Source organism: Azospirillum sp. A23, assembly GCF_042938965.1.
GTDB lineage: Bacteria > Pseudomonadota > Alphaproteobacteria > Azospirillales > Azospirillaceae > Azospirillum > Azospirillum melinis.
Window position 1 is genome coordinate 169,802 of sequence record NZ_CP170664.1, and the last position, 111,909, is coordinate 281,710.

Sequence of the window (111,909 nt, forward strand, 5' to 3'; positions counted from 1 at the left end):
TCGAGCGGCATGTGGTGGGCCGCAGCCTGCGCGGGGGCGGGATCGGGCTGCTGCTGGCCGGCGGCACGATGTATGGGCTGCACCGCGCCTCCCAGGGGCTGCGGGCCAGCCTGCTGCCCGACCTGGCGTTGCAGCCCTGGCAATGGGGGGCTCTGCTGCTGGTGCCGGCAGGGCTGGCCCTTCTGGCGCTGGTCACCGCGCGCTGGACCGTGCTGCGCACGCTGGAGTCCATGCCATGAGTGGAGCCATGAGATGGGCGGCACCATGATCCACGGTCACCGGCGGCGCGGCGGCGGCGTGATGGCGCGGGCGATTGCGCATGTGATCGCCGGCTTGCTGGTGCTGGCCGCAGTCTGGCTGGGCGGGCTGTTCTGGTATGCGGCCGACGTGCCGCGCTCGTCCCCCAGCGGCGCCGATGCCGACCGTCCGACCGACGCCATCGTCGTGCTGACCGGCGGCAGCCACCGGCTGGGCACCGGGCTTGAACTGCTCGCCGCCGGCCGCGCGAGGAAGCTGTTCGTCTCCGGCGTCTATGACGGGGTGGATGTGCAGGAACTGCTGAAGCTGTCCCGCCACTCCCCGACCGAAATGGAGTGCTGCATCACGCTGGGCTATTCCGCCGACAGCACCATCGGCAACGCCTATGAGACGGCCGACTGGATGCGCGACCAGGGTTTCCGGTCGCTGCGGCTGGTGACGGCCAACTATCACATGCGCCGCAGCCTGCTGGAACTGTCGATGGCGATGCCGGATGTGGAACTGGTTCCTCACCCCGTCGTCGCCCCCACCGTCCATCTCGACGACTGGTGGATGTGGCCCGGCACCGCCAACCTGCTGGTCAACGAGTACAACAAGCTGCTGGTGGTGGGGCTGCGCTGGGCGGTCCGCCGCGCATTTCGGGACTGACCATGGAAAAAGACGCCGGCCTCCAAAAGCGAATGAGAATGACTTGCAATTGGGAGCGGGCCGGGTTAGGGTCCTGTCCAGGGTTCACGCCAGGACATCGCCAACCGCAACGTCCGTCCAGCAAGAAAGACTCGCCATGCACGACAGCGCCGTCTCCGTTCCCGCTTCCTTCGCCGCATCCCTGCCGGTGGTCGAATCCGGCCGCCTGATGTCGGGCAGCCGCGAGATCGTGATCCAGCACGCCGGGCAGAGCTACCGCCTGCGTGTGACCCGCGCCAACAAGCTGATCCTGACCAAATAAAACGACCTTCAAAGAACCTTCCGGGAAAAACGTCGCCGAGAATGGGTGCCGGCCATACTGGTCCGGCGCCCATTTTCTTTTTTGTGATGACCTTTCACGCCCGGCCTTGTACCTCATAGCCGGCATCCTCGATGGCTTGCCGGATGACGGATTCGTCAGCGCTGCCTTCGACGGTGACCTCGCCGGCCTTCAGGTCGACCAGGGCGCGATCCACTGCGGAAAGTGCTTCCACGGCCTTGGTTACGGTCTGGGCGCAATGGCCGCAGGTCATTCCGGAAACCTTCAACGTCAGCATGGAACTTATCCCTTGGGGGTGCGGATGATCTGGAAAGGCTGCACCTTCCAGCAACGGGAAGGTCAAGCGGCATTCCGCAGGTCCGCTCAACCACCCGCCAGCCTGATCGTCACGCTTCGAAGCGGCGTCTCGAAAAGAAGACTGAATCTTTAAAACGAGACAATTCTTCAGCTGGTAATCTCGAAAAAGAGAAAGGCCGGGCCGAGACGATTTTAGTGTGCACTGCAAAAAGTCCGCTATTCCAAAGGTTTCGCCTGCGACAATCTGTCGAGGCCGTCCTGGCATAGCCCTTGCTAATACGGATGCATGCACCCGTCTCGGGATTTCCAGGCCCGGGATTTTCCAGGAAAGAGCGCCGCGATGCCGCTTGTCACCGCAACAACCCTTCTGCCTGTCCCGGCGCGCCGCGTGTGGCCGCTGGTGCGGTGGGATGGCGCTGTCGGTGAATGGTATCCCGGCGCGGTTTCCATGACCGTGGACGGGACGGAGAAGGGAGCGCTCAGGCGCCTGCGGCTTTACGACGGCTCGCCGGTCGTCCACCGGCTGGAACATGTCAGCCGGGTCGATGACGCCTACACCTATGCGGTGATCGAGGGGCCGTATCCGGTCGCCGACCTGCTGGCGCAAATCCGCCTGCGGGCCGATGGGGAGGGGCAGGCCGTGCTTCACTGGACCGCCACCTTCCATCCCTCCGCCTCCCACCCGCAAGAGGGGACGGAGGCAGAGGCCGAACGGTTCGTCCGCGACCTCTACGACGCCGGCATGGCCCGGCTCCGCACTCTGCTTCATCCGTGAATCGCGAAAACGACACTCCAGACGCCAAGCGTCGGAAAAGAATAACCGAGGGAGCATCGTCCAAATGAGTTTCCTGATCTGCCTGGGAGCGCTCGCGTTCCTCATGCTGGTCGCCTACCGGGGCTTCAGCGTCATCCTCTTCGCGCCGGTGGCGGCGCTGGGGGCCGTGCTGCTGACCGACCCGTCCGCGGTGCCGCCGATCTTCACCGGCCTGTTCATGGACAAGATGGTCGGCTTCGTGAAGCTGTACTTCCCGGTCTTCCTGCTGGGCGCGGTGTTCGGCAAGGTGATCGAGCTGTCCGGCTTCTCCAAGTCGATCGTCTCGGCCGTGATCAAGCTGGTCGGGCGCGAGCGTGCGGTGACCTCCATCGTCCTGGTCTGCCTGCTGCTGACCTATGGCGGCGTGTCGCTGTTCGTCGTGGTCTTCGCCGTCTATCCCTTCGCGGCCGAGATGTTCCGGCAGAGCGACATCCCCAAGCGCCTGATCCCCGGCGTGATCGCGCTCGGCGCCTTCACCGTCACCATGGACGCGCTGCCGGGCACGCCGCAGATCCAGAACATCATCCCCACCACCTTCTTCAAGACCGACGCCTATGCCGCTCCCTGGCTGGGCCTGATCGGTTCGGTCTTCATCCTGACGCTGGGCCTGCTGTATCTGGAATGGCGCGTCCGTTCGGCCATCGCGCGCGGCGAGGGCTATGGCGGCGGCCACACCAACGAGCCGGAAGCCGTGGCGTCCGAGGCGCTGCCGAACCCGATCCTGGCGCTGTCGCCGCTGGTCGCCGTCGGCGTGCTGAACAAGCTGTTTACCATGGCGATCCCCAGCGTCTACGGCGCCACGAATGAGGTGGCCCTGACCCCCGGCGCCAAGCCGCTGGTGACGCAGGTCTCCGCTGTCGCCGGCATCTGGGCGGTGGAAGGGGCGCTGCTCTGCGGTATCCTGCTGGTGCTGGCCTTCGCCTGGAAGCCGGTGTCCCAGCGCTTCGCCGAAGGCACCAAGGCCGCCATCGGCGGTTCGTTGCTGGCCTCGATGAACACGGCGTCGGAATACGGCTTCGGTGCGGTGATCGCGGCGCTGCCGGGCTTCCTGGTGATCCGTGACGCTCTGGCCGCCATTCCCAACCCGCTGGTGAACGAGGCGGTGACCGTCACCGCGCTGGCCGGCATCACCGGATCGGCGTCGGGTGGCATGAGCATCGCGCTGGCGGCCATGGCCGACCAGTTCATCACCGCCGCCAATGCCGCCGGCATCCCGATGGAGGTCCTGCACCGCGTCGCCTCCATGGCCAGCGGCGGCATGGACACCTTGCCGCACAATGGCGCCGTCATCACCCTGCTGGGCGTCACCGGCTTGACGCACCGGCAATCCTACGGCGACATCTTCGCCGTCACCTGCATCAAGACGCTGGCGGTCTTCTTCGTGATCGCCGTCTACTACCTGACCGGGATCGTCTGATCATGAAGAACAAGCTCATTTCCCTGGAGGACGCCGTCGCGCGCATTCCCGATGGGGCGTCCCTGCTGATCGGCGGCTTCATGGCCGTCGGCGGCCCCAACCGGCTGGTGGACGAGTTGATCCGCCAGGGCAAGCGCGACCTGACCATCATCGCCAACGACACCGCCCGGCCCAACAACGGCCTGGGCAAGCTGGTGGTGGAGAAGCTGGTGCGCCGGGTCGTCACCAGCCACATCGGCCTGAACCCCGAAACGCAGAAGCAGATGATCGCCGGCGCCATCGAGGTGGAACTGTTGCCGCAGGGCACGCTGGCCGAGCGCATCCGCGCCGGCGGCGTCGGGCTGGGCGGCGTTCTGACCGCCACCGGCGTCGGCACCATTGTGGAGGAGGGCAAGCGCACGGTCGAGATCGACGGCGTCGCCTATCTGCTGGAAATGCCGATCAAGGCCGATTTCGCACTGGTTGCCGCCAAGCAGGCCGACCTGTACGGCAACCTGACTTACGCGCTGACCGCCCGCAACTTCAACCCGCTGATGGCGATGGCCGGCGCCACCGTGATCGCCGAGGCAGAGGACATCCTGCCCGTCGGCTGCATCCCGCCCGACGCGGTGATGACGCCGTCTGTGCTGGTCGATTACATCGTCGCCGCAACGCCGCGCTGATCGGGGAGTAGAGAGCCATGGATGAAAAGACCCTGATCGCCAAGCGCGTCGCGCTGGAGCTGATGGACGGCGACCTCGTCAACCTGGGCATCGGCCTGCCGACCCTGGTCGCCCGCTATGTCCCCCCCGGCCGCCATGTGTTCTTCCAGTCGGAGAACGGCATCGTCGGCATGTCCGGCCCGATCACCGGGGCGGAAAACCACGACCTGACCGATGCCGGCGGCTCGCCCATCTCGGCCCTGCCGGGGGCGGCGTCCTTCGACAGCGCCTTCTCCTTCGGGTTGATCCGCGGCGGCCATCTGGACGTCACCGTGCTGGGCGGCCTGCAGGTGGACCGTGAAGGGCGGCTGGCCAACTGGATGGTGCCGGGCAAGATGGTGCCGGGCATGGGTGGCGCGATGGACCTCGTCACCGGCGCCCGCCGGGTGATCGTCGCCATGCAGCACAGCGCCAAGGGCGAGGCGAAGATCGTCGAACGTTGCGCCCTGCCGCTGACGTCGGTCCGCCGGGTCGATCTGGTGGTGACCAACCTCGCCGTCATCGAGCCGACCGACGCCGGCCTCGTCTTGAAGGAAACCGCCCCCGGTGTCACGGTGGAGCAGGTGATCGCCAACACCGGGTGCGAACTGATCATCGCCCCGGACCTCCGTTCCATGCCGATCGAAGGATAAAGAAGAATGACCAATCTGAAGGGGAAGGCTGCGCTCGTCACTGGGTCCACCAGCGGGATCGGCCTTGGGATCGCACGGCAGTTGGCGGGCCAGGGTGCCGATCTGATGCTGAACGGCTTCGGCGATGCCGGCTACATCGCTGAGCTGTGCCAGTCGCTGTCCAACGAGTTCGGCGTGCGCGTCGCCCACAACGGCGCCGACATGTCGAAGCCCGAGGAGATCGAGGCGATGGTCGCCGCCACCGAGGCGGCTTATGGCCGGCTGGACGTGCTGGTCAACAATGCCGGTATCCAGCATGTGTCGCCCGTCGATGCCTTCCCGGTGGAGCGCTGGGACGCGGTGATCGCCATCAACCTGTCGGCCGTCTTCCACGGCACCCGCGCCGCTCTGCCGGGCATGAAGGCGCGCGGCTGGGGCCGGGTCATCAACATCGCCTCGGTCCATGGGCTGGTGGCTTCGGTCAACAAGTCGGCCTATGTCGCCGCCAAGCATGGCGTGATCGGCCTGACCAAGGTGACGGCGCTGGAACTGGCGGAGACCAACATCACCTGCAATGCCATCTGCCCGGGCTGGGTGCTGACGCCGCTGGTGCAGAAGCAGATCGACGCGCTGGCCGCCACGCGCGGCCTGTCGGTGGAGGAGGCCGGACGCGAACTGCTCAGCGAGAAGCAGCCGTCCAAATCCTTCGTCACGCCGGAACAGCTGGGCGAGCTGGCGGTGTTCCTGTGCTCCGAGGCCGCCGGCAACATGCGCGGCGCGGCTCTGACCATGGATGGCGGCTGGACCGCCCAGTAAATGGACCGTCGCCCAAGCGGTTTTAAAGCGGCTTGGGCTGGACGGGCACCGAAGCGTCCCGGGATCGGATCGAAAGGTCCGTTTCCGGGGCTGCTTCTTTCCGGTTTCAGGTGTCGCTGGTGGCCGGAACCGTGTCGAAGGGCGTTGCGATGAACGGGCGACCCTGTCCATGGCCGGCGCGGGCATGACCGCGTTCGGTCGCCGCCTGCCGGAAATAGCCGACAACGAACACGCGCAGGGCATTCGCAAGGGAAACGCCCGACCGGGATGAATGGCGGGCCTGCTGTTCCATACGGTCACGCACGTCGTCGCACAACTCGTCCACCGTCATAACTTCCCGTCGGCAGATCTCCTCCAGCCCCTCCCAGTAGGAAGGCTCAAGCCGGATCGAAACGTCACGTCCAGACAATTTCAGCGTGCGAGAGGCCAGAGAAGCGGCACCTGTGGATTGATCGACGCGAGATTTGCTGTCCCCAACGCTCGACATGTTCGTATGCCCTCGTGCTACCCGTGCGATTGCCCCCAACGCATGAACACTATAACGCGACCACAACCGGTTTTGGGAACAAAACTTTAGGCATGTAAGGATTCCCCCTAGGGGGTGCGTTCCGGATCCCCGGCCATGTCCTTGAGCAAAGCCAGATCGTTGATGACGATAAAACCTTTGGCATATGTCACTGTTCCGGTCCTGCGCAGGGCGCCGAGACACTTGTTCACCATTTCACGGGTGACGCCCAGCATGTTTGCCAATGCTTCCTGGGACAGGGGCAAAGTCAGCCGCAGACCGGCCGGAGTGGGCTGCCCGTAACTGTCCGACAGCAGCAGCAGCCGGCGCGCAAGCCTGCGTGGAACATCGTGGAACACGGCGTCCTCGATGTTTTCCGATACCCAGCGCAGCCGGTCGCAAAGAACGATCATCATGCGGGTGCAGAGGCGCGGGTGGCGCTCCAGGAAGGGGATGAACTCGGCGCGGTCGATCCGGAACAGCTCGACCGGCCGCAGGGCGACCGCGGCGGCGGTCCGCTCCCGGCCGTCGATCAGCCCGATCTCACCCAGGACATCGCCGGCTTCCAGGATGTTCAGCAGCATGGTCTTGCCATCCGCCGAAGAGGTGCGGATGGCGATCTGACCCTTCAGCACGGCGAACAGGCTGTCGCCAGGGTCGCCCTTGTCGAAGATGATCTGGTCGGCATCGAAGCGTGCCATGCGGCCCAGAGTCACCATCTCGGCCATCTGCTCGGGATCGAGTTCCCCGAGCAGCCGGTTGCGCCTCAGAACCGATGCGACATCCACAGGCGCGTTCATCCGTCCGTCCAGACACAGTTTCGCGCCGGGCTGGCGGTCATCGCCACCCCGGCGCGATCAGTCTAGCCAAAACGCGCTTACATCGCGAGCGGCGCCGCATCGCGCAGGGCGCGCTCCCACAGGACGGTGTGTTCGAAATGGAAACGGGCTTCGGTTGTTGCGTCATCGCTTGTCGCGCGGCCCAGCCGGCGTGCCATGGTGCGCAGCATCGCCTTGGCGTCCTCACGCTTCTGGTCGAAGCGACCCTGCGGCAGCCAGCCGCGAAATGCCGCCAGTTCGGAAGCCGGCAGGGCGATGTCGCCGCCCAGCCGCAGCATCCGGCCGTAGCCGCGCTCGCGGTAGGGCAGCTCCTTGGCGATGGACTCCAGGCGCAGGGCCGTCCCGGCGCTCAGCATCCGGTCGGCGACCGCGTCGGACAGGGTGCGGCGGATGTTGACCATCGCCTCCGACAGGGAGGTGTAGCCCAGCTCGGCCGGGCCGTGGATCACCGCCACCTCGTCGTCGTCCTCCAGCCGGCCGTCGCGGAAGGCCTCGAAGATGGCGCCGACTCCGATCATGCCGAAGGGATACAGCTCCGCCGCGCGCAGGGCGCCCATGCTGGAGGCGCCGAACACCGGAATGCCGGCGTGGATGGCGTAGAGGATTTCCTTGTGCCAGACCGACGGCACGCTTTCGAAAAAGCCGTCGACGATGCCGATGGCTGCCGGCTTTTCGGCGCACAGCCGCAGAACGTCGCCCTGGGCGACCGGCGGCAGGTAGGTGGCGTCCAGCTCCAGCGCCGCATCCTCGCGCGGCAGGGTAGGGCCCAGAAAGACATAGACGCCGCTCATGCCGCCTTCTCCATGGCTTGGCTGCCGAGAGCGCGCAGGCCGCGCTCACCCAGCAGGTAATCGGGGGATTCGTCGGCACCCTCCAGTCCGGGCACGACGACACGGACGACCGGGATGCCGAATTCCGGCTTGGTCAGGTCCACCGCCACCGCCTCCTCGATGCCGGCGGCGCGCAGCCTGTCGAGTTGATGGGCGAGATCGGCCTCGATGGTGGGCGCGGCGCCGGTCGGGCAGTGGTGGAAGGGCCGCCTGCCGGCACCCTCCACGATCATCGCCTTCCAGCGGGCATGGTGGGCGGGGTCGAGGTGGCGCTCATACTCGGCACGGGGCATGTCGTCGCGGGCGCCGGCGATGAAGGTCAGGCGGCTCTGCGCCGCCTCGGTCAGGGCGCGGGACAGGGCGATCTCGCGCGCCACGTGGCAGCCCATGCCAGTGGCCGGGCGGATGGAATGCTGGGGCAGTTCCTCCCGCTCGACGATGCGGCAGAGGAAGGCGGGCAGGCCGACGTCGCTTGTGGTCTCCCACACGCCGACGGCGACGCCAGCCGCCCCGAAGCGGTCGATCAGCGAGCGGCAGACCGGATCGTCGATGCTGTCCAGGTCGATGCGGGTCGCCGCCTGGGCTGCGGGATCCTGCAGGCGCCACAGGGTGGTCGCGTCGCGCTCCACCAGTTCGGTGACGGCGTGGCTGATCGCCTCGACCTTGTGGTTGCCGGATGCCAGGCCATTGGAGCCGGCCAGGAAGGCGCCGTGGCCGGGGGCCATCGGCACGGTGAAATTCAGGTGGACCATTTCGAACGGCACCCATTTCGGGCCGCCGTTCAGCAAATCCTGACCCTCGATCCACAAGATCGGGCTGTGGGGATTGAAGCTTCCGGTCGACAGCCGGGGCAGGCGGTCGACGTCCACCACCGGATGGGTCCAGCGCAGCTCTTCGAAGCTGGCGAACTTCAGCGGCAGGGTGATGCGTTCGGCGTGGTAGCTCTCGATCGACTCCATGACCCCCGACGCCTTGGCTGCGGCGAGCGTCACCCCCTTGCCTTGCGACACCGAGATGGAGCGCGAATTCGGCCGCGTCACCATCACCACCGGAATGCCGACGGCATCCAGCCCGGTGACGTTTGCGACCCGGGTGATCCCCATGATCGGCAGGAACGGGGCGACCCGCGCCAGGGTCTGTTCGGGTGCCACGACCCGGTGGGTGCCGACCGTATGGGCCTTCACCGCATCCGAAACGGAGGCTTTGATATCGAGCAGATCGAAGGGCATCGCGGCTGATCCGGGGCGGAGGGAAATCGAAGAGGCATCCTGTTCCCGGGTCCGTGGCCGGTCAGCACCTTATCGGTGCTGGTGGCCACGGTCCAAAAACCGGAACCGGGATTCCGATCAGGCGCCCGGGGTGATGCTGTAGCGACCGGCTTCATGATCGGCGGCATCGAAGGTGCTGCGGTCACCGGAGCGGACGAGGTTGCGGGCTGTGGAGGCCTGAATTTCGGCGATCTCGGTCACGCCCTGGGCCGAAACATTGTACAGACGGCCATCCGCGCCACGGATCATCGAGGACTGGGACAGGTTGAGCGACATCGTGCATCTCCTTGGTGTGAGGTGATGTGCCTATTTCTTCGAATCCGAACTGATTTACGCTGTGAAGTTTTTCACTTTGCGCGCACTGGCATTGGGATAACACGGCACTGCCAGTCGGATGTATCCGTGACGGCGACGGCCAAGGAGTTCCATACAATGCTGAACACCGTCAGCAAGCGTCGTGAGGATCGGTCCAGCCATTTATCCGGGTTGATGGATTGGCCCGCGATGTCGGTCCGTGTCGTTCCGGTTGGAAACGGCCAAAGGCGCGTGCGTCTTGAAAATGCAGTGTGGGATGGCTTGGATGCAATTGCCCAATCCGAGGGGCTTCTGACCAAGCAACTCTGCGCAAAACTTGATGCCAGCCGCTCTGAAAGCGTTGCGCTGAGCAGCGAAATTCGCAGTTTTGTGTTGGATTATTTTCGGAGAAAAGACCAGATCTAGAAAATTATCTCAGGAATTTTCGATTTCATTGAGGTTTCATTAGGCGTCCAGTCTCATTTTTTCCGTTCGAACGTTTCTCCCACCTTGACTGCTGAATGTCGTCAGCAGTCCCCCCGCATGCGCCACCAGTGATGTTTGAGAGGTGTTGCGGGCAATTTCCAACCCGTTGCGTGCGGCTTGCATGGCTTCATCCAGCCTTCCCGTGGAGGCGAGCGCCTGGGCATACCATATCATGACCTGAGGAACGCGCCCAAGCGGGTGAAGCCGCCCATTGCCGCCGCCCTGCTGGTGGAAAAGCGCGAAGCTGCGATCGAACATCGCGAAACCGGCCTCCCGGTCTCCCGTCAGGACCGACGCATATCCGATGCCGCCCATGACCAGCGGCAGCAGCAGCGGAGCGTGTATGGCGTGCCCGATGGACAATGCGGTTTCGAATACAGGGACGCTGTCCTTCAATTGCCCGCAGATGATCTGCGTCCATCCCAGATGCGTCAGGGCAAACAATCTCGAGAAAAGGTGATTGCTTTCCTCGGCGATCTCGACTGATCGGCGACCGGCATCCACCGCCTCTTCGGCCCGTCCCAGTTGGGCGAGACAGCGTGCCGCGATGCTTCCCATATGCACCTGTGCGACGGTTGCCAGTCCGTAACGGTCGTGCGGGCGGGACGTGGTGAGCATGGCAGCGCCAAGCTCGAACGTTTCCAGGGCGTCGACGAAAAGCCCCTTGTCCGTTTGCAGGCCGCCCAGCCGGAACAGAAGCTGGACGCGGGTGCGGCGGTCGTCCCGCTCGTCCAGCGCGGACAAGCCGTCCCGGCAAAGTGCCAGCCCCTGATCCAGATCGCCGAAGGTCCACAGGAACGACGCCAGCATCGAGCAGGCGCGGGCATAGCGGATGCGGTCGTCCGACCCCCGCGCCATGGCGATGGCCCGTTGCAGGTGGTCGTCCACACCCATCGACCCACGCGGCAGCAGCGACCGCGGAAGCGCGATCAGCAGATCGATCTGACGCGCCGTGTTCCTTGGATGATCCGGCAGATGCCGCACCGCGGCCAGGGCGTTGGCGTAATGCCGGCTGGAGTCCTCAAGTTTGGAGCGGCCCTCGGCCCGTTCGCCCGCCCGCCGGCCAAACAGGTGCGCGGCCGGCCAGTTCTCCGCCATGAAGGCATGGTGGGCCAGCAGGTCCAGGCGGTTCGGCAGGTCGTGGTCGCGGCGATGGCGCAACGCCTCCAGCACGCGGGCATGCAGCGCCCGGCGGTCGGACTTGGTCAGGGTGGCATAGGCGACTTCCTGGATCAGTGCATGCTTGAAGGAATATTCCAGATTGGGCAGCAGACGGGTGCGCAGCACGAAGCCGGCGCGCTCCAGATAGGCCAGGGAGTCGGACAGGACCGGCGTGGGCAATCCGGTCAGCGCCTGGAGCAGCCCGACGTCGAAGGTGGTGCCGATCACGGCGGCATTCATCAGCAGCCGGCGCCGCTCCAGCGTCATCATGTCCATGCGCTCGGCCAGCAGGGCGTGAAGCGTGCGCGGCAGCTTGTGGACCACCAGCGGATCGATCAGCCGGTAGGCGCCCGGCGTGCCCTCGATGGCGTTCGACGCCTCAAGCGTGCGCAGAACCTCTTCCAGATAGAGCGGAACGCCCTGGCAGCGGCTGGCGACCTGGGCTTTCAGTTCCACCAGCGACCAGTCGGGGCCGAGCCAGTGGGCCAGGAAACTCTGCACCTGATCCGGCGACAGCATGCCCAGATCGATGCGGCGCCCGCCTGGACGGCCGCTCCAGCCCCGCTCCTCCGACTCCGGTCCCAGCGGGGGTGGCCGCCGGGTGGCGAGCAGCAGCAGCCGGGCCCTCGACCCCGGCAGTGCTTGGGCCAGCCGGTCCAGCAGCCGCACCATCACCGGTCGGGCCCAATGGGCGTCCTCCACCAGCACCAGCAGCGGTCGGCCCACTGCCCCGCTCGCCGTCCCATCCCCCGAGTCGCTTCCACCGCCGGCTCCGAGCGGTGCCGCCAGTTCCAGCGTCGCCCCCACCAGACCTTCGATGCTCAAGGACAGACGCTGCGCCGCGTCCAGGCCGCTCCACAGCGGATCCAGCCCGGGCCGGCCGAACAGCGCGCGAACGGCATCGCCGGCCAGCGAACCGGACCGGCGGCGTGCCGCCTCGCAGACCCAGCCGATGCCTTCCTCGCTGGCGCAGCCGGCCACCTGTTCGGCCAGGCTCAGCGCCACCGCCTCGAGGTCGTCGGGATCGGCCAGCCGGCGGATCGGCATCTGCGGCCATTGCAGCAGGGTCCAGCGCCGGCTGCGCGGGTCGCGCAGGAACTCGCCGACGAGGCGGGACTTGCCGATTCCGGCCTCTCCCTGCAGCAGAAGCTGAGCGGGTGCCCCGGCTTCCACCGAATCGGCGATGGCGAACAGGGTCGCCACCTCCTCCTCCCGGCCGACATGCGGGGCGTCGGTGGCGGACAGCAGGTCAGTGGCGGTGCGGCGGACGGCACGCGCCCCGTCGAGCAGGAAGGCCGGCATCGGCTCCACCTCGTCGGACAGGCGCAGGCTTCCCATCGGGCGCGCCGCCACCCCGACCGGGATCAGGTCCAGCGTGTCCCGGCTGAGCTGCGCGGTGTCGGAAGCCGCGCGCTGCTGCAGCTTGGCGGCCATATGCACGCACTCGCCGACCGCGCGATAGTCGGTCCACAGGCCATTGGTCACCACATGGGCGACGACGTCACCCGAACTGATGCCGATGCGGATGTGGAAGAGAGGCCGCCCCTGTTCGTCGCGGGTTGCGCTGAGGATGTCCTGGGCGGCAAGGCAGGCGCGCAGCGCATGGTCCTCCTTGGCGCCGGGGGCGCCGAAGGTCGCCAGGAAGCCGTCACCCAGCATCTGGGTCACCGTGCCTTCGAAGCGCGGCACAGCCTCCGTCACACGGTTCAGGATCGAAAGGAGCAGATCGTCCGCATCCTCGGGATCGCGGCCTGCCACCATGGCGGAGGAACGGACGATGTCGACGAACATCGCCGTGACGACCTTGCGTTCGCGCGGCTTATCGCCCGGCAGGCGAGATGCCTCCTGCCAGGGACGGCCTTCGTCCGTCGCTGCGCCCAACATGGTGTCCGCCACGTCCGCCCCCCTCGCGGAATTCGCGTTGGCATATTAGAGCATGCATTTCGAATTTTGCGAACATCCGAGCGATGCGACACCCGAAGATTTTCCCGCCAACGGAAAGTAACATATCTGTGTATGTAATTCCTGGCAAAAAGAAAGCGCCGCGACTTGCGCGGCGCTTTGATTGTTACTTGTGATGAATGTCCGTTGTGCCTGATTGCGGCGCTGTCGGCGCCCGTCGCCTAAGCCATGTCAGCGGCGGACGGCGATGTTCTCCACCTGGGTCACGTCACGCACGGCGCCGCGGTCGGCGCTGGTGGTCAGGGCGGCATAGGCGCGCAGTGCCGGGGAAACCAGACGGTCGCGGTTGACCGGCTTCCAGGCATCCATGCCCTTGGCGTTCATCGCGTCGCGGCGGCGCTGCATCTCCTGGTCGTCGACGGCGAGACGGATGATGCGGTTGGGAATGTCGATCTCGATGCGGTCGCCGTCCTGCACCAGCCCGATGGCGCCACCCTGGGCCGCTTCCGGAGAGACGTGGCCGATCGACAGGCCGGACGTGCCGCCGGAGAAGCGGCCGTCGGTCACCAGCGCGCAGGCCTTGCCCAGCCCCTTCGACTTCAGATAGCTGGTCGGGTACAGCATTTCCTGCATGCCGGGACCGCCGCGCGGACCCTCGTAACGGATGACCACCACCTCGCCAGCCTTGACCACGTCGCCCAGGATGCCGGCGACGGCATCGTCCTGGCTTTCGAAGACACGGGCCGGGCCGGCGAAGACGAGGTTGGAGGCGTCGACGCCCGCCGTCTTCACGATGCAGCCGTTCTCCGCGATGTTGCCGTAAAGCACGGCGAGGCCGCCGTCCTGGCTGAAGGCGTTCTCGGCCTTGCGGATCACGCCCTTCTCGCGGTCGAGGTCCAGTTCCGGCCAGCGGCGTTCCTGGCTGAAGGGCACGACGGTCGGGATGCCGCCGGGGGCGGCCCGATACAGGGTGTGGACGGACTGGTCCTGGGTGCGCATCACGTCCCAGCGGTCCAGCGCCTCGCCCAGCGTCGGGGCATGGACGGTGGGGGCCTCGCGGTTCAGCAGGCCGGCGCGGTCCAGCTCGCCAAGGATGCCAAAGATGCCGCCGGCGCGGTGGACGTCCTCGATGTGGACGTCGGCCACGGCGGGAGCGACCTTGCAGACGTTGGGGACGCGGCGCGACAGCCGGTCGATGTCTTCCATGGTGAAATCGATGCCGCCCTCCTGCGCCGCCGCCAGGATGTGCAGGACGGTGTTGGTCGAACCGCCCATGGCGATGTCGAGCGTCATCGCGTTCTCGAAGGCTTCCTTGGTGGCGATGCCGCGCGGCAGGGCGGTGGCGTCCTCCTCCTGGTACCAGCGGCGGCAGAGATCGACCGCCATGCGGCCGGCGGCGAGGAACAGCTCCTTGCGGTCGGCGTGCGTCGCCAGGATGGTGCCGTTGCCGGGCAGCGACAGGCCCAGCGCCTCGGTCAGGCAGTTCATCGAGTTGGCGGTGAACATGCCGGAGCAGGAGCCGCAGGTCGGGCAGGAGCCGCGCTCCATTTCCGCCGCTTCTTCATCCGAGACGGTCGGGTCGGCGGCGGCGACCATGGCGTCGATCAGGTCGACCGACTTGATCTTGCCGCGCCACTTGACCTTGCCGGCCTCCATCGGGCCGCCGGAGACGAAGACCGCCGGGATGTTCAGGCGCATCGCGGCCATCAGCATGCCGGGCGTGATCTTGTCGCAGTTGGAGATGCAGACCAGCGCGTCGGCGCAATGGGCGTTCGCCATGTATTCCACCGCGTCGGCGATCAGCTCGCGCGAGGGCAGGCTGTACAGCATGCCGCCATGGCCCATGGCGATGCCGTCGTCCACGGCGATGGTGTTGAACTCCTTCGCCACGCCGCCGGCTTTCTCGATCTCACGCGCCACCAACTGGCCCAGATCCTTCAGATGGACATGGCCGGGGACGAACTGGGTGAAGGAGTTGGCGATGGCGATGATCGGCTTGCCGAAATCGCCGTCCTTCATGCCGGTTGCCCGCCACAGGCCGCGCGCGCCCGCCATGTTGCGGCCGTGGGTGGAGGTGCGGGAACGGTAGTGCGGCATGGATCGGTCCTCAGCTGGTCGATTTTGGCGAATTGGCGAAAGGAATGGAACGAAAAGGGTGGGCACCTTAGCAATCTCCTGTCGCGCGCGCCAGAGGCGCGATCCCGTCCAGGGCGCCGGAGGCGCGACGCGGGCGTGGCCCTGCCATGCACGCCGCGAGGATTGCCGATGATAAGCATGCTTATTAGTTTTGAAGAACCGATAAGCAAGCTTACGATCCGCCGATGTCCTCCCCTGCCGATCCCCGCTCCGCAAATGCCCATTCGACGAGTCTGGGCGCCGTTTTGACCGACACGGCGCGCCTGATGCGCGTCCGTTTCGACCAGCGCGCCCGCCATCTCGGCCTGACCCGCGCGCAATGGTCGGTGATCGCCACGCTGGCGCGGAACGAGGGGATCAAGCAGGCGGCGCTGGCCGACCTGCTGGAGATCGAGCCGATCACGCTCTGCCGGCAGATCGACCGCATGGAGGAGGGGGGCTGGATCGAACGCCGCACCGATCCGACCGACCGGCGCGCCCGGCTGCCGCACCTGACGCCGAAGGCGCATGCAGTGCTGGAGCAGGGCCGGGCGCTCGCCACCGGGCTCTATGCGGAGGCCCTCGCCGGCCTGCCGCCCGATGCCGAAGCCATGCTGGTCGAGATGCTGGCCCATATGCGCGCCAACCTCTCCGACCGCCGGGCCGAACCGCCCGCGAAGACCGCAGCTCAAAAGATCGCCGCCAAAGCCTGACGACCCCGCTTTTTTCCTCGGGACCCGACCGCCATGACCGCTGTGACCGCCCGCGATACCGATACCCGCCCAGATGCCCAGAATCCGGCCGCCAAGCCCGTTCGACGGACGCGCTGGCGCCGCTGGCTGCTGATGGCCGCCCTGCCGCTGCTGGTGGCGGTCGGCGGCGGCTATGAATATGTCATTGGCGGACGCTATGTTTCGACCGACAACGCCTATGTCCAACAGGACAAGGTGACGATCAGCCCGGACATCTCCGGCCGCATCGTCGAGGTGGCGGTGCATGAGAACCAGCCGGTCCATCGCGGCGACCTGCTGTTCCGCATCGACGACGAACCCTACCGGCTGGCCTTGCAGCAGGCGGATGCCTCGCTGGCCTCGGCCCGGCTGAAGGTGGAGCAGCTGCGCGCCGACCTGGGCGAGGCGCAGGCCAAGCAGGCCGCGGCGGAAGAGAAGGTCTCCTTCGAACAGCGCGAGTTCCAGCGCCAGCAGGATCTGCTGAAGACCGGCGTCGTGGCGCGGGCCACCTACGACTCGGTGCGCCACGACCTGATGGCGGCCCAGCAGGATCTGAACACGGAGAAGCAGGCGGTGATCAGCGCCTGCGCCGCCCTTGGCGGCGATCCCGACATCCCCACCGACCGCCATCCGACGGTGCTGGAGGCGCTGGCGAAGAAGGCATCGGCGCAGCGCGACCTCGACCACACGGTGGTGGCGGCGCCGGCCGACGGCGTGGTCAGCCAGACCGACCGGCTTCTGGTCGGGCAATACGCCTCGGTCGGGCTGTCGGCGGTCAGCCTGGTGATGAGCGGGTCGAGCTGGGTCGAGGCCAATTTCAAGGAAACCGACCTGACCCACATGGCGGTCGGCCAGACCGCGACGGTGGTGCTGGACGCCTATTCCGGCCGCACCCTGACCGCCCATGTCGAGAGCATCGGCGCCGGCACCGGATCGGAATTCTCGGTCCTGCCCGCTCAGAACGCCACCGGAAACTGGGTGAAGGTGGTACAGCGGGTGCCGGTCCGCCTCCGCATCGACCGGACGGAGGGCGAGCCCGTGCCGCTGCGCACCGGCCTCAGTGCCGAGGTGGAGGTCGACACCCACTACAGCCGGCCCTTGCCGGGCGCCATCGGCAACGCGGTCGCGGCGATCCGGTAAGGCAACCACGCATCCCATCATCCGCAGGCATTCCATGGCCGTCCCCCAATCCCCGGCAGCCCCGCATGAGGTGAAGCATCGCGGCATGATCACCGTGTCGATCATGCTCGCCACCATCATGCAGGTGCTGGACACCACCATCGCCAACGTCGCGCTTCCCAGCATGCAGGGCAGCCTGGGGGCGGCGCAGGACACCATCACCTGGGTGCTGACCTCCTACATCGTCGCGGCGGCCATTGCGACGCCGGCCACCGGCTGGATGGCGGACCGGTTCGGGCGCAAGCGGCTGTTCCTGATCGCGGTGGCGGGCTTCACCGCGGCGTCGGTGCTGTGCGGGCTGGCCGGCAGCCTGACGCAGATGGTGGCCTTCCGGCTGGTGCAGGGCATCTTCGGCGCGGCGCTGGTACCGCTGTCGCAGTCGGTGCTGCTGGACATCAACCCGAAGGAGCGGCACGGGCAGGCGATGGCGCTGTGGGGCGCCGGCATCATGGTCGGCCCGATTGCCGGGCCGACGCTGGGCGGCTGGCTGACCGACAGCTTCAGCTGGCGCTGGGTCTTCTACATCAATTTGCCGGTCGGGCTGCTGGCCTTTGCCGGCATGGCGGTCTTCCTGCACGAGACCAAGGGGCGCATCCGCAGCTTCGATTTCTTCGGCTTCGCCATGCTGGGTCTGGCGGTCGGCGCCTTCCAGATGCTGCTGGACCGCGGCGAGCAGCTGGACTGGTTCGGCGCGACCGAGATCTGGATCGAGACGGCCCTGGCCGCCTGCGCCTTCTGGGTCTTCGCCATCCACATCGCTACCGCCCATGGCAACACGAAGACCGAGCCCTTCATCGACCCGGCGCTGCTGCGCGACCGCAATTTCGTCACCGGGCTGATCCTGATCTTCGTGATCGGCGTGATCCTGCTGGCGACCATGGCGCTGCTGCCGCCGATGCTGCAGAACCTGCTGGGCTACCCGACGGTCACCACCGGGCTGGTGCTGGCGCCGCGTGGCGTCGGCACGATGATCTCGATGCTGATGGTGGGGCGGCTGGTGCGCAGGGTGGACGCGCGGCTGCTGATACTGGCCGGCGTGCTGCTGACCAGCTGGTCCTTGTGGTACATGACCGGCTTCACCATCATGATGGATCGCGAGCCGATCATCATCAGCGGCGTGGTGCAGGGGCTGGGCCTGGGGCTGGTGTTCGTGCCGCTCAGCACCATCGCCTTCGCCACGCTGGAGCCGCGGCTGCGCACCGACGCCGCCAGCCTGTTCAGCTTGGTCCGCAACCTGGGAAGCAGCGTCGGCATCTCGGTGGTGATGACCCTGCTGTCGCAGAACACCCAGATCAACCACGCCAGCCTGGCCGCGCACCTGACGCCCTTTTCCCAGGCGATGACCGAGCAGGTCACCGCCGCGCCCGAGGCGCTGGCGATGCTGAACGCCCAGGTCACGCAGCAGGCGGCGATGATCGCCTACATCGACGACTTCAAGCTGATGATGTATGTCGCCCTGCTGGTCATCCCGATGCTGCTGCTGCTCCGGCGACCGAAGGCGGGCGCTCCGGCCCCGGAGGAAGCGTCGGTGATGGAGTAGGGGCGCCGCTCCTGTCAGGATGCCATGCTCGACATCGCCCGGCAGCTTTCGGCGCAGCGTCGGCACATCTCGGCGCACCGCTTCATCCTGGCGTCGTCGGCCATACGGTCGCACCGGTCGGCGCAGGCCGCACAGATCTCGGCACAGGCGCCGCAGGTCAGATGGTGGAAGCGGGAGCCGCGGATCATGAAATCCGCGCTGGTGCGGCAGATGTCGACGCAGTCCAGCATCAGGCGGACATGCCCGGTCTCCGCATGCGCACCGCCCTTGGTCAGGCAGTGCGATACGGTTTCCAGGCAAATCGTGTGGCAGTCGGTGCAGTTGCGGATGCAGTCGTCCATCGACGGCGTGCCGGCCATAACGGTTCCTCCGGAGAAGAGTGCAGGAATGACCTGACAACCGGCTCCGGGGCCGCTGGGTTCCGGCAAGGAAGGCTGGGGTCAGCCGGCCGTGGCGCTCTTGCCGCCGTCCTTCTTCGAGCTGCGCGGGGGCTTTGCAGCCGGAGTTTTGACGGCTGTGGATTTGGCAGCCGTAGACTTGGCAGCCGTAGACTTGGTGGGCGCCGCCTTGGCGGTGGTTTTTGCCGGAGCCTTGACGGAGGCGGCCTGCTCGGCCGGAGCGGCATCGGCCTTCGGCTTGGAGGCAGGCGCCTTGGAGGCGGCCGGCTTGGCCTTCGCAGGCTTGGCCGCTTCGGATTTGGCGCTCTCCGCCGGGGCGCTCGCGACCTCCGACAGGGATTCGGCGGCGGCACGGGTGCTCTTGCCGGCGGTCTTGGAGGTGGCGGTCTTCTTGCGCGAGCCGGCGACCTTGCCGGTCGGCTCCAGCGCACCGGCGCCGCGGACTTCCGCCTCGGCCTGGGTCCAATGGTCGGAGTCGCGGCCGTGCGGACGGCCCTCGCTCTCCCACAACTCGTGGGCGCGGCGTCGGATACGCTCCTGGATATCGTCGGTATCGGCCATCGAGTTCCCCATTTGTCTGTCAGGCAATTGTCTGCCCGGCGGGTCTGCCATACCGTATTTTGTGGCAGCGACCCGCCAACGTTGCAAAGCCACTCGTGCGAGGCACCACGAAAGAGGCGGAGACTCCCGACTCCGCCGTTCCATGAGGGCAACACCGGAGCAAGCGTCTGGTTCCCGGAGAGAAACGGAGATGATTCCCAGAGGGAACGGGAGATGGTTCCCAACCGGCCTGTTCCGTGCCACAAGGCGGCCAATCCGACCCTTGAGCCGTGCCAATCATGATGCCTGCACCCTCCGCCGCCCGTCCCTCCCTGTTCGACCGCGTCGCGGCGGCGCCCTGGTGGCTGCTGTGCGCCGGGCTGGCGGCGGCGATGGCGCTGTCGGTCCTGCTGGTCGGGTTCCGGCTGCCCTACTGGGTGCATTCCGATCAGGATCTGGTGCTGGCCTATCACGGGCTGCTGTTCGGCGACGGGCTGCCGCAGGAGTATTTCGACCATCCCGGCTACGGCTATTTCCTGGTGATCGATGTCTGGTACCGGCTGCTGCATGCGGTTGGGCTGCTGCCGGTCGCCAGCCTGTCGGCCCTGCCGCCGGGCAGCGACGTCGCCGCGACCGAAGCCGTGTGGCAGGCGCTGGTTCAGGCCGGGCGGGCGCTGTCGATCCTGCTGACCGCCGCCTTCGCCGTCAGCTATGCCACGCTGCTGCGCGGGCTGGTGGAGGACCGCCGGGTGGCGCTGCTGGCCGGCATCCTGCTGGCCTTCGGCGTCGGGTTGACGGCGCAGGGACGGCAGATGCGCACCGACCTGCTGTCGGCCGGCTTCGTCGTGCTGGGGCTGCTGCTGGTCCTGCGGGCGGTGCGGCCGGCGGACGGCAAGCCGTGCGGCGGCGCCTCGCTGCTGCAGCTGGCGCTGGGCGGCCTGCTGGTCGGGCTGGCCATGGTGACCAAGGTGCAGGCGGTCTTCCTGGCGATGGGGCTGCCGGTGGCGGCGATCCTGTTCGGGCGGCGGGCGCAGGCCGTGCCGGAAAAGGGCTGGGGCGTTGCCGCGCTGGTCGGGCTGCTGGCGGCGGCTGCGGCGGTGCCGGCCTTCGGGCTGATCCAGGCCGGGCTGGCCGGCTGGGGGCGGGCGGTCTATCCCTACACGCCGGTTGGAAGTTGGCCGGGGGGCGGGCTGTCGGGCGGCGGCTATCAGAGCATCGTCGCCGGCTGGGTGCTGGTCGGCATCCTGATCCATGCGGCGGTCCACCGGGTGCCTGCGGCCCGTGCGGTCGCCGGGGCGGCGGCGGTGCTGCTGGGGCTGGCGGTCGGGCTGCTGGCGCTCGACATCCGCTGGAACGAGCAGAACGCCATCGCCGTGGCGAACTTCGTCGAGCACATGTTCGTCTTCTCCTCCTGGCGTCATGGGGCGGAATTGCAGGGCCAGGGGAACGTGGTCGGGCAGGGGACGCTCGGGCTGCTGCTGGCCGGCATCGGCCGGACGCTGGCGATCCGCACCATCGTCCTGCACCCCGACAACATCCCGCAGACCATCGTCGTCGAGTGGTTCGCGCTGGCCGGTGCCGTGGTGCTGTGGCGGCGGGGAGAGAGGCTGGCGGCGGTGCAGGCGCTGTTCCTGCTGCTGGTCGCCTGGGGGCTGGAGTCGCTGTTCTCGCTGCGCGGCTTCCAGCGCGCCTATGCCGCCTACACCGACCCGCTGGCGATCCTGTCCGCTGCCTGGGTGCTGGCGCGGATGCCAGGGCTGCTGGAGGGCAGGAAGCCGCGGCGCTGGATCCTGGGCGGCGTGGCGCTGGTGGTGGTCGCGGCCCATGCCTGGCCGGTCATCGAAACCCGCAAGCTGCCGAATCCGGCGACCCATTGCGAGTGGATCCCGATCTACATGCCCAAGGTGGCGCCGTTTCCCTTCTGCCGTTAGGAACCTCCCAGGGTCCGTGCGCGGTCGAGCGCCTCGACCACGCCGGCGCTGTCGATGTCGTTGAAGTCGGGGCGGTGGTGGATCAGCACGCGCGGGCCGGTGCTGTGGATCGGGTTGGAGGCGTCGGAGAACACCACGACGGTGGGGCAGCCGACGGCGGCGATCAGGTGGGTCGGGCCGGTGTCGTTGCCGACGGCGCCCCAGGCCCGGCGCGCCAGCCCGCCCAGTTCCGGCACGCTGGTGCGGTCGGTGAGGTCGACCGCCTGCGGGCAGGTTTCCGCGATCACGCGGGCGAGGTCACGCTCGATGCCGGTGCCGATCACCGCGGGCACGATGCCTCGGTCGGCCAGCGCCGCCGCCACCTCGGCATAGCGGCGGGCCGGCCAGCGCTTGTCCGGCCGTCCGGGAGAGGAGCCGGGAACCAGCAGGGCGAAGCGCTCCGGCAGACCGAATTTGGCAATGTCGGCGTCGAGCCAGGACAGGTCGGGCGTCTCGTCCGGGACGATGCCGAAGGGGGCGAGCTGGCGGATGTAGCGGTCGCGCACCGGCACCTTGCGCCTGCCTTCGTAGCGGTCGGGATGCGAGGCGCCGTGGGCGGTGCCCGACCATTCCGGCCAGGGGCCGGGGAACAGCAGACGGTGATAGAGGTCGGTACGGGTCTGCGCCTGGAGATCGTAGACGCGGTCGAAGCGGTGGGCGCGCAAGGCCCGGCGGATCGCCAGATAGGCCGACAGCGAGCGGTCGCGCGGATCCTCCAGCACCTCGTCGAACAGGCCGCTCATCCGGGCGAGCGGCGCGAGCGAGGGCAGGGTCAGCAGGGTCAGCCGGTCGCCGGCATGGTGGCGGCGGATGGCGGCGAAGGCGGTCTGGGCCAGGAAGAAGTCGCCGAAGGCGCCCAGCTTTATGACCAGGATGCGGAGCGGGCGATTGCTCATCGTGTCTTGTTCCCGATAGGGGCCGCGATGCGGGTTGCCAACCGCAGCATGAGTGCGGCGGCAAGGAATCCCGCCATCCACCAGGGCTGCCAGATGCCGTAGGCGGTGCTGCCCATCGCCATCGCGGTGGCGAACAGGGCGAGCGCGAAGGGCTGGTCGCGGCGCTCCAGCCGGGCGGTGGCGGCCAGCAGCAGCAGCATCGCCGCCAGTGCCAGCGCCGCCCCGACCGCCCCGGTCTCCAGCCAGACCTGGAGGAAGGCGTTGTGGGGATGCAGTGGCAGCAGGCTGTCGGCGATCGGCGAGAATTCCGACACCGCCCCTTCCGGCGGCAGGGAGCGCGAGGCGTCGATGCCCTGGCCGAACACCGGTGTGCGCAGCGCGCGGTCCGCCGCATGGCCCCAGATCTCCACCCGGTGCTGGGCGGAGCGGAACAGCAGGCCGGAATGGTCGAGGTCGAGCGGGCCGGAGAACAGCAGGGCGGCGGGCAGCACCAGCAGGAAGGCGGCGGTCACTGCGGCGCTGAACAGCCGGCGGGGCCAGGTGGCGGACAGGCGGGCGGCGGCCAGCGTGACCAGCCCGGCGGCGATGCCCAGCATGGCCGACCGGCTGGTCAGCGGCAGGCAGGCCAGCGCGTAGCCGACCGGCACCAGCAGGGCCAGCGCCTTGCGCCCGAAGCGGTCCACCGCCAGGGCGGCGGGCCACACCAGCAGGCAGAGCAGCGCCGCCGTCCGTTTCGGCACGTTGCCGTTCAGCAGGTTGGGCAACTGGTCGTCGGGCACGCTGTTCCACCAGCGGTTCAGCGGGAAGTCCAGCGCCGCCTCCACCGCGAACAGCAGGCCGCCGGCCAGCCCGCCGGCCAGGAACAGCCCAGCCAGCCGGCGCGCGTCGGCTGCCGGCAGCCCGGCGATCCAGGCGCCGCCGGCCAGCGCGCCGAGCGCGATGTAGCCGATCTCCAGCACCGTCGCGAGCGCGCGGTCCGACGGGCTCCACAGGGTGGAAGCCAGGGCCAGCAGAAGGAAGCCGCCCACGGCGGCGACCGGCGGCGTGAGGCGCAGGATGCGCCCGAAGGCCCCGCGCCGGGCCAAACCGGCGAGCGACAGCACCAGCACGAGGATGGCCCAGACCGGCAGCCCGCGCGGGGCGAGTGCCGCCAACGGCCCCAGCACCAGGGCGGTGGCCCCGGCCACACCGTGCAGCACGGCATCGACCCCGCGGCCGGCGGGAGACGGGCGGGAGGCTGGGGGGGCGGAGCGCGACGCGGTGGCGTCCAGGGACTCGACGGGCATGACCTTGACGCGGATCAGCGGAAACCGGCGGCGACTTAACCGCACTCCCGCCCCGAAAGCAACGGCGCGCGGTCGGTGAGGGCCGGGGGCCGGGCTGAAGGTTTGGAACAGCGTGGAACAGGAATTCGGCTGGTGTTCACCTGTTTCATGCGGAGCCGGGGCAGTACCGGGGCGCGCGGGGCGGGCTGACGGTTTGAAACAGCGTGGAACAGAAATCCGGGTGTGTTCCACTGTTTCATCGGGGGGTAAGACGTTGGCGGGAAACGCAGATCGGGTGAACGGCATCCGGCGGGGCATGGCGGGTCCTGACCGGCAGTGGCGAGGATGATAGTCCTATCATGGTTGTCGCGGATTGGGGAAAGGGTGGATGAAAATTGCGGGTGGCTCCTTCTCCTTGCTCGCTCGGTCCGCTGAAGTAGGGAGCGGCGCGTGCGCGATGCTTGAGGATCCTCGCTATGCATCCCCCTCACCCTAACCCTCTCCCCGGGGGGGAGAGGGGACTTCGGTCGTGTCGCGGGATAGCTCCCAGGGCGCTGTGGATTGGGTTACGCTCTGTTCCACATGGTCGAAGGGGGCGTGAGATGGACCGCAGCGAGGGGCAGGGGACCGACGGCTATCGGGTCCGCGTGATGAGCCGGGCCGAGTTGGATCTGGCCGTCGAGTGGGCGCGGCTGGAAGGGTGGAACCCAGGCCTGCACGATGCCGGCGCCTTCCATGCCGCCGATCCGGCCGGATTCCTGGTCGGGCTGCTGGACGGGCAGCCGGTGGCCTCGCTGTCGGTGGTCCGCTATCCGGGGAGTTTCGGCTTCCTCGGCTTCTACATCGTGCGGCCGGAGGCGCGCGGGCGCGGCTATGGCTGGACGCTGTGGCAGGCGGGGCTGCGCCATCTTGAGGGCTGCACCGTCGGGCTCGACGGCGTCGTCGCCCAGCAGGACAACTACCGCAAATCCGGCTTCGCCCTGTCCCACCGCAACATCCGCTTCGGCGGCAGCCTGCCGGAGGGCGGGGCCGGCGGGACGAGGATGGTGGACGCCCTGACGGTGCCCTTCGACCGGCTGACGGCGTTGGATGCCGCGCTGTTTCCGGCGCCGCGACCCGGCTTCCTCGCCAACTGGATCGCCCTTCCCGGTGCGGCGGCTCTGGCGGCGCTGGGAACCGGCGATGGCGATGTGAGGGGCTTGGGGGTGATCCGGCCCTGCCACGACGGCTGGAAGATCGGCCCGCTCTATGCCGCGGACGCGACGGTCGCGCGGGATCTGCTGCTGGCGCTGGGCCGGGCGGCCGGGGGCGGGCAGGTGTTCCTCGACGTGCCGGAACCGAATGCGGCAGGGGTGCGGCTGGCGGAGGAGTTGGGGCTGTCGCCGCAGTTCGAGACGGCGCGCATGTATCTGGGGCCGGCTCCGGCGACCGAGTTGTGGCGGGTGTTCGGGATCACGAGCTTCGAGCTGGGGTGATCCCCTTGCGGGCGGCGGAGCCCCTCACCCCGCCGCCGTTCTCTCCGCCGTCCTTTCGAGCGAGCGGACGATGTGCTCGGCCAGCAAATCCACCGCCTTGGGCAGCGGGCCGGGTTGGCGGTAGAGGGCGGTTTCGATGTCGGGCAGGTCGGGCAGGCCGTGTTCGGCGTTCACAATGTGGAAACCGGGGGCCAGCATGTCCTTCGGCAGGATCGTTACGCCGAGCCCGGCCGTCACCGCGGCCTTGATGCCGGCGAGGCTGGGGCTGGTGTAGGCCATGCGCCAGGGACGGCCGTGGGCGTCCAGCGCGTCGATGGCGCGCTTGCGGTGGATGTCCGGCGCCGGGGCGAGGACCAGCGGGACCGGAGCGGCCGCGTCGAGGATCAGCCGGTCCGACGCCACCCAGAACAGCGGCTCGCGCCAGACCCGGACGCCGCCGGCCGGACCCTGCGGCTCGCGTTTGCACAGCACGAGGTCGTATTCCCCGCTGGCGAAACGGTCGAGCAGGTTGACGGTGAAGTCGCACTGCACCTCCAGCGCCACCTGGGGATGGGCGCGGGAGAAGCGCCACAGCACGTCGGGCAGATGGGCGGTGGCGAAATCCTCCGGCGTGCCGAGCCGCACCACGCCGCCGACCTCCGGCTCCATCAGCAGGGCGCAGGCCTCGCCCGCCATGCCCAGCAGGCGGCGGGCGTAGGTCAGCAGGACCTCGCCATCCGGGGTCAGGTCGAGGCCGCGGCCCTCGCGCAGGAACAGCCGCTTGCCCAGCCCGTCCTCCAGCCGCTTGATCTGCAGGCTGATGGTGGACTGGGTCCGGCCCAGCCGCTCCGCCGCCCGCGTGAAGCCGCCGCTGTCCACGATGGTCACGAAGCTGCGCAGCAGGTCGAGGTCGAAGGGCGGCAGCGGAGCGGGCATGGCGGGCGGAGGGGCGGACGGAGGGGCGGGCGGGGATGGCATGGCGGTGGTTCCGGCTCGGCCGGTCAGGTCAGCACCGCCCGGCTCACTGCGAGGTAGAGTGGAATACCGACGAGGATGTTGAAAGGAAATGTGATGCCCAGCGACAGCGGAAGCGACAGGCCGGGCTCCGCCGCCGGCAGGGCGTGGCGCAGCGCGGCCGGCACCGCGATGTAGGAGGCGCTGGCGCACAGCGTCACCAGCAGGGCGGCGTCGCCGAGGCCGAGCCCCAGCGAGGCGGCGGCGGCAAGGCCGATGACCGCGCCGGCCAGCGGCATGACGATGCCGAAGGCGATCAGCCGCGGGCTGAGCGACACCGCTTCCCGCAGCCGGGAGGTGGCGAGATAGCCCATCTCCAGCAGGAACAGGCAGAGCACGCCGTCCCAGGGCGCGATGAACAGGCCGTGCAGGCTTTGCAGTCCGGGCTTGCCGATGACCAGCCCGACCAGCAGCGACCCGGCCAGCAGCAGGACCGAGCCGTTGAAGGCGGCTTCGCGGATGGCGCCCTTGATCGAGCCGCTCTGGGCCGGGCTGCCGCCGAGCGGAACCGACAGGCCGCCGCCGCCGCCCGCCGCCACGCCGGACACCATGCCGGCGGCGCCCGCCAGCAGCAGGCCGCTGACGATGGCCGGGCCTTCCATGATCGCCAGCGCCGCGACCATGTGGCCGCCGAAGGTGACCCCCTGACTTTCCAGCAGCTTGGTGGCCGTAACGAAGGTGACGAGGCTGACCGAGCCGTAATGGGCGGCGATGGCGGCCGCATTGACCTGATCCAGCCTGACCGTCGAGCGAAGCAGCCCGAAGCCGAGGACCGGCATCAGCAGGCTGAGCAGCCCGGCGGTCAGCAGCAGCGGCAGCACCGCGCCGACATCGGCGCCCGCCAGCGCCACGCCGCCCTTCAGGCCGATGGCGACCAGCAGATAGGCGGCGAGCGCCTTGCCGAAGCCGTCCGGGAACGGAATGCGCGCACGAGTGAGCGCGATGACGGCACCGAGGCCGAAGAACAGAATCGGTGCCGACAGCAGCGTGTCCATGATGGATCGTCCCTCGTTTCGATCGTCTGCACGGGTTTTGCCGCACTGTGGAAATCCATGGCGGCAAACCATGGGGCGGACGCTAACGGGGTATCTTCCTCATGGGAAATTGATAGTTTTCAGCGCTTTCATTGATTTTCTCAATGGAAGGCGGCCGGCCTCAGGCCAGTAGATCGTCCTGGCGGTTGCGCCGCATCCACAGGGCGGCGTAGCTGCACAGCGGGACGATCTTCAGCCCCTCGGTGCGGGCGGTCGCCACCACGCCTTCCATCAGGCGGCCGGCGGCGCCGGTGCCACGCAGCGAGGGTGGGGCCTCGACATAGGAAATAATCAGGGTCTGGCCGTTGCGGCGGTAGTTGGCGAACACCGTCTGGGTGCCGACCGCCAGTTCGAACCGGTTCATCGCGCGGTTGTCGGTGACCGCCTGTCCCATGCCTTGCTCTCCGTCTGCTGTGGGGCTCGCTCCCTTCAACAGATGGGGGACGGCGAAGAGACCGGTAGCCCCCCTTTTTCGTGGCTTCTTCTTACTCGTCCCTTTACTCGCCTTGCCAGCCGCAGGCGGACAGCGCGTCCTGCATATGCTCCGGCGCCGGGGCGACGGCGCTGACGGGTGGGTATTCGAAGGCCATGCGGAAGGCGACGGAGCGGGCCAGCAGATGCAGGTTGCCGGGTGGCCGGCGCTCGGGACCGTAGAAGGGCTCGCCCACCAGCGGACAGCCGATGGCGGCGCAATGGACGCGGATCTGGTGGGTGCGGCCGGTGCGCGGGCGAAGCTCCAGCCAGGACCGGCCTTTGCCGGTGCCCAGCACCCGGTAGTCGGTGACCGCCGGCTGGCCGGCCGGGTCGGGCAGGATCGTCCAGGAGGAGCGGCCCGCCCCGGCGGTTGATTTGGGCTCGATCCGTTTCAGCAGCGGCAGGTCGATGACGCCGGTCTCGGTCTCCGGGATGCCCTCGGCCACCGCCCAGTAGGTCTTCTCGACATGGCCGGCGGCGAACATCTGGCCCAGCCGCTTCAGCGCCCAAAGCGTGCGGCCCAGGATCAGGCAGCCGGCGGTGTCGCGGTCGAGCCGGTGGGCGAGCTTCGGCGGCTCCCCGTCCGGCTCCGACAGGTGGGGCAGGTACAGTTCCAGATGGTCGGTGATGCGCCCGGCCTTGTGGACGGCCAGCCCGGCCGGCTTGTCGATGACGAAGCACAGCTCGTCCCGGTGCAGCACGCGGGCGCGCAGTTGGTCCGCGGTGAGCGAGCCGGGGGCGGGCTGGTCCTGAGTCGGGGGAGTCGAGGTAAGCGAGTCGGGGATCATGGCCGGCACCATGACCGCGGACGCACCCTTCCTGCAAGTATTCGCAATAAAACGTCATACGGAAAGTTCGTTATTGAAGCCATGGTGCCCCAAAGGCAGCGGCACGGTGTCGCGCCGGTGGATTTCGCCGCGTTTCCAAGCGTTCCCGCCTATGAGAAAGGTTTGGTGCCGTCCTGGACGTAACGGATAAAGATCGGCTTGATTGAGGAGTTTCAGCCGGTTTTCATTTGATTTCGGCCTCTAGGACTAGCCTTTTGCCCGGTCTCGGAAGGTTTGTTGCGCAGTGACGGAAGGCGTGGCAGAAAGCCGGAACCACGGTCGTGCTTCCGCAGGCTTCGCTTGCGGTCGGGTGCCGCCGTGGAACCATGGATTTGACTTCGCCTCAACCACAAGAGACGTCCAATGCGGAAACCCGTGCGCAAGGTGGTGTTCCCGGTCGCCGGTCTCGGCACGCGCTTCCTGCCGGCCACCAAGGCCATCCCGAAAGAGATGCTGCCGCTGGTCGACCGCCCCCTGCTGCAGCACGCCGTCGAAGAGGCGCGCGCCGCCGGCATCGAGGATTTCGTTTTCGTCACCGGCCGCTCCAAGCGCGCCATCGAAGACCATTTCGACGCCGACACCGAACTGAACCGCACGCTTGAAGAGCGCGGCAAGATGGACGCGCTGGAAGAGGTCCGCCACAGCGAGATCGCTCCCGGCCGGTGCTTCTACACCCGCCAGCAGGTTCCGCTGGGCCTCGGCCATGCCGTGTGGTGCGCCCGCGCCCTGATCGGCAACGACCCGTTCGCCATCGTGCTGCCCGACGACTTCGTCCAGGGCAAGACCCCCTGCCTGAAGCAGATGGTCGAGGCGTACGAGGAGGTCGGCGGCAACATCGTCGCCGTCGTCGACGTTCCGCGCGAAAAGACCAGCAGCTACGGCATCCTCGACGTCGAGAAGGACGACGGCCGTCTGGCCACCGTCCGCGGCCTCGTCGAGAAGCCGAAGCCGGAAGACGCGCCGTCGACCCTGTCGATCATCGGCCGCTACATCCTGCAGCCGGAAATCTTCGACCATCTGGAAAAGCAGCAGCGCGGCGCCGGCAACGAAATCCAGCTGACCGACGCCATGGCCAACCTGATCGGCAACCAGCCGTTCCACGGCCTGCGCTTCGAAGGCACCCGCTACGACTGCGGCGACAAGGTCGGCTTCATCGAGGCGACCCTCGCCCACGCGCTGAACCGGCCGGACATGGCCGACAAGGTGCGTGCCATGCTGCGTAAATATTGCTGACCGACGGGCAGCATGCCTGACGCGGTGCCCGCCCCCGTCCCCTGATCCGGACGGGGGCGGGCGCGTGCGTTTGGACTGCATTTCAATAAGAGCCGGCCAGAGTCGAAAAGGCCGGCCATGAGGAACGCCTCGCGGCGAAGACCCGCCAGGGCATCCCGGAAACATACAGGTTTTCCTTTTTTCAAGGACATGAGGGGGACGCGATGCGCATTGCGATGATCGGCACGGGCTATGTCGGCCTGGTCTCCGGCGCCTGCTTTTCCGAATTCGGCGTGCACGTCACCTGCGTCGACAAGGACGCCGGCAAGATCGAGCGGCTGAAGAACGGCGAGATTCCGATCTACGAGCCCGGCCTGGACGACCTCGTCGCCCGCAACGTCGCCGCCGGCCGCCTGTCCTTCACCCTGGATTTGAAGGAGGCGATGCAGGGCGTCGACGCCGTCTTCATCGCGGTCGGCACCCCGTCGCGCCGCGGCGACGGCCATGCCGACCTGTCCTACGTCTATGGCGCCGCCGAAGAGATCGCCCAGCATCTCGACCACTACACGGTGGTGGTGACGAAATCGACGGTCCCGGTCGGCACCGGCCGCGAGGTCGAGGCGATCATCCGCCGCGTCCGGCCCGAGGCCGAGTTCGACGTCGCCTCCAACCCGGAATTCCTGCGTGAAGGCTCCGCCATCGGCGACTTCATGCGGCCGGACCGCGTCGTCATCGGCGCCACGTCCGACCGGGCGGGCGAGGTGATGCGCCGGCTCTACCGGCCGCTCTACCTGATCGAGACGCCGATCGTGGTGACCTCGCTGGAGACGGCGGAGCTGACCAAATACGCCGCCAACACCTTCCTGGCCGCCAAGATCACCTTCATCAACGAGATCGCCGATCTCTGCGAGAAGGTCGGCGCCAACGTCCACGACGTGGCGCGCGGCATCGGGCTGGACGGCCGCATCGGCAAGAAGTTCCTGCACCCCGGTCCGGGCTATGGCGGGTCCTGCTTCCCGAAGGACACGCTGGCGCTGGTCCGCACCGCCCAGCAGGTCGGCAGCCCGCTGCGCATCATCGAGACGGTCGTCGACATCAACGACAAGCGCAAGAAGCAGATGGCCGAGCGCATCATCGCCGCCTGTGGCGGGTCGGTGGACGGCAAGACCGTCGCGGTGCTGGGCGTCGCCTTCAAGCCGAACACCGACGACATGCGCGACAGCCCGTCGCTGGACATCGTCCCGGCCTTGCAGGCGGCGGGGGCCCATGTGCGCGCCTTCGATCCGGCGGCGATGCACGAGGCCGAAAAGCTGCTTCCCGGCGTGGAATGGGCGAAGGACGCCTACGGCACCTTGGAAGGGGCCGATTGCGTCGCTATTCTCACGGAGTGGAACGAATTCCGCGCGCTCGACCTGCGTCGGGTGAAGTCGATGCTGAAGCGGCCGGTGATGATCGATCTGCGCAACATCTACAACCCCGACGACATGGCGAAGGCCGGCTTCACCTATACCTCCATCGGCCGGCCGTCGCCAGCCGGCGGGATGGACCGCGGCTGACGGTCCGAAGACGGCGTCCAACAGAGGACTAACGAGACGATGAGCGAAGCCCATACCTTCCACCCCACGGTGCTGCGCGAGTACGACATCCGCGGCATCGTCGGCAAGACGCTGACCCCGGCCGACGCCCGCGCGGTCGGCCGCTCCTTCGGCACCGTGGTGGTGCGCAAGGGCGGCAAGACGGTCTGCGTCGGCTACGACGGCCGTCTGTCCTCGCCGGAACTGGAGGAAGCGCTGGTCGAGGGGCTGGTTTCCACCGGCCTGCACGTCCTGCGCATCGGGCTCGGCCCCACGCCGATGCTGTATTTCGCCACCCGCGACCGCGAGGCGGCGGCCGGCATCATGATCACCGGCTCGCACAACCCGCCGGACTACAACGGCATCAAGATGATGCTGGGCAAGGGTCCGGTCTATGGCCAGCAGATCCTGGAACTCGGCACCATGGCGGCGAAGGCCGACTGGGAGCAGGGCCAGGGCTCGTCGGAGAAGATCGACGTCCAGGACGAGTATGTCGCCCGCCTGTTGAAGGACTATGACGGCACCCGCGACCTGAAGATCGCCTGGGACGCCGGCAACGGCGCGTCGGGCGAGATCCTGCGCCGCCTGACCGCCAAGCTGCCGGGCACGCATGTCCTGCTGTTCGACGACATCGACGGCAACTTCCCCAACCACCATCCGGACCCGACGGTCGAGGCCAATCTGGTCGACCTGAAGAAGGCGGTGGCGGAGCATGGCTGCGACATCGGCATCGGCTTCGACGGCGACGGCGACCGCATCGGCGCCATCGACCACAAGGGCCGCGTGGTGTGGGGCGACCAGCTGGTGGCGCTCTATGCCGCCGACGTGCTGAAGAGCCATCCGGGCGCCACCATCATCGCCGACGTCAAGGCCAGCCAGGCCCTGTTCGACGAGATCGCCAAGCATGGCGGCACCCCGCTGATGTGGAAGACCGGCCACTCGCTGTTGAAGGCCAAGATGGCCGAGACCGGCTCGCCGCTGGCCGGCGAGATGTCGGGCCACATCTTCTTCGCCGACAAGTGGTACGGCTTCGACGACGCGCTCTATTGCGGCGTGCGGCTTGCCGGGCTGGTCAGCAAGCTGGACACCACGCTGGCCGCCTTGCGCGACGGCCTGCCGGACATGGTCAACACGCCGGAGACCCGCTTCCAGATCGACGAGGAACGCAAGTTCGCCGTGGTCGAGGAGGTCAAGGGCCGAGTCAAGGCGTCGGGCGCCAAGGTCAACGACATCGACGGCGTCCGCGTGACGACCGACGATGGCTGGTGGCTGCTGCGCGCGTCCAACACCCAGGACGTGCTGGTGGCGCGCGCCGAGTCCTACAGCCAGGAAGGGCTGGAGCGGCTGAAGGGCGCGCTGATCGAGCAGCTGGTGGCCTCCGGGCTGAGCGCGCCGTCCTTCGAGGGCGGCGGGTCGCACTGAGGCATGGTGGGTGGGGGGCATCGGCTGACGAGTGCCCCCCTCTTCGATCAAGGGCTGGTTTTGTCTTTGAAGCAGCCCCCGAATCAAATCGGGAAGCTCCCAGCGTTTTTGCGACAATTCTTTCTGAACACCTCATCTACGCCGGCCGCGACCTCGGTGAAGGTGAGGCGCAGCGCCGTACGGCCGATGCAGTCCCCCAGCCGCATGGTCATCCGGCGATCTGGACCGAACGCCTCGTGCTGGTCGTCGCTGGTCCGGCCGCGGCCCCGGCAGAGAAAGCGCTGCCGCGCCCACTCGATCAGCGCCCGTTTGCCGTGGATTGGGAGTGTCGCGAAGCCCTTGTGTCTTCGTGCCGTTGGCGACCATCGGGCCGCCGGCACAGGAGGGCCAGGCGTCGAGCGCCCGGCGGCGCGGCAAAGCTCTGCTCGGAGCCCTTGTCAAAGCCATCGTCACATGACCGACGGCCCAGCACCCCGGAACCCAACAAGAGCCTTTCCGATTTCATGGCCTTGGCAAGGGCGGGCCAAGGAATGGAGGGCCTTTCGCCCCGATCCTCAACACGACGGCAGGGGAAACGGATCAAGTTCGTCGGCTTTGGCGAGCAACCCTGATGGACAACTGGAAGAAACCACTCTACCGTAGGCTATCACTCACGAAAAATTCCTTATGTTTTCTGTGGGTGTAGGGGTGCTGCATTGTTTCAGCATTGAAATCTGTAGCCTACCATTGAATGTATGCCGTAGTCCCCGGCGTTCGGAACGTCGCGGGTCGGTCCGTCGGTATTGCACGGGTTCCGTGGAGCGTTTCTGGACGGCGTCGGAGGACGACACCATGCTGGAGGACAGCCCGCTTTCCGAGGAAGCGAAACGGCAAGCCGTGGAACACGCGTTGCGCAAGAGCGAGGAGCGTTTCCGGCTGGTCGTGGAATCGGCGCCCAACGCGATGGTGATGGTGAACAGCCGGGGGATGATCGAAATGATCAACACCCAGACCGAGCGTGTCTTCGGCTACACGCGCCGCGAACTGCTCGGGCAGCCGGTGGAGATCCTCGTTCCCGCCCGCTTCGCCGGGCATCATCCGGGGATGCGGACCCAGTTCTTCGCCAATCCGCAGTCGCGGCCCATGGGGGCCGGGCGGGATCTCTACGGATTGCGCAAGGACGGCAGCGAGTTTCCGGTGGAGATCGGCCTCAACCCGATCGAAACCGAAGAGGGCACGATGGTCCTGTCGGCGATCGTCGACATCTCCGACCGAAAGCAGAAGGAAGAGAAAATCCAGCAGGCGCTGAAGGAGAAGGACATCCTCCTCGCCGAAATCCATCATCGGGTGAAGAACAACCTTCAGATCATCGGCAGTCTGCTCGATCTTCAATCGTCGCGCATCATGGACGGGCAGGTTCTCGACATGCTGCGCGACAGCCAGTCGCGCATCCGCTCGATGGCTCTGATCCATCAGACCCTGTACCAGTCCAAGGATTTCGCGCGGGTCGATTTCGCCAATTTCCTCGACGCGCTGGCGCCCACCCTGATCGCCTCCTATGGGGTGGATCCGGCGCGGATCACCTTGTCCCTCGACACGGTCGGGGTCCAACTGCCCATCAACACGGCCATTCCCTGTGGCCTGATCATGAACGAACTGATTTCGAACGCCCTGAAGCATGCCTTCCCGGACGACCGCCGGGGCGTGATCACCATCCGGCTGTCCAGGGACACGCCTTCGGAGGTTTCCCTTCGGGTCAGCGACGACGGGGTCGGGCTGCCACCTGCGCTGGACCCCGCGAAGACCGAAACCCTTGGGCTTCAACTCGTCAATTTGCTGACGCAGCAGCTTGGCGGTGCGCTGACGATCCAGCCCGGCCACCCGACCAGCTTCCTGTTGCGGTTCCCATCGGACGAATGAGTGGAGGCGATCGATGTCGAAGGCCAGAATTCTGGTGGTCGAGGACGAGCGCATCGTCGCGCTTCATTTGCAGCAGCGTCTGAAGCTGCTGGGCTATGACGTGACCACCCCGGCGGCGTCCGGCGTGCAAGCGCTGGCCTCCGTCCGCGACGAGCGGCCCGACCTCGTCCTCATGGACATCCACATCGAAGGGCCGATGGATGGCATCGACACCGCCCGGGAAATCTCCAGGACGTCCGACACGCCGGTCATCTACCTGACCGCCTATTCCGAACAGGCGACGCTGGAGCGCGCCCGCGCCACCAGACCCTATGGCTATCTCGTCAAACCCTTCAGCGAACGGGAGCTGCACGCGACCATCCAGATGGCGCTGGAACGCCGCGACGCCGACCTGGTGGTCCGGCAAAGCGAGGAGCGGCTGCTGCTGGCCCTGGAGGCCGCCGATATGGCGTCCTGGGAACTGGACGCGACCACGAAATCCGTTCTGCACGTCGGCAACTCCCATCGCTTCTTCGGCCATCCGCAGGAGGTTCTGGCCGGGGCGTGGGACGGTTTCCTGGCGCTGGTGCACGACGAGGACCGCCATCAGGTCGATCGGGTGTTCAGCCACACTTCCGATCACGGTGGCCTGTGTTCGACCGAATTCCGCAGCGTCCATCCCGACGGCGCGCTTCACTGGCTGAAGATCCAGGGGAAACTTTTCACCGGCAACGTCGACGGGAAAAGCCGCATCATCGGCGTCATTCAGGATATCACGGAAAGGCGAAGGACCGAGGTCCAGCTTCAGCAGGCGGCCATGGTCTTCGAATCGGCCCAGGAAGGCATCCTGATCCTGGACAGGGCGTTCGACGTCATCAATTTCAACCGTGCATACTGCACGATCAGCGGGTGTCAGGACGACGAGATCATCGGAAAGTTCCCTCACATCCTGGACACGTCGCTTGGTACGCCCGTCGACCGGCGCAGCATGATGACGACCCTGGCCGCGGCCGGGCGGTGGCACGGCGAGATTCTCGGCCGCCGCCGGGATAATTCCCTGCTGCCGGTGCTGGTGAACATCGCGTCGGTCTGCGATGCCAAAGGCGACGTCACCCACTATGTCGCGTTGTTTTCGGACATGACGGCCATCCGGCAGGCCCAGGAGCAATTCCAGCATTTGGCGCATTACGACCCGCTCACCGACCTGCCCAACCGCCTGCTGGCGATGGACCGTCTGCAACAGGCCATGAACGCCGCCCAGCGCCGCAACGGGACGGTGGCGCTTCTATTCATCGATCTCGACCATTTCAAGCGGATCAACGACACGTTGGGACACAGCATCGGCGACGAGCTGCTGCGGACCGTGGCCAAGCGCATGCGTCTGGCCGTGCGCCTGGAGGACACCGTCGCGCGGTTGGGCGGCGACGAGTTCATGGTGATCGTCGACCGGGTCGAACAGCCGGTCTGTGTGGCCGAACTCTCCAACCGCATCATCGCGCGGATTTGCGAGCCCATCGCCTTGGCCGGGATCGAGTTGACGGTGTCCGTCAGCGTCGGAATCAGCCTGTTTCCCGACGATGGCCTGACGCAGGACGATCTGATCCGCGCCGCCGACACCGCCATGTACGTGGCCAAGGATGACGGGCGCAACCGCTTCGCCTTCTACACCAAGGAGATGACCCGGAAAGCCACCCTCTATATGGAGCGCGACCGCGACCTGAGGCGCGGTTTCGACATGGGGGAGCTGGTTTTGCATTACCAGCCGCAGATCGAGATGGCGAGTGGCGCGGTCCTGGGCGTCGAGGCGCTGATCCGCTGGCAGCACCCGACCGCCGGCCTGTTGGGACCCGACGCGGTGATTCCCATCTCGGAAAAGAGCGGCCTCATCGTTCCCATCGGCGAATGGGTCCTGCGCGAGGCCTGCGCGCAGGCCTGCGCATGGCGGCGGGCCGGACTTCCCCCGTTGCGGATGGCGGTCAACGTCTCGGCACGGCAGATGAACCCGGACCGTCTGCCGCAGTTCCTGAAAACTCTTCTCGATGAAACCGGTCTGCCCGCCGAGCGGCTGGAGATCGAAATCACGGAAAGCACCTTGCAGAACGAGGACGACTGCCTCGCCACGCTGCTCCAGCTCAAGCGGCTCGGTCTGATGGTGGCCATCGACGATTTCGGAACCGGCTATTCCTGCATGGGGTCGCTGAAGAGCCTGCCGATCGACCGGCTGAAGATCGACCGCGGCTTCATTCGCGACATTCCCGAGGACCGCGACAGCGAAGCGATCACCGAGGCGATCATCGCCATGGCGCACCGCCTGAACCGTACGGTGATCGCCGAAGGGGTGGAAACGCTGGCGCAGCAGGACTTCCTGCGGTCCCGCGGCTGCCGGGAAGGGCAGGGGTATCTCTATGCCCGGCCCATGGCCGCCGCCGCCGTCGCCGCCTTGCTGGCGGAGCGGTCCGGCCTCGCGCCCGACCTGCCGTGACGGCGGCCGCGCCAGCGCGGGAGCGATGGGGCGCTATCTGAAACTCGCCAGATGCCGCCGGAACCGGGCAAGGCTCCAGGCGAAGAACAGAGCGCCGATTCCGGCGGTCGCGGCGAAGCGCGGCCACACCACGTCGAACCCCGCCCCGCGGAACAGGATCGCCTGGGCGAAGGCGACGAAATGGGTCGAGGGTGACAGCTGCATTGCCAGTTGCAGCCATTCCGGCTCGCTTTCCAGCGGGGTGAAGCCGCCGGACAGCATGTTCATCGGCAGCACGATCAGGATGAACAGCAGGCCCAGCTGCGGCATCGAGCGCGCCACCGTGCCGAGGAAGATGCCGAGCGCCGTCGCGAAGAACAGGTAGAGCGCCGTCCCGGCCAAAAACAGCGGGACCGATCCCGCCAGTGGCACCGACAAGACGCCGCGCAGCACGGCATAGAGCGCCACCAGCGTCAGACCCAGGATCACCGCACCGTTCGCCAGCACCTTGGCGGCCATGATCTCGGCCGGGCGCACCGGCATCACCAGCAGATGCTCCAGCGTGCCGTGCTCGCGCTCGCGGATCAGGGCGGCGCCGGCCAGCAGCACCGCCAGCATGGTGACGTTGCTGACCACCGACATGGTGCCGGTGAACCATTTCGTATCCAGCGCCTCGTTGTAGGCGACGCGGACCTGCAGGCTGACCGGGGCGGCGCTGCCGTCGGCCTCGCGGCGGACGAAGCGGCCGACCTCGTCGTCGACGATGCCCTGGATGGTGCCGGCGCCGATGCCGGCCTGCATCATCGCGGTGGCGTCGATCAGCAGCTGGATCGCCGGGCTGCGGCCGGCCAGCACGTCGGCCTGGAAGTTCGGCGGGATGTCGAGGACGAAGGTGTAGCGGGCGGAATCCATCGCCGGGTCGATGTCGGCATGGCCGATCATCGCCGGGGTCTGGAACTCCGGCCCGTGGAAGCTGGAGGCCAGCCGCTGCGACAGGGTCGAGCGGTCCTCGTCGACGATGGCGATGGCGGCGTTGCGCAGCTCGTGCGAGATGCCGGTGGCCTGGCTATAGACGGAAAAGGTGAAGGAATAGACGACGAAGCCCAGCATGAAGACGTCGCGCAGCAGGCTGATCCACTCCTTGCGCGCCAGTGTCAGGCTGTTGCGGAGGAAGCGCGTCATCGTTCAGCGCTCCTGTTTCGGCAGGAAGGCGACGCCCAGCGCCAGGAAGACCGGCACGAAGGCGGCGGTCGCCAGGATGAAGGGGATGAGTTCGGGCAGGGCAAGCCCCTTGGTGAAGGCGCCGACCGACAGTTTCAGGAAATGCGTGGTGGGGAACAGCGTGCCGAACAGCCACGCCCCGCCTTCCAGCGTCGCGACCGGTTGCAGCATGCCGGAGAACTGGGTGGCCGGCAGCATGGTGACGATGGCGGTGCCGAACACCGCCGCCGTCTGGGTCGCGGTGAAGACGGAGATCAGCAAGCCCAAGGCCGTCGTCGCCACCACATAGACCAGCCCGCCGAGCAGCAGCCCGAACAGGCTGCCCTTCACCGGCACGCCGAACAGGGTGACGGCCATCGTCACCATCAGCAGCAGGTTGAAGGCGGCGAGCCCGATGTAGGGCAGCTGCTTGCCCAGCAGGAACTCCAGCCGAGTCACCGGGGTGACGTAGAGGTTGGTGATGGAGCCCAGTTCCTTCTCCCGCACCACGCCCAGCGCGGCGAGGATGGCGGGGATGAAGACCAGCAGCAGGCCGATGGTGGCGGGGACCATGGCGTCGAGGCTGCGGAAGCCCTGGTTGTACCGGTAACGCATCTCAAGATTGGCGGCCGGGGCGGGCAGGGCGATGCCGGACGCGGCGGCGGCGTCCTGGATGAAGCGCTGGTGCAGGCCGGCGACGTAGCCCTGGATGGTCTCGGCACGGAAGGGCATGGCGCCGTCGATGCGCACCGCCACCTCGGGGATGCGGCCGCGGCGAAGGTCGCGGCCGAAGCCCTCGGGGATCTCGATGGTCAGCGACGCCTCGCCGCGTTGCAGGCGGAGCGCCAAGTCGCGGGCGTCGATGGCGGGCGGGGTGGTGCGGAAGCTGCGCGAGCCGTCGAACTGCTCGATGTAGGCGCGGCTTTCGGGCGAGCGGTCATGGTCGAGGACGGCGAAGGTCAGGTTCTCGACATCCATGGTGATGCCGAAGCCGAAGACCAGCATCAGCAGCACGGTGCCGAGCAGGGCGACGGTCAGGCGGACGGGGTCGCGGCGCAGTTCGAGGGTTTCCCGCCAAGCGTAGGCGAGCAGGCGGCGGCGGGAGAGGGGGGCATGGGAGGATCCCCTCTCCCCCTCAACACAAGCTTTGCTTGTGTTGCCGGCAGGCGAAGCGAAGCTTCGCCGAGAGGCGGGGAGAGGGTTAGGGTGAGGGGGTGGCGTGGCGGGACCGAACCTAGAATCCTCGCTGTGCGTCCCCCTCTCCCCGGGGGGGAGAGGGGGAGTGGGCGGGGTTTCGGGGTGTGCATCCTCCATGAACCCGATGAACGCGTCGTCCAGGCTGTCGGCCTGCTGTTGGCGGCGCAGTTCGTCGGGGGGGCCGGCGGCGATGACGCGGCCGGCGTTCATGAAGGCCACCCGGTCGCAGCGCGCCGCCTCGTTCATGAAGTGGGTGGAGACGAAGATCGTCACCCCCTGGTCGCGCGACAAACCGATCAGGTCGCGCCAGAACTGGTCGCGCGCCACCGGATCGACGCCGGAGGTCGGCTCGTCGAGGATCAGCAGCTCCGGCCCGTGCAGGATGGCGACAGCCAGCGACAGCCGCTGCCGCACGCCCAAGGGCAGCCGGTCGGCCACCGCGTCGATGTAGGGCGACAGGCCGAAACGCTCCACCAGCGCCGCCAGCCGGGTGTCGGCGTCGGTCAGGTCGAACAGGCGGGCGTGCAGGTCGAGGTTCTGGCGCACCGTCAGCTCGCCATAGAGCGAGAAGGCCTGCGCCATGTAGCCGACGCGGTGGCGGCTCTCCAGATCGCCGGCGTCCACCGGCCGGCCGAACAGCCGCGCCTCCCCCGCCGTGGCGGGCAGCAGGCCGGTCAGCATCTTCATCGTGGTGGTCTTGCCGCAGCCGTTGGAGCCGAGGAAACCGAAAATCTCGCCGCGGCCGATGCGGAAGCTGATGTCCGACACCGCGGTGAAATCGCCGAAGCGGCGGGTCAGACCAATGGCTTCGATGGCGGGTTCGGCACCGGCGGGCTCGGGAGGGCGGGGCGGCACGGTCAGGCGCCGGTGGCCGCGTTTGGCCTCCTCCGGCAGCAGGGCGACGAAGGCCTCCTCCAGATCGGCGGCGCCGGTGCGCGCCTTCACCGCGGCGGGAGTGTCGTGGGCAAGCAGGCGGCCGGCATTCATCATCACCACCTGATCGAACCGCTCCGCCTCGTCCATGTAGGAGGTGGCGACCAGCACGGTCATGCCGGGGCGGCCGGCGCGGATGCGGGCGATCAGGTCCCAGAACTGCCGGCGGGACAGCGGATCGACGCCGGTCGTCGGCTCGTCGAGGATCAGCAGGTCGGGGTCGTGCAGCAGGGCGCAGCACAGGCCGAGCTTCTGTTTCATGCCGCCCGACAGCTTGCCGGCCGGGCGGTCGGGGAAGGGGGCGAGGCCGGTGGACTCCAGCAGGTCGGCGATGCGGCGCCGGCGTTCGGCGGCGTCGAGGCCGAAGAGGCGGCCGAAGAACTGGAGATTCTCGGCGACGCTGAGGTCGGCGTAGAGGTTACGGCCGAGCCCCTGCGGCATGTAGGCGATGCGCGGCTGGAGAGCGGCGCGGCCGCGGCGGTCGGAGACGTCGGTGCCCAGCACGCGGACGCTGCCCTGCTGGATGCGCTTGGCCGTGGAGATCAGGCCGAGCAGGGTCGACTTGCCGACGCCGTCGGGGCCGATGATCGCCACGCTGGTGCCGGGAGCGATGTCGAGCGAGGCGTCCGCCAGCGCCACCGTCCCGCCATAGCGGTGCCGCACGCCCGACAGCGAGACGGCTGGAGTCATGATTTTGTGCCCGCGGGGATATCCCCTCTCCCCCCCGGGGAGAGGGTTAGGGTGAGGGGGATGCGGGTGGTGGATTGAGAGGCGGAGGGGCGCTGATTCTCGGCGAAGTCACGCAGTGCATCCCCCTCACCCCGACCCTCTCCCCGCCTTTCGGCGAAGCTGCGCTTCGCCTGTCGGCAACATAAGCTTTGCTTATGTTGGGGGGGAGAGGGAGTATTCCCGGGGGAAGAGGTCGCTTCCCGCGTCAGTTTCGATTCCAGCCAGTCGGGCCAGACCGCCTTGTCGTCCAGCTTCACATAGGCCATGCCGGTCAGGCCGGTCTTTACCCGCTCGATGTAGCGGGTCACCAGCGCTTCCGGGACGCGGGCCTTGACGCGGAACATCATGCGGTCGCGTTCGGACTTGGTCTCCACCTGCTTGGGCGTGAACTGGGCGCGCGGGGCGACGAAGGTCACGGCGGCAGGGATCGCGGTGTCGGGAACCGCGTCCAGCAGGATGCGGGCCTCGGCGCCCAAAGCGAGGTTGCCCGCCGTGTCGGTCGGCAGGAAGAAGGTCATGTAGACGTTCGACAGGTCGAGCAGAGTCGCCGCCTTGCCGCCGGCCGCCAGCACCTCGCCGGGCTCGGACAGGCGGTAGAGGACGCGCGACTTGCGCGGCGCCTTCAGCACGCCGTCGGCGACCAGATCGGCCAGCCGGTCGACATCGCCGGCCGCGGCGGCGATGGCCTCCTCGGCGCTGGCGAGGTGGCTCTTGGCGGCCTCCAGGGCGGCGTCGGCGGTGCGGCGGCTGTTGCGGGCCTGATCGACGCGCTGTTCGGAGACATGGCCCTTGCCGAACAGGATCAGCGCCCGCTCCATCTCCTTGGCGGCGAAGTCGGCCTCGCTGACCCGCTGGGCGACCAGGGCCGCCGCTTCCTCCCGGCTGCTGCGGGTCTGGCGCAGCTGGGCTTCGGCGGAGCGGAGCTGCGCTTCCAGGTCGCGGGTGTCGAGCGTGGCGATGACGGCGCCGGCCTCCACCAGATCGCCCTCCTGCACCGGGATGGTCAGGACGCGGGCGGCGTATTTGGTGGCGATGTCGATCTCGTTCGCCTCGATCCGGCCGTTGCCGGAGGCGAAGCCGGCGGGCAGGCGGTTGCCCTGCATCGCCCGCCAGCCATAGGCGGCCCCGGCGCCGAGGATCGCCAGCAGGGCGACGGCGATGAGAAGTCGCTTTGCGATGGTCATGGCTGGGTCCCTTTCCCGGCTTTCTCGTTGGGGCCGAGAGCGCCCATCACGCCGGCCAGGATGCGGGTGCGCGCCGCATCATCGGGGGCGGCGTCCAGCGTGCGGCGGAGCGCCAGCAGCGCCTCGGCATAGTGGTTGTGCCAGTCGAGGCCGGCGGCGAGGTCGGCAGGGGCGAGGCGGGGGTGACGGTCGGCCGGCGTCAGCGGGCGCGGGGCGGCGAGGTCGACGCGGTCGTCCAGCGCCGGCTGGGCGATGCGCTCCGCCGGCCAGCCCCTGTCGAGCAGGGCCTGGCGGATGGAGGCGCGGGCGGCATCCTCGCCATGGACCAGGAACAGGCCGTGGCCGACGCCGTGGCGGGCATTCACCCAATCCAGCAGGGCGGTGCGGTCGGCATGGCCGGAATAGACGTCGATGGAGCGGACCTTCGCCTTGACGGCGATCTCCTCGCCATGGATGCGGACGCGGGGCGTGCCCTCCTGCAACAGGCGGCCCAGCGTGCCGGGGGCCTGATAGCCGACCATCAGCACGGTGTCCTGTGGGCGCCACAGGCGGTTCTTCAGATGGTGGCGGATGCGGCCGGCGTCGCACATGCCGCTGGCCGCCATGATGATCGCGCCGCCGGCGATGCTGTTCAGCCGCTGGCTTTCCGGCACGCTGCGGACATGATGGAAATTGGCGCGGGTGAAGGGGTCGCCGTCGGTCTCCAGATCGTCGAGATGGCGGCGGAAGACGCCGGTCACCGCGTCGGCAAGCGGCGAGTCGAGGAAGACGTCCACCGCCGGCAGCTGGCCGCTGTCGAACAGGCAGTCGAGGTCGTACAGCAGCTCCTGCGTCCGCTCCACCGCGAAGACCGGGATCAGCAGGACGCCGCCGGCTGCCAGGGCGGTGGACACCTCGGCGCGCAGAACCGCCTGCCGTCCGGCCTCGTCGAGATCGGTGCGGTCGCGGTCGCCGTAGGTGGTCTCCAGCACCATCCAGTCCGGCCGCTCCGGGCCGTCGGCGTCGGCGTGGAAGCTCTTGCCGCCGGGGCCGAGGTCGCCGGAGAACAGGATGCGGGTGGGTTCGGCGGCGCCGTTTCCAAGGCCATTCGAGACTTCGACCTCGATGGAGGCGGAGCCCAGGATGTGGCCGGCCTGCCAGAAGCGGGCGCGCAGGCCCGGCAGGATGTCGGTCCAGCGGTCGTACTCGACACGGCGGAGCCGGCGCAGGCTGCGGATGGCGTCGTCCTGGGTGTAGATCGCCTGGACCGGCGGACGGCCGCGCTGGCGGTTGCGGCGGTTGAGGCGCTCGACCTCGCCCTCCTGGATGTAGCCACTGTCGGGCAGCATGTATTCCAGCAGGTCGACCGTGCCGCCGGTGGCGTAAATCCGGCCGCGGAAGCCCAGCTTCGTCAGCTTCGGCAGCAGGCCGGAATGGTCGATGTGGGCGTGGGTCAGCAGGACGGCCTCGATCGCCGCCGGATCGAAGGGGAAGGGGCGGTAGTTCAGCTCCCGGATCGTCTTGGTGCCCTGGAACATGCCGCAATCGATCAGCACGTCGCCCGCGGGCGTCGACAGGCGGAAGCAGGAGCCGGTCACCGTTCCGGCGGCGCCATGGAAGGTCAGCGACAGGGACATTGGTCGGTTCCTTCTAAAATATCCCCCCTCCCCCCCGGGGAGAGGGTCAGGGTGAGGGGGTTCCGCTTCGTGGATCTCTTCGGCTGCGCCGAACCCCCTCATCCCGACCTTCTCCCCGCTTTCGGCGGATCTTCGATCCGCCTGTCGCGTCAGCGCAAACGAAGTTTGCGCGTGAGCAAGGGGGAGAAGGAGACTGGCTCTTGGTCAGTTCACCCCACCGCCACCCCGCTGTTCTCCGCCGCAAAGGCCTGGGCGAAGGTGAAGTCGGCGTTGGTGCTGGCGTGGATGCGGTAGAGCGGCTCGCCACGGCGCACCGGCTCGCCCACCTTGCGCAGCAGGTCGATGCCGGCTCCCTTGTCGGTCGGCGCACCGGCAAGCCGGGCGATGCGGGCGAGGCGGTAGCAGTCGAGCGACGACACGATGCCGTCGGCGGGCGAGGCGACCTCCGCCACCAGCGAGCCGAGCGTCGCCACGGCGGGCGGTGGACCCTGCAGGGCGATGATGCGCTCCATGGCGGCGAACGCGGCACCCGACTCCAGCAGCTCGCGTGCCCGGCGGTTGCCGCTGCCGCCGCGGACGGCGGGGTCGAATTCCAGGATGCGGCCGGCCAGCAGCAGGGCGCGCTCCCTCAGGTCGGCGGGGCCGGCGGGGTCGTTGCGCAGCACGGCCATCACGTCGCGCGCCTCCAGCACCGGGCCGATGCCGCGCCCGACCGGCTGCGAGCCGTCGGTGATCGCCACCTCCAGCGTCAGGCCGAGACGGTCGCCGACATGCTCGAACAGCTTGCGCAGGCGCACCGCCTCGCCGGCCGTGCGGATCTTGGCGCTGGGGCCGACGGGGATGTCGATCAGCAGATGGGTGGAGCCGGCCGCCACCTTCTTCGACAGGATGGAGGCGACCAGCTGTTCGCGGGTGTCGATGGCGAGCGGCCGTTCGACCGAGATCAGAATGTCGTCGGCCGGCGACAGCCGGACATGGCCGCCCCAGACCAGACAGCCCTTGGCCTCGCGCACCAGGGCCTGCATGCGCTCCATCGGCACGTCGACATTCGCCAGCACCTCCATGGTGTCGGCGGTGCCGGCGGGCGACGTGATGGCGCGCGACGAGGTCTTGGGGATCGGCAGGCCGTGGGCGGCGACGATGGGCACGACGATCATCGAGGTGCGGTTGCCGGGAATGCCGCCGATGCAGTGCTTGTCGGCGATGGTTCCGCCGCCAACTCCATCGGGACCCTCCCAGTGCAGCCGGGTGCCGGCGGCGATCATGGCGCGGGTCAGGCCCAGTACCTCCGCCGTCGTCATGAAGCTGGCGCAGGCGATCAGGAAGGCGGCGATCTCGATCTTGGAGTAACGCTGCTCGGTGATGTCGCGGATGATCGCGGCGAGCTGGTCGTCGGTCAGGGCGGCGCCGCCGACCTTGGCGCGCACCAGCTCGAAGCTTTCCGGCGGGGTCGGAGGCACGAGATGGACGGCGGAGCCCGCCGCCAGCCCGAGCTGGCCGAAGGCGGGGTCGGACAGGCCGATCTCGTCGGGAGCGACGATGGCGGGGTCGTCGACGACGTTCAGAACCGCCAGCAGGGAGCGGCCGTCGTTCCGCACCTCCACCCGTCCCAGCCCGAGGAAATCCTCGACATGGTACCGGGTGCAGCGGCGGTTGAGGAAGGCGACGTTCTCCCGGACGGTGTCTATCGCCAGATGTCGAAGCGTCAGCATGCGCACAGTCTACGCCCGGCCGTGCGCGTCAGCGTCGCCGAGCCTGCGCGTCAGCCATGCCGGGCGTCAGGCGGCCGGTTTGATCCGGATCATTGGCGGGGTGGAGGGGCTGTGCTCTGTCACGTGCTTTCCCGCGCGATGAAGGTCAGCCCGAGGTCGAGCCGCCGCTGCGGCGGCTCCTTGCCGTCCATCAGGTCGAGCAGCATGGCGGCGGCGTGGCGGCCGATGGCGTAGCGCGGCGTGGCGACGGTGGTCAGGGTCGGCGTGGTCCAGGCCGAGGCCGGCAGATCATTGAAGCCGGCGACGGCAAGCTGGTCGGGCACGCGGATGCCGCGGCGCTGGCACTGGAACAAAGCGCCCTGCGCCAGATCGTCGTTGCAGAAGAAGACGGCGTCGCAGTCGGTGTTCTCCGCCATCAGCCGGTCGATCATCGCAGCACCCAGATGGATGGAGGACGGGTCGGGCAGGCGCCAGACGCGCGCCTCGTCATACAGCCCGGCTTCCTCCAGCGCGTGGCGGTAGCCGTCGAGGCGGGCCAGCGTGCGCGGGTCGAGCTGCACGGCGACGAAGCCGATGCGGCGGTAGCCGCGCTCCAGCAGGTGGGTGGTCATCAGCCGGCCGCCCTCCTCCTGCGAACAGCCGACGCTGAGGCTGTCGGGGTCGTCCAGCAATTCCATCATATGGACGGTCGGGCTGGCGAGCGCCGACAGGTAAGTGCGGGCGACCGGGGTGTGGTCGGTGCCGGTCAGCAGGATGCCGTCGGGCTGGAACTGGAGATAGGTGCGGATCAGCCGCTCCTCCTCCTCCGGCGAATAGTGGGTGACGCCGATCAGGGCGCGGTAGCCGCGCGGCAGCAGCATGTCGTGGATGCCGGCCAGCGTCTCGACGAAGACCATGTTGGTCATCGACGGGATCAGCACCGCCACCGTCATCGACCGCGCCGAGGCGAGCGCGCTGGCGGCCTGATTCGGCACGTAGCCCATCGACTGCGCGGTGTCGAGGATGCGCTGGCGCAGCTCCGGCATCACTAGCTCGGGACGCTTGAAGGCGCGCGACACGGTGATGGCGCTGATGCCCACCCGCTCCGCCACGTCCGCCATCGTCGCGCGGCCGGTGCGCGAGGAGCGCGGCTTGCGCGTCTTGACCGCCGGGGTTGCCGTCCCATCGCCGCCACGGGTCGTCACAGGGCTTCGTCCTTCCGTTTCCGGCCGGCGCGACGGAAGGTCGCGCGGGCTCGCTGGTCACCGGTGTGTATCATACTCGGCAACGGCCGCGTTCCATGCACGGGCATCCCATCTGGAGCCCGAAACTGCAACCCGCGGCCATCCCTGATCAGTTTGTCCGCAACTCAAACAAAACTCTTTACGGCCGTCAAGGTTAGCGCTAACAGTATCGCCACCTCATCCCGGCGTCATCCGCGATTTCCGGCCGACAGGCCGCCGATGTCCTTTTGACCTGATGATGATAGCGCTAACATAACTGTGTCGGTGCGAGGGCCGCCGCGATCCCGGTCGAGGGGGGCGGTGCCGTACCGGTTTACGGGAACACGAGCCTCATGAACGGTCCCTCCATCGCGCCGTCCCCCGGCATGGACGCCATTCCCCCCGAGCTGTTGGGCGGTGCGCCGCTGATCGTCGTGGTGATGGGCGTTGCCGGCTGCGGCAAGTCCAGCGTCGGCAAGAGTCTTGCCGCCAAGCTGGGCGACGAGTTCATCGAGGGCGACGCCCACCACCCGCCCGCCAACATCGAGAAGATGTCGGCCGGCATCCCGCTGACCGACGCCGACCGCGACGGCTGGCTGGGCACGCTGGCCGGCTTCATCGCCGAGGCGCATCGGGCGGAGCGCGGGCTGGTCGTCGCCTGTTCGGCGCTGAAGCGGCGCTACCGCGACCGGCTGCGCGGCGACTGCGAGCGGGTGGTCTTCCTGCACCTGCATGGCGACAAGGCGCTGATCGCCTCCCGCATGGGGGCGCGCGCCGCCCATTTCATGCCCACCGCCCTGGTCGACAGCCAGTTCGCCGACTTGGAGATGCCGACGGCCGACGAAGCCGTCCTGTCCTACGAGGTGACGCTGCCGGCCGAGGCCATCGTCGCCGATGCCTGTGCCCGCCTGACCGGCACCGACAAGAAATCGAATGAGAGCGGCGGAGCCGCTGTGAATCAGAGCGGCGAAGCCGCTGGGAGGAACGCATGAAAAGCGTTGCGGATCTGCTGGAGCGGATCACTGAATGGATCATGGCGGCGATGCTGGCGGTCATGGTCGGTCTCGTCTTCGGCAACGTCGTCCTGCGCTACATCTTCAACAGCGGCATCGTCGCGGCGGAGGAGATCGCGCGGCTGATGTTCGTCTGGCTGGTGTTCCTGGGCGCCACCCTGGCGCTGCGCCACCAGCGGCATCTGGGGCTTGAGATCCTGCAGGCCCGCCTGCCGTTCAAGGTGCGCCGCGCCTGCGCGGTGATCGCGCACCTGATGATGCTGTACGCGCTCTATCTGTTCGTGCAGGGCAGCTGGATCCAGCTGCTGATCGGCATGGAGACCTTCTCCACCGTCCTGCGCTTCCCGATGGCCTTCTATGCCGCGGCCGGCTTCTTCCCGGCCATCGCCATGGCGCTGATCGTGCTGGCGAACCTGTGGCGGATCGTCACCGACCAGCCCGGCGCCCGCATCCCCGGCGACCCCGACACGATGATGGACCATCCGGAGTCGCACGGCCCGGCCGTGGCGCCCCCTGTGGATCCGGCGGCACCCGGCAGCCATCCCGGCGCCGCCGTCGCCAAGCGCTGAAGCCCAGCCCAGAAGACCTTTTGCGGACGGAGACGCCGCCATGACGCTCACCATTTTCCTGGGCTCGCTGTTCGGCTTCATGCTGCTCGGCATGCCCATCGCCTTCGCGCTGATGCTGACCGGCGTCGCGCTGATGGTCCACCTCGACTTCTTCGACGCCCAGCTGGTCGCCCAGAACATGCTGAGCGGCGCCGACAACTACCCGCTGATGGCGGTGCCCTTCTTCATCCTGGCCGGCGAGCTGATGAATGCCGGCGGCATCTCCCAGCGCATCATCAACCTGGCGGTCAGCCTGGTCGGCCACATCAAGGGCGGCCTGGGATTCGTGACCATCGGCGCCTCGGTGATGCTGGCCAGCCTGTCGGGGTCGGCCATCGCCGACACCGCGGCGCTCGCCACGCTGCTGATCCCGATGATGCGCGACCACGGCTATCCGGTGCCGCGCTCCGCCGGCCTGATCGCGTCGGGCGGCATCATCGCCCCGATCATCCCGCCCAGCATGCCCTTCATCATCTTCGGCGTGACCACCAACACCTCGATCAGCTCGCTGTTCATGGCCGGCATCGTGCCGGGCCTGCTGATGGGGCTGGGCCTGATCGCCGCCTGGATGTTCGTCGTCCGCGACATGACGGTGAAGCTGCAGCCGAAGGCCAGCGGGCGTGAGCGGCTGAAGGCGCTGGCCGACGGCGTCTGGGCGCTTGCCCTGCCGGTCATCATCATCGGGGGCTTGCGCGGCGGCATCTTCACGCCGACCGAGGCCGCGGTGGTCGCCGCCGTCTATTCGCTGTTCGTGGCGCTGTTCATCTACCGGCAGGTGACGCTGCCGCAGCTGGTCCCGCTGCTGGTCCAGGCGGCGCGCACCACCAGCACCGTCATGTTCCTGTGCGCCGCCGCCCTGGTGTCGTCCTACATGGTGACGCTGGCCGACCTGCCGCAGCAGATGACCGAGCTGCTGGCCCCGCTGATGGGCCATCCCAAGATGCTGATGCTGGCCATCGCCGTCCTGCTGCTGGCCGTCGGCACGGTGATGGACCTGACCCCGACCATCCTGGTGCTGGGTCCGGTGCTGACCCCGCTGGCGATCAAGGCCGGCATCGACCCGACCTATTTCGGCGTGATGTTCGTCCTGATCGGCACGCTGGGCCTGATCCATCCGCCGGTCTGCACGGTGCTGAACGTGGTGTGCGGCGTCGCCCGCATCTCGCTGGAAAGCGCCACCAAGGGCATCTGGCCCTTCCTTCTGACCTACATCGTGCTGGTGGGCCTGCTGATCGCCGTGCCGGAGATCGTCACCGCCCCGCTGCACCTGTTCCACTGACGCCTGCCCAAAACCAAAAGCCCAAAACCAACCAAACACCAGACGCCAATCACCAGATGGCAAGGGAGATCGACCCCATGTTCCGCAAACTGCTGCTCGCCACCGGCATCGCCGCCGCCCTGCTCGCCCCGGTCGCCGCTTCGGCGCAGGACGTGAAGACCCGTATCATCCGCTTCGGCTACGGCCTGTCGGAAAGCAGCAACCAGGGCCGCGCGGTGAAGTATTTCGCCGAGGAGCTGTCCAAGCGCAGCGGCGGCAAGCTGAAGGTCAAGGGCTTCGGCGACGCCAGCCTGGGCAGCGACATCCAGATGCAGAACGCCCTGATCGGCGGCGCGCAGGAGATGATGGTCGGCTCCACCGCCACCCTCGTCGGCATCGTCAAGGATTTCGGCGTCTACGACCTGCCCTTCCTGTTCAACAACGAGAAGGAGGCCGACGCCGTCCTCGACGGCCCGTTCGGCGAGAAGCTGCTGAAGTCGCTGAACGACAAGGGGCTGGTCGGGCTGGTCTATTGGGAGAACGGTTTCCGCAACCTGACCAACAGCAAGCGGCCGATCACCAAGCTGGAGGACATGGGCGGCATCAAGCTGCGCGTGATGCAGAACCCGGTCTACATCGACATGTTCAACCGCTTCGGCGCCAACGCGGTGCCGCTGGCCTTCTCCGAGCTGTTCACCGCGATGGAGACCGGCACGGTCGACGGCCAGGAGAACCCGGTCACCACCATCCAGTCGTCCAAGTTCTATGAAGTGCAGAAGTACCTGACGATCTCGCGCCACGTCTACAGCCCGTGGATCATGCTGGCCAGCAAGCGCTGGTACGACGGCCTGTCGGCCGACGAGAAGAAGATCCTGAGCGAGGCCGCCGCCGCCTCGCGCGATTTCGAGCGCAAGGACAGCCGCGAGGCTTCGGCCCAGAGCATGGCCTACCTGAAGGAAAAGGGCATGCAGATCAACGAGCTGAGCCCGGCCGAGCTGGAGCGCATGCGCGAGATGGTCAAGCCCGCCTTCGACAAGTACGCCGCCGACGGCGGTGCCGACGTGCTGAAGGACCTGCAGGGCGCCATCGCCGCCGCCCGCAAGTAACCGCGGCGACGCGGGTTTGCGAGGATGACGGGGGCGGACCGGATCAACCGGTCCGCCCCTTTTCTTTTGCGGCTGTCCGGTCCGGGTTGCAGAGATTGGAACGATTCGCAAATCGGTCCTTGGATATGGTTTGCGGATGCAGGTCCGAGTTCTTCGGTGGTTTTGAGAACAACTCGCAGTTACTATTGGTTGGACTGATGTATTGATAATTAATTTACTCGAATTTAACAGAATTACGAGACAGTTGCCCTGGGGTGTCGTGCCCTTGTCCGGGTGTGTCGTGGGGACTGTCGATGTTCAAGAAGCTGCCTTTGGTGACCAAGCTGGTGTTGGCGATCGGACTGGTCATGACGATCGGGCTGGGGGCCGGGTCGGTGGTGATCTCCGTCAAGAGCGGGGCGGACACCGACGCGCTGTCCTTCCAGGTCGGGGAGGAGCTGGGCAAGTACCATGCGGCGACGGTCGAGCGCCGGCTGAACGATGCGCTGGACATCAGCCGCCATATGGGCACGACGCTGCTCAGCCTGAAGCGGAGCGGCGTTGCCGACCGCGGCGCGCTGAACGACTGGCTGAAAAGCCTGCTGGAGGCCAACACCGGCCTGATCGGCGTCTGGGTCGGCATGGAGCCGAACGCGCTGGACGGCAAGGATTCCACCTTCGCCAACACCCCCGGCACCGATGCCAGCGGCCGCTTCATCCCCTATTGGAACCGCGGCGGCGGCAAGGTCCAGCTGGAATCGCTGGTCGGCTATGACGATCCCGGCCCGGACGGCCTCTATTACCAGCAGGCCAAGCGCACCGGCAAGGAGGTGATCGTTGAGCCCTACAGCTATGTCGTCGCCGGCAAGACCGTGCTGATGGTGTCGCTGGCGGTGCCGATCCTCGACAACGGCAAGTTCATCGGCGTCGCCGGTGTCGACATCGCCACCGACGTCATCTGGGACGAGCTGAAGACGGCCAGGCCGTTCGAGACCGGGTCGGTGTTCCTGATCTCCAATGCCGGCGCCTGGGCGGCCTACAGCAACCCCGACCATCTGGGCAAGCCGATCCTGGAAACCAATCCCCGGCTGAAGGACGCGATGCCCGCCGTCCGCGAAGGCCGGCCCTTCGCCCATTTCTCGGTGTCGGCCAGCCTTGGCTCCGAGGTGAAGCAGCTGTTCCGGCCGGTCGCCATCGGCAACACCGGCACGCCCTGGTCGATTTTGGTCAACCTGCCGCTCAACAAGGTCGAGGTGCCGAAGCAGGAGCTGCGGACCTTCATCGCGGTGGGGGCGGTGCTGCTGACCGTGGCACTTCTGGTTGCGCTGTGGCTGACCAGCCGGGTCGTGGTCGGCCAGCCGCTGCGCCGGATCATCGCCACCATCCAGGCGCTGACCGCCGGCCGGCGCGACGTGGAGGTGACCGACCGCGACCGCGCCGACGAGATCGGCTCCATCAACACGGCGCTCCAGCTGTTCAAGGAGAATGCCGGCCGCGTCGCCGAGATGGAGGAGCAGCGCCGCCTGGACGAGCAGCGCGCCGCCGAGCAGCGCAAGCAGGATCTGGCCCGGCTGGCCCAGCGCTTCGAGGGGTCGGTCGGCGACGTGGTCGCCAGCGTCGCCAGGCAGGCCGAGGCGATCCGCACCGATTCCGAAGGGCTGTCGGCCATCGCCGAGCAGACCAACGCCCAGGCTTCCGCCGTCGCCAGCGCCGCCGACGTCGCCAGCGGCAACGTGCAGACGGTGGCCGCCGCGGCGGAGGAGCTGGCGCACTCCATCGAGGAGATCAACCAGCGCATCGCCGCCTCGTCGCGCATGGCGAATGACGCGGTGGGCGAGGTCGAGAAGACCAACGGCACGGTGGCCGGTCTGGCCCAAGCCGCGCAGAAGATCGGCGACGTGGTGAACCTGATCCAGTCCATCGCCGGCCAGACCAACCTCCTGGCGCTGAACGCCACCATCGAGGCGGCGCGGGCGGGCGAGGCCGGCAAGGGCTTCGCCGTCGTGGCGCAGGAGGTCAAGAACCTCGCCAGCCAGACCGCCAAGGCGACGGAGGAGATCGCTGCGCAGATCGCCGAGATCCAGTCGGTCAGCGGCAGCGCCGTCGGCGCCATCCAGGCCATCGGCCGCACCATCCTGGGCATCAGCGAGACGGTCACCGCCGTCGCTGCCGCCGCCGAGGAGCAGGGGGCGGCGACGCGCGAGATCAGCCGCAACGTCCAGCAGGCCGCCAGCGGCACCCGCGAGGTGTCGACCAACATCGAAGGCGTGACCCGCGCCGCCAGCGAAACCGGCAGCATGGCCGCCCAGGCCCGCGGGGCCGCCGACACGCTGTCGCACCAGTCGGCGCAGCTGCGCGGCGAGGTGCAGCGCTTCGTGGCGACGATCCGCGAGGCGTGACGGGGGCGGAGAGCCGCCGGTTGGCGGCTCCCTCCTTTTCAGCAGTCCCCCCGCTCAGCAGTCGAAGAAGACGGTTTCCCCGTCGCCCTGGATGCGGATGTCGAAGCGGTAGACCACGCCGCCGGGCGTCTCGGCGCGCGTCGCGATCAGGGTGTCGCGGCGGTCGGCCGGGACGCTCGCCAGCACCGGGTCGGCCTCGTTCGCCGCGGTCTCGTCGGAGAAATGCAGGCGGGTGAAGGCGTGGCTCAGCATGCCGCGGGCGAACACCGTCACCGCGATGTGCGGGGCGTGGCCGGGGTCGCAGGCGCCGGGCTTCACCGTGTCGAAGACATAACGGCCGGCGTCGTCGGTGCCGCAGCGGCCGAAGCCGGCGGCGCCGGGGGCGTGCCTGCCGTCGGCGCCGGCCTGCCAGATCTCCACCACGCAGTCGCGGATCGGCGCGCCCTGGCCGTCATAGACCACGCCCTCGATGCGGATGTGCTCTCCGGCCATGTCGGGGGCGGCCAGCCGGTTGGTCGCCAGCGGGCGGCGGCCGTAGAGTTCCGGCGTCCAGGCATAGGCGAAATAGGGGCCGACGGTCTGGGACGGGGTCTGTTTCAAGCTCTGGCTCATGACGGTCAGCCCTCCATCGGCGTGGCGTGGCGTCCGCGCAGGACGATGTCGAACTCATAGCCGAGCGCCCACACCGGCTCGGTCACGTCGATGGAGAAGCGGGAGACCAGCAGCTCGCGCGCCCCCTCCGGCACCCCGTTGTAGATGGGGTCGAGCGGCAGAAGCGGGTCGCCCGGGAAATACATCTGGGTGACCAGACGGGTCAGGAAGGACGGCCCGAACAGCGAGAAATGGATGTGCGCCGGCCGCCACGCATTGTGGTGATTGCCCCAGGGATAGGCGCCGGGCTTGATCGTGGTGAAGCGGTAGCGGCCGTCGGCGTCGGTGAGGCAGCGGCCGGCCCCGAAGAAGTTGGGGTCGAGCGGCGCGTCATGCTGGTCCCAGCGGTGGACGTAGCGGCCGCAGGCGTTGGCCTGCCAGATCTCCAGCAACGTGTGCGGCACCGGCCGGCCGTTCTCGTCCAGCACGCGGCCGGTGACGATCATGCGCTCGCCGATCGGCTCGCCGTTGACGCGGCCGTTCCTGGTCAGGTCGTGGTCGAGCGGATCGAGGCTGTCATGGCCGAACACCGGGCCGGTGCGCACCGACAGCCCCTGCTTCATCGGAATCAGCGGCTTGGACGGCGAGCGCAGCACCGTCGATTTGTAGAGCGGCGACAGGTAGGGCGGGTGTTGCGCCCAATCGCGGGGGCTGAAATCGCCTTCAGCCTCGTGAACAGCAGTGTCCATCGCGGGTGTCCCTCCTTGGGAGCGGTCAGCTTTGCCGACCTTGTGTGTTCTTATGGCCAGGTGTGTTCTTGTGATCGTCCAGCACGCGGTCGATGAAGTGGGAGGCCGCGCCGGTGTAGCGCAGCGGGTCGAACAGCCGGTCGAGGCCGTCCGCGCCCAGCGCCTGCATCACCTCCCCGTCCTCGGCCAGCACGTCGCGCAGCGGACGGGCGTCGGCTGCGGCGCGGCGGCTGGCCTCGGCGACGCGGGAATGGGCGGCCATGCGGCCCATGCGGTCGCCCAGCGCCATGGTGACGGCTTCGGCCAGGATCAGGCCGCGGGTCAGGTCGAGGTTGGCGCGCATGCGCTCCTCATCGACGGTCAGGCCGGCGATTGTCTCGCGGGCATGGCGGGCGGCACCGGCGACGAGGCGGCAGAGGTCGGGCAGCGCCTGCCACTCGGCATGCCAGCCGCCGAGACCGCGCTCATGCTCCTGCACCTGCGCCGCCAGCAGCCCGCCGACCAGGGCGGGGGCGCGGATGGCGGTGGAGAGCAGGACGGCGCAGGACACCGGGTTGCGCTTGTGCGGCATGGTGGAGGAGCCGCCGCGGCCGGGGGCGCTGGGCTCGAAGGCTTCGGCGACCTCCATCTGCATCATCAGCGAGATGTCGCGGCCGAGCGTGCCCAGCGTGCCGGCGAGGATGCCGAGCGCGGAGGCCAGTTCGGCGATGCGGTCGCGGCTGGCGTGCCAGGGCAGGGCGGGCAGGGGGAGGTCCAGCTCCTTCGCCAGGGCCTCCGCCACCGCCGGGCCGGCGTCGCCGAGTGCCGCCAGCGTGCCGGCGGCGCCGCCGAATTGCAGGGCGAGGCGCTTACTGGCGGCGGCGATGCGCTGGCGGTCGCGGCCGAGCGCGTCGAGCCAGCCGGCGGCCTTCAGGCCAAAAGTCGTCGGCAGGGCGTGCTGAAGCCAGGTGCGGGCGACCATCGGCGTCGTGCGGTGGCGCTCGGCGAGATCGGCGAGGCCATCGGCGAGCGCCGCCAGATCGGCGTCGAGCCCGTCGAGGAAGCGGCGCAGCTGAAGCATCAGGCCGCTGTCCATCGCGTCCTGGCTGGTGGCGCCCCAATGGACGTAGCGCGACGCCTCTTCGTCGGCGGCCTTCACGGTGGCGGTCAGGTGTTTGACCAGGGGGATGGCGGTGTTGCCGGCCAGCGCCGCCTCCGCTCCCAGCGCGGTCAGGTCGTAGAGGCCGGCCCTGCACGCCGCCTCGATGGCCGGGACGGTGCGCGAGGGGATGATGCCGACCGCCGCCTCCGCCCGCGCCAGCGCCGCCTCGAAATCCAGCATGCCTTGCAGCCTTGCCGAGGGGGAGAAGGCGTCGGCCGCCGCGTCACTGGTGAAGAGCGGGTCGAGGAGTGGGTCGGCGTGGATGGTGGTCATGCTGCTCACCCCTTCTTCGCGTCTTCCTCGTCCATCTCGGCATAGACGGCGCGGGCGAGCGCAATCGCGTGGTTGGCGGCGGGGATGCCGGCATAGATACCGGCCTGCATCATGATTTCCTTCACCTCGTCGCGGGTGACGCCGGTGTTGCGGGTGGCGCGGATGTGCAGCTTCAACTCGCCGTCCTTGCCCAGCGCCGCCAGCATGCCGATGGTCAGCATGCTGCGCGTCCGGATGTCCAGCCCCGGCCGGGTCCAGATCTGGCCCCAGGCGGTCTTGGTGATGAACTCCTGGAAATCGGCGTCGAACCCGGTGGCGCGCTCCAGCGAGCGGTCGACATGGGCGTCGCCGAGGACCGAGCGGCGCACCGCCATGCCGCGGTCGTACAGATCCTTGTCCGTCATGTCACGGTCGGCCATCACAGGTCCCTCAGGAAGCCGTCGATCAGGGCGGCCAGCTCCGCCGGCTTCTCGACGCCGGGGATGTGGGCGGCGCCGGGCAGCAGTTCGAACCGCGCGCCGGGGATGCCGGCCGCCAGCTCGCGGGCGGCGTCGGGCGGGGTCGCCACGTCCTCCGCGCCGCAGATCACCAGGGTGAGGGCTTTGATGCCGGCGTTGGCGGCGCGCAGGTCGGCGTCGCGGATCGCCATGGCGCAGCCGACATAGCCGTCCTCGGGAATGCGGGCGACCATCGCGGCATAGCCGCGGATCTGGTCGGGGTGGTTGTCGCGGAAGCCTTGCGTGAACCAGCGCGCCATCACCCCGTCGGAAATCGCCGTCATGCCGCGGGCGCGGATGGCGGCGATGCGGTCGGTCCAGACCGACGCCGGGCCGATGACGCCGGCGGTGTCGCACAGGATCAGGCCATGCACCCGGCCCGGCGCCTTGACGGCGAGGCGCTGGGCCATCATGCCGCCGATGGACAGGCCGCAGACATGGGCGCGCTTGACGCCGAGCGCGTCGAGCAGGCCGGCGGCATCGTCGGCCAGCACATCCATGCTGTAGCCGGCGTCTTCCGTGACCGGCGTCACCTGGGTCAGGCCATGGCCGCGCATGTCGTAGCGCAGGATGCGGTACCGCTGCGACAGGTGCGGCACCACGGCGTCCCAGATGTGGAAGCTGGTGCCGATGGAGTTGGCGAACAGCAGCACCGGCGCGTCGGCCGGGCCGGTCAGGTCGTAATGCTGGGTGATGCCGGCGGCTTCGATGAAGGGCATGGAGACTGCCTTCGCTTGTTGTGGTGCGGGCACAGTTGCAGCCCGAGGCTACACCCGCTCGATCATCACCGCGATCCCCTGGCCGACGCCGATGCACATGGTGCAGAGCGCCGTCCGGCCGCCGGTTTGTTCGAGCTGGTAAAGCGCGGTGGTCGACAAGCGGGCGCCGCTCATGCCGAGCGGATGGCCGAGCGCGATGCCGCCGCCGTTCGGGTTCACATGCGCCGCGTCGTCCGGCAGGCCAAGCTCCCGCAGGACGGCCAGCGCCTGGGCGGCGAAGGCCTCGTTCAGCTCGATCAGGTCGATGCCGCCGATGGTCCGGCCGAGCCGCTCCAGCAGCTTGCGGGTGGCCGGGACCGGGCCGATGCCCATGACGCGCGGCGGCACGCCGGCGGTGGCGCCGCCGAGGATGCGGGCTCGCGGGGTCAGGCCGTAACGCTTCACCGCCGCTTCGGAGGCCACCAGCAGGGCGGCGGCGCCGTCATTGACGCCCGACGCGTTGCCGGCGGTGACCGTGCCGCCGGGGCGGACGATGGGCTTCAGCGCCGACAGCGCCTCGACGGTGGTGGCGCGGGGGTGTTCGTCGGTCGTCACCACCGTCTCGCCCTTGCGGGTGCGGATGGTGACGGGGACGATCTCGCGGGCCAGGCTGCCGTCGGCGATGGCGCGGGCGGCGCGCTCCTGGCTGCGCAGCGCGAAGGCGTCCTGGTCGGCGCGGGCGATCTTCCAGTCGTCGGCGACATTCTCCGCCGTCTCCGGCATCGAATCGGTGCCGTAGGCCGCCTTCATCGCCGGGTTGACGAAGCGCCAGCCGATGGTGGTGTCGAAAATCTCGGCCTGCCGCGAGAAGGGGGCGTCGGACTTGCCCATGACGAAGGGGGCGCGGCTCATGCTCTCCACCCCGCCGGCGATCATCAGATCGGCCTCGCCCGCGCGGATGGCGCGGGCGGCGGTGGCGAGCGCGTCGAGGCCGGAGCCGCAGAGCCGGTTCATCGTCGTGCCCGGCACCGCGTCGGGCAATCCCGCCAGCAGCGCCGACATGCGGGCGACGTTGCGGTTGTCCTCGCCGGCCTGATTGGCGCAGCCATAGATCACGTCGTCCACCGCAGCCCAGTCGACCGAGGGGTTGCGCTGCATCAGGGCGCGGATCGGCACGGCGCCGAGATCGTCGGCGCGCACCGACGACAGGGCTCCGGCATAGCGGCCGATGGGGGTGCGGATGGCGTCGCAGATATAGGCGTCACGCATGATGTCATCCTTCTCCGCCGACCTGACCATGGGCGGCGGCGGTGCGGGCGTGCAGGTCGCGCAGCGCCGCCAGGGTTGCGGCGTCCGGGATGTCGGTGGTCTTCAGGTCGGGCGAAATCTTCAGGTCCCAGCCGGTGGCCGCCTTGACCTGCTCCACCGTCACGCCGGGATGGATGCCGGTCAGGGTCAGCTCCTTGGTCACCGGGTCGGGTGTGAGGATGCCGAGGTCGGTGATCACCGCGGTCGGCCCGGCGCCGGGGATGCCGGCCCTGGCCCGCGCATCCCCGCCGTCGAGATAGCCCGCCGAGGTGACGAAGGGCAGCTTGGCGACGAAGGCCTTGGGGCTCTGCTTGAGGACGATGAACACCTCCTTGGCCTGGGAGGCGATCTCCGGCGCGCCGCCGGCACCGGGCAGCCGCACCTTGGGCGCGTCATAGGGGCCGATGACGGTGGTGTTGATGTTGGCGAAGCGGTCGACCTGCGCGGCGCCGAGGAAGCCGACGTCGATCCGCCCGCCCTGCAGCCAGTAGCGGAAGATCTCCGGCGTGCCGACCACAGTGTCGGCGGTCAGCGCGAGGTCGCCGTCGCCGATCGACAGCGGCAGCACCGTCGGCTTGGCGCCGATCGGCCCCGATTCATAGATCAGCACGACGTCCGGCGCATGGGTCAGCCGGGCGAGGTTGGCGGCGGTCGAGGGCAGGCCGATGCCGACGAAGCAGACGGTGCCGTCCTTCAGCAGGCGGCTGGCCGCCACCGTCATGATCTCGGTCGCGGTGAAGTCGAGAGTTTCGGAGCCCATCACGCAACCTCATTCATGATCTGGGCCATGCTTTCGGCCAGCACGCGGCGGAAGCCGGCGAAATCGTCGGTGGCCAGCACATGGCGCTGCATCCAGGCCTGGAAGCCGTCGCGCGAGCGGGCGATGGGGTCCCAGGCCTTGTAGAAGCGGTTGTCGCGCTCCGAATAGCCCTGCGCGTAGGACGGATAGGCGCCGCCGGGAACAGGACAGACGGCCGACAGCGCCCAGTAGGGCAGCACGCAGGCATTGGGCGGGGCGTCCAGGTCGTCGACGATCTCCTCCACCGTGACGATGGAGCGCCTGGCGGCCAGCACGGCCTCCTTCTGGACGCCGAGGATGCCCCAGAGCAGCACATTGCCGCGGCGGTCGGCCTTCTGGGCGTGGATCACCGTCACGTCCGGCCGGACCGACGGGATGGCAGCCAGCTTTTCGCCGGTGAAGGGGCACTCGATGAAGCGGATGTTCGGGTTGACCTTCGGCAGGTCTGAGCCGGTGTAGCCGCGCAGCAGGGCGAAGGGCAGGTTGGAGGCACCGGCGACATAGGCGTTCGCCATGCCGGCGTGGCTGTGCTCCTCGATCTCCAGCCTGTGCGGCCAGCCCTGCTCGACCGCATCGCGGAAGCGGTGGAGGGAGCCGACGCCGGGGTTGCCGCCCCAGGAGAAGATCAGCTTCGCGGCACAGCCCATGCCGATCAGCTGGTCGTAGATCAGGTCCGGCGTCATGCGCACCAGCGTCAGGTCGCGCCGGCCCTGCCGGACGATCTCATGCCCGGCGGCATGGGGGATCAGGTGGGTGAATCCTTCCAGGGCGACCGTGTCGCCGTCGTGCACGAGGCTCGCCACCGCCTCGCGCAGGGGCGTGATCTTCGCCATATGACCTCCCGGATGTGCGAAAATCGCACGAACATTCGTCGTTACGCACAGAGTGGCGAGCGGTGCGCCGCAGTGTCAAGGGCGAAAAAAGCATTATATGTGCGATCATCGCCCATATTGCGGCGCAACATGAGAGTTATATGGTCTGTGGAATGAGTTTCCTGATAAAAATTGATATTTATCAATTGGTTGTTCTAAGCGCCAATTTTGTGCGATTATAGAACATAATATCAAATATCGCACTTGACGGTTCGGTCCTCCCTCAGTACGGTGGACGGAACAGTCAATGACCGGAATGGCGAATTCCGGCGCCGGCATATGGTCACATGTGGGAGGGACAATGACGAGGACTCTGCGCAACGCGCTGTTGGGCAACGCGCTGCTGGGTGCGGCGTTCGGTCTGGCGCTGGCGGCCGGTCCGGCCGGTGCCGCCACCATCAAGGTCGGTGTCGTGGCTCCCTTTTCCGGGCCGTTCGGCGTGGTGGGCAAGAGCTTCAAGGAAGCCATCGAGGTCTATCAGGCCGAGCACGGCAAGACCGTCGGCAACGACACGGTGGAGTTCATCTACAAGGATCTCGACCAGGCGAACCCGGCGCAGAGCAAGGCACTGTCGCAGGAACTGATCGTCAAGGAGAAGGTGTCCTTCCTCGCCGGCTATTTCTTCACGCCGGATGCGCTGGCGGTCGCCCCGCTGATCGACGAGGCGAACATCCCCTGCGTGATCTTCAACGCCGCGACCTCCGCCATCACGGAGAAGTCGCCGCGCTATGTCCGCACCTCCTTCACGCTGTGGCAGAACACGGTGCCGCTGGCCGAACACATGGCCAAGCAGGGCGTCCGGAAGGCGATCTCGGCGGTCAGCGACTACGGTCCCGGCATCGACGGCGAGGCCGCCTTCAAGTCCACCTTCGAGAAGAACGGCGGCACGGTGGTGGACACCATCCGCATGCCGCTGAAGTCCACCGACTTCGCCCCCTTCATGCAGCGGATCAAGGATTCGGGCGCAGAGGCGGTCTATGCCTTCCTGCCCGCCGGCCCGACGACGCTGGCCTTCGCCAAGGCCTTCAACGACACCGGTCTGAAGGCGGCGGGCATCAAGTTCTTCGGCCCCGGCGACCTGACCCAAGAACCGGACCTGCCGGCGCTGGGCGAGGCGGCGATGGGCATCACCACCAGCTTCAACTACAGCCGCGCCCATGACTCGGCGATGAACAAGGCCTTCGTCGCCAAGCACAAGGAGATGTTCGGCTCCTACGACAGCGTCACCTTCACCTCGGTCGGCGCCTATGACGGCACGCACGTCATCTATCAGATGATCAAGAACAGCGGCGGCAAGATCGACGGCGCCAAGGCGGTGGAGTCGGTGAAGGGCATGAGCTGGGAAAGCCCGCGCGGCCCCCTGACCATCGATCCCGACAGCCGCCATGTCACCCAGACGATCTATCTGCGCACCGTCGAGATGGTCGACGGCAAATTGGAGAATGTCGAGAAGCAGTCGTTCCCGAAGCAGCCGGACTATGGGTACAAGTTGGCGAAGTGAGGGGAAGTGCCCCTCTCCCGTCCCTGTAGAAGTCCCCTCTCTCCCCCGCTCACGCGCAAACTTCGTTTGCGCTGACGCGACAGGCGGACCTCCGGTCCGCCGAAAGTGGGGAGAGGGTTAGGGGGACGCGTGGCAGGATTTTCGGGTAAGGCACGCGATGCTTCCCCCTCACCCCGACCCTCTCCCCGGGGGGAGAGGGGGATGGGGAGGTGGAGAGACATCATGGAAACCATGTTCGGGATCGCCGTCGACGGGGTCGCCTACGGCATGATCCTCTTCATCATCTCCGTCGGGCTGTCGGTGACGCTGGGGCTGATGCGGGTGGTCAATCTGGCGCATGGCGCCTTCGCCATGGTCGGCGGCTATGTCGCTTCCTATGCCGCACAGAGCGCCGGGCTGCCCTATGGGCTGGCGCTGGTGGTGGCGGTGGCGCTGACCGTGCTGGCGACGCTGCCGCTGGAACGGCTGCTGTACCGGCGCATCTACGGCTCGGCCAACGAACTGGCGCAGGTGCTGCTGACCATCGGGCTGACCTTCGTCATCGTCGCCGGCATCAATTACCTGTTCGGCCCGACGCTGAAGCGCATTCCGCTGCCGGACCTGCTGACCGGCACGGTGCAACTGGGGCCGAAGTCGATCCCGACCCACCGCGCCTTCGTCATCGGCGCCGGGGCGGCCACCCTGCTGGGGCTGTGGTGGCTGCTGGAGCGCACCGATTTCGGCATCCGGCTGCGCGCGGCGGTCGACGATCCCGCCATGGCGGCGGCGCTGGGCATCCGGACCGAACGGCTCTATCTGGCGACCTTCGCGCTCGGCACCGGACTGGCGGCGCTGGGCGGGGTGCTGGGGGCCGAACTGCTGCCGCTGGAGCCCTATTACGCCATCCGCTACATCGTGCTGTTCCTGGCGGTGGTGGCGGTGGGCGGGGCGGGCAGCATCTTCGGCTCGGCGGCGGCGGCGCTGGCGCTGGGCATCGTCGACACCGCCGGCAAATACCTGATCCCGAATTTCGGCGAATTCTTCTTCTACGCCGCCCTGATCCTGATCCTGTTCCGCTGGCCCCACGGCTTCTTCAAAGGGAGGACGGCATGACGAGCGTCGCCGAGCGCGACGGAAAGGCCGGCCAGTCGATCCGACCCGTTCCGCTTGGCAAGCGGCGCGATCTCGGCTGGATCGGCATTCCGCTGGTCGCATTGGCCGGGCTGGCCGCCTTCTGGCTGCTGCCGGACGATCTGGCGCTGCTGACCCGCATCGCCGCCTCGGCGCTGTTCGTGCTGTCGCTCGACCTCGTGCTCGGCTATGGCGGGATCGCCACGCTGGGGCAGGCGGCGATGTTCGGCACCGGCGCCTATGCCGCCGGCATCGTCGCGGTCAACTGGAACAACGACCCCTTCGTCATGCTGGCGGCCGGCGGGCTGGCCGGCGGGCTGGTCGCGCTGGCGACCGGCGCCCTGATCCTGCATGCGCGCGGGCTGACCCTGCTGATGCTGACCATCGCGGTCGGGCAGATCGTGCAGGAGGTCGCCAACAAGGCACGCGACTGGACCGGCGGCAGCGACGGGCTGTCGGGCATCGACCCGGCTCCGGTGCTGGGGCTGTTCCGCTTCGACATGTTCGGCCGCACCTCCTACCTGTTCGCGCTGGCGGTGCTGGTGGTCGGGCTGGTGGTGGCGCGGCGGATCGTGCGCTCGCCCTTCGGGCTGGCCTGCCGCGGCGTGAAGGAGGATCCCTTGCGGATCTCCGCCATCGGCGGGTCGCCGAAATCCTATCTGGTGGCGCTCTATGGCGTGGCCGGGGTGTTCGCCGGGGTGGCCGGCGCCCTGACCGCGGTGACCAGCGGCATCGTCGGGCTGGACAGCGCTGGCTTCCCCTGGTCGGCGGAGGCGCTGGTGATGCTGGTGCTGGGCGGCACCGGGCGGCTCTATGGCGCGGTGATCGGCACGGCGGCCTTCATGGGCATCCACCACATCCTGGCGGCCAGCGACCCCTTCCATTGGATGGGCTTCATCGGCCTGTTCCTGATCGGCATCGTCCTGTTCCTGCCCGGCGGCATCGCGTCCGGCTTGGAGCGGCTGGGCGGGCTGCTGCGCGGAAAGGGAGGCGGGGCATGACGAAGCTTCTTGAGGTCGAGGGGCTGTCCAAGAATTTCGGCGGGCTCCAGGTGTCGTCCGACATCACCATGACGCTGAATGCCGGCGACCGCTGCGCCCTGATCGGGCCGAACGGAGCGGGCAAGACGACCTTCGTCAACCTCGTCACCGGGGTGATCCCGCCCAGCGCCGGCACCATCCGGCTGGACGGCCGCGACATCACGAAGCTGTCGGCGGCGGAGCGGGTGCGGCTGGGGCTGATCCGCAGCTTTCAGGTCGCGCGGCTGTTCAAGTCGATGACGGTGCGCGAGCATCTGGAACTGGCCGTCCTCCAGCGCGACCGCCGCACCTTCCGCCTGTTCGCCAGCGTCGCCAAGGTGGCCGGGCTGGCCGACGAGGTGGCGGGGCTGCTCGATGCCATGGGGCTGACCCATGCGGCGCACACGGCGGTCGGCTCGCTGGCCTACGGGCAGCAGCGGCTTCTGGAGATCGCGCTGGCGCTCGCCATGAAGCCGAAGGTGCTGATCCTCGACGAGCCGGCGGCCGGCGTGCCCCATTCGGAAAGCCAGCGCATCCTCGACGCCATCGACCGGCTGCCCAAGGATCTGGCGGTGCTGATGATCGAGCACGACATGGATCTGGTGTTCCGCTTCGCGAAGACCATCGTCGTGCTGGCGCAGGGGCGGCTGCTGTGCAGCGGCACCGCCAAGGAGATCGTCGCCGACCCTCGCGTGCGCGAGGTCTATCTGGGGAGCCGGGCCCATGCCCACTGAACCGCGTGGCGCTTTCGAGGTCGCGGATCTGCGCGCCGGCTACGGCAAGACGCTGATCCTCGACGGCGTGTCGCTGGCCGTGCCGGCGGGCGGGCGGCTTGCCCTGCTCGGCCGCAACGGGGTGGGCAAGACGACGACGCTGGCGACGCTGGTCGGCCAAACCACCCGCCATGGCGGCAGCATCCGGCTGGACGGGGTCGAACTGGGGGCGATGAGCAGTTCGGCGCGGGCGGCGGCGGGGCTCGGCTATGTGCCGCAGACGCGCGACATCTTCAAATCGCTGACGGTGGAGGAGAACCTCGTCACCGGGCTGAAGGGGCGGCCGCGCTCGGCGCTGGAGGAGGCGTACGAGCTGTTCCCCCGGCTGGCCGAGCGGCGGCGCAACGGCGGCGGCGAGCTGTCGGGCGGCGAGCAGCAGATGCTGTCGGTCGCCCGCGCGCTTCTCGGCAAGCCGACGGTGCTGCTGCTGGACGAGCCGCTGGAGGGGCTGGCCCCGGTGATCTGCGACACACTGATGGCGGCGCTGTCGAGGCTCGACATGACCATCCTGCTGGTGGAACAGCAGGTCGACCGCGCGCTGGACTTCGCCGACCGCGTGGTCTTCCTCGACCGCGGCCGGGTGGTGCATGCCGGGCCGGCGGCGCAGGCGAAGGCCGATCCGGCGCTGCTGGAGCGGCATCTGGGCGTGGCGCTGGCGGCGTAGGGAGCGCCTCTACCGGAACGGCGGCGCGTAGAGCAGCCCGCCCTGGGTCCAGGGCTTGTTCATTCCGCGGTCCATGCCGTAGGGGACGCCGAGGTTGCGGTCGAAGATCTCGCCGTAGTTCCCCACCTGGGCCAGCACCTGCAAGGCCCAGTCGTCGGGCAGTCCGAGGGTGCGGGAGACGCTGCCGGCGTGGCCCAGCATGCGGTGCAGCTCGGGATCGTCGGGGATGCGCCCGGCCTGAACGTCGGCCGAGGTGACGCCCTTGGCGTCGGCCAGCACGATGGCGTGGAGTACCCAGCGGGTGATGTCGTACCAGTTGCGGTCGCCACGCGCGATGTAGGGCGTCAGCGGCTCGCGCGAGATCACGTCGGGGTAGATGTGGATGCCCATCCCCGCCTGGCGGTAGCCGGCCAGCGAGGTCACCAGCACCGTGCGGTCGGTGGTCAGCAGGTCGCATTCATGGGCGAGGAAGGCCTGCAACGCCTCGTCCAGCGTCTGGAAGGTGCGGATCGTCCAGGGCAGGTCCGACTTGCGGATATGGTCCTCCAGATTGCGGACCGTGGTGGTGGCGGTCTTGACGCAGACGGTGCGGACGCCCAGCCGGTCGAGCGGCGGCGGCGGTGTGCCGTCCGAGTGGATGGCGAAGCCCTGGCCGTCATGCAGCAGCGGCATCAGGAACTCGATGTCGTGCGACAGCTCGCGGCTGAAGGTCCAGGTCGTGGTGGTCAGCGCCACATCGACCTCGTGCTTCTCCACCGCCTGGAATTCCTGCGGCTTTTCCGGCAGGCGGACGACGCGGACCGCCTGGGCGTTGCCGAGCGTCGCCGCGGCGAAGACCCGGCAGACATCGACCAGGAAACCGTCGAGATGCCCCTGCGGGTCGGAAAAGGAGATGCCGCTGACGCCGCTGCGCAGGCCGCAGATCAGGAAGCCGCGGCCATGGATGCGCTCCAGCGTGTCGCCGTCCTCGGCATAAGCCGGCGAGGCCGATACCATCGCCAGCAGCACAAGCAACACCAGCCGCATCCCGACACCCATTCTCCTGACCTGTCCCGTCCGCCGTGCGCCGGCGGCGGGCGGGATCAGGCCGCCTGCCCGGCGCGCAGCGTGCCGAGCAGACTATGCAGCGAAGCGGCTTCCTCGGCCAGCGTGTTCGCCGTTTCGGTCAGCGAGGCGGCGATGTCGCCGGTGCGGGCGGCCTGGGCGCTGACGCCGTCGATCAGGCTCGCCACCTCGCCGGTGTTGCCGGCGATCACGCCGACGCGGTTGCGGATGTCGGTGGAGGAGTCGGTCTGGCGCGCCACCGCGCCGCCGATCAGCTCCTGTACCTCGCTGATGCGCTCGACCGAGCCGGAGATGCGGGCGAAGGTGCCGACGGTGTTCTGGATGCTGCCGTTGATGGCGCTGACCGAGCTGGCGATCTGCACGGTGGCGTTCGCCGTCTCCTCAGCCAGCTTCTTCACCTCCGCCGCCACCACGGCGAAGCCGCGGCCCGCCACGCCGGCCGCCGCCGCCTCGATGGTGGCGTTCAGTGCCAAAAGCTTGGTCTGGTGGGCGATGCCGGTGATGACGTCGACGATGCGGCGGATCTGCTCGGTGTTCTCGCCCAGCTGGCCGACCACCTCGCGGGCGGCGGTCAGCTCGCCCAGCGTGGCGCCGACAACGCCGGCCGCCTCGCTCGTCAGGCTGGAGACGGTGCCGATGGTGTCCATCAACGTGCCGGCGCTGTCGTTGCAGGTGTTGGCGTTGCGGTTGCTCTCGGCGACGAAGCTGCCGGCGCTGACCGTGCTGTCGATGGTGCCGGACGATTCGCGGCGCAGCGCGTCGGCCAGCTCGCGCAGCTGGCCCGACTGGGTGGCGACGCCCGACGCCACCTGATGCACATCCTCCATCAGCTGGCGGGCCAGCGCGGCGGAGCGCATCTGCTCGGTCACGTCGGTCCAGGACAGCGTCTTGCCCAGCACGTTGCCCTGGTCGTCGAAGACGGTGTCGACATGGGCCTCCACCGTCGTCTCGTCCACGGTCAGGGTGCGGCGCGGGATCGGCGGGCGGGCGGGGTCGGTGCAGGCGGCGGTGAAGTCCGGCCCCTGGGCCAGCAGGTCGGGGCCGGCCGGATCGATGCCGTGCGCCTCGCAGAAGGTCCGGGCGGCGGGATTGACGAACCCTACCTGACCGTCGGTGCGCAGGAGGGCGGTGGGCACCGGGCTGCTGTCGACCATCCGCTTCATCAGCAGCACCTGCTCGACGCTGCCGCGCAGGCGGCGCAGGGCGGCGGCCATCACCGCCAGCTCGTCGCGGCCGGTGCGGGGAACCTCGATGGACAGGTCGCCGGCGGCGATCTGCTCCATGGCGCGGGCGAACTTGCGCAGGTTGGCGATGACGGCGACGCGCAGAAGCAGGGCGGCGGCGATGGCGACGGCCAGCGCGAATGCGGCGACCATCTTGAGGGCGTCGTTGCGCAGGGCCTCCGTCGCGCCGACGAATTCCGACACGTCGCGCGAGATCTCCGCCGTCGCCCAGGGCAAACCGCCGTCGCCGCCGAGCGACACGGTGGTGGTGGAGAGCTGTGCATGGGCCGACGGCTCGCCGCCCTTGGCCTCGAACAGCATCCCGCCCTTGGCGTCGGTGATGCGGATGTCGGCGTCCAGCACCGCGCCCAGGTTGGACAGGGCGGGCAGGGGATCGGTCACCACCTCCAAAAAGCCGAGGACGCGGAAGCCGCCGATGGGGACGATCATGCTGAACAGCGGCCGGCCCTGGCCGTCGCGCCACAGCAGGCTGGCCGGACGGCGCTTGTCGGCGATGTCGCGGGTCTTCAGCGCCTCGAACAGCGGGGCGACGGTGGCGACGCTGTCCTGCTCCCCGCCGGTGGCGGCGATGCGCGCCATGTCGGCGTCGAACACGGCGACCGAGACCAGCCGCACCTCGCGGTCGACCACCACGGGCCGCGCGTTGATGTTCTTCAGCGCCAGCATCGTCTTGGCCGGGTCCTTCTGGTTGATGCTGTCGACCAGGAAGGCGTCGCGGCTCCATTCGTTGGCATGGCCCTGGAGCCAGTCCGTGTAGTTTTTGCGGATGCGGTCGTTGGCAAGCACCCGCAGGGTGGCCGCCGCGCTGCTGTTGAAGGTGGTCAGCGCGAAGTCGGTGTAACGCTGCGACACCCAGGCCTGGCTGGCGATCAGCACCGCCACCAGCACGCCCACCACCGACACCATGGCGCGGCGCAGGGTCCAGAAGCGGTGGCGCGCACCGCCATCGTCCAGGGTGCTGCCCGCATTCGTCGAGATCGCCGTCATGCCCAAACCCCCGCCGCCAGTGAACGGTTTCAACGGATTGCTACACGCATATCGTCGCAGGGCCCTTTGAACGGTTTAGCGTTCATTTGTGAACAGTTCGTGTCTTTTCGTTTGCATTTGAGGCAAGTGGCGATGACGGAGCCAAGGAAACAGGCTGGTTTTTCGAGGGGCGGGCGGGATATGACTTTCCCAGGGAGGAATTTCGCAAGATGAAAAGCAACCGGATGTGGTGAATTGACTTCGGAAGAGGCCGGTTGCCTGCGTCGATGCATAAAAAATGGGCCACGGAAGCGTGCGAAAAATTTTCGCGATTTCCGTGGCCCAGGTTGCCGAGCGCGTGGCCGCCGCGAGACTGAGGCGACGGGGGAGTTTGCTCGGGGTTGGCAGAGAGATGCTCTAACCCCCCTCTCCCCCCGGGGAGAGGGTCGGGGTGAGGGGGTGGCATAGGGTGGATTCGGTGGCGAATGGGGAGTGTGCGACCCTTGAAAATTCTCGCCGCGCGACCCCCTCACCCTAACCCTCTCCCCGGGGGCGAGAGGGGATCCTGCCCGGTTCGAAGAACTCCTTACCCATCCTGCGTGACGTCGCCGGCGAACAGGTAGCCCGTGCCGTGGACGGTGACGATCAGCCTCGGGTCCGCCGGATCGGTCTCGATCAGGCGGCGCAGGCGGCGGACCAGGCTGTCGATGGTGCGGTCGGTGGCGTCCGTCTTGCGCCGCGTCGTCGCCGTCAGCAGATAGTCGCGGTTCATCACCCGGCCGGGGTTGCAGACGAAGGTCGACAGCAGCTCGAACTCCGCCCCGGTCAGCCGCACCGGGTTGCCCTGCGGGTCGGTCAGGCGCATGCGGTCCAGCCACAGCGTCCAGCCGGAAAAGCAGCGCCGGCGGTCGTCGCGCTGGTCGCCCGGCGCCTTCAGCCGGCGCAGCAGGTTCCGCACCCTGGCCAGGATCTCGCGCGGCTCGAAGGGCTTCGCGATGTAGTCGTCGGCCCCCATCTCCAGCCCGATGATGCGGTCCAGCTTCTCCGCCCGGCTGCTGACCAGGATGATGCCGATCTCCGACACCGCGCGCAGCTCGCGGGTCAGGGTCAGCCCATCCTGGCGCGGCAGCCGGATGTCGAGCAGCACCACGTCCACCGACGCCGCCGCCAGCAGATCCTTCAGCTCTTCCGCGCTTCGGGCCAGCAGGACGTCGAAGCCCTCATCCGTCAGATAGGACTTCAGCGTCTCGCGCGTCACCGCGTCGTCGTCGGTGATGGCAATGGTCGCCGCCATGACCCTCTTGTCCGCCTCTCAGCGCGTTCTCTGCCTCAATGTTCCAGGATCTGGCCCAGGAACTGGCGGGTGCGCTCGCTTTTCGGGTTTTCGAAGAATTCGGCCGGCGACCCGCTCTCGATGATCGAGCCTTCGGCCATGAAGACAATAGAGTCGGCGACCTGCCGGGCGAAGCCCATTTCGTGGGTGACGCAGACCATGGTCATGCCTTCGCCGGCCAGCTCGGTCATGACGTCCAGCACCTCCTTGACCATTTCGGGGTCGAGCGCCGAGGTCGGCTCGTCGAACAGCATGATCTCGGGCCGCATGCACAGCGCACGGGCGATGGCGACGCGCTGCTGCTGGCCGCCGGACAGCTGGCCGGGGAACTTGTGCGCCTGGTCGGGGATGCGCACCCGCTTCAGGTACATCATGGCGATTTCCTCGATCTCGGACTTCGCCATGCCGCGGACCCAGATCGGGGCCAGCGTCAGGTTCTGGAGCACCGTCAGGTGCGGGAACAGGTTGAAGTTCTGGAACACCATGCCGACCTTGCGGCGGATCTTCTCCACCGCCTTGACGTCGTCGGTCAGCTCGATGCCGTCGACGATGATGTGGCCGGTCTGGTGCGCTTCGAGCCGGTTGATGCAGCGGATCATCGTCGACTTGCCCGAGCCGGAGGGGCCGCAGACGACGACCTTCTCGCCCTTGCCGATGCTGATGCTGACGTCGCGCAGCGCGTGGTAGCTGTTGTACCACTTGCCGACCTTGCGGAGTTCGATGATGGCGTTCTCGGTCATTGCTCGGTCTCCAGAGCCGGTCAGCGGCGGTTGTAGCGGTTGGCCAGACGCTCCAGCCACTGGCTGTAGCGCGACATGCTGAAGCAGAAGATCCAGAACATCAGCCCGGCGAAGACATAGACCTCGGCGAAGTAGGGGCGCCATTCGGGGTCGGTCGTCGCCACGGTGGCGGCGGTCAGCAGGTCGTACAAGCCGACGATGGTGACCAGCGAGGTGTCCTTGAAGGCGCTGATGAACTGGTTGACGATGGGCGGGATGACGATGCGCAGCGCCTGCGGCAGGACGATCAGCATCGTCTTCTGCCAGTAGCTGAGGCCAAGCGCGTCGGCGGCCTCGTACTGGCCCCTGGGGATCGCCTGGAGGCCGCCGCGCACGGCCTCGGCCAGATAGGCGGCGGTGAAGAGCGTCATGCCGGCCAATGCGCGCAGCAGCTTGTCGACCGTGACGCCTTCCGGCAGGAACAGCGGGAACATCACCGACGCCATGAACAGCACGCTGACCAGCGGCACGCCGCGCATCGTCTCGATGAAGCCGACGCAGAAGGTGCGGATGGCGGGCAGCGAGGACTGGCGGCCCAGCGCCAGCAGGATCGACAGCGGGAAGGCGAGAGCGATGGAGAAGACCGACAGCATCAGCGTGATCGGCAGCCCGCCCCAGCGGTCGTTCGGCACATAGGTGAGGCCGGCGACGCCACCCCACATCAGCACGCCCATGCCGACCAGCGTCAGCGCCCAGGCGACGGCCAGCCAGGGCCGCCAGAAGGCGCGCACGCCGCTGGCCCCCAGCATCGCCACGAACAGGGCGCAGGCCAGGAAGGGGCGCCACTGCTCGTCATAGGGATATGTCCCGAAGAAGATCAGCCGGTGCTTGACCACGATCACCGACCAGCAGGCGCCGGCCGCCTCGCGGCAGGCCTCCGACGAACCGGACCAGCTGGCGTTCAGCAGCAGCCAGTTCGCCATCGGCGGCACCACCAACCACAGCAGGAACAGGCAGGCCAGCGTCAGCGCCGTGTTCAGCGGCGTGTTGAACAAATTGTCCTTGGCCCAGCCGAAGGGCTTCAGCGCCGTCATGCCGTTGGCCTGCGGCGGGGCGGAGGCCTGGCTCGGCTCCTCTTCATAAGAGGCGGCCCAGCGGGCGGGGGAGACGGGACCGGTGGGAATGGGGGCCTGATCGGCCGGGGAGTGCTTGCTCATCGGGTCACCAGAGCCACGCGGCGGTTGTACCAGTTCATGAAGCCGGAGATCGCAAGGCTGATGATGAGATAGACGAGCATCATCATCGCCACCGCCTCCACCACCTGACCGGTCTGGTTTGCCGAGGTGTTGGAGACGCTGACCAGATCTGGATAGCCGATGGCGACGGCCAGCGAGCTGTTCTTGGTCAGGTTCAGATACTGGCTGGTCAGCGGCGGCACGATGACGCGCAGCGCCTGCGGCAGGATGACGAGGCGCAGGATCTTGCCCGGCGACAGGCCCAGCGCCAGTGCGGCCTCGGTCTGGCCGTGCGGCACGGCGAGGATGCCGGAGCGCACGATCTCGGCGATGAAGCCGGCGGTGTAGACCGACAGGCCGATCAGCAGCGCGGTGAATTCCGGGGTGACCGACCCGCCGCCCTCGAAATTGAAGCCGGCCAATGCTGGCACGTCGAAGGCCAGCGGGGCGCCGGTGACGATGAAGGCCAGGGCCGGCGGCAGCAGCAGGGCGGCGATGACGGCCGGCAGGGTCGGGAAGGGCTTTCCGGTGGTCTCGCGCCGGCGGCGGCCGTAGCGGACGGCGGCGATGGCGGCGGCGATGCCGGCGACCAGCGCCAGCAGGATCCAGCCATGGCCGGCATGCTCCACCAGGACCGGGAACTTCATGCCGCGGTTGCTGAGGAAGATGCCCGGCAGCACCTCCAGCGCCTCGCGCGGACTGGGGAGCCGGTTCAGGATCGTGTACCAGACCACCAGCTGCAAAAGCAGCGGCACGTTGCGGACCGTCTCGACATACAAGGTGGCGAAGCGGTTCACCATCCAGTTGGACGACAGCCGCCCGATGCCGATCAGCACGCCCAGCACGCTCGCCAGCACGACGCCGGCGGCCGACACCGCCAGCGTGTTCAGCAGGCCGACGACCAGCGCCGTCAGGTAGGTGTCGGAGGCGGAATAGGGCAGCAGGCTCTCGCCGATCTCGAAGCCGGCCTCGCGGTGCAGGAAGCCGAAGCCGGTGGCGACGCCGCGGGTGGCGAGGTTGGTCAGGGTGTTGGAGACGAGATACCAGGCGACGGCGAGGGCGCAGGCCAGGAACAGAGCCTGATACAGCCACCCCCGCACGCGCGCGGAATTCAGCGCCTGGACCGGGTTTGTCATGGTGTTGCTCCGTGCGGGGGTGAAAGGCCCTCCCTTCCCCCCGGAAGGGGAAGGGAGGGAGGGCGCCCTTACTTCATCGGCGGGGCGTACATCAGGCCGCCTTCGGTGTAGAGGGCGTTCTGGCCGCGCGGCATCTTCAGCTTGGAGCCCGAGCCGACGTTGCGCTCATAGCTCTGGGCGTAGTTGCCGACCTGCTTGATGATGGCGTAGGCCCAGTTCTCCTCGACGCCGAGCGCCTTGCCGTTGCCGGCGGTGACGCCCAGCAGGCGCTTCACGTCCGGATCGGGCGAGGTCATGGCGGCGTCGACGGTCTCCGACGTCAGGCCCTTCTCCTCGGCCTGGACCATGGCGTAGAAGGCCCAGGTGACCAGGTTCATCCACTCCTCGTCGCCCTGGCGCACGGCCGGCGACAGCGGCTCCTTCGAGATCAGCTCGGGCAGGATGACGTAGTCGTTGGGGTTCTGCACCTCGGCGGCGCGGATGGCGGCCAGCTGGGAGGCGTCGGAGGTCAGGGCGTCGCAGCGGCCGGCGAAGAAGGCCTTGTTCAGCTCCTCGTTCTTCTCGATGACGACCGGCTTGAAGGTCATCTTGTTGGCGCGGAAGTAGTCCGACACGTTCTGCTCGGTCGTGGTGCCGGGCAGGACGCAGACGGTGGCGCCGTTCAGCTGCTTGGCGCTCTTCAGGCCGAGCTTGGCCGACACCATGAAGCCCTGGCCGTCGAAATAGTTGGTCGGCGCGAAGTTCAGGCCGTTGGCGGTGTCGCGGGTCAGGGTGCGGGTGGTGTTGCGGGCCAGCAGGTCGATCTCGCCGGACTGGAGCGCCGGCAGGCGCTGCTGCGCCGACAGCGGGGTGTACTTCACCTTTTCGGCATCGCCGAACATGGCGGCGGCGACGGCGCGGCACATGTCGACGTCGAGGCCCGACCACTTGCCCTTGTCGTCGGGCGAGGAGAAGCCGTACAGGCCCAGGTTGACGCCGCACTGGACGTAGCCCTTCTGCTTCACGCCGTCGAAGGTGGCGCCGGCCTGGGCGGTGCCGGAGAGGGCGATGGCGGAGACGGACAGGGTGGCCGCGATGGCAAGCGCGCTCAGACGGGTCTTCACGGGGCGGGGCTCCTTCAGCCTTGTGGTTCGTTGGGCGCCGGGGCAGGGGCTCCGGCCGCCGCATGGCGCCACAATCGCTCCGTGGATTGAACAAAGTGCCCGCCCGTCATGAACGGATGTGGCGAAGATGTGAACAGCTTTGGACAGATGGGCCGCGTGCACGGCGAAGGCGATGGCCGGGCTTCGCCCGCCGATGGTCACGGCTGCTGGCCGATATTTCACGTGCACGGGCTTCCCCATGCCCTTACAAGCGATGGGTGCCGGTCATATGTGTGCGCCGGGAGTTCTGGGGGTCGCTCTGGGAGTCATGGAGGCAATGGGGTCCGATCGGCCGGTCTGGCAGTGGGTCGCGCGCTTTTCGCTGCTGCGGCGCGGTCCGGTGCCGCGCTACGGCGCAGCGCTGCTGATCTTCGCCGCAGCCCTGCTGGTGCGACAGGCCGCCGACAGCACCCTGCCAACCGGCTTTCCCTACCTCACCTTCTTCCCGGCGGTGATCGTGACCACCTTCATGGCCGGTCGGGGGCCGGGGGTGGCGACCGCCGTGCTGTCCGGGCTGGCGGCCTGGTATTTCTTCATTCCGCCCTACCATTCCTTCGCTCTCGACGCGTCGGTCGGGGTGGCGCTGGCCTTCTATGCGGTGGTGGTCGCGGTGGACATCGCGCTGATCCACGGCATGCAGGTGACGCTGGCCCGGCTGCAGGAGGAGCGCGGCCGCACCGCCTCCCTGCTGGAGGCGCAGACCACCATGTTCCACGAGTTGCAGCACCGCGTCGCCAACAACATGCAGTTCGTTTCCGCCCTGCTGTCCCTGCAACGGCGGTCGATCGACCGGTCGCCGGACGCTGCGGTGGCGGCGCTGGAGGAGGCGGAGCGGCGGCTCGGCACCATGGCGCGGGTGCACCGGCGTCTGCACGATCCGCGGTCCGGCGACGATTTCGGCAGCCACATCGACGGGCTGTGCCGGGACATGCTGGCGGCGGCCGGCATGTCCGGCGTCACCTGCCGCGTGACCGTACAGGCGGCACCGCGGTCGCCCGAACGGCTGCTGGCGCTGGCCATGCTGATCGTGGAGGCGCTGACCAACTGCCTGAAGCACGCCTTCGCCGGCCGCGACGGTGGTGGTGGCGGCACCGTCATCATCGAACTGACCGAGCTGCCGGACCAGCCCGGCCAGCTGCGCCTGCTGGTGGTGGACGATGGAGTCGGCCTGCCGGACGGCTTCGACGTGCAGCGCCTGCCCAGCCTGGGCTGGAAGATCATCCAGAGCCTGGCTGCCCAGCTGTCCGGCCGGCTGAGCCATGGGCCCGCAAATGGCCCTGGCGGCGGCACCGGCACGCGGATCGAATTGCATTTTCCGGCCTGATGCGGCATCTGCACCGACTGAGATCGCGGCTTTTCCGTCGCCATCGGAAGAACTATCTGTGATCTTGCCGGTTGCTGCGGGGACCGGCAGGGGAAAGCGGGAGAGGGATTATGGCGACGCTGAAGGAATTCGAGGACGCATTGAAGGCGTCGGGCAACACGGCCGCGCTGGAGATCCTGGAGTCCCTGCGGGCGCGCGACCGCTCCCAGCGTTCCGTCCGGCCGGCGCGCCGCCTGACCGGGCGCAAGATGACTCCGGAGCTGGCGACCGAGATCCTGCACCTGCACGAGACCACCAACATGACCCAGCAGGAGATCGCCTTCCAGCTGGGGGTGAACCAGGGTCGGGTGAACGAGGTCATCAAGCGCCGCAAATGGCTGAGCGAGGACCCCGCCGCCCCGGAGGCGCAGGCCCGCGACCAGGCCAAGCAGCGCGCCAAGGAAGGCGTCGGCATCCCGCCGCGCCGGCCGTCCCGGAAGAAGAAGGCGAAGCCCGAGGCCGAGGCGGCCCCCGAGATGGCCCCCGGTTTGCCGCCTGAGGTGGTGGCGCCGGTGGAACCGCCGGCGCCGCCGGAGGCAGTGGCGGTGGAGCCGGAGGTTGTTGCGGCGCCTGAGCCCGTGCCGCCAGTGGCACCGGAGCCGGTCGCCGAACCGCCTGCCGCCGAACCGCCTGCTCCCGAACGGCCGATGCCGGTGGCAGCGCCGGAGTTGCCGCTGGAGCAGCCGGAAGCGGCGAAGGACAAGCCGAAGAAGGCGCGCAAGCGGGACAAGGCCGCGGAGATGCCGCTGTTCAAGGACCTGCTGTAACGCTCCGTGAAAGCCCTCTCTCGCCTGGGGAGAGGGCATAAGCCATGCCCGCCGGTCATTTCGCACCTGCGGAATTAACGGCCTGCGGCGGATTGCCTCAGCGGGGGGTAGGCAAATATCCTGACCCTGCCCCGGTTGCTTTCGATTCCCCTGCCGCCGGGCTTCGCATTCCTTGACCCAGCGCGACAGCGGAGAAACGACAATGGCGTCTGCCGGCCATCACGGCGACCTGCGTGCCGAGGCACAGCTGGCCTCGGCCCATCCCGGCCTGGTGCTGCTGGCGCTCGCCATGGGTGGCTTCGCCATCGGGACGACCGAATTCGCGACCATGAGCCTGCTGCCCTATTTCGCCCAGGGCTTGGGCATCGACGAGCCGACCGCCGGCCATGTCATCAGCGCCTATGCGCTGGGCGTTGTGGTGGGCGCGCCGGTGATTGCGGTGCTGGCGGCGCGGGTGGCGCGTCGGACCCTGCTGATCGGGCTGATGGCGGTCTTCGCCGCCGCCAACGTGGCCAGCGCCTTTTCCCCCTCCTATGGCTGGATGCTGGCCTTCCGCTTCATGAGCGGGCTGCCGCACGGCGCCTATTTCGGCGTCGCCGCCCTGGTCGCCGCCTCGCTGGTGCCGCCGCAGCGCCGGGCGCAGGCGGTGGCGCGGACCATGCTGGGGCTGACGGTGGCGACCGTCATCGGCGTGCCGATGGCGAACTGGATCGGGCAGGTGCTGGGCTGGCGCTGGGGCTTCGGCGTGGTCGGGCTGCTGGCCCTGCTGACCGTGGTGCTGGTCTGGATCTTCGCCCCCAAAGACCGGCCACACCCGAATGCCAGCCCGCTGCGCGAACTGGGCGCGCTGAAGCGCCGTCAGGTCTGGCTGACGCTCGGCATCGGCGCCATCGGCTTCGGCGGCATGTTCGCGGTCTACACCTACGTCGCCTCCACCCTGATGGAGGTGACGCAGGTGTCGCCGGCGATGGTGCCGGTCGTGCTGGCGGTGTTCGGGGCCGGCATGACCGTCGGCACGCTGGTCAGCGCCTGGGCCGCCGACCGCGCCCTGATGCCGACCGTCGCCTTCACCCTGCTGTGGAGCGCCGGGTCGCTGGCGCTCTATCCCTTCGCCGCCGGCAATGTGTGGCTGGTCTCCATCGTCGTCTTCATGATCGGCTGTGGCGGCGGTCTCGGCACGCCCTTGCAGACCCGGCTGATGGATGTGGCGGAGGATGCGCAGACGCTGGCCGCCGCGCTGAACCACAGCGCCTTCAACGCCGCCAACGCGCTCGGCCCCTGGCTGGGCGGCATGGCGATCGCCGCCGGCTGGGGCTGGACCTCCACCGGCTGGGTCGGTGCGGCGCTGGCGCTGGGCGGTCTGGCGGTGTGGGTGGTGGCGGTGCTGGACGACCGGGCGACGGCCAATCGGGCCGCCAGCCGCGCGTCTGAGTCCCGGCTGGCCGAGGCCTGCGCCGGGGACTGAAGACCCCGCATTGCCGGAAAGTCAGCGTCCCCCTGCCACGCTCCAGGCGATGCGCGCCGGATGTTCGCCGAGGTCGAGGGAGCCGATGACGATCTCCCCCCGGCCGGACAGCGGCGCCACGTCGCCCATCTTCAGCAGACGCTGCTCGCCGGCCTGCGGCACCAGACGGGTGCCGTTGCGGCTGAGATCCTCCAGCGTGAAGACCCCGTCGCGCAGCCGGATCAGCGCATGCCGCCGCGAGGCGGAGGCGTGGTCCAGCATGATGCCGCAGTCCGCCCCGCGTCCGATCACCAGATCGGCGCCGGCATCGGGCACCGCCACCGTCCGGCCCTGGTAGCTGAGCGTCAGGCGCAGCGCCGGCGCCGACGGGGCCTGCATGTCGACCGTCATGTCCGTCGGCCGGGCATGCGGCACGGCTCCGGTCCGCATGCCCGTCACCACGCCGATTCCGGCCATCGACACGCGCTGGTCGTCGGGGATGGTGGCGATCTTGGCGATCAGCCCGTCGGCCAGCGCCCGCGGGATGCCGGCGGCGCGCAGGCGGCGGCCCAGCCCTTCACGCACCTCCTGGAGGGAGGCGCCGGGAGCGGCCAGCTCCGCCGCGGACTTCACCCGGTTGAATTCGTCGGCGACGCGCTGGATGACGGTGCTGATCTTCTTGTGGCCATAGGGGCTGGCGCCGAGGTCGAGCAGATAGCCGAGCCGCCCCGCCGCCGTGTTGAAGCGGCCGGCCAGCCGCGTCATCGTCTCCTCGAAGGGCAGGTCGGTGCCGCCGGTGGCCCACACGGTCTTGCCGCGGCGGGTCAGCGACTCGGCCATGGCCGGACCGCCCATATAGCCGTCGAAGGCGATCATGCCGTCGACGATGGATGAGAAGGCGCGGGCGTCGCTGGCCGCCCCGCTGCGGGTCAGCGGGGTCAGGCCGTCCAGCCCGCCGCGGATGCGGTGCAGCAGCGCCTCGCGCGTGCGGGCGAAGCCGAAGCCGGTTCCGTCGGAGGCCAGCGCGTTCGACAGCGCCAGCATCGGTTCGGTGTGGGGCAGCCGGTCGTCCAGATCGCCGCGCAGCGCCGCCAGCAGCGCCAGCAGGGCGGAGGCGAGATCGGGCGCATAGCCGATCAGGGCGCGGATCGGCTCCCGTCCGTCGACGATCTCAGCGGAGAATTCATCCACCAGCCGGGTGTTCTCGCCATCGTCCTCTTGGTGGAGGCGCAGGACGGCGGTCAGCTTGGCCCCCCACTCCCGGTGCGGCTCCAGCAGGGTGCCGAAGGCGTGGGTGACGATGCGGTCGCGCTCCTCCACCGGGCGGTCGACGGCGGCCAGCAGCAGGCCGGAAATCCCGCCGCGCATCAGCGCCTGGTCGTAGGGCGCGAGCGTGTCGGATTTCTGGGCGAGTTCCTTCAGCGCCGTGAACAGGCGGGTGATCTGGTCGTAGCGCTCATGCGGCTTCACCCCCAGCATCGGCGCCTGGATGGTGGCGAGCCGGCTGACCGCCGGGTTGAACAGCAGGGCCTCGCGTTCGAAGTAGCGCAACGGATAGTAGCGGTGAAGCTGCTCCGATGGAATGACGCCCTGGTCGTCCCAGTAACCGCGCAGCAGCCGCAGCAAGGTCATCCGGCTGTCGAAGGAGAAAACCTGCAACACGTCGGTGCAGAGGTTGGCCGTCTCGATGGGCGAGATGGTCGTCAGCTTGGCGCCGCCGGAGGAAGTCTTCTGGAAGACGGTTTCTTCCCGCCCGGTGCCGGTGACCTTCACCACGCGCACCACCGGGAACTTGGCAAGGCGCAGCAGGAAATTGGCGCGTTCCGTCGCCGACTTCTCGTCTTCGAAGACGCCGTCGATGTTGGGCTTGCCGCCCTGTTCGACCACCACCTCGAAGCGCGCTTCGCGCCGCTTGGACATCGCCATACCGTCCCCCTTTGGCCTGCCCCTGTCGGATTGCATTGTCCCGACTGCCGCCCGGCTACGTCCCTGTTCGCGATTCCCGGCGATTTTTTCCCAAAATACTTTATGAAAGCTTCCATCAGAAGCGGAAAGACCCCAACCGTGACCGCAATCCGTCACTCCGGCAACTGGCGCGGTAGCCGGACCGATAACCGGCCCGATACCCGGCTGATGCTGGGCCGCCGACCTTTCCTCGGCCTGCTGGGATCGCTGGGGCTGTCAGCGGCGCTGATGCCGGTGCCCACCCTCGCTTCCGCCACCTTTGGTTTAGAAAACGCCGCAGTCGGATATATTCTGTTCGAGCCGGACAGCGGGACCACGCTGGAGTCGCGGGCGTCGGACACCCCCTTCATCCCGGCGTCGGTGGCGAAGCTGCCGACGGTGGCGGCGGCGCTGGCCCTGCTGGGGCCGGACCATCGCTTCGCCACGCGGCTGCTGGCGACGGGCCCGCTGACGGGCGGGGTGCTGCGCGGCGATCTGATCCTTCAGGGCGGCGGCGACCCGGCACTGGCGACGGAGGGGCTGGTGCAGCTGCTGGGCGGGCTGGCCGCCGCCGGGCTGCGCCGGGTGGAAGGGCGGTTCCTGTACGACACCGCGCTGCTGCCCGATCTGGCGGAGATCGACGCCGGGCAACCCTGGGCGGCCCCCTACAACACCGGAGTCGGGGCGCTGTCGCTGAACTACAATCGCGCCCTGCTGAACTGGCGGCGCGGTGCGGCCGGGCCGGAGGTGCTGACGGTCGCCGATGCCGGGCGCTTGCCGCTGGACAGCGTCGCCGTGCGACCGATGGCCGGAACCAGTGGCTTTCCGCTGCTGCCGGATGGCGCCGACCGCTGGAAGATGGCGCCGCCCACCGCCGGGGAGGCGGGCGGCGCCTGGGTGCCGGTGGCGCGGCCGGGGCTGGCCGCCGCCACCCTGTTCCGCCGGCTGGCCGGCGATGCCGGCATCGCCCTGCCGCTGCCCGAGGTCGGGCGGGCGCCGGCCGGGGCACCGGTGCTGGCGGCGCTGGACAGCCTGCCGCTGAACGAACTGGCGCGCGGGCTGCTGCGCCATTCCAACAATTTGTCAGCGGAGGTGATCGGGCTGGCGGCCTCGAAGCGGCTGGACCCGTCGGTCGCGACGCTGGACCGTTCGGCGGCGCTGTTGCAGGGCTGGCTGACGCGGCAGCCGATGGAGAAGGGCGGGCAGGCGGCTGGGCAGACAGCTGGCTGGCGCGGGCTGCGGCTTGCCAACCATTCGGGGCTGGGCACCGGGTCGCGCGCCACGCCGCGGCAGATGGCGGCGCTGCTGCGGGCCGGCGGACCCGCTTTGTGGGAGCTTCTGCCGGGGGAGGAGGACGGCAAGGCGCTGCCCTCCGGCGTCCATGCCAAGACGGGCACGCTGGCCTATGTGAAGGGGCTGGCGGGGCTGCTGACGGCGGGCAGCGGCCGGCGGCTGGGCTTCGTCCTGTTCATCGCCGATCCGGCACGCCGGGCGGCGCTGGACGCCGCGCTCGACCGCCGGGTGACCGCCATTCCGGCGGAGGCGCGCGGCTGGGCCGCCGCCGCCCGCAGGGTGCAGGACGAGACGCTGGGGCGCTGGGTTGCGGGCTATTGACTGAGATAGGTCATAGGACGGAGTATGGCCTGTCCGGTAAAATGCAGATCAAAGTCGATTCGATGCGGAGTCGATTTGAGAAAAGCAGGGCCTGCGTCGATTGATCGCGGGCTCATCCGGACCATATGCGTCGGCAACCAGCAGCGAGAGCCCGCGACCCGATGATGACAGACCGTTCCGCCACCTCACCCGCGCGCAACGTCCTGCGCCGCCGGCTGGAACGTCAGGATGTGGCCGCCAACCGCTATCACGACCGCCGGCTGGGGGCGGAGGTGGTCAACATCGTCGTCGGCGGCTGCGTCGTCACCGACGACCCGAACGTCGTCATCACCACCACGCTGGGCTCCTGCGTCGCCGCCTGCCTGTACGATCCGGTGGCGGAGATCGGCGGCATGAACCATTTCCTGCTGCCCGACGCCGGAACCGACACGCTGTCGCTGTCGTCGCGCTACGGCGCCACGGCGATGGAGCATCTGATCAACCGGCTGCTGGCCGTCACCGGCCGGCGCGACCGGCTGCGCGCCAAGCTGTTTGGCGGCGCCAACGTCAACCTGAACACCTTGCGCACCGCCAACATCGGCCAGCGCAACGTCGAGTTCGTCATGGAGTATCTGGCGACGGAGGGCATCCCCACCGTCAGCTGGGACGTCGGCGGCGCCACCCCGCGCGCCGTGCGCTTCTTCCCCACCACGGGACGCAGCCAGCGCCGGCTGATCGGCGGCGAGACGCTGCACGAGATCGCCCGCAACGAGTCGTCCTACATGGAGCATCTCGGCCGGACGCGGATCGAAGGCGACGTCGAGCTGTTCTGATAGGCTCGACCGGGGGCGCGCCCGCTCGCCGCGCGCTTCCACCCCGCCGTTCTTCCGCGGAGCCCTTCATGGCCGACACGCTGTTCCGGATCGCCACCTTCAACCTGGAAAACCTGGACGACGATGCCGACGAGCCGCCCTTCGAGGCGCGGATCGCCACGCTGCGCCCGCAGCTGGAACGGCTGGAGGCCGACATCCTCTGCCTTCAGGAGGTCGACGCCCAGCATCCGGTGAAGAGCGAGCCGCGCATCCTGCGTGCGCTGACCCGGCTGCTGGAGGACACGCGCTATGCCGGCTACCACGTCACCGCGGGCGACGCCGCGTCGCCGGCCGACCGCCACAACCCGGTGATCGTCAGCCGCTGGCCGATCCGGGCGGCAAGGCTGCTGCGCCATCATCTGGTGCCGCCGGCCCGCGTGCGGCTCGCCACCGCCGATCCGGCGCCGGAGGGGGAGACCGAGGTCGGCTGGGACCGACCGGTGCTGCATGCCGAAATCGAGATGCCGGACGGCCGCATCCTGCATGTGTTCGACCTGCATCTGCGGGCGCCCATCGCCGCGCCGGTGCCGGGGCAGAAGGCCGGTGCCCAGATCTGGAAGACGGCGGCCGGCTGGGCGGAGGGCTTCTATCTCGCCTCGATCAAGCGGGCGGGGCAGGCGCTGGAGACGCGGATGGCGGTGGACCGGCTGTTCGACGCCGATCCCGACGCGCTGATCCTGGTGGCCGGCGACTGCAACGCCGACCTGGAGCAGACCGCCGTCCGCATCATCCGCGCCGGGCCCGACTTCACCGGCAACGCCGAGCTGGCCAACCGCGTGCTGGAGCCGCTGGAGCAGGCGATCCCGGAGGAGCGGCGCTACACCGTGCTGCATGGCGGCACGCCGGTGCTGCTCGACCATCTGCTGGCCTCGCCGCGGCTGACCGAGCGGATGCGCGACGTGGCGATCCACAATGAGGATCTCACCGACGAGGTCGAACACGCCGACGAGCCGTCTCCGGTCAGCTACCATGCGCCGGTGGTGGCGGGTTTCAGCCTGTAGGGCACGCACGGCTCACACGGTGGGAACCGTGCCGCCGTCGATGACGTATTCCGTGCCGGTGATCGTCCTGGCCCGGTCGGACGCGAGGAAGGCGATCAGGTTCGCGACGTCTTCCGGCTTGGATGGCCCGCCGATCGGAATGCCGCCGAGCGAGTCCATGATGATCCGCTTGCCACCTTCGTAATCGGTGCCGGCCTCCTTCGCGAGCCGTTCGGCCAGCCGTACCGCCGCTTCGGTCTCGATCCAGCCGGGGGACACGCGCACCACGCGCACCCCCTTGGGCGAGACCTCCTTGGAGAGGCTCTTGCTGTAGGTCGAGAGCGCGGCCTTCGCGGCGGCATAGGCCGTCGTCGCGTCCGGCAGCGGCAGCTGGCGCTGTATGGAGGTCACATGGATGACCACACCGCTGCCCTGTGCCACCATCGCCGGCACGAGTTCGCGGTCGATCCTGACGGCGGGCATCAGGTTGAGATCGAGTTCCCTGGCCCAGTCCGCGTCGTCCAATGCCGCGTAGCCGCCCGCGGGGGCGGATGAGCCGCCCAGCATGTGGACGATGACGTCGACCCCGCCCAGCCGCTCGCGCACCGCGGCGGCGAGCGTGGCGCACCCCTCTGCGGTGGTGAGGTCCGTGCCGACGAACATCTCCTCGCCGAGCGTGTCCGGCCGGGACCGGGCGGCTGTCAGCACGCGGGCACCGAGTTCGCGGAACAGGGCGACGGTGGCCGCGCCGGCTCCGCGCGTGCCGGAGGTGATGAGCGCCCGCTTGCCTTCAAGGCTGATGAAACCGGTCATGGCTTGATCTCCAGCCCGGCAATCCGCCCATTCTCGATCCGGAACGCGAAGACCATCGTGGCAGGACTGCCGGGGAACCGACCGGACACCCTTGCGAGGACTTCGGCGACACCGTCCGTCTCGGACAAGTCGAGCGGTTCGATCACATGGGCGTACTTGGCTTTCGCGCTGTGCCACCACGCGTCGATGGCGTCGTGGCCGGCATGGGACCCCCCTTCGTCCCTGACGACGGCATCGGACGCGAAGGCGGCGAGCAGGGCCGCGCCGTCGCACCTCCGGTCGGCATCGATATAGGCCAGGATCGGTGAAGGAAGGGTCATCGCGCATGTCTCCTGATCGGCGGTGCTTCTGTCCCTTCCAAGATGACTGTGGACACCTGTTTCGATAACCGGGATAAAATGGGATGCGGAATTTCGATTTGCGGGACAATGAAGCGGACTGAACTGAACGATCTCGACGCTGTCATCGCCATTGCCCGCAGGGGTTCGTTTCGCGCTGCGGCGCTCGATCTGGGCATGTCCACGACGGCGCTCAGCAACGCCGTCAGGCAGTTCGAGGCGGGCCTCGGTGTCCGTCTGTTCAATCGGACGACGCGGAGCGTCTCGCTCACCGATGCCGGACGGCTGTTCGTCGAGCAGGTCGGTCCGGCGTTGCAGGATGTCCATGGCGCCTTGGAAGCCGTGCGGTCGCAGCAGACGACACCGTCGGGAACGCTTCGCATCAATGCGTTCGCCATGGCGGCGCGGGAGATCCTCTCGCCGCTCGTGCTGGAGTTTCTCCGCCGGAACCCGCAGGTGCATGTCGATCTCGTCACCGAGGGGCGGCTGGTGGACATCGTCGCCGAAGGATTCGATCTCGGTGTCCGGGTGGCCGACCTCGTGCCCAGCGACATGATCGCGGTTTCCCTGGGCCGCCCGCAGCGATACGCCGTCGTCGGCTCGCCGGCATATTTCGAGGGCCATGAGAAGCCCCGCGTCCCGCCCGACCTGCTCAACCACCCCTGCATCCGTGTCCGCCTGCCGAACGGGGCCCTGTATCGCTGGCAATTCGAGAAGGACGGGCAGGCGACGCAGATCGACGTGCGCGGACCGATCACCCTGGACGAGGCAAGTCTCGCACGGGCCGCCGTCCTGGAAGGCATCGGCCTCGGCTTCTTCATGGAGCAGGACGTGCGCGCCGACATCGAGGCGGGCCGTCTCGTCCGCGTGCTCGACGACTGGACCCCGGTGCGGGCCGGGCTCTGCCTCTATTATCCCGGACGGCGCAACCCTTCGGCCGCCCTCAGGGCTTTCATCGGCATCGCCCGTGAACTCGGCGCAAAGTCGGGTCCGTGATCCGCTGGTGGGGCAACGGCCCGCTTCGGCCTTGACGCAGCCAGCGGCTCGTCTTCGTCAGGGAGCGATTGGATAGTGGGACATGGTGCTGGATTTGCCGGCGCAACTGGTGGAAAACAGCGTCTTCGGGATTTTTGCGGCGTTCCGGCCCTGTTGAGAGGGCCAGCGCCATTCAGCAGGTGCCATTTGGGAGACAGCATGTTCACTGCCGCCAGCTTCCGCGTCGGCGACCGCGTGACCATCCGCAGCGGCCAGTCCATTCCGCAATCCATCGCCACGGTGGAGCGCTACACCGAAGGGGGGCGCTGCATGGTGCTGTCCGACGGCAGCGAATGGCGTGCCGACGGCCGCCGCCAGTGGAGCTTCCGCGGCGGCTATTACAAGGGTCCGGTGGTCGAGCCGTTCGAGCAGGGCGACGACGAGTTCGTCGCGCGCCGCCGCGTTATCGGCGCGCTGCGCAAGTTCGGGGACAGCTTGACGATGGAGTCGGCCCTGAGCACCGAGGCCCTGCAGCGGATCCTGGATGCGGTGGACAAGGAAAAGGCGGCGGTGAAGAAGTAGAGGCTTCACTTTTCGAGCGGCAAAAAGCCGGCGGCCCCTTGCGGGACCGCCGGCTTTTTTCATCCCGGACCGGTCACTCCGCCGCGATGGACTCGCGGGCGGGCTCCTCGGCCGGCACGGTGCGGATCAGATGGTCGAAGGCGGCCAGCCCGGCCTTGGCACCCTCGCCCATGGCGATGACGATCTGCTTGAACGGCACCGTCGTCGCGTCGCCGGCGGCGAAGACGCCGGGCAGCGAGGTCTGGCCGCGGTTGTCCACCTCGATCTCGCCGCGCGGCGTCAGGGCCAGCGTGCCCTTCAGCCACTCGGTGTTCGGCACCAGCCCGATCTGCACGAAGATGCCTTCCAGATCGACCCGCTTCAGCTCGCCGCCGGTGCGCTCCTTGTAGGACAGGCCGACCACCCTGTTGCCGTCGCCATGCACCTCGGTGGTCTGGGCCGACAGCAGGACGGTGACGTTGGGCAGGCTGTGCAGCTTGCGCTGCAACACCGCGTCGGCACGCAGCTGGCTGTCGAACTCGATCAGCGTGACGTGCGAGACGATGCCGGCGAGGTCGATGGCAGCCTCCACACCGGAGTTGCCGCCGCCGATCACCGCCACACGCTTGCCCTTGAACAGCGGACCGTCGCAGTGCGGGCAGTAGGCGACGCCCTTGTTGCGGTATTCCGCCTCGCCCGGCACATTCATCGAGCGCCAGCGGGCGCCGGTCGACAGCACCACCGTGCGGGACTTCAGCGAGGCGCCGCTCGCCAGCTTCACCTCGATCAGGCCGCCTTCCTGGGTGGCCGGGACCAGGGCGGTGGCGGTTTGCAGGTTCATCACGTCGACCTCATAGTCCTTGACGTGCTGTTCCAGCGCCGCGGCCAGCTTCGGCCCCTCGGTGTGCGAGACCGAGATGAAGTTCTCGATCGCCATGGTGTCGAGCACCTGACCGCCGAACCGCTCGGCCGCCACGCCGGTGCGGATGCCCTTGCGGGCGGCGTAGATGGCGGCAGCGGCACCGGCGGGGCCGCCGCCGATCACCAGCACCTCGAACGGGGCCTTGGCCTTGATCTTCTCGGCGGCGCGGGCGACGGCGCCGGTGTCCAGCTTGGCGACGATCTGCGCCACGTCCATCCGGCCCTGGGCGAAGGGCTCGCCGTTCAGGAAGACGGTGGGGACGGCCATCACCTGACGCTGCTCGACCTCCTGCTGGAACAGCGCGCCGTCGATGGCGACATGCTTGATCCGCGGGTTCAGCGCGCTCATCAGGTTCAGGGCCTGGACCACGTCCGGGCAGTTCTGGCAGGACAGCGAGAAATAGGTCTCGAAGCGGAAATCGCCGTCGAGGGTGCGGATCTGCTCCAGCAGCTCCTCCGACTCCTTCGACGGATGGCCGCCGACCTGGAGCAGGGCCAGGACCAGCGAGTTGAACTCGTGCCCCATCGGCAGGCCGGCGAAGGCGACGCCGATGTCGCTGCCGTCGCGCTTGATGGCGAAGGAGGGCCGGCGGGCGTCGGCGCCGCTGCGGTCCAGCGTGATCTTGCCGGACAGCGAGGCGATGTCCTCCAGCAGGCCCAGCATCTCCTGCGACTTCGCACCGTCGTCCAGCGACGCCACCAGGGTGATCGGGTGGGTGATGCGCTCCAGATAGGCCTTCAACTGCGTCTTCAGATTGGCGTCCAGCATGGCTTTCGTTCCCAACGTCTCATGTCCGGGGCGGATCGCCTGCGTGGTGTCGCGGCGGTCCGGGCGGAGGAAATTGTGGCCCGAGCAGGAAGAGCCGGTCGGGCGGGCGGTCTGGTTTTGAAACAGCGGAGGGTTCGGAACGTCATCGTCCTCCCCGCGCAGGCGGGGATCCAGATTTTGAAAGGTCTGCGACAAAACGCGCCTGGATGCCCGCCTTCGCGGGGATGGGGAAACCGACGACGGAACCCGAACCGGGAGGCTTTTGAAAGCCGGCCCGTAAAAACCTGCCTTGCGGCCAGCCCCCTTGTTTCATGGGGGCCGATCAAGGGTATTCGTTTTCAAAACCCGCGGGAGCGGGGGTGGGGGCCGGCCGGAGCCGGCCCCCGATCCGTGGTTTCCCTTTTAAGGGGAAGCCTTAGATCTTGCCGACGAGGTCGAGCGACGGGGCGAGGGTCTTCTCGCCTTCCTGCCACTTGGCCGGGCAGACCTCGCCCGGGTGGGCGGCGACGTACTGCACGGCCTTGATCTTGCGCAGCAGTTCCTTGGCGTCGCGGCCGACGCCGCCGGCGGTGATCTCGACGATCTGGATCTTGCCGTCCGGATCGACGACGAAGGTGCCGCGGTCGGCCAGGCCGACTTCCTCGATCAGGACCTCGAAGTTGCGGCTGATCGCCAGCGTCGGGTCGCCGATCATGGTGTAGCCGATCTTGCCGATGGCCGGCGAGGTGTCGTGCCAGGCCTTGTGGCAGAAGTGGGTGTCGGTCGAGACGCTGTAGACCTCGACGCCCAGCTTCTGGAATTCGGCGTAGTTGTCGGCCAGGTCTTCCAGCTCCGTCGGGCAGACGAAGGTGAAGTCGGCCGGGTAGAAGAACACGACCGACCACTTGCCCTTCAGGTCGGCGTCGGTCACGTCGATGAACTTGCCGTTCTTGTACGCGGTCGCCTTGAAGGGCTTAATCTCGCTGTTGATCAAGGACATTTGTGTTCTCCGGTGAATACGATGATTTGGTTGTCGCCTTAATCCCTGGCCGCTGGCCCCGGCCGGTGGCCGTGACATGCCCGACTTAGTGCGGCGCACCGTGTCGAACAAGGGGGCCTGCCGTGTAGCCAGGGGAAGGGGCGATGTTCCCTGTGTCCCGTTGACCCGTGGAGGAATACGGGAAATCTGTAATCAAGAGAAGTAGAAAATACCAATTGAACTGATCGATAAATCCGATTACATAACCGGGCATGAAACCGCTCCCCACCCTGCGCCAGCTCCGCTACCTCGTCGCCGTCGTCGACCGCTGCCATTTCGGGCAGGCGGCCGAGGCCTGCCTCGTCAGCCAGTCGACGCTGAGCGCCGGCTTGCAGGAGTTGGAGGATCTGCTGGGCGCCACGCTGGTGGAGCGCACGCGCCGCTCCGTGCTGCCGACGCCGCTCGGCCGCGAGATCGCGGAGCGGGCGCGCCAGCTTCTGAAGGGGGCGGAGGAACTGGTGGACATCACCCGCTCCGCTGCCGACCCGATGTCGGGGGCGCTCCATCTCGGGGTGATCCCGACCATCGGCCCCTTCCTGATCCCCCGCGTGATGCCGGCCCTGCGCGAGAGCTTCCCGCGGCTGCGGCTCTATCTGCGCGAGGACCAGACGGCGCGGCTGCTGGAACAGCTGAACGCCGGCAAGCTGGACGCGGCGCTGTTGGCCTTGCCCTACCCGATGGGCGACCTGGAGACGGAGGACATCGCGGAGGATCGCTTCTCCTTCGTCTGCCCCACCGGCCACCGGCTGGGCGTCGGCGACCCGGCACAGCCGGTGGCGGTCCCGTCGGAGGATCTGCTGCTGCTGGAAGACGGGCATTGCCTGCGCGACCATGCCATGGCGGCCTGCGCGCTGGACGCCACGCCGCATAACACCGCCTTCCAGGGCACCAGCCTGCACACGCTGGTGCAGATGGTGGCGAACGGGCTGGGGGTGACCCTGCTGCCGCAGATGGCGGTCGATTCCGGCATCCTGCGCGGGCTCGATCTGGCGGTGCGCCCACTGGCCGCCGACCGGCCGGGACGGCGGATCGCGCTGGCCTGGAGGAAAACCTCGGGACGGAAGGAGACCTTCCAGCGGCTGGCCGAAGCGCTCAGGGCGGAGATGACGGCGAAGGACGGCTGACGGAGCGGCGGCGAAAGATTCGCTTGGTCCCGCGGGTGCGAGGTGGTTTAAACGGGACGGTTTTTCGCCCGTTCACTCCGCTTTCGGGACACCCAGCGTCATGTCCACCGCCACCACCGATACCGCTTCCGCCCCTGGCCCCCTGTTCGACCGCGTCGCCATCGTCGGCATCGGTCTGATCGGCTCCTCCCTGGCGCGGGCGCTGGCGGAGTATGGGATCGCGCGGCAGGTGGTCTGCACCGACCGCAGCGATGCGGCGTGCGCCAAGGCGCTGGAGCTGGGCATCGTGGCGGAGGCCTCCACCGATCCGGCGGCGGCACTGGCCGGCGCCGATCTGGTGGTGCTGTCGACCCCGGTCGGCAGCTATGCCGCGGTGGCCGAGGCCATCGGGCCGCTCCTGCAACGCGGGACCATCGTCACCGACGTCGGCTCGGTCAAGCAGGCGACCCTGCGCGACGTCGGGCCGCATCTGCCCGACGGCGTCCATCTGATCCCCGGCCATCCGGTGGCGGGCACCGAGCATTCGGGTCCGGAGGCCGGATTCGCCACGCTGTTCCAGGGCCGCTGGTGCATCCTGACCCCGCCGCCCGGCGCCGACCGTCCTGCGCTGGAGCGGGTGACGGAGCTGTGGCGCCGCGTCGGCTCCACCGTCGAGATCATGGAGGCCAGCCACCACGACCGCGTGCTGGCCATCACCTCGCACCTGCCGCACCTGATCGCCTACACCATCGTCGGCACCGCGTCGGACCTGGAGGAGGACACCAAGTCCGAGGTCATCAAATTCTCGGCCGGCGGCTTCCGCGACTTCACCCGTATCGCCGCCAGCGACCCGGTGATGTGGCGCGACGTGTTCCTGAACAACCGCGAGGCGGTGCTGGAAATCCTCCAGCGCTTCACCGAGGATCTGACGGCCTTGCAGCGCGCCATCCGCTGGGGCGAGGGGGAGCAGTTGCAGGACCACTTCACCAAGACCCGCGCGGTGCGCCGGGGAATCATCGACGCCAAGCAGGCGTAAGGGAGTGGCGTTGCCGCTGATGAGTTCCCTCTCTCCCCCGGGGAGAGGGAGGGGACCCATGCCGAAGGCGTGGGGAGGGTGAGGGGGCCGGCGCGCTTAGCGCGCCGCCAAGGGGCATGCTGCCCCTTGGCAATCCCCTGGCACAGGCTTTCGCCTGTGCTGCCCCCTCACCGTGACCCTCTCCCCAGGGGGGAGAGGGAAATCTCCCGCCGCTCCGGTCCTGCCTGTTACGACGCTCGCAACGCCCCGAGGAACCCGTCGACCTCCTGGCGCATCCGCCCGGCGTCGTCCTGCACCGTGTCCACCGAGCGTACCATCACGCCGCTGGCCCGTTCGGCGGACGCGGCGGCGGAGGTGACGGCAGCGATGTTGTCGGAGACGGTGCGGGTGCCGTCGGCGGCGTCCTGGATGTTGGCGGCGATCTCGCCCACCGCGGCGGTCTGCTGTTCGACCGCGGCGGCGACCTCGCTGGAGATCTCGTTCAGGCGGGCGATGGTGCGGGTCACAGCACCGATGGTGTCGACGGCGGTGCCCGACGCGCTCTGGATTTCGGCGATGCGCGCCTGGATCTCGGCGGTCGCCTTGGCCGTCTGGCCGGCGAGCTGCTTCACCTCGCTCGCCACCACGGCGAAGCCTTTCCCGGCCTCACCCGCGCGGGCGGCCTCGATGGTGGCGTTCAGCGCCAGCAGGTTGGTCTGGCCGGCGATGCCGGAAATCATGTCCACCACCTTGCCGATCTCCTCCGCCGCCTCGGCGAGGCTGCCCATCACCGTGGTGCTGCGTTCGGCGTCGCGGGTGGCGTCGGCGGCGATGCCGGCGGAATCGGCGACCAGACGGGCGATGCCGGCGAAGCTGGCCGACAGTTCGGCGGTGGCGGCGGCGACGCTGTCGACATTGGCCGAGGCGCGACCGGCGGCCGACGACACCGCGTCGGAATGGCGTGCCGTCTCGGCGGCGCCCTCGGCCATCGCGGACGAGGCGGCGGCCATCTCGGCGGTCGAACTCGACAGCGCCTCGACCAGCCGCTTCACCGTCGCCTCGAAGCCGTCGGCCAGCGTGCGCAGTTCGCGCCGGCGCTCCTCGGCGGCGGCGGTCTTCAGCCGTTCCTGCTCCTGCTGGAGGCGTTCGGTGTCGAGCATGGTGTCGCGGAAGACGCGGGCGGCGGTCGCCATGCGGCCGATCTCGTCGCGGCGGCCTTCTTCGAAGGTGGCGGTGAAGTCGCGGGCGGCCAGCCGCTCCAGCGAACCGGCGACATCGAGGATCGGGCGGGAAATGCCGCGCACCAGCACGGCGCCGAAGCCCAGCGCCAGCAGGGTGCACAGCGTCACCCCGCCCAGCACCATGCCGTGGGCGCTGCTGTAGACCGCCGCCCCCTGGTCGGCGACGGCGCCGGCATCAGCCATCGTGCTGTCCACCAGCGCGTCGAGCGCCTCCTGCACGCGGGCGAAGGCGACGGCGCTGGGACGCTTGAAGACGCTGACGGCGGACTGGGCGTTGCCGTCGCGGGCCTGGCCGCGCACGCGGTCGGCTGCGGCGGCATAGGCGGTCCAGGCCTCGTCGAAGGCGGCCAGCCTTGCGGCGCCGTCGCCGCCGGTGAAGCGGGTACCGGCGGCCTGACGGCGCGCCGCAACCTCTGTCACCGCGTCGGTCCAGCCCTTTTCAGCCTGGTTCACCTGCATCTCGTTGGTGGCGAGCGCATAGGCGGCTTCGGCGATGCGGTGGCTCTGGGCGGCGGAGGTCAGTTGACCGGCCAGCTGGGTCGCCGGCAGCGAACGGCTGCGCATGGTTTCGGCAGCATTGTTTAGGATTTCAAGCCGGCTGAGCGTAAAAATTCCGAAGGCGCCGGCCATCACCACAGTGCCCAGCACCGCGACGATGATCTTGGCACGAATGGTCAACTGTCCGAATGCTCGAATTTTAGCCATTTTGCCCGCATCCCCGCCAAACCCTCGGCAAGAACCCTGTCCACCCGAAGGTATTATTCGACCCTCAATCTTACTAATCCGAATGTTTAAAATTATCAACGCGGAAGGTGAGTGAATTCGTCGGAAATCCTGTGGGTCGAACAATGGTCACAGGGCGTGACTTGACTGGGGAGTAAAGGGAGCCTGAAAACGAAACGGCCGCCGCACCCGGGTGGTGCGGCGGCCGTTTCGGGACCGTCTGAGGATGGAGATCAGGCGGCCTTGCGAACGGAACCCAGCTCGGTGAACAGCTTCACCACGGCTTCGACGAACTCGTTCAGCTGGTCCTGGCCCAGCGCCGAGACCGTGATGTCGTCGACGACCAGAGCCTCGTCGCTGATCTTGCCGCCGGCGGCGGTCAGGTCGGCGCGGTAGGCTTCCGGGGCGGCCAGCAGGCGGCCGCGCAGCTTGCCGGGGATCGCCAGCAGCTGGATGCCCTGGTCGATGGCGGCGATCGGCTTGCCGGCATCCAGGAAGTGGCCGACGATGCGGCGGGTGTGGGCCGACTGCTGCAGCTTCGCCACGCTGCGCTCACCGCCCGGCAGCAGCAGCATGTCGAAGTCGGCGCCGAGCGCCTCGCTCAGATGCTTGTCCACCGGGAAGTAATGGCCCCAGGACTTGCCGTGCCAGCCGTTGACCAGACCCGTCTCGGTCGAGATGGTACGCAGCGTGGCGCCGGTCTTGATAAGGGCGCGTTGCGGCTCGGTCATCTCCGCTTCTTCGAAGCCGTTGGAGACGAGGATGGCGATGGACTTTCCTGCGAGCGATTGATCCATACTGTCTTGTCCTTTCATCGTTTCACCAATAGAACGCCGGAGCATCTCCGATGGCATGTCGGCCAGGGGAGAACCCGCCGGGGGCAAAAGGCGGTCGGGAAACGGTCATCGCCGCGCATGGGGATGCGCGGCGGCCAGTTCCGCCCGCCGGGGCCCCGAGGTCGGGTGCCGGCGTGTGGGACCTTTACGTCCCGGATCGGTTTGTTTTCAGCATGCGGACTTAATTGGTCCCGATGAGGCCCCAAGTCAACAAGGGATTCCGCGGCGCACCCAAGGATGCGGCGTGCCGGATTCCGTCGGAACCGGTGGATTCGGCTGCATTTTCCAGCCCAGTTCAAGACTTTCGGGCCAACCGGCCCGTACCACCGGTTGATGCGGTGCAAGGCTGCCATACCATGGGGGCGTGGCTTCGCCGAAGGATTATTCCGAATGAACCGCGTGGCGGCGGAGACGAGGCCAAAAAAAAGCGGCCGGGGGGAAGGCCCCCGGCCGTCGGCAAGTCAAAGCATCAGCCGTTCGAAAAGATCCAGCTCGCACACTGGATCACGGACCAATCCCGTTGATCGGAACCTGCGATCAATGGAACTGGTCAGCCTCGGTGGAGTCCTTGTACGCGGTGGTGGAGGAGGTGCCGCCGGAGATCGCCGTGGCAACCGCGTCGAAGTAGCCGGTGCCGACTTCGCGCTGGTGCTTGGTGGCGGTGTAACCGTCCTTCTCGGCCGCGAACTCGGCCTGCTGCAGTTCGGAGTAGGCGGCCATGCCGCGCTCGGCATAGCCCTTGGCCAGGGTGAAGGCCGAGTAGTTCAGGCTGTGGAAGCCGGCCAGCGTGACGAACTGGAACTTGTAGCCCATGGCGCCCAGCTCGCGCTGGTACTTGGCGATGGTGGCGTCGTCCAGGTTGGCCTTCCAGTTGAAGGAGGGCGAGCAGTTGTAGGCCAGCATCTTGCCGGGGAACTGCTTGTGCACGGCCTCGGCGAAGCGGCGGGCTTCGTCCAGGTTCGGCTTGGAGGTCTCCCACCACATCAGGTCCGAGTACGGCGCGTAGGACAGGCCGCGGGCGATGCAGTGATCCACACCCATGCCCTTCTTCAGACGGAAGAAGCCCTCGGTGGTGCGGCCGCTGTCGAAGTCGATGAAGGGATGGTCACGCTCGTCGATGTCCGAGGTGATGAGCTGCGCCGACTCGGCGTCGGTGCGGGCGATCACCAGGGTCGAGGTGCCGCAGACGTCGGCGGCCAGACGGGCGGCGTTCAGCGTGCGGATGTGCTGCTGCGTCGGGATCAGAACCTTGCCGCCGAGGTGGCCGCACTTCTTTTCCGAAGCCAGCTGGTCTTCCCAGTGCACGCCGGCGGCACCGGCCTTGATCATGGCCTTCATCAGCTCGAAGGCGTTCAGCGGGCCGCCGAAGCCGGCCTCGGCGTCGGCGATGATCGGCGCGAACCAGTAGGTGTCGCCCTTGCCTTCGGAGGTCTGGATCTCGTCGGCGCGCTTGAAGGTGTTGTTGATGCGCTCGACGACCGCCGGGACCGAGTTCACCGGATACAGGCTCTGGTCCGGGTACATCTGGCCGGCCGTGTTGGCGTCACCGGCGACCTGCCAGCCCGACAGGTAGATGGCCTTCAGGCCGGCCTTGACCGCCTGCATCGCCTGGTTGCCGGTCAGGGCGCCCAGGGTGTTGATGTAGGGCTCAGTGTTCAGCAGCTCCCACAGGCGGCGCGCACCCAGCTCGGCCAGCGTGTACTCGATCTTGACCGAGCCGCTCAGACGCTTGACGTCGTCCATGGTGTAGTCGCGGCGGATGCCCTCGTAACGGGCGGCGTGGATGGCGGTCTTGGTCTTTTCATCGAGCGACATGGGTCAGGTTCCTTTTGTCCGGTGCGCCCGGTCGATCGGGGCGGAACTGGGGTCTCGGGGCGGGCCTTTTGTCGGTCCCGGCATCCGGTTGCGGGCAGCGGCGTTTCCTCCCGCCCTTACCTGCCTTCCGGTGTCTTCGGGGCCGCTTGCGCTTTACAGCGCGGCCGTGGATCAAGACTTAAACCCCGTCCGAGTGCGTTGCAATAAGCCCTTGTTTGTAAAAAGGTCCGTTTGTAAACTGCTGTCTTCACAATCCTGTAAATCCGTAAATCTTGTAAAGTCGGTGATCGTCGAGGGGGCTGGTTTTGGCGACCATGGAAAAGAAGGCGATGCTGGGTCCGAAGGTGCGCCGCCTGCGCCGCGACCAGGGCCTGACCCAGGCGCAGATGGCCGACCAGCTCGGCATCTCCCCCAGCTATCTGAACCTGATCGAGCACAACCAGCGCCCCGTCACGGTGCCGCTGCTGCTGAAGCTGGGCCAGCAGTTCGGCGTCGATCTCCAGGCCTTCGCCGAGGACGAGGAGAGCCGGCTGGTGGCGGGCCTGCGCGAGGTGTTCGCCGACCAGCTGTTCGACGGCTCCGACATCAAGAACCAGGATTTCCGCGAACTGGCGGCGGTGGCGCCGACGCTGGGGCAGGCGGTGGTGGCGCTCTACCGCGGCTTCCGCGGGGCGCGCGACGATCTCCAGGCCCTGGCGGAGCGGGTGGCCGACCGCGAGAAGCTGCATCTGGTGCAGGCCACCGGCTTCCCGCAGGACGAGGTGCGCGACCTGTTCCAGACCCATTCCAACCATTTCCCGGAGCTGGAGGCGGCGGCGGAAAGCCTGTGGCAGGACGGCAAGCTGGAGCGCGGCGACCTCTATCGCGGGCTGGTCGACTGGCTCAACACCCAGCACAGCGTCCGGGTCCGCCTGCTGCCGTCGGAGGTGATGGGCTATGCCGTGCGCCGCTTCGACCGCCACAGCCGGCGCATCCTGCTGTCGGAGATGCTGGCGCCGTCGGGCCGCACCTTCCAGCTGGCCTGCCAGATCGCGCTGCTGCGGCACCGCGACCTGCTGAACGGCATCGTCGACGCCGCGAATTTGTCGGACGACGAGGCGCGGCGGCTGACCCGCATCGGGCTGGCGAACTATTTCGCCGCGGCGGTGCTGATGCCCTACGCCCGCTTCCATGAGGCGGCGACCCAGCTGCGCTACGACATCGAGATCCTGCGGCGGCGCTTCGACGCCTCCTTCGAGCAGGTCTGCCACCGGCTGACCACGCTGCACCGGTCGGGCGCCAAGGGCGTGCCCTTCTTCTTCATGCGGGTGGACAGCGCCGGCAACGTGTCGAAGCGCTTCTCGGGGGCCGGATTCCATTTCGCCCGCTTCGGCGGCGGCTGCCCGCGCTGGATCGTCTATGAGGCCTTCCGCACGCCGGGCAAGATCCACAGCCAGATGGCGGAGATGCCGGACGGCACCGCCTATTTCTCCATCGCCCGCACGGTGGTGAAGGCCGGCGGCGGCCACCGCAGCCCGCCGCAGCAATTCGCCGTGGCGCTGGGCTGCGACGTCCAGCATGCGGCTCAGGTCACCTATGCGGACGGGTTCGACCTGTCAAACACCGATGCGGCGACGCCGATCGGGGTGAATTGCCGGCTCTGCCCGCGGCTGGACTGCTCGCAGCGGGCGTTTCCGCCGCTGAATCATCGGCTTATCGTCGATGAGAATCTGCGCGGCCTGTCGCCCTACCTGTTCGCGCCGCCCAGCGCGGAATAAGGATTCAATTGACCGGGATCAATGTTGTACGGCGAAATTCGTGTTGTTTACCGGAAAGCCCGTCATTTGACTGGTATAAATCCGTGGCCTTCGACCGGGTTTGTTGATAGGTTTCGGCCGTTGCGTCGCGGCAGCTCCGCTCGTGTCATCGCGCCGGCCACCTGAACGCAGCGTCCCGGACTTTGGTATTGAACATTGCCAACAGAGCTTGGCGCCGACAGGTTTTGGAACGCCCAAATGAGCAATCTGATCAAAGAGCGCGTGCTGACCGTTCACCACTGGACCGACACGCTGTTCAGCTTCACCACCACGCGCGATCCGTCCTTCCGCTTCCTGCCGGGGCAGTTCACCATGATCGGGCTGGAGGTCGAAGGCCGGCCCCTGCTGCGTGCCTACAGCCTCGTCAGCGCGCATTACGAGGAGACGCTGGAGTTCTTCAGCATCAAGGTGCAGGACGGCCCGCTGACCTCGCGGCTCCAGCATCTGAAGGAAGGCGACACGCTGCTGGTGAACCGTAAGGCGACCGGCACGCTGATCACCGACAACCTGCTTCCCGGACGGAACCTGTATCTGCTGAGCACCGGCACCGGCCTGGCGCCGTTCCTCAGCATCATCAAGGACCCGGAGATGTACGAGAAGTTCGACCGGGTGATCCTGACCCACGGCACCCGCACCGTGGCGGAACTGGCCTATGACGACCTGATCCACCACAGCCTGCCGGAGAACGAGTTCTTCGGCGAGCAGGTGAAGGAAAAGCTGCTCTATTACCCGACCGTGACGCGCGAGCCCTTCCGCAACCAGGGCCGCCTGACCACGCTGATGGAAACCGGTAAGATTTACGAAGACCTGGGCCTGCCGGAACTGGATGCCGAGAAGGACCGCGTCATGATCTGCGGCAGCCCGGCCATGCTGGCCGAGACCACCGCGATGATGGAAAAGCGCGGCTTCGTCATGGGCACCAACGGCGAGCCGGGCGGCTTCGTCATCGAAAAGGCGTTCGTCGAACGGTGAGATCGGGGGAGGGGACGCTATTTCCCACGGAATAAACGTCCCCTCCCGCCGGTTTACCAATCCGTGACGAAGGCACGTCACTCAATCCTTGACCGACTGGGCGCGCCTCCTCCGGGGGGCGCGCCCATTTTCTGTCCGCATCCGTGAATAAAATCGCCGTCCGGCCTGTTGGTGCGACGGTCACCGTTCAAACCGTCAAGCCTTTGGTGTAGACATCCCGCCCATGCGCCTGATCCTCATCCTTGCCGCGATGATCGTCGCCGGCCTCGCGAATCTCGCCGTCTGGTCCCTGCCGAACCTGCCGGTGCCGCTCGACCCGCCGCCCGGCGGCAAGCTGCGCAGCGTGTCCTTCGCGCCCTTCCGCGACGGGCAGAGCCCGCTGACCGGCGTGCTGCCCTCCACCGCCCAGATCGAGGAGGACATCGTCGCCCTCGCGCCGCAGGTGGCCGGCATCCGCACCTACACCTCGCTGGAAGGCCTGCAGGTGGTGCCGGAACTGGCGCGCAAGCACGGCATGCAGGTCACCATGGGGGCGTGGCTGTCCTCGCGGACCGACAAGAACGAGGCGGAGATCGCCTCGCTGATCGATCTCGCCAACCGCTATCCCGACGTCATCACCCGCGTCATCGTCGGCAACGAGGTGCTGCTGCGCCGCGAACTGACCCCGGAGCAGGTCGCCGGATACATCGACCGCGTCAAGGCGGCGGTGAAGCAGCCGGTGTCCTATGCCGACGTCTGGGAATGGTGGCTGAAATACCCGCAGATCGCGGACCACGTCGATTACCTGACCATCCATCTGCTGCCCTATTGGGAGGACGTGCCGGCCGGCGTCGAGGCGGCGACCGAGCGCATCCGCCAGAGCTACCGCACCATCGCCCACCGCTTCCCGGGCAAGCCGATCCTGGTCGGCGAGACCGGCTGGCCGACGCAAGGGCGCTCGCGCGGCGCCGCCGTGCCGGGGCTGGTCAACAAGGCGAAGTTCGTCAACGCCTTCGTCCGCATGGCCGAGCAGGAAGGCTTCGACTACAACGTGATCGAGGCCTTCGACCAGGAGTGGAAGGCCAAGCTGGAGGGCACGGTCGGCGGCCATTGGGGCCTGTACAATGCCGACCGCACGCCGAAATTCTCGCTGGCCGGGCCGGTCGTCGGCAATGTCGCGTGGCCCTGGCTGTTCGCGGCGTCGAGCGGGCTGGCGCTGGTGCTGCTGGGCGGGTTGTCGCTGCTGCGCCGCCATGTGCCGGGCGCCGGCTGGGCGGTGCTGATCCTGCTGGCGCAGGCGCTGTCCACCCTCTATGTCCGTGCCGCCTTCCTGGCCGAGCATGGCAAGCATTACTGGCAGGACACCACGCTGGCCGTGGCGATGCTGGCGCTGACCGCGGCGCTGGTGCTGGCGGTGCTGCTGACCGCCCACCGCACGCTGGCGAGCGGCGGTCTGGCGAGCGAGCCGCTGGTCGGACTGCGCCATGCCCGCCCGGCCCTGACCCGCACCGAGCGGGTCGGGCGGTGGAGCGCCGTGGCGCTGGGCGTCGCGGCGCTGGTCTGGTCGCTGCTGATCGTCTATGACGGCCGCTACCGCGACTTCCCCAACCCCTATCTGCTGATCCCGGCGGTGGCGCTGCCGGCGCTGGGCCTGATCCGTGCCGCCCGCCGGCCGGCGGGGACGGAGACGCGCGGCGCGCTGGGCATCGCCAGCCTGTTCCGTCCGGCAATTCCTGTCGCCGACGGCGAGCCGCGCGGCCTGTGCGGCGCCGTCCGCCGCCTGCCGGTCGAGTCGGTGCTGGGCTTCGGGCTGCTGCTGGCGGCGCTGCTGACCGTGGTGGCCGAGGGCTTCGTGCCGCTCGAATCGTTGATCTACGGCCAGCTGCCCTTCATGGAGGCGCTGCACGAGGTCGACTGGACCCGGCCGAACTGGGAAGCGCTGGGTTGGGCAGCCTTGCAGGTCCTGCTGGCGCTGCCCTTCCTGGCCGGGGTGTGGAGCGCCCGGCGTCCGCTTCGGCGGATCTGAAGTCAGGTCAGGTCCGGATCAGCCCGTCCTGCTTCGGCGCCTCCGGAGCAGGGACGGGGGCCGGGCCGGGGGCGGGAGCGGCGGGCGGCGTCAGCTGCCAGTTGTCCAGAGCCCGTTTCAGCGCGTCGAGCCCGGCGCCGGCCGAGTTTTTCGCCTCGTCCGCCGCGCGGGTGATGGCGGCGCAGAGGTCGGCGCGGCGCTTGGGATCGTTGCGGCTTTCCTCCAGCGCGCGGCCGACATCGTCGGTCGTGCCGCCGCCCTTGGCGTCGGGCGGCACCGCCTTCGGGTCGATCCCCAGCAGCGGCAGCAGATATTCCCGCCCCTTCTCGCGCGCCACCGCCGCGGCCTTGTCGCCGAAACGCTCCGCCGCCGCGACTCCGGTGTCCCAGGTGCTGAGCGCGGCCGAGACGGTCGGGCTGCACCGGCCGGCCGGGTCTGCGGGCGGAACCGTCTGGGCATGCAGCGGTGCGGCGCTCAACAGCAGAGCGGCAAGCGCCGGCATGGCAAGGCGGCGGAGGGGGGCGGGTGGGCACGTCATGGGTGGAACCCTGCAGTCGGGGGAGGGGCTTCGGGTGAGATTTGGGAAGGCGGCCGGCGGCTTTCCATGGGGCCTGCTCAAGGGGGCCGGGCCAACTGGTTTGCCGGATTGGTTGGAGGGGTGAAAAGCGGCGATATGCCGCGACCTGTGGCGATTTTGCTACCAAATGACCGTTTCATGACCTTTACATGACATGCCGCCGCTGCACCGCACCGCGAAGCGTGCTAAGAGCAGCGCCAAACCATTCCAGTCTACGCGAGTCACCGTCCCATGCTGCTGCGCGCATTCCGTTCGCTGATGCCGAAGGAGGAACGCTTCGTCGACCAGTTCGTCGAGCAGGCCCGCCATATCGTGGCAGCATCCATTGCGCTGGAAGCGGTGATGGATTCCGGACCGGACGACCGCGTGCAGAAGGTCGCCGCGCTGAAGCGGGTGGAGAAGGACGCCGACCGCATCGCCAAGGATGCCGGGCGCGACCTGCACCGCGCCTTCATCACCCCCTTCGACCGCTCGGACATCCTGTCGCTGATCAACGCGCTGGACGACGCCATCGACCTGATGGACGAGGTGCCGCGCCATGCCGGCCTCTATGGCATCGAGGCGTTCGACGAGCCGATGCGCCGCTTCGTCGCCCTGATCCGCCAGCAGGCCGACGTTCTGGTCGAACTGATGCCGCTCCTGGGCTCCATCGCCCGCAACGCCGAGCGGATCGACCATCTCTGCGGCCGGCTGTCCGACATCGAGGACGAGGCCGACGACATCCTGCGCAGCGCCTTGCAGTCGCTGATCGCGGAGAAGCCGGACATGATCGCCTTCCTCGGCCGGCGCGAGCTGTACGAGATGCTGGAGGCGGTGACCGACCGGTGCGACGACGTCGGCGACCTGGTCGCGGGCATCACGCTCGATCAGGTCTGAGGCGGTCCCGGTCATGGAGGCCCTGCAACTCGGCCTGCCGGCGATCGCCGTCATCGTTCTGGTGGCGCTCGCCTTCGACTTCATCAACGGCCTGCACGACGCGGCGAACTCCATCGCCACCGTGGTGTCGACCCGCGTGCTGTCGCCCAAGCTGGCCGTCCTGTGGGCGGCCTTCTTCAACTTCATCGCCTTCCTGTTCTTCGGCCTGCATGTCGCCACCACCATCGGCACCGGGCTGGTCGATCCGCTGGTGATGGACCCGGCGGTGATCCTGGCGGCGCTGATCGGCGCCATCGGCTGGAACCTGATCACCTGGTATCTCGGGCTGCCGTCCTCCTCCTCGCACGCGCTGGTCGGCGGCATCGCCGGGGCGGGCATCGCCAAGGCCGGCTTCGGCGCCATCATCGGCAGCGGCTTCACCAAGACGGCGGTCGCCATCGTGCTGTCGCCCGGCATCGGCCTCTTGCTGGCGCTGTTCCTGATGCTGGTGCTGTCCTGGGCGCTGCGCCGGGCCGCCCCCTTCGCGGTCGACCGCCAGTTCCGGCACTGGCAGCTCGTCTCGGCGGCGCTGTACAGCCTGGGCCATGGCGGCAACGACGCGCAGAAGACGATGGGCATCATCGCCGTCCTGCTGTTCAGCCAGGGCATGCTGGGCGATACCTTCCACGTCCCGTTCTGGGTCATCATCGCCTGCCAGCTGGCGATGGGGCTGGGCACCATGATGGGCGGCTGGCGCATCGTCCGCACCATGGGGTCGCGCATCACCGACCTGAAGCCCTACCAGGGCTTCTGCGCCGAGACGGCGGGCGCCATCACGCTGTTCGGCGCGACGTGGCTGGGCATCCCGGTTTCGACCACCCACACCATCACCGGCGCCATCGTCGGCGTCGGCTCCGCCCGCCGGACATCGGCGGTGCGCTGGGGTCTGGCGGGCCGAATCGTCTGGGCCTGGGTGCTGACGATTCCCGCATCCGGCATCGTCGCCTGGCTGTCCTACCTGCTGGTGGCGAGCGTCCTGCACCCGTAAGGGCCTTGATTTAGGGGGAGAACACCCTGTGAACGAGGGGGCGGATACCGGTACGATCGGATAAGCCCTTCGTGACGCAGCCCGCCCTTGACCCGCAAGGGCGGGAACGGCAGGATCGGTCCGGTGGAGACAGGATACCGGTCATGCCGCATATCGAACGCACCGACCAAGGTGAGCAGTATGTGCTTCCCGGCACCGAACGCCGGACGGTCCCAGGCTTGCCCTATGCGGCGGAAGCCGACGGCCAGCTGACCCTGCATTTCTACGCCCCACCCGAGAAGACAGAACGCCGCCCCCGCCCGACCTCGGCGCGCGCTCTCTCCTCCACGCCCCTGCCCATAGCGCCGCTGCCTGCCGGTCAGGCGGAACCGGCCGTGGCCGACGCCACGCCGCAAAGCCTGTTCGGCCGGCGTCTCGCCCATTTCCCAAGGGTGTTCGAGCAGCCCTGACCGGCTAGAGTGTGATCGGTTCAAGCGGAATCGCTTGAAGCGTGAATCACACGGAAAACCAAAAGCTTAGAGTCTGTCTGATGCTTCAATAAGCATCAGACAGACTCTGGAGGGCAGGCCTTCAGGCGGCGCCGGTGCGGCTGCGCCCGGCGGCCAGCGTGCGGGCGACCTGACGCAGCAGCAGGTCGCGCTCATAAGGCTTGCCGATGTGTCCGTTCATGCCGGCGTCGCGGCAGTCGCGCCGCTCCTCGTCCGACGAGCCGGCGGTCAGTGCCAGGATCGGCAGGTCGCCGTGCGGCGGCGGCATGGCACGGATGATCCGGCTCGCCTCCAGCCCGTCCATCTCCGGCATCTGCACGTCCATCAGCACGAGGTCATAGTCGCCGGCCTTCACCGCCTCCACCGCCGCGGCGCCATCGGCCACCAGATCGATGCGATAGCCGCTGTCCTTGAACAGCGCCGCCAGCAGTTCGCGGTTGATCGACAGATCCTCAGCGATCAGCAGGCGGGGCGGTCCGGCGGGGCGGGGAGTGGGCTGAACAGGGGGCGGGGCAGCGATTGCCTGGGCCGCCATCGCCTGGGCCTGGGGGGCCGCTCCCACCCGCCGGCCGGCGATGCGGGCAAGCTGCCGGCGCAGGTCCTCGATGGAGAAGGGCTTGGCGATCATCGCCACGTCGGGGCCGAATCCGGCAGGCGTGCCGACGGCATGGGCGGCGAAGCCGGAGGCCAGCAGAACCGGCAGGCCCGGGCGCATGCGGGCGGTGTGCCGCGCCAGCTCCGTCCCGTCCATACCCGGCGGCATGACGACGTCGCTGAGCAGCAGATCGAGCTTTTCCGGCCCGTCCAGCACCACCAGCGCTTCGTTGGCGTTGGTCGCCGCGATCACCCGATGGCCCCAGCCGCGCAGCAGCCCGGCCACCATGTCGCGCACCGTCGGGTCGTCGTCCACCAGCAGGATCGACAGCGGTCCGGACGGCGGCGGGGAAAGCGCAGGCGCCAAGGACTGGGCCGCAGGCTGTGCGGGGACGGTGAGGGATGGGCTGCCGGCTGGGCTGGTGGTGGCGGCCGGCCGGGCCGGCGGTGTCGCCGGCATGCCCGACGCCTCCGCCGGCATCAGGCGGTTCGCCGGCAGCCGCACCGTCACCGTGGTGCCGACGCCCAGCGTGCTGCGCAGCGCCAGCGTGCCGCCATGCAGTTCGACCAGCCGCTTGGTCAGCGGCAGGCCCAGCCCGGCGCCCTCGACCCCGCGGTGCTGGGCGCTCTCGACACGGGCGAAGGGCTCCAGCACGCGATCCAGATCCTCGGCCGGGATGCCCAGCCCGGTGTCGGTGATGCGGATCACCGGCGTGCCGTCCTCCAGCAGGGCGGACAGGGTCACCGATCCGCCCGAGGGCGTGTATTTCACCCCGTTGGCGATCAGGTTCAGCAGGATCTGGCGGATGCGGCGGTCGTCTCCGCGTAAGGCGCCCACCGCCGGCGCCACCACCGCCGACAGCAGCACGCCGGCGCGCTCCGCCCGCGGGGTCAGCATGCGGATGGCGAAATCCGCCGCGGCCTCCAGGTCGCAGTGCCCCTCCTCGATGGTCAGCGCCCCGGCCTCCGCCCGCGCATGGTCGAGGATCTCGTTGATCAGCTCCAGCACATGCTGGCCGCTGTCGCGGACGTTGGCGGCATATTGCCGGTAGGACGGGGTGCCGACCGGCCCCTCCGCCTCGCGGGCGATCAGGTCGGAGAAGCCGATGACGGCGTTCAGCGGCGTGCGCAGCTCGTGGCTCAGCCCGGCCAGGAACTCGCCCTTGGCCCGGTTGGCGGCCTCGGCGGCCTGCCGCGCGCTTTCCGCCATGTCGCGGGCATGGTTCAGCGCGGCGGCGAGCCGGGCGCTCTCGTCGCGTTCGGCGCTGGTCCGCTCCACCGCGTTCCGCGCCTCGGCCAGGGCCACCTGCGCCTTGCGCTCGCGGTCCAGATAGCGCATCCCCCAGGCCAGCATCCCGAGGACCGCCAGCAGGCCGACGAGGGTCTCCACCACCGTGTGCAGGGTGCGGGTGCGCCACACGGCCATCGCCTCTTCCCGGTCGATGCCGGCCAGCACCACCAGACCATAGTCGCGGACGGTCCGGTAGGCGGCGATGCGCAGCACCCCGTCCAGCGGCGACGTCGACAGCAGCTGCCCCTCCGGCGCCTCGCGCAGCCGGGACTGGAACAGCGGCGCGGCGGCGGCCGTGCGGCCGGCCGAGGCTTCGGGTTCCGGGCGGCGGGCGACCACCTCGCCGTTCGGCCGGTAGACGGCGATCAGCGGATCGAATTCGAAGCCCGGAATGCTGTAGAAGTCGGTCAGGTGGTTGACCCGGATCGACACGGATGCCACCCCGATGAAGCGCCCCTCATCGTCATGCAGCGGGCGGGAAACCGGAAAGACGAGCGGATAGGATCCGGTCCGGACCGGCTGCGCCGCGCCGATGTGCAGGCGCATCCCGCCGCGCAGGGCCTCCAGACCGCTCTGGTCGGCGAAATCGGCGATGCGGTTGGGGAAGCTGGCCGATTCGAGCACGGCCCGTCCGTCGGCGTCGTAAATCCAGATGGCGTCGGCGCCCTCGACCTGGGCGGCATATTCGCGCAGACGGCCCCAATATTTCAGATCGCGCAGCTTCTGCAGGCCACGGGCCTCCGCCACCATGGCCGCCGCCTGGTCGAGCGCCACGTCGGCTGTGCGCACCGTGCGGCGGACATGGTCGTCGACCAGCCGGGCCATGTCCTGCACCAGGGCGAAGCGGCGCTGCTGGGTGTCCTGGTAATCGTAATAGATCCTGTGGGCCGCGTTGCCCGCCAATGCGGCCAGCACGACGACCACCACCAGCGCGCCCCGTAGGAAGCGTCCCACAAATCCCCCTTTTGTGTGCCGATGCGCGATGCGGCCCGCCCGAAACTTCACATCCAAACTATCACGAATCCGATGGGACGGCTGCGCTATTCGACCGGGAGGGGGCTTGGGGTTTGTCCCGATGGCCGGACAGTTTCAGGGGGCTTGCGGGGCCGGAAACCTCCGCCGCAGTCTTTGAAAAATAGCGCCGCCCCCCATCTTGCGCGGCTTGCCCCATGGGCCCAGATGGGCAGGCGTCTGAACCATTGGGGAGGTCGAAAGATGGGTCTGTTCGATATGTTCAAGGGCAACGCGCCGCTGGAGATGAACCCGCGCCGTGCGCTGGTGGTGTCGCTGGTCTACTGCATGGGATCGGACGGCGAGATCGATCCGGAGGAGGTCGGCCATCTGGTCTCCGTCCTCGGCCGCCGCGCCTCGCGGGAGGAGCTGGACGGCTGCCTCAAATATGCGCGCAGCACCCCGCCGGACAGCTTCCTGGCCGAGGTCGCGCCGAAGCTGAACCAGCAGCAGCGGCTGTGCATCCTGCTGAACATGATCGACAGCGCCATGGCCGACGGCGAGGCGGAGCAGGGCGAGCGCGATCTGATCATCCGCTTCCAGCAGGCCTTCGGCTTCGACGACGCGAGCTTGCGCCCCTATTTCGAGGCGCTGACGGCGAAGAACGCCCGGTTCGTGCTGGACGCGTAACGGGGAGCGCCCCCTTCTTAGCTTTTCCGGGAAGGGGGCGACGTCCTTTACGGCCAGCCCGTTACAGCCAGTCGGGCACCCGCTCGGCCGCCAGCATCTCCTCCACCGTGGGGCGGGGGCGGATGACGGAGAAGCGGTCGCCGTTGACCAGCACCTCCGGCACCAGAGGCCGGGTGTTGTAGGTCGAGGCCATCACCGCGCCATAGGCGCCGGCCGACAGGAAGGCGACGAGGTCGTCGTCGGCCAGCGGCGGCAGCGGACGCTGCACGGCGAAGGTGTCGCCGCTCTCGCACACCGGGCCGACCACGTCGTAGGGCTCGACAGCGGCGCCGTCGGCCGGCTCCGCGACGGGCACGATGCCGTGCCAGGCGTCGTACAGCGACGGGCGGATCAGGTCGTTCATCGCCGCGTCGACGATGGCGAAGCGGCGGTGCAGCCCCTGCTTCACATAGATGACGCGGCTGACCAGGATGCCGGCATTGCCGACCAGCGAGCGGCCGGGCTCCAGCGTGATCCGGCAGCCGAGATTGCCGGTGATCGAGCGCACCATCGCGGCATAGTCGGCCAGATCGGGCGGCGCCTCGTTCTTGTAGGTGATGCCGAGCCCGCCGCCGAGATCCAGGCGCTGGATGTCGTGGCCATCCTCGCGCAGCTGGTGCAGCAGCGCCGCAACCCGCTCGTAGGCCGCCCGGAAGGGGGCGAGGTCGGTCAGCTGCGAGCCGATATGGACGGCGATGGCGACCGGCTTGATGCCCGGCAGGGCCGCCGCGCGGCGGTAGATCTCGCGCGCGTGGTCATAGTCGATGCCGAACTTGTTCTCTTTCTTGCCGGTGGCGATCTTGGCGTGGGTCTTGGCGTCGACGTCCGGGTTGACGCGGAAGGCGATGGGAGCCTCCACGCCCATGGACGAGGCGATCTGGCTCAGCGCCTCCAGCTCCGGCACCGATTCCACGTTGATCTGGTGGATGCCGGCCTCAAGGGCGGCGCGCAGGTCGTCACGGGTCTTGCCGACGCCGGAGAAGACGATGCGCTCCGGTGGGATGCCGCCGGCCAGCGCGCGCTTCATCTCGCCCACCGACACCACGTCGCCGCCGGCCCCCAGCTTAGCCAGCGTGCGGATGACGGCGAGGTTGGAGTTGGCCTTCAGCGCATAGCACACGCCGGCATCCTGTCCGGCGAAGGCGCCGGCATAGGCGTTGTAGTGCGATTCCAGCGCCGCGGTGGAATAGAGGTAGAAGGGGGTGCCCACCTCCCGCGCCACATCCTCCAGCGACACGGATTCGGCATGCAGCACGCCGTTGCGGTAGGCGAAGACGCTCATCGGGGAACCATTCGGCGAACCGGTGCGGGCGGTCATGGGAACTGGACTCCGGAACCGGCCGGCTTACCGGGCTTCGGGTCCAGCGAGGGGTTGGGATAGGTGCGGGGGAAGGGATCGACCTGCCCCTCCGGAACCGGGCTGTCGACGGCCTTCGGCTTCTTGCCGCAGCCGGCCAGCGCCAGGGCGCCGGCCAGTGCGAGGACGGTCAGGGTGACGGAGCGGGGAAGACGGCTGTTCACAGGAAACGCTCCCGGGCGGCCTTCACCGCCTCCTGCACGCGGACGGGGGCCGGGCCGCCGAAGCTGGTGCGGCTGTTCAGCGACGCCTCGATGCTCAGCGCCGGATAGACGGCTTCGGTGATGCGCGGCTCGATGGCCTGGAGTTCCGCCAGCGTCAGGTCGGTCAGGCCGACCCGCCGGTCCTCCGCCGCCTTCACGGCGCGGCCGGTGACGTGGTGCGCCTCGCGGAAGGGCATGTCCAGCTCCCGGACCAGCCAGTCGGCGAGGTCGGTGGCGTTCAGGAAGCCGCGGTCGGCCGCCTCGCGCATCGCCGGGACGTTGGGCTGCATGTCGCGCACCATGCCTTCCATGGCGGCGATGCAGAGCGCCAGCGTGTCGTCGGCCTCGAACACCGGCTCCTTGTCCTCCTGCATGTCCTTGGAATAGGCCAGCGGCAGGCCCTTCATGGCGATCAGCAGGCTGTTCAGCGAACCGATGACGCGGCCGGCCTTGGCGCGCACCAGCTCCGCCGCGTCGGGGTTCTTCTTCTGCGGCATGATCGACGAGCCGGTGGTGAAGGCGTCCGACAGCTTGATGAAGCGGAACTGGGCCGAGCACCAGATCACGATCTCTTCGGCGAAGCGCGACAGGTGCATGCCGCAGATCGACGCCGCCGACAGGTATTCCAGCGCGAAGTCGCGGTCGGACACCGCGTCCAGCGAGTTGGCGGTCGGCCGGTTGAAGCCCAGCGCCTCCGCCGTCATGAAGCGGTCGATGGGGTAGGGCGTGCCGGCCAGCGCCGCCGAACCCAGCGGGCATTCGTTCAGCCGGCAGCGGGCGTCGCGGAAGCGGCTGCGGTCGCGCCCGAACATCTCGACATAGGCCAGCAGGTGATGGGCGAAGCTGATCGGCTGCGCCGCCTGCAAATGGGTGAAGCCGGGCATCACCGTCCCGGTGTGCTGCTCCGCCAGGTCGATCAGCGCGGTCTGCAATGCGGTCAGGCCGGCGATGGTCCGGTCGATGGCGTCGCGCACCCACAGCTTGAAATCGGTCGCGACCTGGTCGTTGCGCGAGCGGCCGGTGTGCAGGCGCTTGGCCGGTTCGCCGATCAGTTCGGCCAGCCGGGCCTCCACATTCATGTGGATGTCCTCCAGCTCCACCTTGAAGGTGAAGCTGCCGGCGTCAATCTCTGCCTTTACGCGGTCGAGCCCGTCGATGATGGCGTCGGCGTCGGCCTGGGATATGATGCCCTGCTTGGCCAGCATCGCGGCATGGGCCTTCGACCCGGCGATGTCCTGGTCGGCGAGCCGCTTGTCGAAGCCGATGGAGGCGTTGATCTTCTCCATGATGGCGGCGGGACCGCGGGCGAATCGCCCGCCCCACATCTGGCTGGCGGCGGGGGCGGCAGAGCCCGTGGGGGCACCGGTCGGGGCGGCGGAAGTCGGCGTGGTCTGATCGGCGCTCATGGGGACGGATACCGGGGCATTCGGGTGAAGGGGAGCGAGGAAGCGTGAGTATGCGGACTTTGGCGGCTGTCGCAACGGTTTGTGTGTGCATGGCCGGGGCCGGCCTGTGGTGGAGCGCCGGCGCGGCGCCCAACCCCGGCGCCGCAGCGCCGGAGGTGGTGCGGCTGGGCGCGCCCGATGCCGGGTTGACGGCCACGCCCGTCGCCTCCACCGGTGCCGACAAGCTGGAGAAGTTCAAGGGGGCGGAGCCCAAGCCGATGCCGCCCTTGTCCTTCGTCGATGCCGAGGGGCGACGGGTCGATCTGGCCGATTTCAAGGACCGGGTGATCCTGCTGAACCTGTGGGCGACCTGGTGCGGGCCGTGCGTGAAGGAGATGCCGTCGCTCGACCGGCTCCAGGCCCAGCTGGGCGGCGATGCCTTCCAGGTGGTGGCGCTGTCGCTGGACCGCGGCGGGCGGACGGCGGTGGAGCCCTTCTACAAGAAGACGGGGGTGGAGCATCTGACGGTGTTCCTCGATCCGGGATCGGAGTCGATGAAGGCGCTGTCCCTGCGCGGCCTGCCCACCACCATCCTGGTCGATCCCGAGGGCCGTGAGCTTGGCCGCGTCGAGGGGGCGGTGGAGTGGGATTCGCCGGAGGTCGTCGCCTTCCTGCGCCAGTTTCTCGGCCGCGGCGGCGGCAATGGCAGCGGGCCGGCCCGCGACCGCGGCGTGATGAAGACCGGAGGCTGACGATGCGGTGGGCTTGGGGTAGAGTGGGGAGATAACTTTCCGTCTGTTTTGAGCCATGCAATGACGCAGTCCGCCACTTCCGGTCCCAAGCGCACCACCATCGGTCCCGGCATCGTGATGATGCGGCAGGGCGAGCGCGGCGACCGGGCATGGCTGATCGAGTCCGGGGAACTGGAAGTGCTGCTGACCGCCGCGGACGGCAGCATCCGGCGGCTGGGGGTGGTCGGCAAGGGGGCGGTGGTCGGCGAGATGGCGCTGATCGACGATGGCGAGCGCAGCGCCACCGTGCGGGCGCTGACCGAGGTGACGTGCGTCGAGGTGACGCGGGACGCCTTCCGCAGCCTGCTGAAGCGCAGCCCGCCGCTGGCCTCCTACCTGTTGCAGAGCCTGATCGCCGCCATTCGCCGCGACTACGGCCTGCCGCCGACCGAGCGGGTCGGCAACGCGGTGGATTTCCGCTCCACCAACTCGTTCCAGAAGGTGGTCGACCGCCGGATGATCCGCGAGGGGCATGTCTTCTTCAGCCCCAACGACCCGGTGAACGCCGCCTACCTGATCCAGTCCGGCCGCGTGGCTTTCCGCCCTGGCCGCGGCACGCTGGGCGAGGAGATCGCCAACTTCGGCCCGGGCAGCCTGTTCGGCGAGATCTATCTGCTGACCGGCCGCCCGCCCGACGTCACCGCCGTGGCGGTGAGCGGCGGGATCTGCGAGGTGATCGACAAGCGCAGCTTCGAGGACGCGGTGATGGCGATGCCGCCGATCCTGAAATCGCTGGCACGGATCTACATCGCGCAGCTGACGAAAAAAGCGCAATAGCGGCAGTTCCGTCGAGGACCGCTTTGCCGAGGTCCGGCACTGGACACTCCGTCTCAGGCGGCGGGCGTCGCCGGACACAGGATGCCGACCTCCGTGGAGTCTTACGGTGTCGGCAAGGCCCGATTGTGCGATGCGCGCAAAACCGGGATCAGGGAGTCCAGACCGGTGGCGCACCGATCACCGTACGGATGGCGCTGCTCACCACCCGGAATTTCGCGGAGGGTTGCGCCAAGGCGCGCAGCAGGTGGATGCCCGTGTCCGACATATTCCAAGATTCGGCTCCGGATTCGGCCCCGGATTCGGCGTCGAGAGTCAGCCGCAGGAGAGCGCCGGCACGAACGTCGCTCCCCACGACCCAATCCGGCAGAAAGGCGATGCCGATTCCGGACATGGCTGCGCCCCGCATCGCCTCGAAGTCGTCGCAGCGGAAGACCACGCCGGCATCCTGCCGATATCCCGCCGGATGGCCGAGCAGGTCCGACCAGCCGAGCAGATCGGCGCCATGCAGCTTGTCGATCAGCCGGTGACCGGCGAGCGAGGCGCGGTCGGCTGGCGCCCCGTTGCGCGACAGGTAGTCCGGCGAGGCGACGAGGAGCCTTTTCTGTCCGGCGAGACGGGTGGCGATGAGCGTGCTGTCCGCCAGCTCTCCGATGCGGATCACCGCGTCGAGACGTTCGAGGACCGGGTCCGCCAGGCGTTCGGTCAGATCGAGTTCGACGGTCAGCCGGGGATGGTCGCGCATCGCCGCCTCCACCGCGGGGATCACATAGCGCTTGCCGAAGGTGGGAAAGCAGGCCAGGCGGAAGACGCCGGTCACCGCGCCGTCGAAGGCGGCGATTTCCGCGTGGGTGTCGGCCAGATCGTCCAGAAGCCGTTGC

At 68.4% G+C, this 111,909-nt stretch carries 99 protein-coding genes (2 of these 99 only partly in view); 48 read left to right on the forward strand and 51 right to left on the reverse strand.

Translation table 11 applies throughout. The annotated features are described in order from the left end of the window. From ABNQ40_RS06180 to hemP, 3 genes are all read left to right on the forward strand, one after another. On the forward strand, nt 1-239 hold the 3' portion of the coding sequence (locus tag ABNQ40_RS06180; protein WP_109048246.1) for an ABC transporter permease. Its footprint begins 655 nt before the window's first position; only the last 239 of its 894 coding nucleotides appear in the window; its start codon lies off the left edge, out of view; its stop codon occupies nt 237-239. Nucleotides 240-252: 13 nt separating this feature from the next. Next, a complete protein-coding gene (locus ABNQ40_RS06185; protein ID WP_109048247.1) occupies nt 253-906 on the forward strand; it encodes a YdcF family protein in 654 nt (217 codons plus the stop codon). Nucleotides 907-1,042: 136 nt separating this feature from the next. After that, nucleotides 1,043-1,207, forward strand: a complete 165-nt coding sequence (hemP, locus tag ABNQ40_RS06190) for a hemin uptake protein HemP (RefSeq protein WP_098735831.1) — start codon at nt 1,043-1,045, stop codon at nt 1,205-1,207. A gap of 94 nt (nt 1,208-1,301) precedes the next feature. Here the strand turns inward: hemP and ABNQ40_RS06195 are convergent, their stop codons facing one another. Next, nucleotides 1,302-1,502, reverse strand: coding sequence for a heavy-metal-associated domain-containing protein (locus ABNQ40_RS06195; protein WP_109048248.1), 201 nt, complete (start codon nt 1,500-1,502; stop codon nt 1,302-1,304). Nucleotides 1,503-1,862: 360 nt separating this feature from the next. Between ABNQ40_RS06195 and ABNQ40_RS06200 the strand changes: the two genes are divergently transcribed. The 5 genes from ABNQ40_RS06200 (at nt 1,863) to ABNQ40_RS06220 (ending at nt 5,881) form a co-directional block, all read left to right on the forward strand. After that, nucleotides 1,863-2,297 (forward strand): SRPBCC family protein, encoded by a 435-nt coding sequence (locus ABNQ40_RS06200; protein ID WP_109048249.1) that lies wholly within the window; start codon nt 1,863-1,865, stop codon nt 2,295-2,297. Nucleotides 2,298-2,361: 64 nt separating this feature from the next. Beyond that, nucleotides 2,362-3,753, forward strand: a complete 1,392-nt coding sequence (locus tag ABNQ40_RS06205) for a GntP family permease (protein ID WP_109048250.1) — start codon at nt 2,362-2,364, stop codon at nt 3,751-3,753. Between the two features lie 2 nt (nt 3,754-3,755). Further along, nucleotides 3,756-4,415 (forward strand): CoA transferase subunit A, encoded by a 660-nt coding sequence (locus tag ABNQ40_RS06210; protein ID WP_109048251.1) that lies wholly within the window; start codon nt 3,756-3,758, stop codon nt 4,413-4,415. Nucleotides 4,416-4,432: 17 nt separating this feature from the next. Further along, nucleotides 4,433-5,086, forward strand: coding sequence for a 3-oxoacid CoA-transferase subunit B (locus ABNQ40_RS06215; RefSeq protein WP_109048252.1), 654 nt, complete (start codon nt 4,433-4,435; stop codon nt 5,084-5,086). Between the two features lie 6 nt (nt 5,087-5,092). Continuing rightward, complete coding sequence (locus ABNQ40_RS06220) at nt 5,093-5,881, forward strand: 3-hydroxybutyrate dehydrogenase (RefSeq protein ID WP_109048253.1); 789 nt, start codon at nt 5,093-5,095, stop codon at nt 5,879-5,881. 106 nt (nt 5,882-5,987) lie between these two features. Here ABNQ40_RS06220 and ABNQ40_RS06225 read toward each other — a convergent pair whose 3' ends face one another. The 5 genes from ABNQ40_RS06225 to ABNQ40_RS06245 form a co-directional block, all read right to left on the reverse strand. Continuing rightward, nucleotides 5,988-6,368: a ribbon-helix-helix domain-containing protein gene (locus tag ABNQ40_RS06225; RefSeq protein ID WP_109048254.1), complete on the reverse strand. Its 381-nt coding sequence runs from the start codon at nt 6,366-6,368 to the stop codon at nt 5,988-5,990. Nucleotides 6,369-6,475: 107 nt separating this feature from the next. Then, on the reverse strand, nt 6,476-7,186 hold the full coding sequence (locus ABNQ40_RS06230; RefSeq protein WP_109048255.1) for a Crp/Fnr family transcriptional regulator: 711 nt from the start codon (nt 7,184-7,186) through the stop codon (nt 6,476-6,478). A gap of 77 nt (nt 7,187-7,263) precedes the next feature. Next, a complete protein-coding gene (locus tag ABNQ40_RS06235; RefSeq protein WP_109048256.1) occupies nt 7,264-8,016 on the reverse strand; it encodes a TfuA-like protein in 753 nt (250 codons plus the stop codon). Next, a complete protein-coding gene (locus tag ABNQ40_RS06240; RefSeq protein ID WP_109048257.1) occupies nt 8,013-9,284 on the reverse strand; it encodes a YcaO-like family protein in 1,272 nt (423 codons plus the stop codon). The genes ABNQ40_RS06235 and ABNQ40_RS06240 overlap by 4 nt, the downstream gene beginning before the upstream one ends. A 117-nt stretch (nt 9,285-9,401) precedes the next feature. Next, nucleotides 9,402-9,599, reverse strand: a complete 198-nt coding sequence (locus ABNQ40_RS06245) for a hypothetical protein (RefSeq protein WP_109048258.1) — start codon at nt 9,597-9,599, stop codon at nt 9,402-9,404. A 156-nt stretch (nt 9,600-9,755) separates the two neighbouring features. On the opposite strand from ABNQ40_RS06245, the gene ABNQ40_RS06250 reads away from it, so the two are divergent. Then, entirely contained in the window at nt 9,756-10,043 is a 288-nt protein-coding gene (locus ABNQ40_RS06250) for a ribbon-helix-helix domain-containing protein (protein ID WP_247879594.1), read from the forward strand. Nucleotides 10,044-10,082: 39 nt separating this feature from the next. Here the strand turns inward: ABNQ40_RS06250 and ABNQ40_RS06255 are convergent, their stop codons facing one another. Continuing rightward, entirely contained in the window at nt 10,083-13,160 is a 3,078-nt protein-coding gene (locus tag ABNQ40_RS06255) for an adenylate/guanylate cyclase domain-containing protein (protein ID WP_109048259.1), read from the reverse strand. A 237-nt stretch (nt 13,161-13,397) separates the two neighbouring features. After that, on the reverse strand, nt 13,398-15,263 hold the full coding sequence (ilvD, locus tag ABNQ40_RS06260) for a dihydroxy-acid dehydratase (RefSeq protein WP_109048260.1): 1,866 nt from the start codon (nt 15,261-15,263) through the stop codon (nt 13,398-13,400). 224 nt (nt 15,264-15,487) lie between these two features. Here ilvD and ABNQ40_RS06265 point away from each other — a divergent pair, with 224 nt between their 5' ends. The 3 genes from ABNQ40_RS06265 to ABNQ40_RS06275 are packed head-to-tail and all read left to right on the forward strand — an operon-like array spanning nt 15,488 to nt 18,731. Next, complete coding sequence (locus ABNQ40_RS06265; RefSeq protein ID WP_109048261.1) at nt 15,488-15,994, forward strand: MarR family winged helix-turn-helix transcriptional regulator; 507 nt, start codon at nt 15,488-15,490, stop codon at nt 15,992-15,994. Nucleotides 15,995-16,027: 33 nt separating this feature from the next. Beyond that, complete coding sequence (locus tag ABNQ40_RS06270; protein WP_109048262.1) at nt 16,028-17,152, forward strand: HlyD family secretion protein; 1,125 nt, start codon at nt 16,028-16,030, stop codon at nt 17,150-17,152. A 34-nt stretch (nt 17,153-17,186) separates the two neighbouring features. Then, nucleotides 17,187-18,731, forward strand: coding sequence for a DHA2 family efflux MFS transporter permease subunit (locus tag ABNQ40_RS06275; RefSeq protein ID WP_109048263.1), 1,545 nt, complete (start codon nt 17,187-17,189; stop codon nt 18,729-18,731). 14 nt (nt 18,732-18,745) lie between these two features. Here the strand turns inward: ABNQ40_RS06275 and ABNQ40_RS06280 are convergent, their stop codons facing one another. Together ABNQ40_RS06280 and ABNQ40_RS06285 are read right to left on the reverse strand one after the other, a co-directional pair. Next, on the reverse strand, nt 18,746-19,090 hold the full coding sequence (locus tag ABNQ40_RS06280; RefSeq protein ID WP_109048264.1) for a four-helix bundle copper-binding protein: 345 nt from the start codon (nt 19,088-19,090) through the stop codon (nt 18,746-18,748). A gap of 81 nt (nt 19,091-19,171) precedes the next feature. Continuing rightward, nucleotides 19,172-19,690 carry a DUF2934 domain-containing protein gene (locus tag ABNQ40_RS06285; protein ID WP_109048265.1) on the reverse strand — a complete coding sequence of 173 codons (519 nt, stop codon included), beginning with the start codon at nt 19,688-19,690 and terminating at the stop codon, nt 19,172-19,174. 278 nt (nt 19,691-19,968) lie between these two features. Here ABNQ40_RS06285 and ABNQ40_RS06290 point away from each other — a divergent pair, with 278 nt between their 5' ends. Next, nucleotides 19,969-21,600: a glycosyltransferase family 39 protein gene (locus ABNQ40_RS06290; RefSeq protein ID WP_109048266.1), complete on the forward strand. Its 1,632-nt coding sequence runs from the start codon at nt 19,969-19,971 to the stop codon at nt 21,598-21,600. Here ABNQ40_RS06290 and ABNQ40_RS06295 read toward each other — a convergent pair. Together ABNQ40_RS06295 and ABNQ40_RS06300 are read right to left on the reverse strand one after the other, a co-directional pair. Then, a complete protein-coding gene (locus ABNQ40_RS06295) occupies nt 21,597-22,535 on the reverse strand; it encodes a glycosyltransferase family 9 protein (protein ID WP_109048267.1) in 939 nt (312 codons plus the stop codon). The two genes, ABNQ40_RS06290 and ABNQ40_RS06295, sit on opposite strands and share 4 nt — an antisense overlap. Continuing rightward, nucleotides 22,532-23,821 carry an O-antigen ligase gene (locus ABNQ40_RS06300; RefSeq protein ID WP_109048268.1) on the reverse strand — a complete coding sequence of 430 codons (1,290 nt, stop codon included), beginning with the start codon at nt 23,819-23,821 and terminating at the stop codon, nt 22,532-22,534. The genes ABNQ40_RS06295 and ABNQ40_RS06300 overlap by 4 nt, the downstream gene beginning before the upstream one ends. A gap of 581 nt (nt 23,822-24,402) precedes the next feature. Between ABNQ40_RS06300 and ABNQ40_RS06305 the strand changes: the two genes are divergently transcribed. After that, the gene (locus ABNQ40_RS06305) at nt 24,403-25,275 is read left to right on the forward strand and encodes a GNAT family N-acetyltransferase (RefSeq protein WP_109048269.1); all 873 of its coding nucleotides are present in this window, start codon (nt 24,403-24,405) and stop codon (nt 25,273-25,275) included. Between the two features lie 24 nt (nt 25,276-25,299). On the opposite strand, the gene ABNQ40_RS06310 is transcribed toward ABNQ40_RS06305, so the two are convergent. The 4 genes from ABNQ40_RS06310 to ABNQ40_RS06325 all read right to left on the reverse strand — a co-directional run bounded on the left by ABNQ40_RS06310 (nt 25,300) and on the right by ABNQ40_RS06325 (nt 28,564). Next, the gene (locus ABNQ40_RS06310; protein ID WP_247879595.1) at nt 25,300-26,232 is read right to left on the reverse strand and encodes a LysR substrate-binding domain-containing protein; all 933 of its coding nucleotides are present in this window, start codon (nt 26,230-26,232) and stop codon (nt 25,300-25,302) included. Between the two features lie 23 nt (nt 26,233-26,255). Beyond that, entirely contained in the window at nt 26,256-27,263 is a 1,008-nt protein-coding gene (locus tag ABNQ40_RS06315; RefSeq protein ID WP_109048271.1) for a sodium-dependent bicarbonate transport family permease, read from the reverse strand. A gap of 160 nt (nt 27,264-27,423) precedes the next feature. Further along, nucleotides 27,424-27,696: a GNAT family N-acetyltransferase gene (locus tag ABNQ40_RS06320; protein ID WP_109048272.1), complete on the reverse strand. Its 273-nt coding sequence runs from the start codon at nt 27,694-27,696 to the stop codon at nt 27,424-27,426. A gap of 103 nt (nt 27,697-27,799) precedes the next feature. Further along, nucleotides 27,800-28,564 (reverse strand): RluA family pseudouridine synthase, encoded by a 765-nt coding sequence (locus ABNQ40_RS06325; protein WP_109490748.1) that lies wholly within the window; start codon nt 28,562-28,564, stop codon nt 27,800-27,802. A gap of 402 nt (nt 28,565-28,966) precedes the next feature. Between ABNQ40_RS06325 and galU the strand changes: the two genes are divergently transcribed. From galU to ABNQ40_RS06350, 5 genes are all read left to right on the forward strand, one after another. After that, nucleotides 28,967-29,836 carry a UTP--glucose-1-phosphate uridylyltransferase GalU gene (gene galU / locus ABNQ40_RS06330; RefSeq protein WP_098735854.1) on the forward strand — a complete coding sequence of 290 codons (870 nt, stop codon included), beginning with the start codon at nt 28,967-28,969 and terminating at the stop codon, nt 29,834-29,836. A gap of 203 nt (nt 29,837-30,039) precedes the next feature. After that, nucleotides 30,040-31,371 carry a UDP-glucose/GDP-mannose dehydrogenase family protein gene (locus ABNQ40_RS06335; RefSeq protein WP_109048273.1) on the forward strand — a complete coding sequence of 444 codons (1,332 nt, stop codon included), beginning with the start codon at nt 30,040-30,042 and terminating at the stop codon, nt 31,369-31,371. 39 nt (nt 31,372-31,410) lie between these two features. Beyond that, nucleotides 31,411-32,811 (forward strand): phosphoglucomutase/phosphomannomutase PgmG, encoded by a 1,401-nt coding sequence (gene pgmG, locus ABNQ40_RS06340; RefSeq protein WP_109048274.1) that lies wholly within the window; start codon nt 31,411-31,413, stop codon nt 32,809-32,811. Nucleotides 32,812-33,477: 666 nt separating this feature from the next. After that, nucleotides 33,478-34,710 (forward strand): sensor histidine kinase, encoded by a 1,233-nt coding sequence (locus ABNQ40_RS06345; protein WP_247879596.1) that lies wholly within the window; start codon nt 33,478-33,480, stop codon nt 34,708-34,710. 13 nt (nt 34,711-34,723) lie between these two features. Then, complete coding sequence (locus tag ABNQ40_RS06350) at nt 34,724-37,171, forward strand: EAL domain-containing protein (protein ID WP_109048275.1); 2,448 nt, start codon at nt 34,724-34,726, stop codon at nt 37,169-37,171. Between the two features lie 33 nt (nt 37,172-37,204). Here ABNQ40_RS06350 and ABNQ40_RS06355 read toward each other — a convergent pair whose 3' ends face one another. The 6 genes from ABNQ40_RS06355 to ABNQ40_RS06380 all read right to left on the reverse strand — a co-directional run bounded on the left by ABNQ40_RS06355 (nt 37,205) and on the right by ABNQ40_RS06380 (nt 46,905). Then, nucleotides 37,205-38,332, reverse strand: a complete 1,128-nt coding sequence (locus ABNQ40_RS06355) for an ABC transporter permease (protein ID WP_109048276.1) — start codon at nt 38,330-38,332, stop codon at nt 37,205-37,207. Between the two features lie 3 nt (nt 38,333-38,335). Further along, nucleotides 38,336-41,170: a ribosome-associated ATPase/putative transporter RbbA gene (gene rbbA, locus ABNQ40_RS06360; protein ID WP_109048277.1), complete on the reverse strand. Its 2,835-nt coding sequence runs from the start codon at nt 41,168-41,170 to the stop codon at nt 38,336-38,338. Continuing rightward, complete coding sequence (locus ABNQ40_RS06365) at nt 41,167-42,393, reverse strand: HlyD family secretion protein (RefSeq protein ID WP_109048278.1); 1,227 nt, start codon at nt 42,391-42,393, stop codon at nt 41,167-41,169. The genes rbbA and ABNQ40_RS06365 overlap by 4 nt, the downstream gene beginning before the upstream one ends. Then, nucleotides 42,390-44,009: an MBL fold metallo-hydrolase gene (locus ABNQ40_RS06370; RefSeq protein ID WP_109048279.1), complete on the reverse strand. Its 1,620-nt coding sequence runs from the start codon at nt 44,007-44,009 to the stop codon at nt 42,390-42,392. Before ABNQ40_RS06370 ends, ABNQ40_RS06365 begins: the two co-directional genes overlap by 4 nt. A gap of 209 nt (nt 44,010-44,218) precedes the next feature. Next, nucleotides 44,219-45,721, reverse strand: coding sequence for a thymidine phosphorylase family protein (locus ABNQ40_RS06375; protein WP_109048229.1), 1,503 nt, complete (start codon nt 45,719-45,721; stop codon nt 44,219-44,221). Nucleotides 45,722-45,840: 119 nt separating this feature from the next. After that, nucleotides 45,841-46,905: a LacI family DNA-binding transcriptional regulator gene (locus ABNQ40_RS06380; RefSeq protein ID WP_098735859.1), complete on the reverse strand. Its 1,065-nt coding sequence runs from the start codon at nt 46,903-46,905 to the stop codon at nt 45,841-45,843. Nucleotides 46,906-47,276: 371 nt separating this feature from the next. Here ABNQ40_RS06380 and ABNQ40_RS06385 point away from each other — a divergent pair, with 371 nt between their 5' ends. The 5 genes from ABNQ40_RS06385 to ABNQ40_RS06405 all read left to right on the forward strand — a co-directional run bounded on the left by ABNQ40_RS06385 (nt 47,277) and on the right by ABNQ40_RS06405 (nt 53,286). Next, nucleotides 47,277-47,915: a gluconokinase gene (locus ABNQ40_RS06385; protein WP_109048230.1), complete on the forward strand. Its 639-nt coding sequence runs from the start codon at nt 47,277-47,279 to the stop codon at nt 47,913-47,915. Next, nucleotides 47,912-48,505, forward strand: a complete 594-nt coding sequence (locus ABNQ40_RS06390) for a TRAP transporter small permease (RefSeq protein ID WP_109048231.1) — start codon at nt 47,912-47,914, stop codon at nt 48,503-48,505. The genes ABNQ40_RS06385 and ABNQ40_RS06390 overlap by 4 nt, the downstream gene beginning before the upstream one ends. A gap of 40 nt (nt 48,506-48,545) precedes the next feature. Beyond that, nucleotides 48,546-49,823: a TRAP transporter large permease gene (locus ABNQ40_RS06395; protein WP_109048232.1), complete on the forward strand. Its 1,278-nt coding sequence runs from the start codon at nt 48,546-48,548 to the stop codon at nt 49,821-49,823. Between the two features lie 77 nt (nt 49,824-49,900). After that, the gene (locus tag ABNQ40_RS06400) at nt 49,901-50,908 is read left to right on the forward strand and encodes a TRAP transporter substrate-binding protein (RefSeq protein WP_109048233.1); all 1,008 of its coding nucleotides are present in this window, start codon (nt 49,901-49,903) and stop codon (nt 50,906-50,908) included. 293 nt (nt 50,909-51,201) lie between these two features. After that, nucleotides 51,202-53,286 (forward strand): methyl-accepting chemotaxis protein, encoded by a 2,085-nt coding sequence (locus ABNQ40_RS06405; RefSeq protein ID WP_109048234.1) that lies wholly within the window; start codon nt 51,202-51,204, stop codon nt 53,284-53,286. A gap of 54 nt (nt 53,287-53,340) precedes the next feature. Here ABNQ40_RS06405 and pcaG read toward each other — a convergent pair whose 3' ends face one another. Genes pcaG through ABNQ40_RS06445 form a run of 8 tightly spaced genes read right to left on the reverse strand, consistent with a single transcriptional unit; the run spans nt 53,341 to nt 60,175 of the window. After that, a complete protein-coding gene (pcaG, locus tag ABNQ40_RS06410) occupies nt 53,341-53,898 on the reverse strand; it encodes a protocatechuate 3,4-dioxygenase subunit alpha (protein WP_109048235.1) in 558 nt (185 codons plus the stop codon). A gap of 5 nt (nt 53,899-53,903) precedes the next feature. Next, the gene (pcaH, locus tag ABNQ40_RS06415) at nt 53,904-54,626 is read right to left on the reverse strand and encodes a protocatechuate 3,4-dioxygenase subunit beta (protein WP_109048236.1); all 723 of its coding nucleotides are present in this window, start codon (nt 54,624-54,626) and stop codon (nt 53,904-53,906) included. A 25-nt stretch (nt 54,627-54,651) separates the two neighbouring features. After that, complete coding sequence (locus tag ABNQ40_RS06420; RefSeq protein ID WP_109490743.1) at nt 54,652-56,040, reverse strand: 3-carboxy-cis,cis-muconate cycloisomerase; 1,389 nt, start codon at nt 56,038-56,040, stop codon at nt 54,652-54,654. Between the two features lie 5 nt (nt 56,041-56,045). Then, nucleotides 56,046-56,444: a 4-carboxymuconolactone decarboxylase gene (gene pcaC, locus ABNQ40_RS06425; protein ID WP_109490744.1), complete on the reverse strand. Its 399-nt coding sequence runs from the start codon at nt 56,442-56,444 to the stop codon at nt 56,046-56,048. A 14-nt stretch (nt 56,445-56,458) separates the two neighbouring features. Continuing rightward, nucleotides 56,459-57,256, reverse strand: coding sequence for a 3-oxoadipate enol-lactonase (pcaD, locus tag ABNQ40_RS06430; protein WP_109048237.1), 798 nt, complete (start codon nt 57,254-57,256; stop codon nt 56,459-56,461). A 48-nt stretch (nt 57,257-57,304) separates the two neighbouring features. Then, nucleotides 57,305-58,504 (reverse strand): 3-oxoadipyl-CoA thiolase, encoded by a 1,200-nt coding sequence (gene pcaF / locus ABNQ40_RS06435; RefSeq protein ID WP_109048238.1) that lies wholly within the window; start codon nt 58,502-58,504, stop codon nt 57,305-57,307. A gap of 4 nt (nt 58,505-58,508) precedes the next feature. Next, nucleotides 58,509-59,303 (reverse strand): CoA-transferase subunit beta, encoded by a 795-nt coding sequence (locus ABNQ40_RS06440; RefSeq protein ID WP_109048239.1) that lies wholly within the window; start codon nt 59,301-59,303, stop codon nt 58,509-58,511. Beyond that, on the reverse strand, nt 59,303-60,175 hold the full coding sequence (locus tag ABNQ40_RS06445) for a CoA transferase subunit A (protein WP_109048240.1): 873 nt from the start codon (nt 60,173-60,175) through the stop codon (nt 59,303-59,305). The genes ABNQ40_RS06440 and ABNQ40_RS06445 overlap by 1 nt, the downstream gene beginning before the upstream one ends. A gap of 340 nt (nt 60,176-60,515) precedes the next feature. Here ABNQ40_RS06445 and ABNQ40_RS06450 point away from each other — a divergent pair, with 340 nt between their 5' ends. From ABNQ40_RS06450 to ABNQ40_RS06470, 5 genes are all read left to right on the forward strand, one after another. After that, entirely contained in the window at nt 60,516-61,715 is a 1,200-nt protein-coding gene (locus tag ABNQ40_RS06450; protein ID WP_109048241.1) for an ABC transporter substrate-binding protein, read from the forward strand. Between the two features lie 222 nt (nt 61,716-61,937). After that, nucleotides 61,938-62,807, forward strand: coding sequence for a branched-chain amino acid ABC transporter permease (locus ABNQ40_RS06455; RefSeq protein ID WP_109048582.1), 870 nt, complete (start codon nt 61,938-61,940; stop codon nt 62,805-62,807). Next, complete coding sequence (locus ABNQ40_RS06460) at nt 62,804-63,826, forward strand: branched-chain amino acid ABC transporter permease (RefSeq protein WP_109048583.1); 1,023 nt, start codon at nt 62,804-62,806, stop codon at nt 63,824-63,826. The genes ABNQ40_RS06455 and ABNQ40_RS06460 overlap by 4 nt, the downstream gene beginning before the upstream one ends. Further along, nucleotides 63,823-64,578, forward strand: a complete 756-nt coding sequence (locus tag ABNQ40_RS06465; protein WP_109048584.1) for an ABC transporter ATP-binding protein — start codon at nt 63,823-63,825, stop codon at nt 64,576-64,578. The genes ABNQ40_RS06460 and ABNQ40_RS06465 overlap by 4 nt, the downstream gene beginning before the upstream one ends. Next, nucleotides 64,568-65,281 carry an ABC transporter ATP-binding protein gene (locus ABNQ40_RS06470; protein ID WP_109048585.1) on the forward strand — a complete coding sequence of 238 codons (714 nt, stop codon included), beginning with the start codon at nt 64,568-64,570 and terminating at the stop codon, nt 65,279-65,281. Before ABNQ40_RS06465 ends, ABNQ40_RS06470 begins: the two co-directional genes overlap by 11 nt. A 9-nt stretch (nt 65,282-65,290) precedes the next feature. Here the strand turns inward: ABNQ40_RS06470 and ABNQ40_RS06475 are convergent, their stop codons facing one another. From ABNQ40_RS06475 to ABNQ40_RS06505, 7 genes are all read right to left on the reverse strand, one after another. Then, on the reverse strand, nt 65,291-66,319 hold the full coding sequence (locus tag ABNQ40_RS06475; protein WP_109048586.1) for an amino acid ABC transporter substrate-binding protein: 1,029 nt from the start codon (nt 66,317-66,319) through the stop codon (nt 65,291-65,293). Nucleotides 66,320-66,363: 44 nt separating this feature from the next. After that, a complete protein-coding gene (locus ABNQ40_RS06480; protein WP_109048587.1) occupies nt 66,364-68,577 on the reverse strand; it encodes a methyl-accepting chemotaxis protein in 2,214 nt (737 codons plus the stop codon). Between the two features lie 565 nt (nt 68,578-69,142). Continuing rightward, the gene (locus ABNQ40_RS06485) at nt 69,143-69,850 is read right to left on the reverse strand and encodes a response regulator (RefSeq protein WP_098735879.1); all 708 of its coding nucleotides are present in this window, start codon (nt 69,848-69,850) and stop codon (nt 69,143-69,145) included. Between the two features lie 35 nt (nt 69,851-69,885). Continuing rightward, complete coding sequence (locus tag ABNQ40_RS06490; RefSeq protein WP_109076463.1) at nt 69,886-70,629, reverse strand: amino acid ABC transporter ATP-binding protein; 744 nt, start codon at nt 70,627-70,629, stop codon at nt 69,886-69,888. A gap of 20 nt (nt 70,630-70,649) precedes the next feature. Beyond that, the gene (locus ABNQ40_RS06495; RefSeq protein ID WP_391346073.1) at nt 70,650-71,702 is read right to left on the reverse strand and encodes an amino acid ABC transporter permease; all 1,053 of its coding nucleotides are present in this window, start codon (nt 71,700-71,702) and stop codon (nt 70,650-70,652) included. A gap of 119 nt (nt 71,703-71,821) precedes the next feature. Next, nucleotides 71,822-72,979 (reverse strand): amino acid ABC transporter permease, encoded by a 1,158-nt coding sequence (locus ABNQ40_RS06500; protein ID WP_109048533.1) that lies wholly within the window; start codon nt 72,977-72,979, stop codon nt 71,822-71,824. 68 nt (nt 72,980-73,047) lie between these two features. Next, complete coding sequence (locus ABNQ40_RS06505) at nt 73,048-74,082, reverse strand: amino acid ABC transporter substrate-binding protein (protein ID WP_109048534.1); 1,035 nt, start codon at nt 74,080-74,082, stop codon at nt 73,048-73,050. Between the two features lie 316 nt (nt 74,083-74,398). On the opposite strand from ABNQ40_RS06505, the gene ABNQ40_RS06510 reads away from it, so the two are divergent. From ABNQ40_RS06510 to ABNQ40_RS06520, 3 genes are all read left to right on the forward strand, one after another. Further along, nucleotides 74,399-75,445 carry a sensor histidine kinase gene (locus ABNQ40_RS06510; protein ID WP_109048535.1) on the forward strand — a complete coding sequence of 349 codons (1,047 nt, stop codon included), beginning with the start codon at nt 74,399-74,401 and terminating at the stop codon, nt 75,443-75,445. A gap of 110 nt (nt 75,446-75,555) precedes the next feature. Continuing rightward, nucleotides 75,556-76,251 (forward strand): hypothetical protein, encoded by a 696-nt coding sequence (locus ABNQ40_RS06515; protein WP_109048536.1) that lies wholly within the window; start codon nt 75,556-75,558, stop codon nt 76,249-76,251. A 202-nt stretch (nt 76,252-76,453) separates the two neighbouring features. Further along, a complete protein-coding gene (locus ABNQ40_RS06520) occupies nt 76,454-77,716 on the forward strand; it encodes an MFS transporter (protein WP_109048537.1) in 1,263 nt (420 codons plus the stop codon). A 21-nt stretch (nt 77,717-77,737) separates the two neighbouring features. Here ABNQ40_RS06520 and ABNQ40_RS06525 read toward each other — a convergent pair whose 3' ends face one another. After that, entirely contained in the window at nt 77,738-79,621 is a 1,884-nt protein-coding gene (locus ABNQ40_RS06525; protein WP_109048538.1) for an FHA domain-containing protein, read from the reverse strand. A gap of 138 nt (nt 79,622-79,759) precedes the next feature. Between ABNQ40_RS06525 and ABNQ40_RS06530 the strand changes: the two genes are divergently transcribed. The 3 genes from ABNQ40_RS06530 to ABNQ40_RS06540 all read left to right on the forward strand — a co-directional run bounded on the left by ABNQ40_RS06530 (nt 79,760) and on the right by ABNQ40_RS06540 (nt 83,105). Further along, nucleotides 79,760-81,253 (forward strand): D-alanyl-D-alanine carboxypeptidase/D-alanyl-D-alanine-endopeptidase, encoded by a 1,494-nt coding sequence (locus ABNQ40_RS06530; RefSeq protein WP_247879634.1) that lies wholly within the window; start codon nt 79,760-79,762, stop codon nt 81,251-81,253. Nucleotides 81,254-81,414: 161 nt separating this feature from the next. Further along, a complete protein-coding gene (locus tag ABNQ40_RS06535; RefSeq protein ID WP_109048540.1) occupies nt 81,415-82,065 on the forward strand; it encodes a chemotaxis protein in 651 nt (216 codons plus the stop codon). A 68-nt stretch (nt 82,066-82,133) separates the two neighbouring features. Further along, on the forward strand, nt 82,134-83,105 hold the full coding sequence (locus ABNQ40_RS06540; protein WP_109048541.1) for an endonuclease/exonuclease/phosphatase family protein: 972 nt from the start codon (nt 82,134-82,136) through the stop codon (nt 83,103-83,105). 12 nt (nt 83,106-83,117) lie between these two features. Here the strand turns inward: ABNQ40_RS06540 and ABNQ40_RS06545 are convergent, their stop codons facing one another. Both ABNQ40_RS06545 and ABNQ40_RS06550 read right to left on the reverse strand, forming a co-directional pair. Next, the gene (locus ABNQ40_RS06545; protein WP_109048542.1) at nt 83,118-83,897 is read right to left on the reverse strand and encodes an SDR family oxidoreductase; all 780 of its coding nucleotides are present in this window, start codon (nt 83,895-83,897) and stop codon (nt 83,118-83,120) included. Next, nucleotides 83,894-84,217, reverse strand: a complete 324-nt coding sequence (locus ABNQ40_RS06550) for a nuclear transport factor 2 family protein (protein WP_109048543.1) — start codon at nt 84,215-84,217, stop codon at nt 83,894-83,896. The genes ABNQ40_RS06545 and ABNQ40_RS06550 overlap by 4 nt, the downstream gene beginning before the upstream one ends. Before the next feature lie 108 nt (nt 84,218-84,325). Between ABNQ40_RS06550 and ABNQ40_RS06555 the strand changes: the two genes are divergently transcribed. After that, complete coding sequence (locus tag ABNQ40_RS06555; RefSeq protein WP_109048544.1) at nt 84,326-85,231, forward strand: LysR family transcriptional regulator; 906 nt, start codon at nt 84,326-84,328, stop codon at nt 85,229-85,231. 198 nt (nt 85,232-85,429) lie between these two features. Continuing rightward, a complete protein-coding gene (locus ABNQ40_RS06560) occupies nt 85,430-85,792 on the forward strand; it encodes a hypothetical protein (RefSeq protein ID WP_109048545.1) in 363 nt (120 codons plus the stop codon). Between the two features lie 73 nt (nt 85,793-85,865). Here ABNQ40_RS06560 and ahpF read toward each other — a convergent pair whose 3' ends face one another. Beyond that, on the reverse strand, nt 85,866-87,461 hold the full coding sequence (gene ahpF, locus ABNQ40_RS06565; RefSeq protein WP_109490779.1) for an alkyl hydroperoxide reductase subunit F: 1,596 nt from the start codon (nt 87,459-87,461) through the stop codon (nt 85,866-85,868). A gap of 415 nt (nt 87,462-87,876) precedes the next feature. Continuing rightward, nucleotides 87,877-88,440 (reverse strand): alkyl hydroperoxide reductase subunit C, encoded by a 564-nt coding sequence (gene ahpC / locus ABNQ40_RS06570; protein WP_042697589.1) that lies wholly within the window; start codon nt 88,438-88,440, stop codon nt 87,877-87,879. 251 nt (nt 88,441-88,691) lie between these two features. Here ahpC and ABNQ40_RS06575 point away from each other — a divergent pair, with 251 nt between their 5' ends. Beyond that, nucleotides 88,692-89,603 (forward strand): hydrogen peroxide-inducible genes activator, encoded by a 912-nt coding sequence (locus tag ABNQ40_RS06575; protein WP_109048546.1) that lies wholly within the window; start codon nt 88,692-88,694, stop codon nt 89,601-89,603. Nucleotides 89,604-89,703: 100 nt separating this feature from the next. Further along, nucleotides 89,704-90,618: a prephenate/arogenate dehydrogenase family protein gene (locus ABNQ40_RS06580; RefSeq protein ID WP_109048547.1), complete on the forward strand. Its 915-nt coding sequence runs from the start codon at nt 89,704-89,706 to the stop codon at nt 90,616-90,618. A 227-nt stretch (nt 90,619-90,845) separates the two neighbouring features. Here ABNQ40_RS06580 and ABNQ40_RS06585 read toward each other — a convergent pair whose 3' ends face one another. From ABNQ40_RS06585 to aceA, 3 genes are all read right to left on the reverse strand, one after another. Further along, the gene (locus tag ABNQ40_RS06585; RefSeq protein ID WP_247879635.1) at nt 90,846-92,516 is read right to left on the reverse strand and encodes a methyl-accepting chemotaxis protein; all 1,671 of its coding nucleotides are present in this window, start codon (nt 92,514-92,516) and stop codon (nt 90,846-90,848) included. A 278-nt stretch (nt 92,517-92,794) separates the two neighbouring features. Then, entirely contained in the window at nt 92,795-93,358 is a 564-nt protein-coding gene (locus ABNQ40_RS06590) for a DJ-1/PfpI family protein (protein WP_109048549.1), read from the reverse strand. A gap of 576 nt (nt 93,359-93,934) precedes the next feature. Next, nucleotides 93,935-95,212: an isocitrate lyase gene (aceA, locus tag ABNQ40_RS06595; protein ID WP_042697577.1), complete on the reverse strand. Its 1,278-nt coding sequence runs from the start codon at nt 95,210-95,212 to the stop codon at nt 93,935-93,937. A gap of 314 nt (nt 95,213-95,526) precedes the next feature. Here aceA and ABNQ40_RS06600 point away from each other — a divergent pair, with 314 nt between their 5' ends. The 3 genes from ABNQ40_RS06600 to ABNQ40_RS06610 all read left to right on the forward strand — a co-directional run bounded on the left by ABNQ40_RS06600 (nt 95,527) and on the right by ABNQ40_RS06610 (nt 99,985). After that, the gene (locus ABNQ40_RS06600; RefSeq protein WP_109490780.1) at nt 95,527-96,969 is read left to right on the forward strand and encodes a short-chain fatty acyl-CoA regulator family protein; all 1,443 of its coding nucleotides are present in this window, start codon (nt 95,527-95,529) and stop codon (nt 96,967-96,969) included. Nucleotides 96,970-97,206: 237 nt separating this feature from the next. Beyond that, the gene (locus ABNQ40_RS06605) at nt 97,207-97,980 is read left to right on the forward strand and encodes a ferredoxin--NADP reductase (RefSeq protein ID WP_098735899.1); all 774 of its coding nucleotides are present in this window, start codon (nt 97,207-97,209) and stop codon (nt 97,978-97,980) included. A 223-nt stretch (nt 97,981-98,203) separates the two neighbouring features. Continuing rightward, nucleotides 98,204-99,985, forward strand: coding sequence for a glycosyl hydrolase family 17 protein (locus ABNQ40_RS06610; protein ID WP_109048550.1), 1,782 nt, complete (start codon nt 98,204-98,206; stop codon nt 99,983-99,985). 7 nt (nt 99,986-99,992) lie between these two features. Here the strand turns inward: ABNQ40_RS06610 and ABNQ40_RS06615 are convergent, their stop codons facing one another. Continuing rightward, nucleotides 99,993-100,523 carry a hypothetical protein gene (locus tag ABNQ40_RS06615; protein ID WP_109048551.1) on the reverse strand — a complete coding sequence of 177 codons (531 nt, stop codon included), beginning with the start codon at nt 100,521-100,523 and terminating at the stop codon, nt 99,993-99,995. A 270-nt stretch (nt 100,524-100,793) separates the two neighbouring features. Here ABNQ40_RS06615 and ABNQ40_RS06620 point away from each other — a divergent pair, with 270 nt between their 5' ends. From ABNQ40_RS06620 to ABNQ40_RS06630, 3 genes are all read left to right on the forward strand, one after another. Continuing rightward, entirely contained in the window at nt 100,794-101,438 is a 645-nt protein-coding gene (locus tag ABNQ40_RS06620) for a DUF47 domain-containing protein (RefSeq protein WP_109048552.1), read from the forward strand. A gap of 13 nt (nt 101,439-101,451) precedes the next feature. After that, nucleotides 101,452-102,465, forward strand: coding sequence for an inorganic phosphate transporter (locus ABNQ40_RS06625; RefSeq protein ID WP_098735903.1), 1,014 nt, complete (start codon nt 101,452-101,454; stop codon nt 102,463-102,465). A 143-nt stretch (nt 102,466-102,608) separates the two neighbouring features. Continuing rightward, nucleotides 102,609-102,914: a hypothetical protein gene (locus tag ABNQ40_RS06630; RefSeq protein ID WP_109048553.1), complete on the forward strand. Its 306-nt coding sequence runs from the start codon at nt 102,609-102,611 to the stop codon at nt 102,912-102,914. A 121-nt stretch (nt 102,915-103,035) separates the two neighbouring features. Here the strand turns inward: ABNQ40_RS06630 and ABNQ40_RS06635 are convergent, their stop codons facing one another. Then, a complete protein-coding gene (locus ABNQ40_RS06635) occupies nt 103,036-105,792 on the reverse strand; it encodes a response regulator (RefSeq protein ID WP_109048554.1) in 2,757 nt (918 codons plus the stop codon). Nucleotides 105,793-106,053: 261 nt separating this feature from the next. On the opposite strand from ABNQ40_RS06635, the gene ABNQ40_RS06640 reads away from it, so the two are divergent. Then, nucleotides 106,054-106,479: a TerB family tellurite resistance protein gene (locus tag ABNQ40_RS06640; RefSeq protein ID WP_174474902.1), complete on the forward strand. Its 426-nt coding sequence runs from the start codon at nt 106,054-106,056 to the stop codon at nt 106,477-106,479. A 61-nt stretch (nt 106,480-106,540) separates the two neighbouring features. Here the strand turns inward: ABNQ40_RS06640 and lysA are convergent, their stop codons facing one another. From lysA to argH, 3 genes are read right to left on the reverse strand one after another with little or no spacing between them, the layout of a single operon-like run. Next, a complete protein-coding gene (gene lysA, locus ABNQ40_RS06645; RefSeq protein WP_109490782.1) occupies nt 106,541-107,800 on the reverse strand; it encodes a diaminopimelate decarboxylase in 1,260 nt (419 codons plus the stop codon). A 32-nt stretch (nt 107,801-107,832) separates the two neighbouring features. After that, entirely contained in the window at nt 107,833-108,039 is a 207-nt protein-coding gene (locus tag ABNQ40_RS06650) for a hypothetical protein (RefSeq protein ID WP_109048555.1), read from the reverse strand. Beyond that, nucleotides 108,036-109,484 (reverse strand): argininosuccinate lyase, encoded by a 1,449-nt coding sequence (argH, locus tag ABNQ40_RS06655; RefSeq protein WP_109048556.1) that lies wholly within the window; start codon nt 109,482-109,484, stop codon nt 108,036-108,038. The genes ABNQ40_RS06650 and argH overlap by 4 nt, the downstream gene beginning before the upstream one ends. 89 nt (nt 109,485-109,573) lie before the next feature. Between argH and ABNQ40_RS06660 the strand changes: the two genes are divergently transcribed. Both ABNQ40_RS06660 and ABNQ40_RS06665 read left to right on the forward strand, forming a co-directional pair. Next, entirely contained in the window at nt 109,574-110,215 is a 642-nt protein-coding gene (locus ABNQ40_RS06660) for a TlpA disulfide reductase family protein (protein ID WP_247879636.1), read from the forward strand. 60 nt (nt 110,216-110,275) lie between these two features. After that, nucleotides 110,276-111,031, forward strand: coding sequence for a cyclic nucleotide-binding domain-containing protein (locus ABNQ40_RS06665; protein WP_109048558.1), 756 nt, complete (start codon nt 110,276-110,278; stop codon nt 111,029-111,031). Between the two features lie 148 nt (nt 111,032-111,179). On the opposite strand, the gene ABNQ40_RS06670 is transcribed toward ABNQ40_RS06665, so the two are convergent. Further along, nucleotides 111,180-111,909, reverse strand: the 3' portion of a protein-coding gene (locus ABNQ40_RS06670) for a LysR family transcriptional regulator (protein WP_109048559.1). 215 nt of this gene lie beyond the right edge of the window; the window shows 730 of its 945 coding nt (coding positions 216-945); the start codon falls outside the window, past its right edge; it ends in the stop codon at nt 111,180-111,182.

Excerpts from the sequence above, each read along its gene's own strand:
- ABNQ40_RS06185 (WP_109048247.1), top strand. The coding sequence starts at position 253 with ATGGGCGGCACCATGATCCACGGTCACCGGCGGCGCGGCGGCGGCGTG.
- hemP (WP_098735831.1), top strand. The coding sequence starts at position 1,043 with ATGCACGACAGCGCCGTCTCCGTTCCCGCTTCCTTCGCCGCATCCCTG.
- ABNQ40_RS06195 (WP_109048248.1), bottom strand. The coding sequence starts at position 1,502 with ATGCTGACGTTGAAGGTTTCCGGAATGACCTGCGGCCATTGCGCCCAG.
- ABNQ40_RS06200 (WP_109048249.1), top strand. The coding sequence starts at position 1,863 with ATGCCGCTTGTCACCGCAACAACCCTTCTGCCTGTCCCGGCGCGCCGC.
- ABNQ40_RS06205 (WP_109048250.1), top strand. The coding sequence starts at position 2,362 with ATGAGTTTCCTGATCTGCCTGGGAGCGCTCGCGTTCCTCATGCTGGTC.
- ABNQ40_RS06210 (WP_109048251.1), top strand. The coding sequence starts at position 3,756 with ATGAAGAACAAGCTCATTTCCCTGGAGGACGCCGTCGCGCGCATTCCC.
- ABNQ40_RS06215 (WP_109048252.1), top strand. The coding sequence starts at position 4,433 with ATGGATGAAAAGACCCTGATCGCCAAGCGCGTCGCGCTGGAGCTGATG.
- ABNQ40_RS06220 (WP_109048253.1), top strand. The coding sequence starts at position 5,093 with ATGACCAATCTGAAGGGGAAGGCTGCGCTCGTCACTGGGTCCACCAGC.
- ABNQ40_RS06225 (WP_109048254.1), bottom strand. The coding sequence starts at position 6,368 with ATGTCGAGCGTTGGGGACAGCAAATCTCGCGTCGATCAATCCACAGGT.
- ABNQ40_RS06230 (WP_109048255.1), bottom strand. The coding sequence starts at position 7,186 with ATGAACGCGCCTGTGGATGTCGCATCGGTTCTGAGGCGCAACCGGCTG.
- ABNQ40_RS06235 (WP_109048256.1), bottom strand. The coding sequence starts at position 8,016 with ATGAGCGGCGTCTATGTCTTTCTGGGCCCTACCCTGCCGCGCGAGGAT.
- ABNQ40_RS06240 (WP_109048257.1), bottom strand. The coding sequence starts at position 9,284 with ATGCCCTTCGATCTGCTCGATATCAAAGCCTCCGTTTCGGATGCGGTG.
- ABNQ40_RS06245 (WP_109048258.1), bottom strand. The coding sequence starts at position 9,599 with ATGTCGCTCAACCTGTCCCAGTCCTCGATGATCCGTGGCGCGGATGGC.
- ABNQ40_RS06250 (WP_247879594.1), top strand. The coding sequence starts at position 9,756 with ATGCTGAACACCGTCAGCAAGCGTCGTGAGGATCGGTCCAGCCATTTA.
- ilvD (WP_109048260.1), bottom strand. The coding sequence starts at position 15,263 with ATGCCGCACTACCGTTCCCGCACCTCCACCCACGGCCGCAACATGGCG.
- ABNQ40_RS06265 (WP_109048261.1), top strand. The coding sequence starts at position 15,488 with ATGTCCTCCCCTGCCGATCCCCGCTCCGCAAATGCCCATTCGACGAGT.
- ABNQ40_RS06270 (WP_109048262.1), top strand. The coding sequence starts at position 16,028 with ATGACCGCTGTGACCGCCCGCGATACCGATACCCGCCCAGATGCCCAG.
- ABNQ40_RS06275 (WP_109048263.1), top strand. The coding sequence starts at position 17,187 with ATGGCCGTCCCCCAATCCCCGGCAGCCCCGCATGAGGTGAAGCATCGC.
- ABNQ40_RS06280 (WP_109048264.1), bottom strand. The coding sequence starts at position 19,090 with ATGGCCGGCACGCCGTCGATGGACGACTGCATCCGCAACTGCACCGAC.
- ABNQ40_RS06285 (WP_109048265.1), bottom strand. The coding sequence starts at position 19,690 with ATGGCCGATACCGACGATATCCAGGAGCGTATCCGACGCCGCGCCCAC.
- ABNQ40_RS06290 (WP_109048266.1), top strand. The coding sequence starts at position 19,969 with ATGATGCCTGCACCCTCCGCCGCCCGTCCCTCCCTGTTCGACCGCGTC.
- ABNQ40_RS06295 (WP_109048267.1), bottom strand. The coding sequence starts at position 22,535 with ATGAGCAATCGCCCGCTCCGCATCCTGGTCATAAAGCTGGGCGCCTTC.
- ABNQ40_RS06300 (WP_109048268.1), bottom strand. The coding sequence starts at position 23,821 with ATGCCCGTCGAGTCCCTGGACGCCACCGCGTCGCGCTCCGCCCCCCCA.
- ABNQ40_RS06305 (WP_109048269.1), top strand. The coding sequence starts at position 24,403 with ATGGACCGCAGCGAGGGGCAGGGGACCGACGGCTATCGGGTCCGCGTG.
- ABNQ40_RS06310 (WP_247879595.1), bottom strand. The coding sequence starts at position 26,232 with ATGCCATCCCCGCCCGCCCCTCCGTCCGCCCCTCCGCCCGCCATGCCC.
- ABNQ40_RS06315 (WP_109048271.1), bottom strand. The coding sequence starts at position 27,263 with ATGGACACGCTGCTGTCGGCACCGATTCTGTTCTTCGGCCTCGGTGCC.
- ABNQ40_RS06320 (WP_109048272.1), bottom strand. The coding sequence starts at position 27,696 with ATGGGACAGGCGGTCACCGACAACCGCGCGATGAACCGGTTCGAACTG.
- ABNQ40_RS06325 (WP_109490748.1), bottom strand. The coding sequence starts at position 28,564 with ATGATCCCCGACTCGCTTACCTCGACTCCCCCGACTCAGGACCAGCCC.
- galU (WP_098735854.1), top strand. The coding sequence starts at position 28,967 with ATGCGGAAACCCGTGCGCAAGGTGGTGTTCCCGGTCGCCGGTCTCGGC.
- ABNQ40_RS06335 (WP_109048273.1), top strand. The coding sequence starts at position 30,040 with ATGCGCATTGCGATGATCGGCACGGGCTATGTCGGCCTGGTCTCCGGC.
- pgmG (WP_109048274.1), top strand. The coding sequence starts at position 31,411 with ATGAGCGAAGCCCATACCTTCCACCCCACGGTGCTGCGCGAGTACGAC.
- ABNQ40_RS06345 (WP_247879596.1), top strand. The coding sequence starts at position 33,478 with ATGTTTTCTGTGGGTGTAGGGGTGCTGCATTGTTTCAGCATTGAAATC.
- ABNQ40_RS06350 (WP_109048275.1), top strand. The coding sequence starts at position 34,724 with ATGTCGAAGGCCAGAATTCTGGTGGTCGAGGACGAGCGCATCGTCGCG.
- ABNQ40_RS06355 (WP_109048276.1), bottom strand. The coding sequence starts at position 38,332 with ATGACGCGCTTCCTCCGCAACAGCCTGACACTGGCGCGCAAGGAGTGG.
- rbbA (WP_109048277.1), bottom strand. The coding sequence starts at position 41,170 with ATGACTCCAGCCGTCTCGCTGTCGGGCGTGCGGCACCGCTATGGCGGG.
- ABNQ40_RS06365 (WP_109048278.1), bottom strand. The coding sequence starts at position 42,393 with ATGACCATCGCAAAGCGACTTCTCATCGCCGTCGCCCTGCTGGCGATC.
- ABNQ40_RS06370 (WP_109048279.1), bottom strand. The coding sequence starts at position 44,009 with ATGTCCCTGTCGCTGACCTTCCATGGCGCCGCCGGAACGGTGACCGGC.
- ABNQ40_RS06375 (WP_109048229.1), bottom strand. The coding sequence starts at position 45,721 with ATGCTGACGCTTCGACATCTGGCGATAGACACCGTCCGGGAGAACGTC.
- ABNQ40_RS06385 (WP_109048230.1), top strand. The coding sequence starts at position 47,277 with ATGAACGGTCCCTCCATCGCGCCGTCCCCCGGCATGGACGCCATTCCC.
- ABNQ40_RS06390 (WP_109048231.1), top strand. The coding sequence starts at position 47,912 with ATGAAAAGCGTTGCGGATCTGCTGGAGCGGATCACTGAATGGATCATG.
- ABNQ40_RS06395 (WP_109048232.1), top strand. The coding sequence starts at position 48,546 with ATGACGCTCACCATTTTCCTGGGCTCGCTGTTCGGCTTCATGCTGCTC.
- ABNQ40_RS06400 (WP_109048233.1), top strand. The coding sequence starts at position 49,901 with ATGTTCCGCAAACTGCTGCTCGCCACCGGCATCGCCGCCGCCCTGCTC.
- ABNQ40_RS06405 (WP_109048234.1), top strand. The coding sequence starts at position 51,202 with ATGTTCAAGAAGCTGCCTTTGGTGACCAAGCTGGTGTTGGCGATCGGA.
- pcaG (WP_109048235.1), bottom strand. The coding sequence starts at position 53,898 with ATGAGCCAGAGCTTGAAACAGACCCCGTCCCAGACCGTCGGCCCCTAT.
- pcaH (WP_109048236.1), bottom strand. The coding sequence starts at position 54,626 with ATGGACACTGCTGTTCACGAGGCTGAAGGCGATTTCAGCCCCCGCGAT.
- ABNQ40_RS06420 (WP_109490743.1), bottom strand. The coding sequence starts at position 56,040 with ATGACCACCATCCACGCCGACCCACTCCTCGACCCGCTCTTCACCAGT.
- pcaC (WP_109490744.1), bottom strand. The coding sequence starts at position 56,444 with ATGACGGACAAGGATCTGTACGACCGCGGCATGGCGGTGCGCCGCTCG.
- pcaD (WP_109048237.1), bottom strand. The coding sequence starts at position 57,256 with ATGCCCTTCATCGAAGCCGCCGGCATCACCCAGCATTACGACCTGACC.
- pcaF (WP_109048238.1), bottom strand. The coding sequence starts at position 58,504 with ATGCGTGACGCCTATATCTGCGACGCCATCCGCACCCCCATCGGCCGC.
- ABNQ40_RS06440 (WP_109048239.1), bottom strand. The coding sequence starts at position 59,303 with ATGGGCTCCGAAACTCTCGACTTCACCGCGACCGAGATCATGACGGTG.
- ABNQ40_RS06445 (WP_109048240.1), bottom strand. The coding sequence starts at position 60,175 with ATGGCGAAGATCACGCCCCTGCGCGAGGCGGTGGCGAGCCTCGTGCAC.
- ABNQ40_RS06450 (WP_109048241.1), top strand. The coding sequence starts at position 60,516 with ATGACGAGGACTCTGCGCAACGCGCTGTTGGGCAACGCGCTGCTGGGT.
- ABNQ40_RS06455 (WP_109048582.1), top strand. The coding sequence starts at position 61,938 with ATGGAAACCATGTTCGGGATCGCCGTCGACGGGGTCGCCTACGGCATG.
- ABNQ40_RS06460 (WP_109048583.1), top strand. The coding sequence starts at position 62,804 with ATGACGAGCGTCGCCGAGCGCGACGGAAAGGCCGGCCAGTCGATCCGA.
- ABNQ40_RS06465 (WP_109048584.1), top strand. The coding sequence starts at position 63,823 with ATGACGAAGCTTCTTGAGGTCGAGGGGCTGTCCAAGAATTTCGGCGGG.
- ABNQ40_RS06470 (WP_109048585.1), top strand. The coding sequence starts at position 64,568 with ATGCCCACTGAACCGCGTGGCGCTTTCGAGGTCGCGGATCTGCGCGCC.
- ABNQ40_RS06475 (WP_109048586.1), bottom strand. The coding sequence starts at position 66,319 with ATGGGTGTCGGGATGCGGCTGGTGTTGCTTGTGCTGCTGGCGATGGTA.
- ABNQ40_RS06480 (WP_109048587.1), bottom strand. The coding sequence starts at position 68,577 with ATGACGGCGATCTCGACGAATGCGGGCAGCACCCTGGACGATGGCGGT.
- ABNQ40_RS06485 (WP_098735879.1), bottom strand. The coding sequence starts at position 69,850 with ATGGCGGCGACCATTGCCATCACCGACGACGACGCGGTGACGCGCGAG.
- ABNQ40_RS06490 (WP_109076463.1), bottom strand. The coding sequence starts at position 70,629 with ATGACCGAGAACGCCATCATCGAACTCCGCAAGGTCGGCAAGTGGTAC.
- ABNQ40_RS06495 (WP_391346073.1), bottom strand. The coding sequence starts at position 71,702 with ATGACGGCGCTGAAGCCCTTCGGCTGGGCCAAGGACAATTTGTTCAAC.
- ABNQ40_RS06500 (WP_109048533.1), bottom strand. The coding sequence starts at position 72,979 with ATGACAAACCCGGTCCAGGCGCTGAATTCCGCGCGCGTGCGGGGGTGG.
- ABNQ40_RS06510 (WP_109048535.1), top strand. The coding sequence starts at position 74,399 with ATGGGGTCCGATCGGCCGGTCTGGCAGTGGGTCGCGCGCTTTTCGCTG.
- ABNQ40_RS06515 (WP_109048536.1), top strand. The coding sequence starts at position 75,556 with ATGGCGACGCTGAAGGAATTCGAGGACGCATTGAAGGCGTCGGGCAAC.
- ABNQ40_RS06520 (WP_109048537.1), top strand. The coding sequence starts at position 76,454 with ATGGCGTCTGCCGGCCATCACGGCGACCTGCGTGCCGAGGCACAGCTG.
- ABNQ40_RS06525 (WP_109048538.1), bottom strand. The coding sequence starts at position 79,621 with ATGGCGATGTCCAAGCGGCGCGAAGCGCGCTTCGAGGTGGTGGTCGAA.
- ABNQ40_RS06535 (WP_109048540.1), top strand. The coding sequence starts at position 81,415 with ATGATGACAGACCGTTCCGCCACCTCACCCGCGCGCAACGTCCTGCGC.
- ABNQ40_RS06540 (WP_109048541.1), top strand. The coding sequence starts at position 82,134 with ATGGCCGACACGCTGTTCCGGATCGCCACCTTCAACCTGGAAAACCTG.
- ABNQ40_RS06545 (WP_109048542.1), bottom strand. The coding sequence starts at position 83,897 with ATGACCGGTTTCATCAGCCTTGAAGGCAAGCGGGCGCTCATCACCTCC.
- ABNQ40_RS06550 (WP_109048543.1), bottom strand. The coding sequence starts at position 84,217 with ATGACCCTTCCTTCACCGATCCTGGCCTATATCGATGCCGACCGGAGG.
- ABNQ40_RS06555 (WP_109048544.1), top strand. The coding sequence starts at position 84,326 with ATGAAGCGGACTGAACTGAACGATCTCGACGCTGTCATCGCCATTGCC.
- ABNQ40_RS06560 (WP_109048545.1), top strand. The coding sequence starts at position 85,430 with ATGTTCACTGCCGCCAGCTTCCGCGTCGGCGACCGCGTGACCATCCGC.
- ahpF (WP_109490779.1), bottom strand. The coding sequence starts at position 87,461 with ATGCTGGACGCCAATCTGAAGACGCAGTTGAAGGCCTATCTGGAGCGC.
- ahpC (WP_042697589.1), bottom strand. The coding sequence starts at position 88,440 with ATGTCCTTGATCAACAGCGAGATTAAGCCCTTCAAGGCGACCGCGTAC.
- ABNQ40_RS06575 (WP_109048546.1), top strand. The coding sequence starts at position 88,692 with ATGAAACCGCTCCCCACCCTGCGCCAGCTCCGCTACCTCGTCGCCGTC.
- ABNQ40_RS06580 (WP_109048547.1), top strand. The coding sequence starts at position 89,704 with ATGTCCACCGCCACCACCGATACCGCTTCCGCCCCTGGCCCCCTGTTC.
- ABNQ40_RS06590 (WP_109048549.1), bottom strand. The coding sequence starts at position 93,358 with ATGGATCAATCGCTCGCAGGAAAGTCCATCGCCATCCTCGTCTCCAAC.
- aceA (WP_042697577.1), bottom strand. The coding sequence starts at position 95,212 with ATGTCGCTCGATGAAAAGACCAAGACCGCCATCCACGCCGCCCGTTAC.
- ABNQ40_RS06600 (WP_109490780.1), top strand. The coding sequence starts at position 95,527 with ATGGAAAAGAAGGCGATGCTGGGTCCGAAGGTGCGCCGCCTGCGCCGC.
- ABNQ40_RS06605 (WP_098735899.1), top strand. The coding sequence starts at position 97,207 with ATGAGCAATCTGATCAAAGAGCGCGTGCTGACCGTTCACCACTGGACC.
- ABNQ40_RS06610 (WP_109048550.1), top strand. The coding sequence starts at position 98,204 with ATGCGCCTGATCCTCATCCTTGCCGCGATGATCGTCGCCGGCCTCGCG.
- ABNQ40_RS06615 (WP_109048551.1), bottom strand. The coding sequence starts at position 100,523 with ATGACGTGCCCACCCGCCCCCCTCCGCCGCCTTGCCATGCCGGCGCTT.
- ABNQ40_RS06620 (WP_109048552.1), top strand. The coding sequence starts at position 100,794 with ATGCTGCTGCGCGCATTCCGTTCGCTGATGCCGAAGGAGGAACGCTTC.
- ABNQ40_RS06625 (WP_098735903.1), top strand. The coding sequence starts at position 101,452 with ATGGAGGCCCTGCAACTCGGCCTGCCGGCGATCGCCGTCATCGTTCTG.
- ABNQ40_RS06630 (WP_109048553.1), top strand. The coding sequence starts at position 102,609 with ATGCCGCATATCGAACGCACCGACCAAGGTGAGCAGTATGTGCTTCCC.
- ABNQ40_RS06640 (WP_174474902.1), top strand. The coding sequence starts at position 106,054 with ATGGGTCTGTTCGATATGTTCAAGGGCAACGCGCCGCTGGAGATGAAC.
- lysA (WP_109490782.1), bottom strand. The coding sequence starts at position 107,800 with ATGAGCGTCTTCGCCTACCGCAACGGCGTGCTGCATGCCGAATCCGTG.
- argH (WP_109048556.1), bottom strand. The coding sequence starts at position 109,484 with ATGAGCGCCGATCAGACCACGCCGACTTCCGCCGCCCCGACCGGTGCC.
- ABNQ40_RS06660 (WP_247879636.1), top strand. The coding sequence starts at position 109,574 with ATGGCCGGGGCCGGCCTGTGGTGGAGCGCCGGCGCGGCGCCCAACCCC.
- ABNQ40_RS06665 (WP_109048558.1), top strand. The coding sequence starts at position 110,276 with ATGACGCAGTCCGCCACTTCCGGTCCCAAGCGCACCACCATCGGTCCC.